The organism is Novosphingobium sp. JCM 18896, assembly GCF_025938095.1.
Taxonomy (GTDB): Bacteria; Pseudomonadota; Alphaproteobacteria; order Sphingomonadales; family Sphingomonadaceae; genus Novosphingobium.
Genome location: NZ_JAPCZF010000012.1, coordinates 1 through 95,280, shown reverse-complemented (window position 1 = coordinate 95,280; position 95,280 = coordinate 1). Strand labels below are relative to the sequence as shown.

Below are 95,280 nucleotides of genomic sequence, written 5' to 3'. Positions count from 1 at the left end.
CCCGCCCCCGTCAGCACCGTTACCTGCGTCATGGCTGTCCTTAAGCGCGTCCTTGTGTGCGACCCTAAGGACGTCTTCAGCTCACAGCCCAACCTCGACAAGCGGCTCAGGCCGGACGGTTACGCAGCTTCAGTCTGAACGCCAAATCCTCCAGTTCGACATTCTCGTGCGCAATAGGCTGGCCCTATAGCGGAGTAAGACAGGTTCCAATTACCCTCGAGAGACAACCGACCCTATTCTCCTCCTGCGGCCCGGGCCCCTCTGGCGATTAAAGGATCGTGATGTCGAGCCGCATCCGACCTGCTGTCTCTTGCGGACAGCGTTCAAAGCAACGGAGGATCATGATGCCCAACTGGCTGTTCCGGCTCACGCTTATTCACAAGCGGATCGATGCCGAAATCGAAAGGGAAAAGCGTCGGCGTGTTCCCAACAACTTTCGGCTGATCAGACTGAAAAAGCTGAGGCTCGCCGTTAAGGACAGGCTAGCTGCCGGCATGCGCCGTATGCGCCCCGCTTAATCGAAGAACCGAAGGGCGGCGCTGTGGCGCCGTCCACGCCAGCTTCGCGGACCAGGACCCTCTGACGGTATATATGACCGCCATGTCGGACCGCATCGAGTAATCGATGGGAATTCCCGATGGAACTTTTGAGCTATCTCTGGCTCGGCACGCCGCTCTGGCTGTGGCTGAGCTTTCTTGGCGCAATCATCACAATGCTCGTCGTCGACCTGGGCGTCATACACCGGAAGCAGAAGGAAATCGGCGTCGCCGAGAGCCTTGTGACCTCGGCGGTCTATATCGCGCTCGGCCTTGCCTTCGGTGGCTTGGTGTGGTGGTACATGGGCGAGACCGCCGGCATGAACTACCTGACCGGCTTCGTCATCGAGAAGAGCCTGGCGATGGACAATGTCTTCGTCATCGCCATGATCTTCACCTATTTCGCTGTGCCGCGCATTTACCAGCATCGCGTGCTGTTCTGGGGCATTCTCGGCGTGATCGTCCTGCGCGCCGTGATGATCGCGCTTGGCGCTGCGCTCGTCGAACAGTTCGGGTGGGTGCTCTACCTCTTCGCCGCTTTCCTGATCGTCACCGGCATCAAAATGTGGATGTTCGCCGACAAGGAATACGACGTCGCGGCCAATCCGGTGCTCAAATGGGTTCGCCGGCACTTCCGCGTCACGGACGGACTTCGCGGCGAGCGCTTCTGGGTCAAGGAGGCCGATCCCGTCACGGGAAAGCCGGCCTGGTTCATGACGCCGCTCATGCTCGCGCTGTTAATGGTCGAGATTGTCGATGTCGTTTTCGCGGTCGACAGCGTGCCGGCGATCTTCGCGATCACCACCGATCCCTTCATCGTCTACACCTCGAATATCTTCGCGATCCTCGGTCTCCGCGCGCTCTACTTCGCGCTCGCCGCCATGGTAGATCGGTTCCACTACCTAAAGTACGCTCTGGCGATTTTGCTCGTATTCATCGGCTCGAAAATCTTCGTCGCCGATGCGCTGGGCCTCGCCAAAATTCCCCCGGTCGCCTCACTCTCGATGACCTTCGCAATCCTCGCCAGCGGCATCGCGTCCCTTTGGAAGACCCGTGCTCACTCCCTCGCTAGGCCCATCAATGGAGAAAATCATGCATAGCCCCATCATCAATCGGCGCAGTCTGGTTGCTGGCGCTCTGACCGCAGTCGCAATTGCTGCAGCGCCAGCAGCGGGACAACCGGTTCAAGGTCGTCGGCGCACGCTGAGCCCTGCGCCGGTCAAAGATGGCAAGTCGGCGCTTACCCCAGACGGCGCGCTAAACCTGCTGATCGAGGGGAACCAGGCTTTCCTGCGAAACGAGTTGCCCACCATCGATATCAATGCCCAGCGGCGCCTCGAGTTGGCGCGCGGTCAGTCGCCGTTTGTGGCCTATGTAACCTGCTCGGATAGCCGCGTGCCGCCTGAGCTCCTGTTTGGGCGCGGGCTTGGCGAATTGTTCATCATCAGGAACGCCGGCAACACGGTCGACACTGTGGCCATGGGATCGATCGAATACGCTGTTGCCGTTCTCGGCGTGCCGCTGGTCGTTGTCATGGGGCATGAGGCTTGTGGTGCTGTGAAGGCCGCGATGGAAGTGGTATCTAGCAATGCGCGTTTTCCCGGTGCGATTGACAATATGATAGAGCCCATCATTCCCGCAGTCCTTGCAGCTCGTGGCCAACCAGGGGATTCGACACAGAACGCGATCAAGCAGAATGTTCGCCGTGTGGTCGATGTCATGCGCAACGAAAGCGATCCGTTGATGTTAAAGCCCCAAGCCGAAGGCCGTCTCAAAGTGGTGGGCGCTTACTATGAGATCGCGACTGGCCGCGTCGATTTTTTCGATCGTCCTTGATGGTTATGGAAGTCCCGGCAGATCGGTTCGAAAAGTGGAGCTTGCCTTGCAAGGGCTGATGTACGTGTGCGCGCTTGTTGGTTCGCAGGTCTGCCGAGCAAGGCGCGCCAGCGCGAACGGCTGGCGCTCGTGGACGATCCCAAGAAGCGCGCTCCCATGGGCCAAGGCCTCAAGTCCTTGCTGCTCGGCGGGCAGTCGGTCCCGCTGCACTTCGCGCTGTTCGATCCCGAGGGCATGGCGCAGGTGGCTGACCTCTTCGGCGAGGATGCCTATTTCGCCGATGCCGATGCTTTCTGGGCCAAGCAGGACGAGGCGATCGAGGCGCGCCGCGCCGCCTATCTCGACGAGGTGTGGCGCGAGGTCGTCGTCGTGCCGCGCGGGGAATGGTTCCACCTCTGGCAGCACCAGAAGGCGGCCAAGCGCAAGGGCAGGCGTGTCTACATCGACGTGGCGCAGAGCGGCGAGGTCACCTTCCACGAAGGCTATGTCAGTCAGAAGGAGGGCCGGGCAGTCGAGAAGGGCGAGGGTGGCGAGCCCGCCGCAAAGCCCGCGCGCGCCGAGGTCACGGCCAATCTCTGCACCTATATCGATCTGCATAGACACGCAGCGACGCGGGCTGCGCTGCTCGGGGCACCGGGCGTGGCACTGCGGCTCATGGTCGCGCACGCCGTCGTTGGCTCGGCGCTCTGGACTGTCAGGCCCGAGCCGCAGGCTACGCGCGACGATGGGTCTCGCAGAGCGTTGCGGAGTCCAAGTCCGAGGCCGAATTCGACCTCGCCCGGCTCAAGATTCTGCGCCTGCTCGGCTTGGCCGACGACGAGCCGCGCGTGACGGGCGGCAACGGCGATGGCTTCCGTCTCGCCGGACTGTTCCTGCGACTGATGTCGCTCGGCGACGAGGACGTCATGGCCGTGCTCGCCGTTGTCATGGGCGAAACCCTCCACGCTGGAAGCCTTGCCGTCGATGCAGTCGCCGGCGCGCAGGTCGCGGAGGGAAATGCCAAGGAGAAAGGCAAGACCTTGAAGGGCATCATCGAGGCGCATCTCGCGGGGGCCGATGGCCGCGAGAAAGTCGAGGGCTGGGTGCCGCGTTGGATGGCTTTCCCGCCCTCGGCCTACACGACGCGCGGCGGCGTGGGCTCGGTTGTGGCGGCTGGGATCGTCGAAGGCGCACGTGAAGCGATGTCGTGCGAGGCGCCCGGCGAGGATGAAGCCGGGAAGAACCGCGAGCCGCGGCAGCCTTTGGCCGCGTGATTGCCGGAGGGTGGCGCGGGGTCGCGCCACCCTCTTATCTTCGCATAAAACAGGCGGAACTTTCGGCCGCCCCGCTCGCCGCTGATGCGGCTCGCGCGGCGGTTTTTTGGGGCAAAAGACCAATGCCGCCTCGCACAAGAAGATTGATTGACGTCGCAATATAGCGTTTAGGAGTTTCAATCCGAAATGGAGTTATTTGCATGGCCGAAGAACAAATCGACAGCACCCTTCTGGATCTCGCGACCGAGCTTACGATCGCCTGGTTGTCCAATCCGAACACGCGTGCGTCGGCCGAAGAAGTTCCTACCTTTCTCCAGACCATGCATGGTGCCGTGACCAATCTTGCCGCGCCCCAGGCCGCGCAAGAAGCAGCTCCTGCGACCGAAGAATTTACGCCCGCCGTGTCGGTGCGCCGCTCGCTTGCATCGAAAGATCATCTGATATCGATGATCGACGGCAAGCCCTACAAGACCCTCAAGCGCCACCTGTCGACGCACGGCCTGACGCCCGCCGACTACCGTGCACGCTATGGCCTCAAGGCCGACTATCCGATGGTCGCCGAGAGCTATGCAGAGATGCGCCGCGGCCTCGCCAAGAAGATCGGCCTCGGCCGTAAGCCCAGCACCAAGGTCGCGCCCAAGGCCAAGAGTGCGGCCGAGCCGGCCACCAAGCGCGCGCCGAAACCCGCTGCCAGCGAATAAGACACGGGGGCCACATGCGAGGCGCACGGGCGCGGCCCGTGCGCCTCGCGTAATGCCTGACCCGGCGGCATCCTGCGCTCGAAAGAAAGCGCGGCAGGTGCTCCCAGATAAGAAAAGCCCTCGCCTTTCGGCGAGGGCTAGGGGAATATCGGCGGCCGCTAAACGGGGGGAAAGGGAGCGGCGGCCGTTTGTCCTACTACGCATCAGCCGCCGTGATGGTTCCCGGCCTCCCGCGCGATCAGTGCTTGCGAATGACGCTCTTGGTCTGGCCGCACAGCGCGCATGCATCGCGATCACGCTCGAAACCGTCGATCCCGGCAAGTTCGTGGGTGTGGCGTTCGACGGGTTTGCCGGGCGCGAGCTTGAGGCGCTCGGCAATGCAGGCCTCGCACACGGGTGTCGGTGCCAGCTGCTCGATCAGCCGCCTCACGCTGTCCAAAATGCTTTTCTGATCCCCCATCCCGTTGAGATTTAGCGTCTTTCCAGCGCTTATGAAACAGCGTGGATCATCCCGTATCGGGATCATCGCGGCGCCTGTCGCCCGGTCAATATGGGTTTCCTTCCAGTTGTCCTCCTGAACCGTTCCAGTGCTCCGGCCCGGACCTGGGACGGCGCGCCGCGCGGCACAAACCATCGCGTTCGAACTGATTTCCCCGCCGCCTGGCGGCGGCTCCGCGCGCCCGCTTCGCGTTCAAATTAGCCCGTCCGCTCCGGTCCTCCGCAACTCTGGGGCCTTCGGTCCGCCGCGCGGCTGGAAGCCGTCCCCAGCGGTCGGCCATCGTCCGGAACTGGTCCGGGCGGATTTACGAGAAGCACTACCATGCCCGTAATCGGTCACGTTACCTTCTCAGCATCCAGACGTAGGCACTGCTGGGTTGATCATCTGAAGCAATGCGCGCGCTTTGGAAGCGAACCGTCTGGTTTGTTACCAAAAGTCGATAGGATTGGGGGGTGACATTTCATTGTCACATCGCTGCTGCCCGCCGGAAAGCTAGGACATGCGGTGGCGCAAGTCGAGCAAGAGTTGTGCTGATGCAACCTGTCCTAAAGGGACAATTGCGGTAGCGACAAACATCGCCAGTCTTATGCCGGTGAGATATAATGCCTGACAAAAGCGAAGACGGCTTCGGCGCAGTCTGGGGTATGCAGCGAGTCCTGCTGCTTGCCAGTCCGCGCGACTTTTGTATCGGCGCAGATCGTACGATCGAGGCGGTTGAGCATGCATTCGCTCGTCACGGCTCTCCCGTCTTTGCCCGCCGCACGATCTTTCGCAATGGAGCGATCGTCGGCGAGGTGGAGCGTTCGAGATCCGTATTCCTTCAGAGGGCATAGCGTGGGAGGTACGCCAAGCAACGCTAAGGACGAACAATACCGGAACGGCGTGCAAGGGCATCACCTGCGGAGGCCGATGATGCCCAGCTCTTGCCACATCCACGTAAAATCATAGGTAGCCATTGGCTCGCCGACCCCGGATTTTGCTGCGCCTTTCTCTATATATTTGAGCCAGTCGGCCACTTTCGCCCGGCCAGCCTTCGTGCGGGCCAGAGCGCGCGGCGTCTTGTTGCCAAGGGCAGGCACCGCTTCATCAAGCGTTTTGGTATATTCGCGTGTCAGCATATCATGAACGATGCGCTCCATTTCGTCCGGCGGGATATCGAGCGGCTCTTCCTGCGGAGCGCGGGCGGCGTCATCAGCCATGAACTGGGCCAGAGTCCGGATTTCGGTCATAGGTGTGCTCACGCAATCACCAAGCCATTCGCCCATTTGCGCAATCGCTTTCTCCGCACGGGCGGCACTATTGACCTCAACGATCAGTTTGCGTCCCGCCAACTCGACATTGGCGAAAACGGGTGTGCCGTCCTCCATGGTCGTCACAAAAGCCTGCCCGCCTTTGGCCGTTCGTGGTTTTCTCTTCTTCGTCACCGGCACCAGCCAGTTCCAGAATGTGTCGCTGGCAGGCTCCAGCCATTGTGCCGCGTTCAGCCTGCGAACCACGCTCTTGCCGATCACGCCCTTGGCCAGGGGGAAGACGATGCGGTGGAACACAAGATCATCGCCATCGGCGTTGACCATATCCGGCATGGTGCCAGGCATGGCTTTGCCCAGACAATCGAGCAGCCACATGTTCGTGAACATCGGGCCTGATGCCCGTAAAATAGCATCCCGGTCGGTCTGGTTTAGTTCGGAGGTGTCCTTTGCATCGTCCGCAAGCCGGCCAAACGCGTCGATCAGTTGTAGGGCGCCATCAGCGCTGAACGGCAACAGCGCGCCCGAGATGCCATGGCGACCGTTCACATCGACAACCCGTGCAGCGATCTTGTCCCAGTTGACGAGGGTCTGTGTCGCGCCGTGTTCGCGGACCGTGACTGGCGCAACATCCCGCAACAGATCACGCAAGGTCATCGACTGACCGGGGACGACCTCGCTAACCTCATAGAGCGACATCATCGTATCCCGCAGCGCGCGCATATAGGCCTTGTTCGGCGCCTTCTCGTTCCAGCCTCGGCGCTTGAGATAGTCATCGACCAGATTGCGACCGTCAGGTTCCAGTTCCTGTGTCAGCAGATCTTCAAAGGCGCAGCCCCATAGCGGCCCTTGCCAATGATCACCGATGATCTCGAATATGGCGTCGGGTTCGAGGCCGGTCGCTTCACATGCCGGACCGAGATGCGCGGACAGCATTTCATCCATCGCCTCGTCCCACGGAGCACGATCCGCATATTTCATCAGCCCGGACAGATCGTGAGCAGATTTCAATCTGGACATTCAGGCAGGCCTTTCCACGCCAAGGCGGCGCATTTCGCGATAGATGGTGGATCTGCCGATGCCGAGTTGCCGTGCTGCCTCTGTCGGCGAGATACGGGCTTCGACCAGTTTGATGGCCGCATCCACCTTGGACATGTCGAGCGGCTGACGGCCAGGCTGCTTGCCCTTGGCGCGTGCAGCGGCGATCCCATCGCGGGTCCGCTCAGAGATTAGCCGCCGCTCGAAATGGGCGATAGCTCCGAACACATGGAAGATGAGTTCGCCGGCGGCCGACGAGGTGTCGATTTTTTCCTCAAGACTCAGGAGGGCGATGCCTTGGCTGCGCAAAGTTTCGACTGTGGCGAGCAGTTCAGTCAGCGAACGCCCAAGCCGATCGAGGCGGACCACGGCGAGCGTGTCACCCTTGCGGGCATAGGCGATCAGTTCGGCCAGTCCAGGCCGCTCCATGCTTTTTCCCGATATTACATCGGTGAACACCTTGATGGCGCCGGCATTCTCCAGTCGCATGGTCTGGCCCGCCACATCCTGATCGCCGGTGCTGACGCGGGCGTAGCCCAGAATGCCGCCCATCTATCGTGTCTCCCAAACGGTCGTTCTGTGGACGCTCTGAAGGGCGACCGCTTCACCCCGCCCATAGCCGTCCACATACTATGTCTCTTTACTCATGGCTGTCCATAGGCGCAGTTGACCTTTTGTGGACGGGAATCGGCATGACGAAGCGCAAGCATCAACTCCTGACCGAGAGCGAGCGCAATCAGATCCTTGCCATCCCGACCGATCGCGACCACTTGGCTCGGCTCTACACCTTCGAGCCTGCGGACATCGAGATCATCGGCGCGCGACGGGAACGACGGAACCAGTTGGGCGTCGCGCTGCAACTCGCGCTCTTGCGCCACCCGGGCATCACACTGGCGCAGTTGATACAGAACAGGGGAGCGATGCCCCATGATCTCGCCGCCTTCGTCGCAGAACAGCTTGGCCTGCGCGTCACGGATCTGGCTGACTATGCGGCGAGGGACCAGACCATGACGGACCATGCTCGCGAGCTAGCCGCGCGCTTGGGACTGCGAGGGCCGACGCGTGCCGATATTCCGTTCATGATCGAAGCGGCCACGAAAACGGCATGGGCGACCGACAAGGGGATGACGATAGCGACCGGTGTTGTCACCGCCCTTCGTGAGGCCCGGATTCTGCTGCCGTCCATCTCCACCATCGAGCGTGCCAGCAGCGCGGGGCGCGCGCGTGCCCGCAAGCAAGCCGCCTATGCCCTGATCGACGATCTCAGCGCTGAACAGGTCCACGCCCTCGACCAGCTCTTTGACGACGCCGGGGGCATGAGCCAGCTCGCTTCGCTCAAGACCATTCCCATCGCGGCAAGGCCCGATCATATCCGCCAGATTCTCGACCGCCTGCGGCAAGTGCGGAAGATCGGCATCTCCCCGGACGTGGCTGGCCGCATCCACGCGGACCGCTTCCGGCAATATGTCCGGGAAGGCCGTGCATCGCCTGCCTATATGATCGAGCGATACGTTCCCTCCCGGCGGCGCGCCACGCTGGTTGCCTTCCTGCTCGATCTTGAAGAGCAGCTGACCGACAGCGCTCTGGAGATGGCGGACAAGCTGATCGGCAGCATCTTCACCCGCGCGAAGAATGCCCAGGCGCGTAGCTATGCCGCCACATCGAAGAACGTGGCGCGGCTGATGCTGATCTTTCGCAGAACGATCGATGCGCTGACCGATGCGGTCGATACTGGCGAAGATCCAATTGAGGTCCTGGACGCATCGGTCGGGTGGAACACCCTGATGAAGGCGAGGCCGGAAGTGGCGAGCATCGCGGAAACCGCCAACCTCGATCCGCTGACGGTCGCGGCCGACCGCTATGCGACGTTACGCAAGTTCGCCCCCGACCTGCTTGAGACGCTCCAGTTCAGGGCCGGAAAGGGCAGTGCGAAAACGATCGCTGCCATCGAAATGCTGCGCGACCTCAACAGGTCGGGCAAACGCGATCTTCCTACCGACGCTCCGATGCCCTTCCGTAAAGAATGGCGAAAAATCGTCGTTGGCGATAACGGCAAGATCAACCGGCGGCTCTGGGAAATCGCAACGATCGCGCATCTGCGCAACAAGTTGCGTTCGGGGGATGTCTGGGTGGAGCGATCGGCGGGATACCGCCAGTTCGACAGCTACCTGCTCAGCGAACCGAAGGCGAAGCCAATCGTGTCGGCTCTTGGTCTGCCACCCACAGCCAGCGAATGGCTCGAACAACGGGGCCGCGAACTGGACTGGCGACTGAAGAAATTTGCCCAGCGCCTGAAGCGCGACGCTCTGGAGGGTGTGCGGTTCCGCGACGGCCGCCTCCAGATATCCCCGGTTCGCACGATCGCGATGCCCGATGCCGAAGCGCTGGCTGACCGGCTCGATGCGATGATGCCCCGCATCCGCATCACCGAGCTGCTGCATGAAGTGGCGCAGGAAACCGGCTTTCTTGCTGCATTCACGAACCTGCGCACCGGCGAAGCGTGCCCCAACGAAAACGCGCTGCTCGCCACCATCCTTGCGGATGCCACCAATCTCGGCCTGTCGCGCATGGCTGCCGCGAGCCAGGGCGTGACGCGCGACCAGCTCCTGTGGACCCATGACGCCTATATCCGCGACGACAGCTACTGCGCGGCGCTGGCCGTGCTCATCAACGCGCATCACCGCCTGCCATTCTCGCGCGTATGGGGCGACGGCACAACGTCCAGTTCCGATGGCCAGTTCTTCAGGGGCGCGAAGCGCGGTGCATCGGGCGGCGATATCAACGCCCGCTATGGCGTCGATCATGGCTTCAGCTTCTACACTCATGTTTCCGACCAGCGTGCGCCTTACCACGTCAACGTGATCTCTGCCGCGACGCATGAGGCACCCTATGTTCTCGACGGCCTCACCAGCCACGGCACCGATCTGAAAATCGTCGAGCATTACACCGACACTGGCGGGGCGACCGATCATGTCTTCGCCCTGTGCGCGATGCTGGGATTTCGCTTCTGCCCGCGCCTGCGCGACTTTCCAGACCGGCGCCTCGCGCCGATCGCGCCGGTTAAGGCCTATCCGGCCATCGCCCCGCTAATGGGCAAGCGTATCCGCACCGACATCATCGCTGAACAATGGGATGACGTGCTGCGCCTCGTCGGCTCGATCAAGGCCGGCCATGTCGCGCCATCGGTCATGCTGCGAAAGCTCGCCGCGTACGAACGGCAGAACCAACTCGACGTCGCGCTACAGGAAATCGGCAAGATCGAGCGAACCCTGTTCATGCTGGACTGGCTGGAAAATCCCGATCTGCGCCAGCGATGCCATGCTGGTCTCAACAACAGCGAACAACGCCATGCCCTGACGCAGGCAATCTACACCTTCCGCCAAGGCCGGATCATCGACCGCAGCCATGAGGCGCAACAATATCGGGCATCCGGCCTCAATCTAGTCATCGCCGCGATCGTCTACTGGAACACGATCTACATGGATGCTGCCGCCCAGCATCTACGATCAACCTCGGTCGCGGTGCCTGATTATCTGCTCGCCCATACGTCCCCCGTGGGTTGGGAGCATATTGCCTTCTCCGGCGATTTCCTCTGGGATCGCGCAGCCGCTTCCGCTGGCCGCAAGGCCCTCAATCTCCCGCCGGATAGCCGCGTCGCATAAGCGTTCGCTGATTGTTCGCCCTTAGCGTTGTTTAGCGTACCATCCACGCTATGCCCTCTAGTTCCTGATGATCGAGAAGTGGTCGGTTCTTGGTAGGAATAGCCGCTCGCGCTCTTCCCGCGTCAGTAAATTGCGCCGCGCCATGTCGTACCCCGCCTGAGTCGGAATGACCCCCCAATCGGTCAGGCTAGACCCGCGCAATGGGGCAGGCATGCAAAAAGGTTATTGCAGAGTTTCAGAGACGTCTCCGGCTTAGCGTTGTCTGGCGAACGAACCTTGAGGTGCCCCCTATCTCGACGCGCGCGCGGGGGCCGGCGCCAAGCCCGCCTCGCTCGCGCGCTACAAGGCCTCGATCGCGAAGATCCACCAGCTGCTCGACCTCAAGGATCCGACCCAGGCCGAACTGGTCAAGCTGCGGCTGCGCGCGATCCGCCGCGCCAAGGGCACCGCTCAGACCCAGGCGCGGCCGCTGCGCTTCAAGGGGCCCGTGCGCGACGTCGAGCGCGAGGCGCCGCGCGGGATCAACGTGCGCGCGCTGCTCGAGGCCTGCGCCGACGACCTGCCGGGCCTGCGCGATCGCGCGCTGCTGTCGGTGGCCTACGACACCGGGCTGCGCGCCTCCGAGCTCGTCGCCATCGAGTTTGCGCATATCGTCGAGGCGCTCGACCCCGAGGCGCGGCTGCTGATGATTGCGCGCCACAAGGGCGATGCCGAAGGCGAGGGGGCGACCGCTTTCCTGTCCCCGCGCTCGGTGCGCGCGATCGCCGCCTGGACCGCAGCGGCCGGGATCGGCGAGGGGCCCCTGTTCCGCCGCGTGCAGGTACGCCGCTACCGCGCGCGCGCGGCGGTGCCGGGGCGGCGCATCGAGAGCATCAGCCCCCGCGAAACCTGGGATCTGCGCAAGACCCTGCCCAAGCCCGCGGTGCCCGCGCGCGTCGAATACGATGTAGGCCGGGGGGCGCTGCACCCGGGCTCGATCGGACCGATCTGGCGGACGATCATTGCCCGGGCCTTCGATCGCGGCGCGCTCGGTGATCTGACGGCCGACGACCTCGCACGGCTGCTCAAGGGGATCAGCGCGCATTCGACGCGCGTCGGGCTCAACCAGGATCTCTTCGTCGCCGGCGAGGACCTTGCCGGGATCATGGACGCGCTGCGCTGGAAATCACCGCGCATGCCGCTCGCCTACAACCGGAACTTGGCCGCAGAAGCGGGGGCGGTCGGGCGCCTGGTGACGCGGCTCGGGTGACGCCGGTGCGGAGCGATGGAACCCAAGTCGCGGATCACGCGGATCCGCGGACGGCTGCCAGCCGTCTTACCGGTCGCGTTCGGCGCGCTTGCGATCGGCCTTGCGCGCGCGGCTGACCGCAGCGGCGCGTTCGCGGGCGCGCTTTTCTGATGGCTTCTCGTAGGCGGCGCGTCGTTTCATTTCGCGATAGAGGCCCTCGCGCTGCAGCTTCTTCTTGAGCACGCGCAGGGCTTGGTCGACGTTGTTGTCGCGGACGAGGATCTGCATGGGGGGAAGGGGCTTTCGATGCGCGGCTGAATATACACGCGTTCATGTACGGCTGCCGTGCGGGTATGCCAAGACGATATAGCGCTACAACGGGCAGATGATTGGCAAGGGGCGCGGACGGGCCCGAGTGATCAGTTTAAGGTGGACCGCGCGCGATAGCGATCTTTGGCGCGCAATTGCCACGCCATGGCGCTGCCGGCGATTGCCCAGCTAGCAACCGGCCCGGTCGCCACGCATTGAACGACAATGGACACCTACAGTATTGCCATCGATGATTGCCGCGGCCCGCAAAAGTATGAGATGGATCTCCCCACCGTCAGCGCCGCCAAGGACGAGCTGACCCGGATTTTTGGCGAAATGATCAGCGCGGGCGTGAGTGACTTCTGGGCCGCTCGCGATTGGCGCATCAGCGTGAGCAAGGCGGGGATTCCGCTCTTTGTTTTGCGCGCATCGGCGCTCGAGCATCATGGGAACGAGCAATACGGGTTGGAAATCCCGATGATGGCGCGGGGCGAGGTGTATGGCCTCTTGACGCTTTACGCCGACGGCGCAGATGCAGAAGCGCGGCTCGAGGAGATTTCGGCATTGGCCGGATCCGTAGCCGACGCAATGTCGCTGGCTCTCTCCAATATCGCCTTGCGCGAGAAGCTTCGCACCTAGGCTCTGAGAGACCCTCTGACCGGTTTGTACAATCGCCGGTACATGGAGGACGTGCTCGAGCGCTTCATCTACATGGCGGAACGCAATGGAAGTTCTGTTGCCGCGATCATGATCGACCTAGACCACTTCAAGCGGCTGAACGACGAATTTGGCCATGCGATGGGCGACGCCGTGCTGCGTGAAGTCGCCGCTGCCATAGCCGGCGCCATTCGTCCCAGCGACGTCGCTTGTCGATACGGCGGTGAAGAGCTGATCGTGCTGCTGCCTGACTGCACCTTGGAGGAGGCTGCGGCGAGGGCAGAGCTACTCCGAGCTCGGATCGAGGGCCTCTCCGAAATCCACGGCGCCCGCATATCCGCCTCACTGGGGGTTGCGAGCACGGCGGAAATCGGCGCCAGGGCGGCGGAGATCATTGCAACGGCGGATGATGCCCTCTATCGCGCCAAGCAGGGCGGAAGAAATCGTGTCGAAGTGGCGATACCTCGAGCGAATTCGGGTTGGTCGCCGGAGCTCGCTGCTGCGGAATAGCGGCCGGATAGGCGGACCATCTCCGCTTTTCATATGGGCCAAGCCACAATTTTTTGAGAGATTATTGGTTCTGCTCTACGGCTGCAGAACTCGGGGCAGTGTGAGACATTATATTATCGCTGCCGACGATTGGGTGATTCTGCGCGATTTGTCGATAACCTGCTATATTGATACTCGCGCTTAGCTTGGCGTTCCACAAGCGTATCTTGCAATTCATGCGACATGACAATCTATCCTGCCTGCCGCAAATAGGGGGCGGATTGAAGCGATGTTGTCTGAGCTAGTGCGGTCTCGCCTCCGTTGCATCCTCGACTGTTCCAACTGCCCTTAGCCTTATGACCAGCAATACGGCTGCAGCGCCAGCCGCAATTGCAACGGGAACAGTGCCTGTCACAGCATCGCGCATCGATCCTTCACTGCTGATGAGCAGGCCGCCGTACAATGGCCCTGCGATTGATCCGATACGTCCCCAAGCGACGGCGCCACCCGTACCAACGCCGCGCATGCCAGCAGGATAGACTGTGGGGGCGATCGCGTAGAGCAGCGATTGGGTCGTCAAGACGCTTCCCCCCAACAGTAGGGCTATGAAGAACGTCAAGCCCAGCGATGTGGAATGCGACAGTCCGAGGAGGACCAGCGGGATCGAGACAAAGCTTACGATGGCGACAGGTAAGATCCGCTTTCCATCCAGTAGAGGTGCGCTGGCCAAACAGGCGAAGAATCCGCCCAGATTGAAGGCGACCTGGGCGGCGAGCGCCTGCAGCGGTGTGAATGACATGCCGCGAAGGACGGTGGGAAGCCAGTTGAGTACGAGGTAAAGGATCACCAGCGTCGTACAAAAGGCAGTCCAAAGCAGGATCGTGGCGAATGCACGGCCTCCACCAAACAAGGCGTCGACAGGGCTTGTCGAGGTGTCGCCCGCCGTGATCATGGTCCTCGGTCCACGCTCGAACCAGATGAGAGCGCCGACGAGTAGCGGAGGAATTCCTCCAGCAACAAAGAGCAGCTGCCAACGGCTCCCTAGCGCGGCGCCGATCAGGCTGACAGCGATCCCGCCTAGCGGTACGCCCGAATATAGGTAGGCCACGGCGCGCTTCTCTCGGCCTTGTTGAGCCGTCTCGGATGTCAGTGCCAGCAGATTGGGAAGCGCGCCGCCCAGACCAGCGCCGGTCAAGGCTCTGACGCAAATGAGCATCGTTGCATCTGTCGCGAGCGCCGTCAGCACTGAGGCTAGACCAAATGCTATCACTGAGCCGCTCAGGACTTCGATGCGCCCAAATCTGTCTGCGAGCCAGCCGCCAAGTAGAGCGCCAATGAGCAGGCCAAAGGTGCTCGAACTGAAGAACAGTCCCAACGTCTCGATGTCGAGGCCGAGATCCGCGGCGATGTGGGATGCCGCAACCCCTGCCATTTGAAGCTCGAAGCCTTCGAGCACCGCGACGCCCAGGCAAAGCCAGGTCAGCAGACGGTTTCCGGAAGTCGTGGAAGGCATCGGAGTTGCAGACCCTATGGTTATCGCAGTACGACGTTTGGATGAGCTGGGCGGCCTAGCGCTGCAGGACCACGGTCGTCGAGTAATGCTTCTCCAAAAGATCAGTCAGCGGGCAGGCCGACCATCTCCTTTAGAGGAATGCTGGGATCGGCGAGCTGGGCGAGGTCGGGGCTGGCGCCCGCTTCGACCAGCTTGCGGCCTTGGACGTAGTCCTTGACCATGTTGACGCAGTCGAGCGCGATGACCTTGCCGCCCTTGAGGTAGACCACCGAGAAGGCGCGGTCGTCGGGATTGCCGCGCAGCACGGTCTGGTCGAAGCCGACCGAAAGGCCCGCGGTTTGCAGGCGCAGGTCATACTGGTTCGACCAGAACCAGGGGAAGGCCTTGTAGGGCTTCTCGTCGCCGAGGATCGCCTTGGCCACGCAGGTCGCCTGGTCGTTGGCGTTCTGCACCGATTCGACGCGCATCACCGTGCCGCCGGCATAGTCGACGGCGAAAGCCGCGCAGTCGCCGATCGCATAGACGTCGGGCAGCGAGGTGCGGCAATATTCGTCGATGTCGACGCCGTTGCCGCCCGAAGCGCCGGCGGCGATCAGCGCGCCGACCGCGGGGACGATGCCGATGCCGACGATCACCGCGTCGGCGGGGAGGACGGTGCCGTCGGCCAGCTGGACGCCGGTGACGCGGCCTTCTCCGACCAGGCCCTCGACCGCCACGCCGGTGCGCAGGTCGACGCCGTGGTCGCGGTGTTCCTTCTCGTAGAAGGCCGAGAGTTCCTCGCCGGCGACGCGCGCGAGCACGCGCGGCAGGGCTTCGAGCAGGGTGACCTGGCAGCCGAGCTTGGTCAGCACGGCCGCGGCCTCGAGGCCGATGTAGCCGCCGCCGATCACGACGATGTTCTTCACGCCGCCGTCGATTTCGCCCATCAGCTGGTCGCAGTCGGCGCGGGTGCGCACGGGGTGCAGGCCGGCGAGGTCCGAACCCGGGCACGACAGGCGCCGCGGATCGCCGCCGGTCGCCCAGACCAGCTTGCCGTAGCCCAGGGTCTTGCCGTTCGAGAGGGTGACCTGGTTGGCCGCGGGATTGACCGCGGTGACTTCGGTGTTGAGGTGGAGGTGGACGTCCTTCTCTTCCCAGAAGGCGGGCGGACGGATGTAGAGCCGGTCGAAGGTCTTCTCGCGCGCGAAGTATTCCTTCGACAGCGGCGGGCGCTCATAGGGCGGCTCGGGCTCGCGCCCGATCATCACGATCGACCCGGTGAAACCTCCCTGGCGCAGCGCGATGGCGCACTGCGCCCCGCCATGACCCGCACCTACGATGACGACGTCTGCCTGGTCCATACTGCTTACCGGTTGAGCCTCTGATTGTCCGATTTACGCGTGGCATCCGTCCAGAGGGTGCTCGAACGGCTGCCGAAGGCTCGCAAATGCGGGAAGGCGCGAACTTGACGGATCAAGTCCGCGCCGCTCCGTTACCGAAAGCCGAACTTGATCGTGGCGCCGTAGGTCGCGGGCATTGCCGCGTACCGCACCACGACGTCCTGCGTCACGAACTGATTGGTCCAATAATACTGGTTGAAGACGTTGCGTCCCCAGACGCTAAGGCTCCAGCGATCATCTGCCGCCTTGATGCCGGCGCGCAGATCAACGGTCGTGAAGGCCCGGATGACCGATGACGGGGCATTGCCGAGAGTGGAGTTCGTCTTGCTGTTGTGCAGCACGTTACCCCCGACGAAGGCGTCGAGGCCTTCAGACACGGGAAACTCATAATTGACGTCCGCGACCGCATGCCATTTGGGCGAGAACGGCAATGCGGAGCCGGCATAGTTTGCAAGCACGCGCTCGTTATTGATACCGGTGAAGTTCTTGATGTCGCTATCGACATAAGTGACCGCACCACGAAGCGTGAGCCCATCGAGCGGGCGCGCCGTGATCTCCACCTCCGCGCCGTTGATCTTGGACTTGGGGATGTTCACGAGCTGCTCAAGTTGATTGAAGACTGGGTCAATAACCAGCCCTCGAACCTGCTTGTTGTCGTAGATGTAGTGGAACCCGGCGATGTTCACCTGGAGCTTGCGATCGGCGAAAGAAAGCTTGGCCCCCGCCTCGAAGGCCGTCACGGATTCCTGCGTGACGGGCTTGAATTGCGCCGTCGTCGAGGCTGGGACGGTCGGGAAGCTGCCCGACTTGAAACCCCGAGAGGCGAGCGCATAAAGCAAGGTATCGCTGTTAGGCTTGAAGTTCGCACCGACCCGCCATGAGAAGTTGTCCTGTTGCAGCTTGTCACGGAATGGCGTCCGGATGAGATCGAAGGTGCGCTGATCCATGTTGAGGCAGGTCGTAGGACCAGCCATTGCTTCAGGAGTACCCGACAGAATATTGGCGAGAGTCGTGAAAGTCGTCTGCATGCCGATATCACCGGTCATGCAAGACGTGTAATTGTTACGAGTATCCGTGTAGCGCGCGCCCGCCAGCAGTGACAACTGATCGGTCACCGCGAATTCGACGTTGGCGAAGGCTGCGATGTCGCGAATATCCTGCGTGATCGTGGTCGTAGAGTCCACGATCCACGGGCCGCCAGGGAGAATAGCGGTATTGGTGGAATCGCCGGTCAGGATATGGTTGGCGCTCAAGACCTTATTCGTCGCGTAATTACCGCCGATCAGCCAGTTCAACGCGCCGCTCTGTCCGGCAAGTCGCAGCTCCTGACTGAAACTCTTCACGTTGCCGTCGGCCTTCACCTCCGCATTGACGAGCGGAGTGCCGTCGCGGTCGACGTTGTAGTTCTCGTTGTACCGACCGTAAGCCGTGATCGACGTCAAGGTAATGTCGTCGGTTACATCGAGATCGGCGCGGAGCGAACCCTGCCAGAAGCCATCGTCCCGGCGCAGCGGCAAATTCGGGTTCCAGTTCGCCGCCCGCGCGTTCTGCGGAGCAGGCTGCAGTGTCCGGAACACGGCAATGCGGCGCAGGGTCTCGGTAGGATCGAACAGACCTCCTGCGGCAACCGCCGCCTCATTGATCTGCAGGAAGAGGCTCTGGAACTGGCCCGCCTGGGTGTCGGACTTGTCTCGCCAGCCATTGACGTTGAGCAAGAATTTCAGCCGATCCGTCGGGTGCCAGGCAACCTGGAGCCGACCCTTCAGGATGTCCTGCCGGCCGTTCTTCTCGTCACGCGCATAGTTGTACTGCCAGGGACCCGAAAGGATCGTCGCGCCCGAGAGGCGCACTTCCACGGTATCGCTCACCGGCCCGCTCACGAAGGCTTCGCCATCGAAGGTATTGAAGCGGCCGAAACTCGCAGTCACACCGGCCTGAAGCTCCGATGTGGGCTTGGCCGCAATATAGTTGATGGCGCCACCCGTGGAGTTCTGGCCAAACAGGATGCCCTGAGGACCTTTGAGCACTTCGACGCGCTCAAGGTCGAAGGCCGCGCCCTTGGTGAAGGCGCCATAAGCCAGCGGCACTTCGTCCACATAGATGCTGACCGCGGGGCTCGCGCCCAGCGTGTAGTCGTTGAAGCCGACGCCGCGCAGGGTGTAGAGCGGCGTTCCGTCCTGGCTCTTGGTGAAGGTGAAGCCCGGGGTCACCTTGGCGAGATCACCGCTGTCAGTCACACCCAAGGCGCGTAGTTCCGCGCCGCTTGCTGCCGTGATCGAAAGGCCGACGTCGTTGACCGATTGCTGCCGCTTTTGCGCGGTGACAATGATCTCGTTGTTGTCGGCGGTCGCCTCGGGCTGTGCGGCAGGCGCACCCGTATCCTGGGCCTGCGCTGCCATCGGCCATAGCGCTGCCCAGCTCAGCGCGAGCGCGGACGTCATGCGAAATGATGCGGAATTCACGATGCTCCCCTCCATGGCACTAGGCGAGTTTTTCGCCTCTTGTCGGTCGGTCTGCTTCTGAAAGAGGTTGTGTCCCCGGAACAGGGCCGCACGTGCCAGCTTAGAGCGAAATGCGACACTCTGACAAAATCAGCCGCAGTTATGCCTGCCGATCCTCAAATCACGGCCAGACCAAATCCAACGAGTGAAGACTTATGGTCACGCCCATGATTGTTTTGGGGCGCGTGCCGGGTTTGACGGCGAAGTCGGGAATGCGGCGCAGCCATTCTCTCAGGAAGATCGTGATTTCTCGCCGCGCAAGCTGCGAACCGGGGCAACTGTGCGGCCCTGCACCGAAAGTGAGGTGACGCGCGGACTTCTCGCGGCCGAAGTCGACCTTCAACGGATCGTCGTGCAACCGATCGTCCAGCCCAACGAGAAGATTGACTGGAAAGACCGTGTCGTTGGCACGCAACGTCGCGCCCGCCACTTCGACGTCACGCGTCAAGACGCGCCCGGCGTTGACGATGCCAAATCTGCGGAAGAGTTCTTCCATAGCGCGCTTCACATAGACGTCGTCCTCGAGGTTTGCGACGAGTGCCCGGCGATGCTCGGGGTGCTCGGCCAGAAACTTCGTGATGAAGGACAGCATAGAAGCGATCGTGTCGAGGCCGCCCAGAAGCAGAAGCGTCATGTACGAGATGGCTTCCATCTCGCCGATGCGTTCGCCGGCCACCGTGCTATTCACGATCATGCTGCCCAGATCGTCGCCAGGCGTGACCCGACGCTGACGCACGACTTCGCCGATGTAGGCAAATAGCTTCATCTGGGCTTCGTTTCGCACTTCAATCGATCCGCCTTTGATGAAGGCCTCGACGATCGGAAGCAGTACCTCACGCTCGGTTCTCGGCAACTCGATGAGATCGAGAAAGATATTCATCGGGAAAACGTTAGCGAACTCCCCGACGAATTCGCACCCACCCCGATCGACGAAGCCATCGATCAACGACGTGGCGAGTTCGCGGATCGACGGCTCCATGGCATCAACTGCCTTGGGAAACAGTCCTCTGCTGAGCGGCTTGCGCATTTCGGTATGCACGGGCGGATCGGCCTCGAGCGGAACCGTGCGTGGTGCATTGTCATCGCGTGGCAGGAACACCCGGTTGCTAGAGTAAGTGCTGGGATCTCGCAGCATGGCCTCGACGATATCGGCCCGAGTCGCAACCCAGTGCCCACCATTGAAAGGTGTCCAAAACACCTCCGGGCAGTCCTGCTGAAAACGCCAATACGCGGCCTGAGCATCGTCCTCCCCTCCTGGCAATGCGTAGAGGTCGAATTCAATCACGCGGTCGAGCGGCACGTGATCGGGTCGCGGGGCGAGTGCGGCTGACTGAACTTGCTCCATGGCAAAGAACTCCTCTCGATTGTTGAGCCTTGATATCCAACTTTGTCCAATTTATTGAAGATATCTTCAATAGACTGCGTCCGACATTCTGCGCCAAGTCAGAGCATGTCGTGCCAAGGCGAAAGGTTGGCCAATGAAGTCGCCGGCAAGGCAGAGGGCCACTCGGATGAGCCGCGAAGATCGCGCGCGGCAGCTTCGTGCAGCCGCAGCCGGCGTTTTGGCCGAACGCGGCATAGGGCATGCAAACCACACGCAGATCGCGGCCGCCGCAGGCGTGTCACTGCCCAGCGTGTTTCACTATTTCCCTACGTCCGAGGATTTGACCCGTGCCGTGCTTGAGGATGTGGCGGAGTTTCTTCTCGAAGGAATCGCATTGCGCAGCATGGCGTCCGCGGAGACAGGGCTTGCCGGGTTAGAAGCGACCTTAGAAGCTTTGGCGACCTCGTTCGACGCGAACATCGCACTCATCGCGATCTGGCTGGATTGGAGTACGGCAGCCGGAGGTCCTTACTGGGATAGTTACCTGGACTTTCATCAAAGGGCTTGTGGGATCGTAGGTCCACTGGCCGCCAAGGCGCTTAAGGAGAGTTCCGGTGAGGCGCCAATTTGTTCGCAAGTCGAGAGGGCATCCCGGATCGTTGTGGGACTTGCGCATCTGGTCGCCCAGATGCGTCTGCTTCGCAGACCTGTCGCCGAGATTGCTGAAGAGACGGCACGCCTCCTTCGCGGCTACTTTCGATCATAGCACTGGCAATTCTTGCCATGGAGGCCAGAATTGCTATATAAATGCGAAAGTAGGGCTGTGATGTCGCAAAACGAAATATCCGAAGGCGGGATGCCGGGAGCCAATAAGAGGTCTGCTCTGACTGGGTGGGTGCTGGCCATTATTCGAGCCATGCAGGCCGACGGGATCGACACCGATCAGGTCCTGTTTGAGCTCGGAATGGACCCCTCGCTGTTGGAAGGGGGATACAGTCGTTACTCGCAGGGGCAGGTTAGCGCGCTGTGGCGGCGCGCGACAGACATGACCGGCAACAGCCATTTTGGCCTACAAGTTGCGCAACAGGTCCGTCCAGCAACATTTCATGTGGTTGGATACTCGATGAGTTGCAGTGCGACGGTTCTGCGTGCGCTCCAGCGTTTCGCCAAATATTGCCGGCTCATATCGGATTCAACGACCGCAACGTTGACCGAAGCTGCTGGCCAGGTCGTTCTGGAGTTTCACTTCGATACCGGTGGTCCTCCGCCGATCTATCAAACCGTAGATACGGTACTAGCCAGTGTGGTGAGTTTCTTGCGCTGGATCTTGAATGACGGGCTGAGGCCCGAGGAGGTCCGCTTCGCTCACGCCGAAACCGACGATGCCCGAAACTTCGTGGAATTCTTCGGCTGTCCCATCATTTTTAACGCGGCGCAGACCTGTCTGGTGTTCGGGAAGGCGGATGTTGATCGCAAGATTCTGTCTTCGGACGAGGAATTGGCCTCGTTGCTGGACAACGCTGCAAGTCGTTCCCTGGATGAACGGATGGTTGGGCGCTTCTCGATCCGGGTGCGCGACCTGCTGATCGCTCAGTTGCCGCATGACGGCCCTTCGAAAGCCAAGATAACCAAGAAGCTTGGAATGACCGAGCGCACTTTGCTGCGGCGCCTTAAGAGCGAAGGAACGACTTTCGCAGATGTCCTGCGTCAGGTCCGCGAGGAGTTGGCTTTCCAGTACCTGAGGCGCGGCATGTGCCTGAGCGAGGTTGCCTACCTGCTCGGGTTCTCCGACGACGGGACTTTTTCTCGTGCCTTCAAGGATTGGACCGGTCGGCGACCCAGTACAGTCGTCGTGGACCTACCGCCCACCACCTCGCTTGAGACGGCTAGCGGCTGATCGAGCGGAGCGGCGTTTCAGAGTCGCTGGGACTCGAAGGTACATCCCTGTCAGCCAGAAAATAAGGAGGCAGGCCGGCGAGACGCAGATGTTCGCGGCCGAGCTCATCGACCGAAGCGCAGCCGAGGAGACCGCAAGTCCGCTCGAGTTCCTGCCGAAGCAGTTCGATCACGCGGCGAACGCCTGGCGCACCCATGGCCGCGACACCATAGAGGTACGACCGGCCCACCAGACACGCGCGCGCACCCATGGCCAACGCCTTGGCGATTTGCGATCCGCGATGGATGCCGCCGTCCACAAGGACTTCGATGCGGTCGCCGAGATGGTCGACCACGTCAGCCAGCAAGTCGATCGGCGCTGGCGCGAAATCGAGTTGACGTCCCCCGTGGTTTGAAAGCACCACCGCGCTTGCGCCGGCGTCGGCTGCCTTAACAACGTCGTTGGTCGCCTGAAGCCCCTTGATCGCGAGCGGTCCATTCCACCAGTTTGCAACGCGCGCTACGTCATCCCAGGTGATGCTCAGCTTCATGTTCGCGGCGAAATACGAGGCCAGCGTCGAAACGTCGCCGCCCTTGCCCGAGCTCAAATTGGGCAAATCGAACGCTGGGCTTGCCAAATATCGAAGGCACCAGAGTGGCTTGACCGCAAATTTGCTCAGTGATCCGAGGCCAAGCTTCGGGGGAACGGTGAGCCCGTTTCGAAGGTCGCGTTCGCGATTGCCTGCGACGATACAGTCGACCGTCAGGATGAGGGCATCATAGCCCGCCGCGCGCGCGCGCTCGACCATCTCGCGGTTCACGCCGTCGTCGTTCACCAGATAAAGCTGATAGAGCCGCGGGCCTCGGCCAGTGCCGGCAACCGCTTCGATGCTCGTCGTGGCCATGGTCGACAGGGCATAACCTACTCCCGCCCGCGCCGCCTCTGACGCCACAGCAAGCTCACCGCCGGGATGGAAGAGACGGGTCATGCCGGTCGGGGCCAATATCAGTGGCATCGAGAGTTCACAGCCCAGAACCTTGCGGCTCAGATCTATGTTGCGCACGTCGCGCAGAAAGCCTGGGACCAGCTCGAAGCGGTCATAGGCTCCGATATTGGACCGGCACGTGACCTCGTCATCCGCGCCCCCCTCGATGTAGTCGAAGAGCGGGCGCGGCAGTTGGCGGCGAGCCAGCGCCTTGAAATCGGCGACGTTCACGCAGCGCGCGGGATTGGACATCCGCAATACCTTCATTAGACCCGGGCGAGGCGGGCTCGAAACCTGGCTTATGCTGCCTTGAAGCGAACGGGCAGCGTGTGCGGGCCGCGCGCGAAATAGGAATCGAGCCAGTGGATGTGATCGTCGATCACGTCGAGTTCGGCGAACCTCGTGAATGCGACTTCGAGAGCCGACTTGGCCTCCATGCGGCTGAGATAACTTCCCAGGCAGAAGTGCGGTCCTTGGCCAAACGACATGAGGGGAACGTCGATCTTGCGGTCGATGTCGAAGGTCTCGGGATCATTGAACTTGGTTTCATCGCGGTTAGCCGATGCCAAGATGGGCATGACCGCAGAACCAGCCGGAATCTTGACCCCGCCCAATTCGGTATCCGCCGTCGTGTGACGAAAGATGATCTGTACAGGCGGATTGTACCGCAGAACTTCTTCGAGAAGCGGCGCGATCAGGGAATGATCAGCGCGCACCCGCCGGTAGACCTCGGGATGGCGCTTGAGTTCGACAAGCGTGGTGCCAAGCAGGTTCGTCGTTGTCTCAACGCCGCCGATCAGCAGCAGTATCGCCATCGAAAGGACTTGGTTGCGCGTCATCTTCTTGCCATCGACCTCGGCCTGAATGAGCGTAGAGATCAGATCATCGCCCAGATTGGCCGCGCGTTCGTCGAAGAGCTCTTCGAAGAATGCGCGCATCTTCTCCGACGCCTCGGCGATACCAGCCAATTGGTCAGCTTCGTAGGCCGCGCGATTGGCAGCCGAAAGGATCTTGTCGACCCAGACCTTGAACTCGGCGCGACGCTGGGTGGGGACGCCAAGTACCTCGGCAATGACCGTCACTGGGTAGAGTGCGGTGAATTCCCAGGCCCAGTCGAACTCACCTTCAGTTCCATGCTTCGCAATGATGTCATCGATGAGTTCGTGCGAAATCTTATAGGTCCGATCCTTGAGCTGAGCGATGCGCGAGGGAACGAACGCCTTGTTGGCAAGCTTGCGCAGCTGGACGTGGCCCGGCGGATCCATGGAGATCATCGGAAGCTCTTCGGGCATCGGATCAAATTCGCCGAGGAGTTCCGGCCAGAACTGCGCCGAGCTGAAAGTGCGCCCGTCCTTGAGCACGGTGTCGACATCATCATAGGTCGCCACGCAGAACGCGTTCAGTGACGGTAGCCATTTGATGGGCTCGGAACGGCGAAGCTCGACGTAATAGGGGTAGGGCTCGTGCTTGACGACCGGATCGAGCGGATCGTACTCCAAAGGGCGGTCACTGCCTGCCAACCGATCGCCAACCAATTCCATTTTCCTCTCCGTCTTCTCGTCGTGGCCAATCAAGCGCGCCCAAAGCTGTGCATCGCTCGATGCGACCGTCTGCCATCAAAGGATTGCGACAGTTGCCGAGGAATACCAATGGCCAGAAGCGCCAGTCGACGGCAAACGGTGACATTGCGTTTGGCGAATGTCACCGATCGCCGTCCGCTGGCATGTTGCGCCGTAGCAACCTGCTTCCTTTGAGCTAGAACACTCTCTGAGGGCCAGCGGTGCGACCGCGCGGCTCCAGACGTTTACGGCAGAGAGGATAAGCCCGATGCACATTCTATATTCGAGCCTCGTCGAGGAGGGCCACCTGACGCCTGACCAGCGCGCGACCCTGCGCGGCCTCAAGTCCACGCAGGGAACCTTCATGGCCAGCTCCGTCGAGGCGGCCGGTGGTGGAAGCTGGCGGGGCACGAAGAATTTCGGCACGGCCCAGGACTGGGTCACCGCGTTCTTCGACAAGGGGGCGGAAGAGGTTCTGGGTTACTATGCCGACGATTTCGTCTGGGAAGATATCGAATTCATGCAGACCATCACTACGAAGGAAGATCTCTACAAGGCTTTTGTGGTGTTCAACAACTCCGGTCCTGAAAGCCCCTTTGGCATTCATAAGTTCGAGGTGCTGACCTTCGACAGTGGGCCTGCAGGGCAGGGGCGGGCGCAAAAGCGCACTGGCGACGTTCCGCCGGAGTGGCAGGGCGAACTGGTCGCCGACTACAACCGCTTCGCCAACGGCATCTTCCTGGGGGCCGATCTCGACTACGATGAGTGGGGTTATATGCAGTGGATCTGGAAGGCCACGCATAACGAGGATTTCTTCGGCATCCCTGCTGCGGGCAAAACGACGGTCACCCGCGGGACGACAACGCAAATGTACAAGAACGGGAAGATCGTGCGCTGCCGCACGCACTGGAACTTCCGCGAGTTCGCGATACAGCTCGGCGTCATTCCTCCGCCCGATGAAGCATGGCGTAACAATCCTGGTCTCAACGCGAACTGAGCCCGCCATGCGCTATACGATTCTCGGACGCAGCGGACTGCGGGTTGCCAAGGTCGCTCTTGGCACCATGACCTTCGGTCCAGGCGAAGACTGGTCGCGTTCTCGGGAAGAGTCGCGATTGGTTTTCGACGCCTATGCTGCGGCCGGAGGCAACTTTATCGATACCGCCAATATGTACACCGGCGGCGAGAGCGAGCGGATCATCGGTGAGTTCATCGCCGATGACCGCGAGCGCTTCGTCATTGCCAGCAAGTATGGCAACGCGGTGCCAGGTGCGAACAATCCCAATGCCGCAGGCATGCATCGCAAGAGCCTTGCGCAATCAGTCGATCAGAGTCTCAAGCGGCTGGGCGTAGACTATATCGATCTCTACTATGTGCATTGGTGGGACTTCACGACGCCCGTGGACGAGGTTCACCGTGCGCTCGATGATGCCGTGCGTGCAGGCAAAATTCTGCATATCGGCCTGTCCGACGTGCCGGCCTGGGCTGCTTCGAGGATGCAGGCGCTCAGCGATGTGCGCGGCTGGGCACCTGTGGCAGCCATGCAGCTCGAATACAGTCTTGTTCAGCGCTCTATCGAGCGCGAACACCTCCCATTCGCGAAGAGTTATGACATCGGGGTCACCGCCTGGTCTCCGCTCGCGGGCGGGATACTGACCGGAAAGTATCTCGGACAGTCAGCATCCGATGGACCGCGGCGCATGGACTCGATGCAGTTGCAGCCGCTCGACGCACGCAATGCCGCGATCGCCGCTACCGTCAAGGCTGTGGCTGACCGGCTGGGGGCCAGTCCGGCGCAAATCGCTCTCGCTTGGTTGATCGATCGCGGTGTGATTCCGGTGGTAGGCGCGACGAAAGCCGCGCAGCTCTCCGATAATCTCTCGGCACTCGACATCGAACTCGATGCGACCACTCGTGCCGAACTGGACGAGGCAAGCCGGATCGATCTTGGTCATCCCTATCAGATGGTCGGATGGGAAATGCAGATGGCCCTGGGCTATGGCGGCATGTTCGATCAGATCGAGATCCCAGGATATCCCTTCGCGCGTTGATCGAACAGGCGGGGAGCAAAAACTTCCCTTGTGTCACGATCTGTTGGGTCCTGGCACCCATGGCCATCGTCTCGGCCAGGCTCCAGCCCTAGAATACCAGCACAATCGACGGAGAGGATCATGACAGTACCATCTGCCGAGCAAAGCGAACGCGCCGAGTATCGCGTCGGCTCGGTGGCCGCACTCGAACGAGGCGAGACGATCCTCGTCGATGCCGGCGACACCGAAGTCGCTCTGTTCCTCTGCCGCGGCCAAGTGGTCGCGACGCAGGGGCAGTGCCCGCACGCTGGTGGTCCCCTGCATGAGGGTGAGGTCGAGGGAACCGTGCTGACATGTCCTTGGCATGGCTGGTCTTTCGACCTGACGACGGGGGGATGCGAGGAAGACGACTCGATGCACCTTGCGCGCTATCCCGTCCGGATCGACGGGGACGATATCTTCGTCGCGCCATGACTGCGGATCGGCCCCCCCTGACCCTGCATGGCTATCCGGTCAGCAACTATGTGAACGTCGTTCGCGCGGCGCTCATCGAGAAGGGCCTCGAATATACGCTGTCCGTGCGAGGCGCGGCTCAGGACGAGGCGTTCCTTTCGCTGAACCCGATGGGCAAAATTCCTGTTCTCGAGACCGAAGAGGGGGCGCTCGCCGAAACAGTCGCAATTCTGGAATACCTGGACGACCGATATCCCGCGCGGGCCCTTCGACCAACAGGCGCTTTCGCGGCGGCGCGCGCGCGGCAGATCGTTAACCTCGTCCAGGTCTACGTGGAAGTGCCCACGAGAAGCCTTTTTCCCGGCGTGTTCATGGGCGGGGAAAACAGTCCGCCGGTCGTCGTCGCCGCGCGAGCTACGCTTGACCGCGCGAGCGCGGCCCTTGTCCGCCTCGCGAGACCTGCGCCTTTTTTGCTCGGCGAGCATATGACGAATGCAGACCTGTTCGCCTTCTACAGCCTCGACATCAGCGACCGTCTCGGTCGTTTCGTCTGGGGGCGATCGATGATTGCAGAGTGCGGACTTGAAGCTTGGAGCGCCGCGATGCGCGACCGATCGAGCACTAAAGTCGTGCTCGCGGATTTCGAAGCCGATTTCGCACGATATCTCAACGACAAGGGCGCGATCTACCGCGCCCCCGACGATGGACGACTTGCCCATGCGTGACGTCACGCTAGACCAAAAATATACGGCCACGACCGGCACCGTGATGATGAACGGAACGCAGGCGCTTGTGCGTCTGCCGATGTTGCAGCGCGATCGCGATCGGGCCCAGGGCCTCAACACCGCCGGGTTCATCTCCGGCTACCGCGGTTCTCCCCTGGGTACCTATGATCTCGAGCTCTGGCGTGCCAAAGATCATCTCGCTGAAAACGATGTGGTCTTTCAGCCAGGCGTCAATGAGGATCTAGCCGCCACCGCGGTCTGGGGGACGCAGATGCTGGCGACCACGCCGGGCGCCAATCGAGATGGTGTCTTCGCCATCTGGTACGGAAAGGGGCCGGGCGTGGACCGCTCGGGAGACCCCTTCAAGCATGGTAATACGGCCGGAGCGAGCGCCAATGGCGGCGTGTTGGTGGTTGCCGGAGATGACCATTCGGGCAAGTCGTCCACGGTTGCGCATCAGAGTGAAACTGCGCTGATCCATGCGGGCATGCCGATCCTTGCGCCGTCCAATGTCCAGGACGTGATCGACTTTGGCCTGCTTGGCTGGGCGATGTCACGTTACACCGGCCTCTGGACGGGGTTCAAACTTTGTAACGAAGTTCTCGAGCAGACCATGACGGTCTCGCTCGACGCCTCGGACAACGGTCCCGTGACGCCCGATCGGGGGGATGCCCCCCCCAACGGATTTCACAATTATCCGACCCATCTCGACCGGGCCCAATCGGAGATTGTCGTCAAGCGGTACCGTTGGCCTCTCGTCGAGAGATTCGTTCGCGCAAATCGTATTGACCGAGTGTTGATGGATGCGCCCCAGAGGCGGCTGGGCATCGTCTCTTGCGGCAAGGCAGTGCAAGATGCTCGGCAGGCTTTGACGCTTCTGGGCTTGGACAAGGCGGCTGCCGAGGCGCTCGGGGTGTCGTTCTACAAGCTCGGATGTGTCTACCCGGTCGAGCGCGACGGCCTCCGCGAGTTCGCCATGGGTCATGACGAACTCATTTTCATCGAAGAGAAGGAAGGGCTCACCGAGCAGCAAGCCAAGGCCGCTCTTTACGGCCAAACAGGCGCACCGCGCATCGTCGGAAAATTCGACGAGGATGGCGAGTTCATGATTCCCGCCGACGTCCAACTCGAACCCGTTCAACTGGCAGTCGTTATCGCCGAGCGCATGCGACGTCTCGGGATTGATGCCAATGGCGTATTCGAACGCGCGGAACGGCTCGGGAAGCAGCTCCTCGCAGTCGAAGGCATGAAACCTGCGTCCGCAGCGCGTTCACCCTATTTCTGTTCGGGTTGTCCGCATAACAGTTCCACACGCTTTCCCGAGGGCAGCATCGCGGCGGGCGGGATCGGCTGTCACGCCATGGCCATGTATTCGGGGCCAGAGATGCTTCCCAACACGCAGATGGGCGGCGAGGGGGCTCATTGGTACTCTCAAGCCCATTTCAGCGACATGCCCCACATCTTCCAGAACATGGGCGATGGCACATACTACCATTCCGGCCTGCTTGCCGTGCGCGGCGCGGTTGCGGCAGGGGTCAACATTACGTTCAAGGTGCTGTTCAACGACGCCGTCGCGATGACAGGCGGCCAACCCGTGGATGGACCGCTCTCGGTAGGCGACATCTCGCGACAGGTGATGGCGGAAGGCGCCGTACGCTGCGTCGTAGTGACGGACCGACCGGACCTTTATGGCGCCGACAGCGGACTTGCAGATGGTGTCACCGTCCATCATCGCGATGATCTCGATCGCATTCAGCGCGAACTTCGCGAGATCAAGGGTACTAGCGTACTAATCTACGAGCAGACCTGCGCCGCGGAGAAGCGCCGGCGGCGAAAGCGTGGGCGGTTTCCCGACCCGGCAAAGCGGATGTTCATCAATTCGAAGGTCTGCGAGGGCTGCGGAGACTGTTCTGTACAATCGAACTGCGTGAGTGTCTGGCCGCTTGAGACCGAGCTTGGCCGCAAACGCCAGATCGATCAGTCGAATTGCAACAAGGATTACAGCTGCGTGAAGGGCTTCTGCCCGAGCTTCGTGACGGTGCTCGATGCCGAGCCGCGCAAGCCGAAGCCCGCAGCGCTCGCGTCCGAAGCCATGGTCGCTCTGCCTGAGCCCGAGATCGTCGGGATCGAGGGAGAATACAACATCATGGTTTCGGGCATTGGTGGGACGGGTGTCGTGACGATCGGCGCCCTTCTCGCCATGGCAGCGCATCTTGAGGGCAAGGCCTGCTCCGTATTCGATATGACTGGCCTCAGCCAGAAGAACGGAGCCGTCTTCAGTCATGTCCGTATCGCCCGTGATACCGACGCGCTCGGAGCGCAAAAGCTCGGTGTCGGGGATGCGCATCTGGCCTTGGCATTCGATGCCGTAGCAGCGCTGGCGAAGGAACCGGCTATGACCTATGAGCCGCAGCGCACCCGCTGCGTGGTCAACGCCCGGGTCACGCCGACGCCGGCCTTCCAGCGCAATCCGGATCTCAAGCTCGACAAGACGCTTTTGCTCAATCGCCTAGAGGCGAACGCCCTTGAGATGCACAGCGTCGATGCGACGGGAATCGGTCTTGCTCTCCTCGGCGACACGATCGCGGCCAATCTGTTCATGCTTGGCTATGCCAGCCAGCTGGGCCTGCTTCCTGTCGGGCCGGCAGCCATCGAACGCGCGGTCGAGATCAACGCCGTTTCCGTGCCTTTCAACAAGGCGGCGTTCGCGATGGGTCGTCTCCAGGCTGCCGAGCCAGCTCGCGTGGAGGCAGCCCTCGTGCAGGCCAAACCTGAGGTCGAGTTCACGCCTCTTACCAGGCTCGAGGACATCGTTGCGCATCGCGGAGAGCTTCTGACCGCGTATCAGAATCCGGCCTACGCAAAACGGTTTCACAAGCTGGTAGCCGCTGTCGCATCGGCCGAGGCGCGTGCCGTTCCCGGTTCAACCGCCTTGGCGGTCATGGTCGCGCGCAACTTCGCTAAACTCATGGCTTACAAGGACGAGTACGAGGTCGCACGGCTGCATTGCGACCCGACGTTCCTGGCCCAGCTAAAGGGAACTTTTGAGGACGGCGCGCGGGTGCGATACAACCTGGCGCCGCCGCTCTTCTCCAAGCGCGATCCCGAAACCGGCCACCTGCGCAAAAGAGAGTTCGGTCCCTGGGTCCAAACGGCCTTCCGGGTTCTGGCGCGGCTGAAGGGTCTCAGGGGGACTGCTTTCGATCCGTTTGGCCATACCGCGGAGCGGCGAATGGAACGCGGTCTCATCGACCGCTACGAGATGCAGATGCGGATGGTCGCCGAGACCCTGACGAGGGCAAATCACGCCGTCGCGATCGAACTGGCCAGTCTGCCCGCTCAAATTCGCGGTTTCGGTCACGTCAAAGAAGCCAATGTAGCCAAGGTCGAGGCTATCGAGCCTCAGATTCTGGATAAATACAGATCCGCCATGACGGCCGCGCCCGCGCAGTCGGTCGCCTGAATAGGACCCGGATCAATCTTCGAGTAGGAGCACGATGCAGATCAATTCGGAAACGCCCGTGATTGTCACGGGCGGCGCTTCAGGCCTGGGCGGGGCAACCGCGCAGATGCTCGCCGCGGCAGGCGCCAAGGTTGCGATCTTCGACCTCGCGGAGGAGAGCGGTGCCGAGCATGCCAGCGCCATTGGCGGCGCTTTCTTCAAGGTCAATGTCGCAGACGAGGAAAACGTAGCCGAAGCTATCGCGGCAGCCGAGCTCAGGCATGGCAAGGCGAGAATCCTCGTAAATTGCGCTGGTGTCGCACCTGCCGTGCGCACAGTCGGTCGGGACTATGAAGCCCATCCGCTGGCCAGCTACCGCAAGACGATCGAGATCAACTTGATCGGGACCTTCAACGTCCTCTCGCAATTCGCCGCCCGTCTCGCTTCCGCCGAGCCGATAGGCGAAGAGCGCGGAGTTATCGTCAACACGGCCTCGGTAGCTGCCTTCGATGGTCAGATCGGTCAGGCTGCCTATGCTTCTTCCAAAGGCGGGGTAGCGGCGATGACCCTTCCCGTGGCGCGTGATCTTGCACAGCACAAGATCCGCGTGATGACCGTTGCGCCGGGGATTTTCCGGACCGCAATGCTGGCCGGCTTGCCGCAGCCCGCGCAAGATTCTCTGGGAGCCCAGGTCCCGCATCCCAGTCGCTTGGGCGATCCTCGGGAATTTGCCCAGATGATCGGCGCTATCGTGGCAAATCCTATGCTGAACGGCGAGGTCATCCGCCTTGACGGCGCGATCCGGATGGCGCCGCGATGACGAGGCAGCGGCTTCGCCGACGCGCATGCGAGCGCTGCTATCCCGCGGTCCACGACGCCGCCTAGAGTTTTCAGGAGACCGAAAATGCCAGATGCCTTGATCATCGACGCCGTTCGCACCCCGCGCGGGATTGGCAAAGTGGGCAAGGGCGCTCTTGCCCACATGCATCCTCAACACCTGGCAGCGACTGTGCTGAAGGCACTTGCCCAACGTAACGGACTGAAAACGGAAGACGTCGATGACGTCATCTGGTCGACGAATTGGCAGAAGGGTAAGCAGGGCGGTGATCTCGCCCGTATGGCCGCGCTCGATGCAGGCTACGATATCAAAGCGAGCGGCACCACGCTCGACCGCTTCTGCGGAGGTGGCATTACCAGTGTTGCGCTTGCGGCCGCGCAGATCATGTCGGGCATGGAACAGCTCGTTATCGGCGGGGGGACCGAGATGATGTCGCTCACCGGGCAAATGGGCATGGAGGAAATCGCCGCCGGCTTTCCGCCGACCGTCATGGGTTCGCACAACGAGCGGCTGGCCCTTCGCCATCCGCAATCCCATCAGGGGGTGTGCGCCGATGCGATCGCAACGATCGAGGGCTACACGCGCGAAGAGATGGACGCGGTCGGTCTGGAAAGCCAGCGCAAGGCCGCGGCGGCCATAGCCGAGGGCCGCTTCGATCGCAGCCTCATTCCAGTCTATGCGGACGACGGAAGTGTGATCCTGGATCGCGACGAGTTTCCGAGGCCGGAAACGACTGCGGAAGGTCTCGCCGCTCTGCGACCGTCCTTCGCGGCGCTGGCCGACCAAAGCGCCGACGCGACAGGAACCACGTTTCGGCAGATGATCAAGCGCAAGTATCCGGAGCTGGAGATCCAGCACGTTCATCATGCTGGAAATTCGTCCGGCGTGGTCGACGGCGCCGCGGCGGTGCTTCTGGCTTCACCGGACTACACACGGGCAAACGGTCTCACGCCGCGCGCGCGCGTTGTCGCCACGGCCAACATGGGAGACGATCCGACATTGATGCTCAACGCTCCCGTGCCCGCGGCTCGCAAGGCCTTGGCCCTGGCAGGCCTGAAAGTTGACGACATCGATTTGTGGGAAATCAACGAAGCGTTCGCAGTGGTGACCGAAAAGTTCATTCGCGATCTCGAACTCGACAGAGACAAGGTCAATGTCAACGGCGGCTCGATCGCGCTTGGCCATCCGATTGGCGCCACGGGCGCAATCCTTATCGGTACGGTTCTCGATGAGCTTGAGCGGCGCGACCTCAAGCGCGGCTTGGTGACCATGTGCGCCGCCGGCGGGATGGCGCCGGCAATTATCATCGAGAGGGTGTGATGCTTATCCGGCGGGATAGCGAAGCGTGACGTCCTAGTCCCGGTAGCTCGGGGGGCGATTGTCCGAAAAGGCGGCAATTGCCTCGCGGTGGTTGGGCGAGGTCAGCAAGGCGCGCTGCTCGGCAGCCTCGACTGCCAGCATGTCGGACTCCGAGGCGCCCGAAGCACCCAAGTTCAGTAACCGCTTTCCGGCGCGAACCGCATCTGGGCTCATGGAAGCGATCTCTGCCGCAAGATCGCGCGCGGCCGCGACGGGATCATCAGCGAGCCGGGTGGCGAGCCCCAGTTCGTAAGCTTCCTCGCCAGAAACGATCCTGCCGCTGAAAACGAGGTCCCGGATCTGATCTTCGCGCAGCAACCGTCGCAGAAAGACGGTGCCAGCCATGTCAGGCACCAGACCCCAGGCGACCTCGCGGACCGAGACCTTTGCACCGGGCGAGATGATCCTGATGTCGGCGCCCAGCGCAAGTTGCAGACCGCCTCCCAGAGCGTGTCCGTGGATCGCGGCGATCACCGGCATTGGCAACCGCTGCCATTGCAGCACCGACCGCTGGAACAGATTGCCGCCGATGTCGGATTTATCGGCCAGCATCTCGAGGATGTCAGAGCCTTCAGACAGTGCGTTCAGATCGATGCCGACGCAAAAGCTGGGGCCATTGCCCGCAAGGATCACGGCCCGAACGCTCGGTGTTTGGGTAAGCTGAGCGGAACATCCTTCAAGTTCGCGAAACATCGCGAGATCGATTGCGTTGAGCTTGTCCGGCCGGTTGAGCCGCACCTCCGCCACACTTGCTCGTCTGTCGATCACCACACGCATGCACATGTCGGGTTCCTTTCGCATCGGGCATGGTCCGAGTGCGTGACTAGCGTAACGACCTTGTCCAACCAAGTTGCTGGGCGGCAGTCCCGGAAACTGGACAGAAAACGCCGGTTGACGGCTCGGGCCGTCTATTGATCACGAGTGCACAGGACATCAAGAGCCTGCCATCATCGCCCGCAATTATGGCACGATCCGCCAACGATCAGACATGGTTCGCCATGTACCCCTGCGCCGATCGCTACTAGGCATCCGAAGCATATCGGCGCGAGATCGCCGTCCCGCGGCGTGGGGATGCTTCGCCGCAAATAAATGGAGAGGCGTCATGCGCAGCATGCTGATCGACGGAAAGCTGGTCCAGGCGGAGGCAACGATCGGCGTCGTCGATCCCAGCACTGGCGAAGTATTCGAGAATGTCCCCGACGCAGCGGCGCCCGACGTCGACAATGCTGTCGCCGCCGCCCTGCGGGCTTTTCCCGACTGGCGAGATCGTACCCCCGAAGACCGAGAGGCGGTCCTCGCCGCAGTTGCAGACGTGATTCTGGGCAATCTCGATGAACTGTCGGATCTGCTCATCGCGGAGACGGGACGCCCGCGCGGTCTCGCCCAATTTGAACTGGCGCAACTCGCCGTCGGCTACCTCCGGTACTATGGCGCGCTGCGGCTCGCGCCCGAGGTCCTGGCTGATGAGCCGACCAGACGTGTCGAACTGCATCGCAAGCCGCTCGGCGTTGTCGCGGCCATCGTGCCATGGAACGCGCCGGTCTTCATCGCTTGCAACAAGATCGCGCCCGCGCTCGCAGCGGGCAATACCATCGTCGTGAAAACGGCGCCGACGACACCGCTTACCACCTTGCGCTTGGGCGAATTGATCGCCCAAGTCGTGCCGCCGGGCGTGATCAACATCCTGTCTGGCGGGAACGAGGCGGGGGCTGCGCTCGTGGACCATCCCGATGTGGCGAAAGTTACCTTCACCGGCTCGACCGAAACGGGCCGAAAGATAATGGCCGCCTGTGCGCCCTCGTTGAAGCGTGTGACGCTCGAGCTTGGCGGCAATGATGCCGCCATCGTCATGCCGGACGCTGACGTGAAAGCGGTCGCACCGCAGATCTTCGCGTTCTCCTTCTTCAATTCGGGCCAGGTCTGCGCGGTCATCAAGCGTCTCTATGTGCACGACAGTCTGTACGATGCGATGTGCGATGAGTTGGCCGGGCTTGCGAGCGCCAGCAAACTTGCATCCGGACGCGAGGCTGATGCGCAGTTTGGTCCCGTGCAGAATCGTGCCCAGTTTGACAAGGTGCGCGGTTATGTCGAGCAGGCGGGACGCGACGGACGCATCGTGGTCGGCGGCGAAATTGCGGATGGACCAGGCTATTTCGTGCCGCTCACGATCGTTCGGGATGTCAGCGAAGGCCATGCGATTGTCGATGAGGAACCCTTTGGACCGATCCTGCCGGTGATCCGCTACAGCGACCTCGACGACGTCGTTGCGCGGGCCAACGCCTCACCATTCGCACTGGGTGGATCGGTTTGGGGCAGCGATCTCGATGCTGCGACGGCCGTTGCGGCCCGGCTTGAAAGCGGCAGCGTCTGGGTCAATCAGCATTGCGCTCTCGATCCGGGAGTGCCGTTTCCCGCTAACAAACAATCGGGCTTCGGCGTCGAGGGAGGCATCGAGGGCATCTACCCCTATCTTGCCTTGCAGACGCTCAATATCGCCAAGAACCCGTCCTGATCTCCTTGTTGAGGGAAGAAAATCCATGAAGCTCCTGCGCTGGGCGCTGGCGGGCGCATCGGTCTACGCCGTCTATCGCTATTCGATTGGCCGCAAACGCCCAGGACAACCTGTCTTCGTGAAACCGCTTGCAGAAGCGCAGGGAGCCCCCCGCACGCCCGAAGCGGCAGAGTGAAATGGCGGGCGAACCTATCGAGATCGTGATAGCCGGCCCTGCGGCTGCGCAACCATTTCTCGCGCGTCTGCGCGAGACGATTGCGCGCCCCGACAGAACGATACATTTCCTGGTCGGGACCGAGGCGGTTGGTCAGTTCGATCGTTGGCAATACGTCCAGTTGTTGATTCCCTTCGCCCTGCCGTTCACGGCGGCAGACATGGACCTTGCCCCCAGCCTGAAGGCGATCGTCGTTCCGTCTCTCGGCTACGAGGGCATAGACGTCGATGCCGCAAGGGCGAGGGGAATTGTCGTGGCGAACGGGGCAGTTCAGGAGAATTTTGAAAGCGTGGCGGAAGCGGCGATCATGCTGATCCTCATGTGCCTCTATGACATTCGGCAGACCGAGCAGCGCCTGCGGGATGGTGTTTCGCGCCAGGGGCCTGCTCAGGCCCGCATGCTGCGTGGCAAGACGGTTGGTCTGATCGGCTTTGGGAACATCGCGCGCGCGGTCGCGGTCCGCCTCGCGGCTTGGCAAGTGCGCCTCATCGCATACTCGCGTTCGACGCTCGCACCTGACACGATCGGCGTCGAGCAGGTCGATCTGGAAACCCTGATATCGCAAAGCGACATTGTCCTGCCGCTTGTTCCCCTGACGCGCGACACGCAAGATATGCTGTCGCGGGAAGTGCTCTCGAGGCTCAAGAGCGGGGCGGTGCTAGTCAACCTATCGCGCGGCGGCGTGATCGACGAGGAGGCTCTCGCCGATCCCGCGATATACGGAAGGCTGGGCGGCCTTGCTCTCGACGTCTTCACGCAGGAACCGCTCGCGCTCGACAGTCCATTGCGTCAGGTTCCCGGCGCGATCCTGACTCCCCACGAAATATCGCATACCAAGGAGAACTTCGGGGCGTTGTTCGAACTAGCCGTTCGCAATGTGGAAGCGGTGCTGCGCGGCGCAACGCCCGAAACTGCCCTGAACTAGACTTTCTCCGATCTGCCGTATCATTCAACTTGTCGGAACTCGTGTTGCAACCAGGCGGGTGGGACAGGCGTTTTATTTTTGTGAGCTTCGATATCTTATGTTCGGTGAAGATCGCTCCATTCAAGTGCGATGCGAAAATCAAACATCGGCCTCTTAATCGTACTGGCTGGCGGCGTTCAGTAAGTCATTCCCGAACAATCTTGACCATTGTTCCGAAGTCAGAGTCATCCGGCGCTTGAGATAGGATCCTGGAATACTGCCTTGCGCCAAGGCGCGGACCACGGCGGGCCGCTCGCCGATGAATTCCGACCAGCGGCGTGTTGAGGGGAATTCGTCGAAGCTGAGATCGATATTGCCGATGTTCTGTACCCACGGCCAGCAGGCCATATCGGCAATGGAATAGTCGCCGGCAACAAATCGGGAATCTCGCAGCTGACGATCCAGGACATGCAGCAGGCGCCGCGCTTCACGGCGATAGCGGTCGACCGGATAGTCCTGCCCTTCGGGCGCATAGCGCACAAAATGATAAGCTTGGCCAAGCATGGGGCCGAGGCCGGCAACCTGCCACACGAGCCACTGAGTGATGGTGCTGCGTGAACGCGGATCGGATGAAGCGAAGAGGCCGGTTTTTTCGGCGAGATACAGAAGAATCGCTCCGGTCTCGAAGACCGAAAAAGGCGGTCCCCCACCAATCGGGTCAAGGTCGACGATCGCGGGGAGCTTGTGATTGGGATTGATGGCCTTGAAGCTGGGCGCAAGATGGTCGCCGCTGAACAGTTCGTAAGTCACCGCGCGGTATTCCAGCTCCATCTCCTCAAGCGCGATGGCGATTTTCAAGCCATTCGAAGTCGCGACGTAGTGGAGGTCGATCATGACGCGTTCCGATGATGCGTGATGATATCCTGTAGGGCCTCGTCGAGCGTGAACCGGTGCTGAAATCCGGATTCGGCTACGAAGCGGCTGCAGTCGATGTCCGGGGTATCGAGATCAAATTGTGGTCCCGCCGGTACGGCCGGCAACGCCTCGGACCCGGTCAGTACGAGCACGCGGCTCACCCACTCATCCTCGGTAAGGTTGTCCTGTCCGCCGATGTTGTACACGGGCGAGGGGAGCGGCGGACCCAGCAGGGCATGGACGAATGCGCCACCAGCGTCTTCGGCATAGATCGGGCGAATCTTCGTGCCCTCCTTGAATATTCGTCGCCATTCGCTGGGCTTGTCAGTTGCGCAGGCGCGGATGAACTCGTTGAAGATTCCCGCGCCTCCGTCCTGCTTGTCTTTCCCGAAAGAGATCTGTGGCCGCAGGCCTGTCGCGTTCACGCCGTACAGGCGGCCATACTGCTTCGCGGTGCCCTCGTTCATGATCTTGGTCGCACCATAGAGGTGCATGGCCAGGTAGGGAGCGTCCTCGTCGACTGGCCCCTGGTAATGCGAGCCAAGGCCATAAAGTGCGACGCTACTCGCGTAGACCAGGCGCTCCATCGCGAATATGCGCGCAGCCTCGAGGAGATTGGCCAAGCCCATCACATTGACCTCTAGCGTCTCGTAAGGCGCGTTGTAGGCACGGGTCGAGACCAATCCCGACAGGTGAAGCACGCGTGTGACCTTTTGGGCTTCGCACAGTGAGAAGACTTTCCGGAGATCGGTGACATCGAGTTGCGCCCAGGCCACGTCGAGGTTGCCGAGATCGGGGCGGACCAAGTCGCCCGCAATCACCGTCTCGCCGCGCTCTATCAGCAGACGCGTGGCTACCCTGCCCAAGAGCCCAGCAGCGCCAGTGACCAAAATCGTCATGCCAAGCATCCTTCCACATCGCGGTTTTCACGGGGCGAGCCCGGCGTTGAGGGCAAAATTCCTCATTGGCGGCCATTAGTCAACATTATAGTTGACAGAAAACTGGTGCGATAATATCTCGTTGAAACAACGACGAATCATGTAAAAACACGACATTCAATCGATATATGGCAGCATGCGACGAATCAATTCCGTTGCGTGCTGGCTTCGTGCGTGTGTTACGTGTGAATTCTGAGTAAATATTCAGAAAATCGTCGAGAAGTATATAATTTCTATTTTGACGGGAGGTTTGGGGCAGTGGCGATTAGCGGAATATTGATCACGGCGGCGGTCGCAGCGCAGGCGATCGCGGGAGAGGGCGGGGCAGAGCAGGTTGCGACGCCGCCTGCTGCGCAAGCCGAAAGCAGTCCGCCGACCGAGAGCGGATCTGGCCTTCAGGAAATCATTGTGACGGCGCAGAAGCGCCGTCAGTCGATCAACGATGTAGGTTTATCGATTACTGCGGTCGATGGTGCTGCCCTCTCTCGCCGCCAAATAACGACGGTCTATGACCTGGTTCAGGTAGTGCCCGGCCTGTCTATCGCAAATTCCGGCAACGCTGCCACACCGGTCTACACCCTGCGCGGAATTGGCTTCAACTCTTCGAACCTCAATTCGCTGCCTACGGTCAGCGTCTACACCAATGAGATCGCGTTGCCCTATCCCGTCATGACGCAGGGTGTCGAACTCGATCTGGAACGCATCGAGGTGCTCAAAGGCCCGCAAGGCACCTTGTTCGGGCAGAGCACGACGGCTGGCGCTATCAACTATATCGCAGCATCACCGACCGACACGCTCGCTGGTGGCGTCGGCGCAACGTTTGGGCGCTTCAATCAATGGAACGTCAATGGCTTCCTGAGCGGTCCCCTGGGCGATACGGTGAAGCTTCGGATTGCCGCGTCGCACTTCGGTGGTGGCGACTGGCAGAAAAGCTACACGCGCAACGATAGCCGGGGCGAGCGCGACAAGACCGAGGCGCGCGCCACACTGGAATGGCAGCCGGCCGACGCGCTGACCGCGAAAATCATGGTGAGCTACTGGCGCGACAGAAGCGACACCCAGGCGCTTCAATTCGTACGATACGATCCGCTTCAGCCACCTGGGCTTCCTGGGCCGGCCGCCTATCCGACGTCACCATCCCGGCCGCGCGCTGCCGATTGGGACGCAAACAAGGAATTCAAGTTCGATCAGGAGTTCGTGCAGCCATCGCTAAGGATCGACTGGGCGCTGTCTGATGTGCTGACGCTCACCTCTATTAGTGCCTATTCCCATTTTCGCACTCAGTCGCGGTTCGATGGCGATGGTACGAGTTTCGAGATCCAGGATGTCGTTCAGTTCGGCAAAATCGAGGATTTCAATCAGGAGATCCGGCTGGGTATCAAATCCGGCGGGCTGACCGGCGTCATCGGCGGTAGCTACGAAAACAGCCGCATCCGCGAGACGCTCTTTCAAAAGTTCTTTTATCTCTCAAACGTGCAGAATATCGGCGGTTCGGGCATCTCGCTGATCGACAGTACGATTTTCTCGCGCTCCCGCACAGACGCCAAGGCGGTATTCGCAAACGTCGACTACAAGGTCGACGACCAGTTCTCATTCGTTCTGGGCGGCCGCTACACGCGCACCTCGATCGACTTTCGCGGTTGCGCTCTCGATAGTGGCACTACCCTGCCTAACACGCCGGCGCCTGGCGTGACGGCGGATGCAAGGCAGTTTTTCAATGGTCTCTACGGCATTCTGACCGGCAACGTGGGGGCAAATCCGATCCAGCCCGGTGGCTGCATCACGCTCGACAACATCTCCCGCGGCGGCAATCCGCCGACCTTCCTGCCAACCGAAAGTCCATCAAACCTGACCGAGGACAATTTCTCGTGGAATGCCACGGTCAATTTCAAGCCCAGCCGCAACGCCCTTCTCTACGCGCGTGTCGCGCAGGGCTACAAGGCGGGCAGCTTTCCCACTATCGCGGCATCCACATCGATGCAATTCCGTCCTGCGAAACAAGAGGGCCTGCGCGCTTACGAAGCCGGTTTCAAGCTGACCTTGGCCGACCGCACGGTCCAATTCGATGGCGCGGCGTTCTACTACGATTACAAAGACAAGCAGCTCAGCAACTTCATACCCGATGCCGTGTTCGGTCCGCTCATTGCGATCGTCAACATCCCGAAATCGCGTGTGGCGGGCGGTGAAGCGTCGATCAGCTGGACTCCCGTCCGCGGACTTACGCTGAGCGGCTCAGCCACCTATGTCGACACGAAGATCCGCAGCTTCACCGGTTTCGACCAGCGGGGCAACGTCACCAATTTTCAGGGGGCGCCCTTCAATTTCGCCCCGAAGTGGTCTGGCACGGCAGATGCGAACTACCGTTTTGCGTTGAATCCGCAGCTGACGGCTACTGCAGGTGGCGGCCTGTCGTTCCACAGCAAGACGACCGGCATCATCGGGACGTCCGACCCGGCCTATGACATCGCCTCCTACACCCTCGTCGACGTGCAGGTCGGACTCGAGGGCGCGTCAGGCTGGAGCCTGCAATTGTGGGGCAAGAACATCACCAACAAATACTACTGGACCAATGTGAACCGCATTGGCGACAATATTGCGCGCGCGGCCGGTTACGGAGCGACCTACGGGGCCACCGCCGGCTATCGCTTCTGAAATCTACGACCAATGTCTCCCTGCGGCACTGCTTCCGGAGGGGCCGAAAGGAGTGCCTGTCAGATGCAAAGTGAAATCGACTATCAAGTGATCGCAGATGGTCTGGGGTTTCCCGAAGGACCGGTCGTCATGGCCGATGGCTCTATCATCGTCGTGGAACTAGCAGCCGGCCGCGTCACGCGGTGTTGGGGCGATGGACGAAAGGAAACTGTTGCCGAGCCGGGCGGTGGCCCGAATGGCGCGGCGATCGGTCCCGACGGCGCGCTGTGGGTTTGCAATAACGGCGGAGTCGATCTCAGCACGCTGCAGAGCGGGCGCGGGCCGGGACACGAAGGCCGGATCGAAAGGATCGATCTCGGCACGGGCAAGGTCGAACGTGTGTACGAGCGATGGGACAAGTTCCCGCTTTCGGGACCCAACGACATTGTCTTCGACAAGGATGGCAATTTCTGGTTCACCGACCTCGCAAAGACCTACGACAACGTCCATGAAATGGGTGGACTATTTTATGCGCGTGTCGACGGGAGTGCGATCAAGGCCGTGCACCACGGCATCGTATCCTATAACGGCGTAGCACTGTCTCCCGACCAGAAGACGCTCTATGTCGCCGACACCTATACCGCGCGCTTGCTGGCTTTTGATCCCGATCCCGATGCCCACCCCGATACCCGTCGGCTCATCGGAACCGTGCCTGGTCTGGTCTCTGTCGACAGCATGGCCGTGACTGCGGCCGGAAACATTTGCCTGGCAACGCTTCATCACGGCGCGATCACCACGTTCACGCCCGAAGGTGCTCTGAGCTCGATCCCCTTTCCGGACGAATACACGACCAACATTGCATTTGGCGGCGATGATATGCGCACCGCCTACATCACCTTGTCGACGGCCGGGCAACTTGTTCGGGCAAGCTGGGCGGAACCTGGGCTCAAGCTCAATTTCAACGCCTGACCAGCGTAGCGCCGGCTTGCGAGCTGGCGCGATCTGGCCTCAGACTTGGGCGTTCTTCGCGTAGGGCTCTTTTCCGCGTTCGACGATTGAGCAAGCTGCTCGTTCTGCATGTGCAGAAGCCGGCGACCATTCCCGCGCCCCTGTCGCCGATCGGACCAGTTGTACCGGACGATCCGGCAATCGCCCGCCCGTGCCGGGCGCCGCGGGGTCGTCGGCAACGCCCCTCATTTTCACCGTCTGTCGAGTGAGAAGGCAGCGAGCTTTCCGAGCCAAAAGCTTGGGGCACGACAAAGCTTGGCTTCGGCTTCAACATATGTGTTGACAGGCTAGGGCAGGTCGCTAGAAGAGAGAATAGATAGTCGAATCTTGTGGGTTCTGCTGTGGCTGGGCTGCGATGAATATGTCTTCGCGCACCTTTTAGAATTCATCAAATATATACAATCGAATTGTCTTAGGGAGATGTCGATGAGGGCTGTGCTTTTTGCCGGATGTGCTTTGTTCGCCGTTGCCAACACGCCGGTGTTTGCGCAAAGTAATGCTGCGGGGGCTCCGAGTGAAGAAAACTCGTCGCAAGGGGCGGGTGCCCAACAGCATGGACCAGTACTCGACGACATCGTCGTTACTGCGCGTAAGAAGGCTCAGGCGGAGCGAGCTCAGGACGTTCCAATTGCGATGTCGGCTATTTCCGGTGATGCGCTTGAGCAGCGGCAATTGAAGAGCCTGACAAGTCTCACTTCATCTGTCCCGAACGTGAGTCTCGACGATGTCGGCACCATCAAGGGATCGGCGGTCTTTTCGATCCGCGGACTGGGGCTCAACAGCTCGATCCCGACACTGGAACCGACGACGGGCGTATTTTACGACGGGATCTACATGGGCACCAGTCAAGGTATCCTGATTGATCTCTTCGACCTGGACGGGATCGAAATCCTTCGCGGTCCGCAAGGCACGCTGTTCGGCAAGAACGTGACTGGCGGCGCCGTCGTCATCCGCAGTCGGGCGCCCAGCGACGAGCTCGAAATGCGCGGCCGCGTCTCCGTCGAGACCGGGCCGGAGTACAAAGCGGCGTTCAGCGTTTCCGGCCCGCTTGCTCAGAACCTCAGTGCCAGGCTTTCCGTCCTGTACGACAAGGACGAGGGTTGGTTTCACAACGATTTCGACAACCGAAGCTGGGGCAAGAATGAGACGTTCGTCATTCGTCCCTCGATCAAATACGACAATGGAAGCTTCAATACACTCATACGCTATGAGCACGGCAATACTCATGGTGATGCCACTCCGTTCCAGAATTTTGCGTTCAATGATCGAACCGGCTTCCGTTTCTCGAACAACTATGGTCGCGAAGGGAACGGCGGGAACAAGTTACGATGGAACCAGGCGACTTGGGAGACCAACGTTGATGTAGGTCTCGGGGAAGGCGTCATCACGAACATTGCCGGTTACCGGAACATGTTCAATGACGTCGGTGCCGACACCGATGGAACGTCATTTAGCGGTTTGCACACCCGTTACAAGGAGCATTTCGAGCAGTTCAGCAACGAGCTGCGTTATGCCGGCAGATTTTTCGATGCGCTCGATCTGACGGTAGGGGCCTACTATTTCCACAGCAACCTGCGATACTATGAAGAGCGGCGTCTTGCGACCGTGGGGTTCCAACCGCGCGGGTTCGGCGGACGACAGAAGCAGGACACCTGGGCCATATTCGCGCAGGGTGATTACGGGCTTACCGATGCGCTGCTCCTCACCGTTGGCGCAAGGTACTCGAGCGACAAGAAGACTGCCGACATCGCGCTCTTCAACGCCGTCACCCCGCTTTGCAACTACGATACCGAGGTCTGCACGTACGATCGGGCCGGTCAGCGCGGCACCTGGAACAGCTTTACGCCCAAGGTCGGGCTCCAATACAAGATTTCGAACGATGCGCAGGTCTATGCCTCGGCGACGCGCGCATGGCGTGCCGGCGGCTTCAACGTTCGGGTCACCAGCCCACTGCAGAATCTGCGTTTCGATCAGGAGCGGACGACGGCCTTCGAGATTGGCGGCAAGGCCGACCTGTTCGATCGCCGCGTTCGGACGAATCTCGCGGTCTTTTACAACCTGGTCGACAACCTGATCCGTGACGTGAACCTGCCTACAGGAACGGGAGCGGTCGTGCAGGACTCCCGCAACACCGCGGACATCTCGATCTGGGGCGTGGAGTTTGAAACCCAGTTCCAGGTGACCGACCAACTCAGGTTGTCGGCCTTCCTCGGTCACCAGCAGGCCAAGTACAAGAAGATCCGTTACAGCCTCATCGATTTGGCTGGTGAGGCGCCAGGAACGATCAATGCGGCCGACTACGCGCTGAAGGTGCCGCGTCTGGTGCCATGGTCGTTCGGCTTCGGGGCGGATTTCAACCAGCCTGTTGGCGATGAGGCCGAGATCACGGCGAAGGTCAATTACAGCCGAAAGACGCGGCAATTCGCGAGCGATAACAATACCCAGTTCCTGTTGCCCCTCGATACGCTCGATGCAAGCCTTGGGCTCTCGCTGATGGATAAGAAGCTGACCTTCAGCGTATACGGTCGCAACATTCTAAACAGCGCGTTCCAAGGCTTCGTGGTGGCGCTGCCGTCCGCGGTCCTTCCGCCTCTTCCTGCCGGTGCCACCGGGGTCCTGGGGGCCATGAATGAAGGGCGCAGCATCGGGGTCGAGGCAAGCTTCAAATTTTGACACCACCCCACTGAAGGGAGCGCACTGCCATGCGGTGCGCTCCCTTTTTTTGGTACTGACGGGACGGGCTGCCGTCTTACGGGCCTGCTGGGAGGCTGTTTCACGCTGGAGCGACGTCGCCCGGGCAGACCGTCGCGCAATCTTTGCGGCGATTTCGCCGCGGTTTCTAGCGTCCGGCCTCCACCAGCTTGACCACGAGCCTCGGGAAAAGTCGACGGGCTAGGAATGTCCCCACGCAAGCACGCCAGTCGTGCCACGAACACGCGGAGGCCAGGGATCGTCGAAGGCGAGCTTCGGGCGCGACAGTGAAAGGCCTGCGATGTCCAGCGAGGCATCGGTCGCTTCCGCCGGCGACAATGGGATGCGCTCGTTCAGCATTCGGCGAAGAACGCCAAACAGCTTGGGCTGATTGATCATCGTCGCACCGATCAGCTGGTCTTGCGCGAAGGAAAGGACCGCGAAGCGGCCCGTGGCCGGCTCGCCGCGAAGGACGACCTGGTCCTGTCCGTCCGATATTCCCACGGACTGGAAGCGGAACCCGTACTGGTCCGACCAGACCCAAGGCGTCTGGACGTAAGGCCACTGCTTGCCGGCGATTGACGCGCCAGCCGTCCGTCCCTGTTCTACCGCGTTGTGCACGGTCTCGAGCCTTACTCGCCGACCGCTGGGACCGCTTGGATGATTGGTACAGTCACCCGCTGCGACGATCGCCGGATCGGACGTGACGGCAAGGGAATCGACTACGATGCCGTTTTCGCAGTCGAGCCCGGCTGATTGAGCCAATTCGACGTTCGGCAAGGCACCGATACCGACAATGGCGATATCGGCTTCGATATGTCGGCCGTCGCTGCAGACAACGGCAATCGCATCGCCCGAGGGCACGATCGCCGCGACGTCAGCATCGAACGCGAACCGGACACCGGCGGCCTTGTGGCGATCGTAGAGAAAGTCGGAGATCGCATCGCTGCCCATGCGGGGCAGAAGGCGCTCGCGCTGCGCGATCAGCGTCACGTGAAATCCGCGCTGGACCAGAACTGCCGCCGCTTCCAACCCGATAAATCCGGCTCCTATGATGGCGATCCTGCGTGTGTATGCGAGCCGGTCACGCAGGCGATCCACATCGTCGAGCGTGCGAACGTAGAACACCCTGTCATCGACACCTGCGCAGCCATCAAGCCGCCGGACTCGCGTTCCCGTCGCCAGAGCGAGACGGTCGTAGGGAAGCCGTTTTCCGCTCTCGAGCTCCACGGCTCCGCTGGCGCGATCGACCGCGGCGACTCTGCTGCCAAGGCACGTCGTGACCTGCCATTTCGCGTAGAAATCGGGCGTGCGGTAAAGCAGTTTCTCGGCGGGCCAGCCACCGTTGAGGTACTGCTTGGAAAGAGGTGGCCGCTGATAGGGCAAGGTCGGTTCGTCACTGATCAGCGTGATCTTGCCTGCATAGCCTTCCTGCCGAGCGACTTCGATCAACTGGGTCGCGGCCTGACCGCCGCCGACAACGACAAGGTCTTCGCTGGTGATCGGCATTTTGGTCATGGTTCGAGATAATAGATCTGGGGGGCCGCACCGCTGCTCTCGGCGAGGACCTTGTGATCTCGGGTTCGCAGCAGTTCGGATACCTTGCTCCCAGGATCGTTGATATCGCCCTGATGGATCGCTCGGGTTGGGCAGACGAGTGCGCAACTAGGTTTCTCCCCCGCGTCGATCCGGTGGACGCACATCGTGCATTTGTCCGCGGTCCCGACGTCGGCATCGAACGAGATGGCGTCGTAGGGGCAGGCCTCATCGCATCGCTGGCACCCTACGCATTTGTCGACGTCGAGCATCACCACGCCATCCTCGCGCTTCCAGAGCGTCGTGGTGGGGCAGACCTTGACGCATGGCGCATCCTCGCAATGGTGGCACATTGTCGGAAGCCAGTACTGGGACAGCGCAGGAAACTGGCCCTCGGGCTTTTCGAACAGGGGGCGCCGACCACTGTCGTAGACAGCAATTCTTGCCTCGCCCGATGGCACCGCATTTTCCACTTTGCAGCCGATGACGCAAGTGTCGCAGCCGATGCAGCGCTTCAGGTCTATGACGAAAGCCATCCGCTCGCTCATGGCTGTTCTTCCTTCTCGACGTCACACATGAAATCCCAAACCGAGTAGTTGGTCTCGGCTATGCGGGTTTGAACCGGGCTTTCCGGGATATGGCCGAGATCCGAAGGGTGCCCCGATGCGAAATGCCGCTTCCACCAGCCTTGCGGCATCGCCAGGGTGCCAGGTGGGACGCCGTTGGAGACATTCGCTTTCACGACGAAGTGGCCGCGGTCGTTGAAGACGCGCACGACATCTCCGTCGGCAATGTTGCGGCGCGCCGCATCGGTAGGGGCGATTTCCAGGCGCGGCTCGGGGAGAACTTCCGCAATCATCGGCAGAATAGTGTGCTGACTATGGGTGGAATGGGTATGCTTGTACGTGATGAGGTGAAACGGAAACCGATCGCGCTGTCCGCTCTCCGCCTGTGGCTTCGCCTTCAGCACGGCTTCGTCCAGATCGGCGAACTGCTCCTGATACAGTTCGATCCGTCCCGAAGGTGTCGCGAACTTCTGGTCGCGAAACGGGGTGTAGGGTCTATCCACTGGCACACGTGCGACACCATCACGCTTGAGTGCCTCGAAATCCACCGCGCGGATGCGCGGGTCGGTGTGGTTCGACAGGTAGTCGCGGCAACTCTGCTCGGGATCAACGTTCCATATGTGTCCGAGTTGAAGGCGATCGCAGACGCCGCCGAATATATCGACGTCATTTCGGCTCTCGCCGACCGGGGGCACTGCGCGGCGGCGTAGCTGAACGTACCAGTTCTCAATATTGCCGACGACGTCCCAGTCATCCTCGTAATAGGACACGCAGGGAAGGACGACGTCGGCATAGACTGCCGCATCGGTCATCACTTGCTCGCTCACCACGAAGAGGTCGAGGTTCGGCAAGGCTTCCCGAACGAAACGTTTCAGCAGCGGGCTCTGAGTCCCGAAGTTGTAGGCCGACATCCAGAGGGACTTAACCGGATATGGCTCGCCGCTCGCTATGGCCTCGACCATCCGGGTCCCGGGAAGAGAGTGGCCGACCCGGCCCTGAGGCGTAACCCACTCGGCCGTCGGGGAGAACAACAGCAGCATGAGCGGGCCGTCATTGGTATTCATGCCGGCATGCGGCTTGCCGATATTTCCGCAAAGCGATGCGAGCGTCGCCCAGGCGCGCACTACTGTGTGGCCTTGGGCATAGCGCTGCGGGCCGTATCCCACCCAGAGCCAGGCCGGTTCGGTCGTTGCATATTCGCGGGCGACGCTGGCAATCTGCTCCGGCGGCACGCCGCAGATCGATGCGGCGTGTTGCGGCGTGAAAGCCTCCCATTCGCGCCAGCTCAGCGAAAAGGCGGTGACGCAATCGATCTCTTCGCCGCGCTGCGAAACCGTCCAGCTTCCGCGCAGGGCGGGTGAGATCGCCGCGCCCGCCGGGACAGGCGCGGCGGCGGCAAGGTCCCAGACGAGGTATTCCCCGTTCTCATCACGCAGACAGGCGCCATCGGCCTCTCGAACGAGGAACGGGGCATTCGTGTGCGTAACAACATAGGCCTCGTCGATAAGACCCTCGCTGACGACGACATGGATCATCCCGAGAGCAAGCGCGACGTCGGTGCCGGGGTGGGGTGCCAGCCATTCGTCCGCCTTGGCCGCAGAACGCGAGAAACGGGGATCCACCATCGTGAACTTCAGGCCGCGTTCCATCGCATCGAACAGGAAGTGCATCTCGCTGTGACCGGTATCGACAACATTCTTGCCGACGCTCAGCAAGAACTTGGCCTGACCCACCTCGGAGATGTCATTGCTAGCGTAGTCGACCCCGAAGATCGCACGCATGCCCATATAGGCGGCCGAGTCCGCCGTCAGGCCCAGCTTCGAGAAATAGGTGCCACCCACGACATTGGCCATGCGGCGAGCAGAAGTGGACGCACGGAATGCATAGTTTCCGGTCATGCTGACCCAGGCGTTGGACCTCCAGCCATGGCGCTCGGCAATGGCTTGCTGACGGTTCAGGATGTAGTCGTAGGCCTCGTCCCAACTTACCTGGCGCCATACGTTTGCACCGCGTTCGCCGGCGCGGATCAAAGGATGCGAAATGCGATCGGGATGATGTAGCCGCTCTGTCGCCATCGCGATCCCACGCAGGCATATCCGTTCGAAACCGGGATCGGGAAAGGATGCTGGCTCGAGCTTGATGATCCGGTCGTTGCGGACGTGCGCGTTGACACCGCAGGTGCCCATGCAGTTCGGGGAGCAGACCGTGCGAACCACGCGATCCGCCTCAGGGGGCGGTGACTTTGGCTTTCGGACAGTACCGCCAGATGTGTTGGTCATCCTCGCCTCCATGCGGATTTCGATGCGGTCGTGAATGCCGCGGAGAGGTAAAAAGGTGGAAGCAGCAACGGGAAGAGTCAACACATATGTTGAAAGCAAAAAATCCTGTGATACCTTGAGCTTCTTGCGGCAGCTATTGCGCTGCGCGCTTGGTGAAACCGGGAGAACAGGATGGCTGCCGTCGCGACATTGCCGTCGGAACGAGGGGCGCTGCGATCCGCGCTCAAGACAGGACCAGGGGACAGTGGGCCAGGCGCTGCGCAGGCTAACCGAAGGGATTTCCATTCGAGGGAAATGACCACGGCAAGGTTGCCGGGTGAACGGGAATCTGCAGCGATGACCTGCCGATGAGCGAATTTCGCGGACGCGTGCCGATGTTGCTCGCTTCGATCATCTGTTTCGCGGTCGGTATGGGAGCGACGATGTTCTATGGCATCGGCGCGTTCATACCCTCTCTTCAAAGCGAATTCGGCTGGAGCCGAAGCGAAATATCCTTTGGCGCGACCATAATGAGCACGGCCAGTCTTCTGTTCGGTACGGTGGTCGGGCAGTTGTCGGACCGGTTCGGAGCGCACCGCGTCGCAGCAGCTAGTTATGCGGCGTACGGCGCTGCGATAATGATCATCCTGCCGTTGCTCGGCGGGATCGGGTCCTTTTGGTTGTTTTCGTTCCTCGTGGCCATGATGGGCCAGGGCTCCACCCCGGTTGTACTGGTACGGCCCGTCATCAGCGCGTTCAGGACATCTCGCGGCCTCGCGCTCGGGATCGTGGCGACAGGCTCGGGCCTCGGCGCCTTCTGGGTCCCTCGGGTGGTCTCAGAAGTGACGGCCGCGGCTGGCTGGCGAGCCGCCTACCTGACCATAGGCTCGCTCGCCATCGCGACGGCACCGATAGCCTGGATCTGGCTGCGCGACGGTGTGAGTGAGGATAAAGGTGATGCGCAGGTCGATTCTGGGGCCGGCGGCTACACGATGAGGCAGGCCGCCCGACTGCCACGCTTCTGGGTGATGAGCGCGATCAGCTTAGCGATGGCCTCTGCCGTCTCTGGGGTTGTCATTCACTCGGTGCCCTTCCTGCGCGACGATGGCTTGGACCCCATTACCGCGGCCTCCATGGCGTCGCTGGCAGGACTTGCAAGCATGATTGGCCGTGTCGCGATGGGAGCGCTGTTGGACTGCTTTGATACGGTCGCCGTGTCCATCGCCGCCCTGACATGCGCGGTCGTCGGGGTGGGGGTGCTTTGGGTGGGCGGTGCCGAACATGCCGCCCCCGCATTGCTTCTCGTCGGCTTCGCGATTGGCGCCGAAACGGACATGATCGCGTTCATGACAGCAAGGCTGTTCGGCAAGGCCCATTACGGGGTTCTGTTCGGTTGGCTCTTTTCACTCTTCACCGTCGGCTACGGTCTCAGTCCATTCTTCATCGGGTGGGTTCGCGATTCATGGGGAACTTATGGACCGGCTTTCGCGATCTGCATCGCGCTGCTGACGCTCTCCATCGGCCTCATCTGTTCGCTCGGCCCGCATCTGCGACGATTGCAGTTCGACTGAGATTAACCGTCAACATATATGTTGACTGACGCAACTTCATCGCCCAAACGAGTAGGGACAGCTCAGGATCGGATTCGGCATGGATTGGAAGGACAAGGTCGTCATCGTGACCGGCGGCGCCAGGGGAATCGGGGCGGCGCTCGTCGACCTGATCGTCGAGGAAGGCGGGCGTGCGGTCGTCGTTTCGGACCGGGATGCCGGCGCTGCGCAGGCTGTGGCGGACATCCATGGGAAGGCCTCAACCAAGGTTGTGGCAATGCCCGCCGACATCGCAGACGCAGCAGCCGTCGCCGACCTTGCGCATTATGCCGAGCGTACTTTCGGGCAGGTAGACATCGTTTGTTCCAACGCCGGCCTGATGACCGATGGCGGCGTCGAGGTGACCGACGAAGCCTGGGGGCTAACCTGGAACGTCAACGTCATGGCCCACGTTCGCATTGCGCGGGCGGTTATGCCCGGAATGATAGCGCGAGGCAGCGGCCACTTCGTCAATGTCGCATCCGCTGCTGGCGTTCTTACCGCCCCTGGCGCTGCCGCCTACACCGCGACCAAGCATGCGGCCGTAGGTTTGGCTGAGTGGATGGCCATCACCTATGGGGACCAGGGCATCGGTGTCAGTGTGGTCTGCCCGGGCGCCGTGCGAACGGACATGCTGGCGGCTTCGCTTGAAGTCGGCAACGAAGGGGTCCGCAGGGTCGCTGAAAGCAGCGTAGTCATGACGCCGGTCGATGTTGCGCGTGCCATTATAGATGGCGTGAAGGCGGATGCATTTCTCATCACGCCCCATGCCGACACCATCAAGAACACGCAGCGCAAGTGGTCGGACGTCGACCGCTGGATCCGCGGAATGCGGAGTTTCCTGCGCGTTGCAGCCTGAGGAACGCCAAGATGCAAATCGACCTGCAACGCAAGCTGTTCGACGAGATCAGCGGGTATATCAACACCAACACGACCTGCCTTGCCGCAAGCGAAATGCCGCATCTCGGGTCGAGCTATATTGATCCGGAGTACCTTGCGCGAGAGAAGGACCTGCTTCGCACTTTGCCCCAGATCGTGGGACATTCATCGAGCCTTGCCGAGCCCAACAGCTATATTGCGCACAACGACACCGGCGTACCCATTCTCGTCGTGCGCCAAGCCGACGGCAGCCTGAAGGCATTCCTCAACATCTGCAGGCACCGTGCTGCCCGGCTCTGCGAACCGGGGAAAGGCAAGGCAAAGCTCTTCACCTGTCCCTATCATGCCTGGACCTACTCGCCCGACGGTAAGCTGGCGGGCCTGATGCGCGAAGGATTTCCGAACATCTCTTCCGAGCAGAGCGATCTGATCGAGCTGCCGGTCGAGGAACGGCACGGGCTGATCTGGCTTGTGGGTACCCCCGGAGCGGAGATCGACGTCGCTGCCTTTCTCGGTCCGCTCGATACAGAGTTCGAGAGTTTTCCCATGACCAACTTCGTGCTTGAGCGCGATGCGGTGATCGATGTCGACATCAACTGGAAATTCGTGCTGGACGGTTTTCTGGAAGTCTACCACATTCCCAAATTGCATACGACGACGATCGCACCCTGGTTCTTCGGCCGCCACTCGCCGTTCGAGATCATCGGGCCGCACAGCCGGCTGGTTGGCATTCGCAAGTCGTTTACGTCCATCAAGGACGGCGCGTTCGAGGATTCCGAGTTCCTCCGCAATATTGCGATCAACTATCAGGTGTTCCCGAACAGCTTCTTCATCTGGCAGGGCGATCATTTCGAGATCTGGACGTCTTATCCGGGCGAGGTTCCGGGAAAGTGCAAGGTTCGAGTGCAAAGCCTTTGCAAACCCGAGATGATCGGTGCCGAATTCGAGAAGCGCTGGGATCGCAACTGGAGCATCCTGCTCGGGACGGTTGAGGCCGAGGACTGGGCTATGTCGAAGGAGGTTCAGGCCTCGCTTCCTCATGTGCCAGGGATGCAGATACTGTTCGGAGCCAATGAGCCGGGGATGCAGCATTTTCACAGCGAGCTCGATAAACTGATCGAAGCGGCGCGATAAGGGCGAGAGAGGATGCCAAGCAGACCGCAAACGATAGAAGCTATCGTGCGAGTGCACGCTGCCGAGCGTCCGGCGGCGGCGATGACGACGTTCGACGGCGAGACGACGACCTATGGGATGATGCAGACCCGCTCGAACCGGATCGCCGGCGCGCTTCTCGCGGCCGGCATAACGCCCGGCGACAGGATCGCCCTGATCGCCAAGAACTGCACCGAATACTTCGCTCTCCTTCTTGGAGCCCGCAAGGTCGGCGCGGTCATGGTGGCGGTCAACTGGCGGCTCGCGCCTGATGAGATGGCCTTCATCATCGAGGACTCGCAAGCCCGGCTTATTTTCGTTGCCGATGAGTTTGCCGCCGGCATCGCTTCGGTTTCGAATAGGCTAGGCGGCGTCGATCAGATCATTGCGCTGGAGGGCGTCAACAGTCCCTATCAGAACCTGCAGGACTGGATTGCGGGATATCCCGATCAGGATACCCACTATGCCTCGGCCGCGGATGAAATCGCCCTGCAGCTCTACACGTCGGGAACCACCGGCAGACCCAAGGGCGTTCTGCTGAGCAACGCGTCCCTTTTCTCGTTCGTACGAACGGCTGAAGCTGCGTTCGGAGATGATCCTCACGAGGTACACCTCAACGCACTGCCGCTCTTCCATGTCGGAGGCATGAACTGGTCATTGCAGTGTTTTTCGCACGGCGCGCATTGCATAGCATTTAGCGACTTCGATCCTGACGAGGTCATCGCCGAAATCGAACGATCCGGCGTCACGCACCTGATGACCGTGCCAGCGGTGATCAAGATGCTGCTAGACAGACCGGCGGTTCGTCAAGCGGACCTCTCATCGCTTCGGGTGGTAAACTATGGTGGCTCCACGATCGCGGAAAAGGTCTTGAAGGACGCCGTCGCCACGATGGGCAATGTCTTTCACGGCATGTACGGTGCGACAGAGCTGAGCTTCGGTTTGACCCTGTTGACACCTGCCGAGCATGTCGATGGCGCGCGGCCGCACTTGCTTCGCTCGGCTGGCCGCCCGGTTCCAGGAACCGAGATCCGCGTCGTCGATCCCGCGACGATGGCCGAGGTTGCTCCCGGAGAAAAAGGTGAGATCTGGGTCAAATCCCCGCAGCGCGCGAACGGCTACTGGCAACGTCCCGAAGCCACAGCCGAGATTTTCAGAGCCGATGGCTGGTACCGTTCGGGCGACATGGGGCATGTCGAAGATGGCTACATCTACCTGACCGACCGGCTGAATGACATGGTCGTATCGGGCGGCGAGAACATCTATCCGGCCGAGGTCGAGCGGGTTCTGCTCGAGCACGAGGCGGTCGGGGAAGCCGTGGCCTTCGGGATTCCCGATGCGCGTTGGGGCGAGGCGGTCCACGCGGTGGTCGTGCCGGTTCCTGGAAGGTCGATCGACGAGGAGACGCTCATCGCCTTTGCGAGGGAGCGGCTGGCGCGCTTCAAGTGCCCGCGTTCGGTTTCGTTTGCGAGCGATCTCATTCGCAATCCGTCCGGGAAGGTCCTACGCGCGAAGATGCGCGAGCCTTACTGGGAAGGCTGGGATCGCAGGATCGCATGATGAATGCGGTTCAAGCGCCATCCGAGGAGGCTCGCGTCATCGCCGGGGTCTCTCCGATCGAGGCGATCATCGAGGATGCGCGGGAAGGGCGACCATACATCCTCGTCGATGCAGCCGATCGCGAGAACGAGGGCGATATCATCATCCCTGCGCAATTCGCCACGCCGAGCCGGATCAACTTCATGGCGACGCACGCGCGCGGCCTCATCTGTCTCGCGCTGACCGCCGGCCGTGCCGAAGAGCTCGCGCTTTCGCCGATGTCGACCAACAACCAGTGCGGTCACGGCACGGCATTCACGGTCTCGATCGAGGCACGGGAAGGGGTGACGACGGGCATCTCGGCTTATGACCGTGCCCGCACGATCAGCGTCGCGATCGATCAGAGCAAGGACGCGGCGGACCTAGTGACGCCGGGCCATGTGTTCCCGCTTGTCGCGCGCGAGGGTGGGGTGCTGGTGCGAGCTGGACACACCGAGGCCGCTGTAGACATATCCCGGCTGGCAGGCCTTTCACCCGCCGGTGTGATCTGCGAGATCATGAACGACGACGGCGAGATGAGCCGTCTGCCCGAACTGCTCGAATTCGCCGATCGACATGGGCTTAAGGTGGGAACGATTGCCGACCTGATCGCGTTCCGGCGGCGTTCGGAACGTCTGGTGGAGCGCGTCGCGACGTCGGATTTCGAGAGCATTCATTGCCCGGACCTGACGATCCACGTGTACCGCAATATAATTGACGGCGGAGAACACTTGGCCTTGGTCAAGGGGGTGCCGCAAAGAGACCGGGAGACGCTGGTGCGGGTGCACCAGGTCGACATTACCGCGGACCTTCTGGGCTGGTCGGCAGCTCGCCCCAACTATGTTTCGAGCGCGCTTGCAGCGATCGCGGCCGGTGACGGACCGGGGGTCGCAGTTTTCATCCGCGACCCGGATCCGGCGTCCGTTTCGCGCAGGGTGCTTGGAGGACGACGGGCCTATTCCGATCGCCACGGCGAGCGAGACTATGGTATCGGTGCTCAGATATTGCTCGATCTCGGTGTCGGCCCGATGACATTGTTGACCTCAAGCGATGCGAAACTCGCGGCGCTGGAGGGCTTCGGTCTCGAGGTCGTCAGCCGCAAAGCTATCGAAAGCTGAACTTCATTCAAAGCGGCCAGGGCGTTTCGGTCACCCCATCGCTGAAGTCCCGCACATAGCCTGCGCATTCGCCCGCCTTCGAGAAGCGCGGTTCGCTATAGGTGTAGCAGGCATCGAGCATGTCGATGGCGTCGGTAAGGGGGTGGCCCGGCCGGCGGTCTACTACTCGCTTGCGGCCGCGCGCCACGTGGACGCTTTTTTGCATCATGAGAGCCATGTCACGTTCGATGCCGACATGCGTCGCCATAACGCGTGAGATGAAGCCCGCGTTGAGATCAAATCCGGCAAATGAAGGGGGCGAAACGATTACCTCGTCCTCAAGCCACCAGTCGAGCACCCGTTCTCCGTCCAGGTAAGCCTGGGCACGCTGCTGTCCATCGGGCGCATCGGGAAGGAAAAAATCCATGACCCGCTCGCTGGAAACATCGCGAATGAAGCGAAACGCGAGAACCGCGAGGTCGAACAGGTGCGTGCAATTGCGGCGAGCCCTTCCGCCCGCGAAGAGATCGCCGGCAGGCGTGGAGATTGCATAGCCGACGAGTTCGTCGAGGACGCTGCGCGCGCCGGGGCATGTGTCTGCGGGAAACCGCAGCATCGCGCTTTCCACTCCGGTGACTGCCGCTCCGTCATGATGCAGCCGCACCCACATCGAATGGTGACTATCGTCGACGATCGCGGTGGAGCGGTTGGTATCCGTGCGTTGTCTGACGCGGCGCCGGAAGGCGCCGGCGCCGTAGTCATCATTCAGCGGGTAGCGTGTCAGCGCCAAGAGCTACCGGCCGGTCCAGACCGGCTTTCGCTTTTCGGAAGCCGCGGCCAGCCCTTCGCGCTGATCGGCGGTGCCGTGATAGGCTTCGATGGGCTCGAAGCGCGTCATGAGCGCGACTTCAAGCGGCATGTCGAGACGGCTGATAGCCGCATCCTTGGCGGCCTGCACCGCGCCGGGGGCGGCGGCGCAAATCTTGGCCGCCCAGCGATCGGCCGCGGCCGACAGATCGGAATAGGAGACCACCTCGTTCACGAGACCGTAGGTGTGAGCCTGTTCGGCCTTGATACGCTCTCCCGTCATGATCGCGGCCATGGCTATGTGATACGGCAGTTGACGGATCGCACGGTGGACGACCCCGCACTCGCCGATGATACCCACCTTGGTTTCTGGAAGGCCGAATTGGGCCGTTTCTGCCGCCACGATAATATCACAGCACATTGCGATCTCGAAGCCTCCGCCAACCGCAAAGCCTTGGACCGCTGCGATCATGGGCTTCTTGACCTTGACCAAAGGACCCGCAATGCCGGTCAGGCCGCCACCCAGAGCCATCCTTCCGGTTCTGTCCGTGCCGCCCGATACGTCCGCGCCGATGCAGAAGGACTTCTCTCCTTCGGCCGAGACGATCGCGACCCAGATGTCGGGATTCGAGTTGATCTCCTGCCAGGCGGCGAACAGCGCCTCGTCCATGGCAGGCGTAATCGAGTTCAGCGCCTGGGGCCTGTTGAGATGGACGCGGGCGACATGCCCCTCCACGGTGAAATCCACATCAGCCATGCTCTACTCCTTGAATTCGTTCATTAGCGCGGTCGAAGACGGACCACGGTAGTCCTGCAAGACCGGTTTCAGGCCGTCAGCCGACATCCGCGCGCGGATCGCAAGTACCGACGGGGCGAGATGAAGCAGCGAATCCATCTCTGCGATGCCCGAAAGAGCCGCGCGGAAGCCGGCAGCTTCGGCGGCGCGGTTGATCGACAGCTTCTTGACCCGCAGAACGTCGGGCGGGACCATGGCAATTCGCGCGGCCATCGCTTCGACGGAGTCGATCAGCCTGCTGGCGGCCACGCAATGGTTTGCCCATCCCCACTCGACGGCCGTGTGGCCATCGATGCTGTTTCCAGGAAGAAAGGCGAATTCCTTTGCCCGCTTGGCGCCGACCTGCGCGACCCATGTCGGAGCAATGAAACCACCTCCGATAGGGACGCCAGGCTCGCTGATACGCACATCGTCGGCAACCACCGTGATGTCCGCGAAGGTGCAAAGCTGGGCCGCCACACCTGCGCAATATCCGTGCACGGCCGCGATTACCGGTTTGGGGTGATCCCAGATTGCAAGCCAGCGCTGGACGTTGGCGTTCAGCCGTTCGGCGTCGGCCACGGGATCGGCTGCCAACTGTCCCCCGTATTGGCCCAGGTCCATGCCGGAGCAGAAACCTTTCCCTTCGCCGCGGATCGCGATAACCGGACGGCCCTGCGTCTTCAGACGGCCAAGGGCGTCCGAAAACTCGTCGAGCATCTCCGCGGTGAGCGCATTGGCGGCAGCGGGCCGGCTCAGCACAATCCAGCTGACCGCGTCCGAGTGATCGACGGTGATGTTGGCGTAAGAGAAAGGTTCCTCCGTCATTCAGCCCGGCCCAGCGGGTGCGAAGTCTTGACGTGGTAGTCCATGCCCATCGTCGTGCGCAGCTCGCGTCGTTTGAACTGCCACTGCCCGTTGTCGCCCTTGACCATGGTGTCGTGGTACTGGCCGAACATCCAGCCGTCGGGACGCTCGCGCGTGTAGCGATGGATGGCCATCAGGACCGAGCGGACCTGGGCCGTATTCTCGTCGATGAAATCGATCACGACGTTCGAGACGTGGTGCGTGGTGGCCGAAAAGTAGGTGCCGATGCCGTTCAGCGTCTCGCGGTAGGCGTCCTTGCCTTCGGCCCCGAAATTGGGAGCGTAAGTCACCACGCAGTCGTCGGTGAAGAGCTTGGTCATCTCTTCGGGCTGATTGATGTCCAGGTTGTGAGCGTAGTCGAAGAGTACACGTTCGATCTTGCGCGATTCGAGTAGTTCTCTCAGCTCGGTGGCGGTGGGAGCTTCAGCCATTGGGATCCTTCCGTCTTGCAGCAACGCCGCGTCGGCGTTCGTGACGGGGCTCGATATGAGACGGCAGGACCATCCAGTCAACACAATAGTTGACTGGATGGTCCTGCCGCGGGAAGGTGGCCGCTGAAGGATGTCGAGATGATTCCCATTGCCGCTCTGCAAGCCCTGCTCACGGACGATTTGGAGGGTGTCCCACCCGGAGAGGACCTTTGCGCGCTGGACGAGGCTCTGATCGAGTTGGGGGTGCGGGCATCGGTTACCGCGCTCGATCCGGCGGCGGTGGATAAGGCAATTGCGGCCGCCTACTCGACCGGCGCGACGCCCGAGCAGATCCAGGAAGTCGTCACGCTCGTTTCGGGGCTGGGCGTGCACTCGCTGATGGTGACGGCTCCGCTCATTCTCGAGCAAGGGCTGGCTGCCGGAGTTCTCGATGCAGGTCCGCTGGATGCCGCGCGGCAAGAGATCTGGCGGCGCCATGTCAAGGGCTCCTATTGGCAGCGCTTCGATCGCGAGGTCCCTGGATTTCTCGAGTCCCTCTTGCGCTTGTCGCCCGCAGCCTTCGAAGGGTTCTTTGCCTACTGTGCGCTTCCTTTCATCACGAGGAGCCTGCCTGCGGTGACGACCGAACTAATTGCGCTGGCAACAGACGTCACACCCTCGCATGTCTTTCCGCCGGGCGCCCGGTTGCACATTTCTAACGCGCGCAGGCTGGGCGCCGGGACAAGGGCCATAGCGCGCACTCTCGCGATCGCGGCGACCGTACCCGAACCTCCCTGTCGCTAAGGCGCCTCAGCGCAACCTCTTGCCTTCGCCGGGACCGATGTGGCACGTGCCCGATATGGACAAAGCAAGTAACATTGCGCGCAGACGCACCTTGGCGCTTGCAGATGGCGGCGCAGAATATTCCGCGAAGCGAACGGAAATCATTGCCATAGCCGCGCGTATCTTCAAGGACAAAGGCTTCAAGGCCGCGCGGCTTGCCGACATTGCCTCGGCCGCAGGGCTCGACCGTGCGACGATGTACTACTACGTGGGCAGTAAAGAGGAGCTTTTCCGCGAAGCGGTGGAGACGGTCCTAGATACCAATCTTGCCTATGCCGAGGCTTTGGTTGCCGACATTACGGTAAGGCCGGTCGACAAGATTTCACGGTTCGCCGAAAGATTGATGCAATCCTACAGTGCGAATTACCCGTACCCCTACGTTTACATACAAGAGCAGATGCATCAGGTCGCTACGGGCACCACGCCCTGGGCCCAGGACATCGTCCAGAAAATGCGATCACTGGAAGCCATCGTCATGCAGATGCTGCGCAACGGCGTCAGCAGCGGCGAACTTCGTTCGGATCTGCCCGTCAGGCTCGTCGCCAATGCGTTCTTCGGAATGTTCAACTGGACGCACCGGTGGTACGAACCGGGCTACTCGCTCGATGCCGATACCATCGCCCGCGGTTTCATGAGCATCTTCCTGGATGGGATGGCAACCGCATTGCCGAACGTGGTCAAGTAAGTGCCGCCAACCGCTCCCGCAAAGCCCGCTTATCGACCTTCGTCAACGACATCGGCCAGTCGCCAGGGGACATGATAAAAATCTCGCGAGGAACCTTGTAGGAGGCAATTCGGCCGCGGCAGAAGGCAACGATGTCTTCGGACGAGAGTGCGCTTTCCGGATAGAGCTCGACGAACGCTACAGGGACCTCGTCGAGACGCGGATCGGGTCGGCCTATGACTTCCGCGAAGCGAATCTCGGGATGTGAGCAGAGATAAGCCTCAAGCTCCGCCGTCGCGACGTTTTCACCGCCTACCTTGAGCATGTCCTTGAGGCGACCACAAAAGACGACGTTGCCGTCCGGCCGGCGCTTGTAGAGGTCGCCTGTCCGGAGCCAGCCATCGGGGGTCAGGGCTTCGGCAGTCTTGGTCGGATCCCGCCAGTAGCCCTCCATGACGCAGAAGCCGCGAACCCATATTTCTCCCAGATCGCCGTCCGGAACCGTTTCGCCGGCCACGGGGTCGACGATCTTGATCTCGACGCCCGGTGCCGCCTTGCCGTTGCTGGCGACGCGAACCTCCAGCGGATCGCCGGCATCCGCGATCGCGAATATACCGGCCGTTTCGGTCATGCCGCACGACTGGATCACTTCGGCGTGCGGCAGCAGATTCTGAAGGCGTGTGATGAGATCCGGCGGGCCGATCACGTTTACAAACCGCAGCGTGTCAAGCGTGGCTGCTTCGAAATCAGGATGATCGATCAGGCCATGTATGATGGCTGGAAACCAGGGCCAGGCAACGGTCGCACCGTACGCCGCCATCAGGGCGAGTGCGCGTCCGGGCTCGTAGTACAGATCGGTCAGGAAGGTGCCAGCGACGCTGATAGAGCCGATAAATGGTCCGAGCGAACCGATGTGGAAAAGCGGCCCCCCCGACCAGGTAACGCTGTGCTCGCCGGCCCAGAACCGCTCGCGCATGCGCTCGTAAGGTCCGCGCACGCAGGCTTCGTGCGTAAGCATGCATCCTTTCGGATTTGCCGTGGTGCCCGATGTGTAAATCAGGAGCGCTACATCGCGAATGCGAACCCGGCGACGGCGTTCGGCGACTTGTGTCTCTAAAACCGTCTCCGCCAGGGCATCGAAGTCTTCAACCGACATTGCCGTCGGCGCTTCACTACCCCGCAAGAGCGCAACCGTCCGAAGAAGTGGAGCCTCATTCAGCGCGAGATCCTGACCGCCGCTGCTACGGGACAAAGAAGGCAGCGCTTCTTCGAGCAGAGGCAGGAAGTCGAGCGGATCTTCCGCCGCGCGGCTGGTCAGGATCGCGCTCAAGTCCGCATTGCGAATGATGTATGCAAGCTCGGTAGCCTTGTGGCGGACATTGATTGGGACGGCAACGCATCCTGCCATCGCGACGCCGAACAGGGCGCTTACGTAGGCTATGCTGTTGGGCGCCATGAGGCCGACATGTGCCCCTTGCGGCAATTCGAGAGCGATCAGGGAGCGGCTGATGCGCTGCGCTCGGGAGAACAGCTCGTCATAGGTGATCTGCTCATCGGGCAGGACAAGCGCATACCGAGATGGCGCCAGCCCGGCCGCCCGCGCCAAGAGGTCCCCCAAGGTCGTCGCCTCAATATAAAACTTGCTCAGCATTGCCTCCTATGAGCGCTGGTTCGCGGTCCGCGCCGTAGGATCGAAACTAGGTACACCTCACCTAGTGTCAACACGATAGTTGACGATCGCATTTTTATCAACACAAGTGTTGACACGACACCCCTTATGCGCGAACACCGGCTTCAGACGGCACTTCGAGAGAGGCCGATTCCAAGCAAGGGCAAAGCAAAAAATGAAGTTTCACCTAATGCAGACCGGTGTTGTCGGTCGTCGCCATGAAATCGAGCAAGGTATGGCGGGGCAGCGGCCTGAACTCTATCAGCGATTTTTGGACGAGATTCGTGACTATGTCCGGCTCGCGGACGACCTTGGCTACTTCGGTTATTGTCAGCCCGAGCATCATCTTCAAATCGAAGGCTTCGAGGCGAACAATCATCCTGGGATGTTCAGCCTGTTCGTCGGGCAGCACAGCAAGCGCCTCCATGCCGGGATCATGGGTTACACCATGGCCACGCATAATCCGGTTCGTGTTGCAGAAGAGATCGCCACGCTCGACCACATGCTGCAAGGCCGGCTCTATTGCGGCTTTACACGTGGCTACCATGCGCGCTGGGTCGACAGCTATGCGGCGCGGGAAGGCATCAGCGCCACTACGCCCGACAACGTCAAGGCCCGCGACGAGCAGGACGCCCGCAATCGCTCGATTTTCGAGGAAGGCGTTCGCGTGATCAAGAAGGCTTGGACCAACGATGTCTTCAGTCACAAGGGCGAAAACTGGGAGTTTCCTCCCAACGGTGGTTCTGCCGGCCACCCGGCCTATGCCAAATACGGCAAGGGGCAGGACGAGAACGGGATCGTACGCGAAATCGGCATCGCGCCGCTCTGCTATCAAAAGCCTCACCCGCCAATCTACGGTGGCTTTGCCGCCTCTGGTCGCACGATTGATTTTTGGGCGGAGGAGGGCGGCAAGCTGATCGTACTCTCGGACAATCTCGACTTCTGCGAACAGTTGAACAAGCGCTATATCGACACCGCCGCCAGGAACGACCGGACTGTCACCGGCGCGGATGCGTCTGCTTGGGGGGGCTTCTTGATGCTCACCGACGACAAGGATCGCGCGGCCAAGCTCATGGAAGAGCACATGTGGTTCTGGGACGAGTGGTTCATTCCGCTTGGCCAGCGACCGCCGAACGTGTTGATCGGATCCGCGGACGAGATCGCGGACCGTATCGGCGAAGCCCACGATCGTCTCGGCTTCAACGAGCTGTTCTTGATGTTCGGTCAGGGCCATCTCGAGCCGGCACAGAACCAGGAAGAACTCGAACAGTTCATCGCAAAGGTCGCGCCTCGCTTCTCGACCAAGGATGCCGACGGAACCTGGGTCTAATACGAGATGGCGCAGGAGAGGGACGGGGGCATGGTCCCAGAGCAACTGATCGGTCCCGAGCTCCGGCTGGCGCTCCGCCGGTTGGCTAAGGCTGTGGTCATCGTCACGTCGAAGCACGACGGCGTGCGGCACGCCATGGCCGCAACGGCGGTGAGCGAACTTTCGATCGATCCGCCTTCGATGCTGGTCTGCGTTAACAAATCGGCATCGATGCACCCCGTCCTGACTACCGGCGCGCCGTTCTGCATCAACATCCTGCATGTCTCCCAAGAGGCGATGGCGCGATCGTGCAGCGGCGTCCTAAAGGGCGAGGCTCGCTTCGAGACAGGACGTTGGGCACAAGCCCGTAGCGGCATCCCTTATTTGCTGGATGCCCAAGCGGCTATCGTTTGCGACCATGCGACCGCTCTAGAATTTGGAACGCACAGCATCTTTATCGGACGCGTTGTCGAGGTCCATCTGGCGGGCGAGATCGATCCTCTCATCTACATGGACGGCGGCTATTGTGCCGCGCAAGCTCTCGGGAAATCTTGATGGCGACATATCTGAAACGCGGCGCCACCGCCGAAGCGAAAGCCGAGAGCAACCGGCAGGTGCGCGACACGGTGGAGGGGATCCTGGCGGATATCGAGGCGCGCGGTGATGCGGCCGTGCGCGACCTGTCGATCAGGTTCGACAAGTGGGACCGCGAGTCCTACCGCCTGACCCCGGCCGAGATCCAGGCCTGCATCGACACGCTGAGCCCGCAGGATGTCAAGGACATCGAGTTCGCCCAGGCCCAGGTGCGCAATTTCGCGCAGATCCAGCGCGCGAGCATGCAGGACGTGGAAGTAGAGACCCTGCCCGGCGTGGTGCTCGGCCACAAGAACCTGCCGCTCAACGCCGCGGGCTGCTACGTCCCTGGCGGCAAGTATCCGCTGCTCGCCTCGGCGCACATGTCGGTGATCACCGCCAAGGTCGCCGGCGTGCCGCGCGTCGTCACCTGCGCCCCGCCGTTCCAGGGCAAGCCCGCCCCCGCCATCGTCGCCGCGCAGGCCATGGCCGGCGCCGACGAGATCTATTGCCTCGGCGGCATCCAGGCGGTCGCCGCCATGGGCCTCGGCACCCAGTCGATCGCCCCGGTCGACATCCTCGTCGGCCCCGGCAACGCCTTCGTCGCCGAGGCCAAGCGCCAGCTGTTCGGCCGCGTCGGCATCGACCTGTTCGCCGGCCCGACCGAGACGCTGGTCATCGCCGACGAGATCGGCTGCGACGGCGAACTGGCCGCGACCGACCTGCTCGGCCAGGCCGAGCACGGGCCCGACAGCCCCGCGGTGCTGCTGACCACTTCGGAGAAGCTGGCGCGCGAGACCATGCAGTGGATCGAGAAGCTGCTCGAAGTGCTGCCCACGGCCGACATCGCGCGCAAGGCCTGGGAAGTCTACGGCGAGGTCATCGTCGCCGAGGACGACGCCGAGATGGTACGCATCTCCGACGAGATCGCCAGCGAGCACGTCCAGGTGATGACCGCCGATCCCGACTATTTCCTGAACGCCATGACCAACTACGGCGCGCTGTTCCTGGGGGCGCGCACCAACGTCTCGTTCGGCGACAAGGTGATCGGCACCAACCACACGCTGCCCACCAAGAAGGCCGCGCGCTATACGGGCGGGCTGTGGGTCGGCAAGTTCATCAAGACCTGCACCTACCAGAAGGTGCTGACCGACGAGGCATCAGCGCTGATCGGCGAATACTGCAGCCGCCTGTGCGGGCTCGAAGGCTTCGCCGGCCACGGCGAGCAGGCCAATGTCCGCGTGCGCCGCTTCGGCCACCGCGACGTGCCCTATGCCGGCACGGCCAGCCCCAGCGAACTGACCGCCGTCTGACATGACCGCCCCCGCGCTGCCGCGAACGCCCAGCTTCCGCCTCGATCGCCGGCGTGCGCTGGTCACCGGCGCGGGGCGCGGGATCGGCGCCGCCATGGCCGCCGCGCTGGCCGAGGCCGGGGCCGAGGTGACGCTGGTTGCGCGCTCCGAGAGCGAGATCGCCGCGGTGGCGGAGGCCATCCGGCGGGGGGGCGGCAACGCCGAGGCAGCGAAACTCGACGTCTCTGATCTCGACGAGGTGACTTGCTTTTTTGCCGAGAGACCAGCCTACCACGTTCTCATCAACAATGCCGGGACCAACCGCCCCAAGCCGATGACAGAGGTCAGCGTGGCCGATTACGATGCGGTTCTCGATCTCAATCTTAAGAGCGCCTTCTTCGTCGCCCAGGCCTGCGTCCGGCGGATGCGTGCAGAAGGTATCGAGGGGGGCAGCCTGATCCATGTGAGCAGCCAGATGGGCCACGTCGGCGGACTCAACCGCTCACTCTACTGTGCCAGCAAATGGGCCATGGAAGGGATGAGCAAGAGCTTTGCGCTCGATCTCGCTCGCTACGGGATCCGGTCCAATACGATCGCGCCGACATTCATCGAGACGCCGATGACGCAGCCCTTTTTCGAGGATGAGGCGTTCAAAGCGAGCGTTCTGCAAAAAATAAAGCTCGGCAGGCTGGGTACCGTCGAAGATATCATGGGAGCCGCCGTTTTCCTGGCCTCGGATGCCGCTGCCTTGCTCACCGGCACGTCACTCGTGATCGACGGCGGCTGGACCGCCGACTGATCATGTCCAAGGTCCCGACCATCGCACCGCCGCCCACGATCGCCCATCTTGTCGCCGACCGCGCGCGCGACTGGCCGGATCGCGTCGCCATATCATTCGAGGAGCAAGTACAAACCTTTGCCGAGCTCGATCGCAGCGCAAATGCGGTTTGCCATCTCCTGGCGAAATTGGGCGTGGCGCGCAGCGAGCATGTCGCAGTCATGCTCGAGAACGGCGCCGAGGCCGTTCAAGCCTGGTTGGGCATAGCCCGCTACGGGGCGATCGAGGTGCCGCTCGGAAGCGCGCTTAGGGGGGACGGACTGGTCTATCCCTTGGTCAAATGCTCGTGCCGACTTGCTATCGTGCACGCCTCTTTGCTCGACCGTATCTCCCATGTTCGTGATCGCCTGCCTCAACTCGAGACTGTCATCGTTGTCGGCGACGCCGGAACTCAAGGCTGGAAGGCTCGCCTCCTCGAAGCGGGCCATGAGCCTTATGCATCGGACGTTGCCGCCGAGGATACCGCGGTAGTTCTCTTCAGTTCGGGCACGACCGGCCCGCCGAAGGGCGTGGTTCTCCCGCATAGTGCCGGGTTTTGGCTGGCCCACGGAGTGAGGGAGGTGATGGGCTACGGTCACGATGACGTGCTCTTCAACGCTTTCCCGCTGTCGCATGTGAACGCGCGCTACACGACCATTTACCCAGCGATGCTCGCCGGCGCGCGAGCGGTCCTTCACCGGCGGTTTTCCGCAAGCGCCTTTTGGGACATCTGCAGGACCGAGCGGATTACGGCTTTCAACTATATGGGCGTGATACCCGTACTACTGCTGAACCAAACGGTCACGCAGGGAGACCGAGACCACTGCGTGACGCGAGCTTACGGCGCGGGCGCCGCCGACAAGATCTCGGATCAGTTCGAGGAACGGTTCGGCGTGCCGCTGGTTGAGACCTATGGCTCGACAGAACTTGGCATGGTGAGCTGCACGCGGCTCGGCGAACGGTCGCCCGATTCCTGCGGAGTGGCGAGCTCTGACTATCAGATCGAGATTCAAGACGAGCTGGGCTGGCCGCTTCCTTCCGGTGGGACGGGCGAGATCGTGGTTCGTCCCACCCGCCCGGGCGTGATGTTCAGCCGTTACCTTGGAGATCCGGCGGCCACGGTCGAGGCCTTGAAGGGCCTTTGGTTTCACACGGGCGACAGGGGGCGGCGTGACTCCGAGGGCAAGCTGTACTTCGTCGATCGCGTGAAAGATGTGATCAGGCGTCGCGGCGAGAATATCTCATCTTGGGAAGTCGAAAGGGTCCTGGAAGCGCATCCCGCAATCTCCGAGGCGAGCGCAATAGGCGTGGACTCGCATGTGAGCGGACAGGAAGTCATGGTCGTTCTCGTAGGGGCGGGCGAGCAGGTTGCGCCCGCTGAGCTCCTCGAGCATTGCGAAAAACATCTGCCCTACTACGCTGTCCCTCGATACGTTCGGTTCGTCGACAGCCTGCCGCGCACCGCATCGGCCAGGGTCGAGAAGTATCGACTTCGCGAAGCGGGAGTGACTCCCGACACCTGGGATCGGGAAGAAGCCGGATACGTCCTCAAACGGTAGTATCGCGCAGCGGGCGGCTTCACGGTCAGGTCGATCGGGCGGGAAGCTGCACCAGTTCGGCCTGGCTCAACCCGGGGCCGCCTTGCACGATAGGTCGCGGATGGCGGGCCCCGGCGGGGCGCCGATTTTGCGCTGAGCTACCGATCGCCTCTATGGTCGCTTACGGTGTCAAGGGCGCGCGGTCTTAGGATGCTCATACGGGTGACCGCGGTGGACGGTCTCGCCGAAACTCGGTCGATTTCGCAGGACGTCATCCCACCAGCCCAGCAAGGCATCTTCGGCCGCATAGTCGAAATCCTGCGCTGTGAGCGGACCCGAGCCGGTCGCGTCGATCTCATAGGGATGCGATTGCCAGTATTCGACGGTGCGCTGTATCCATTCGATTGGATCGACGGCCTCTTGGTATCCAAGCTCCACCTGTGCGCGAAGGGGAGAGGGCTGATTGTGGCGCAGCCTGCCAGCCGCCAGGTCTTGCTTGCTGTGACTGAACAGCATTTCTCCCGACAGGGGAACGGCAGAACTGCCAAGCGCTGCAATGCTCGGCGGCAGGTCAACGAACTCAAACTCGTGGCCCAGAAGCCCCGCGATCAAACTCACCCATTCGCGCTGGGTGAATTGGCGTTGATCGGCCGCGTGATAGATCTTCCCGTTTGCCACTTCGCGATTGTCGATGACCGATCCGATCAGCGCTGCCGCGTTGGCCGAGGCGCAGCGGCCTGTCATGAAGAGGCCGCCATCGGGCAAGGCCCAGCGGGTGCGACCGTCCAGGACACGTTTCATGACATGCCATTCCATGGGAACGAGCGAGTGGGGGCCGTAAACGTAGGGATATCTTACGATGGTCGATGCGAACGCGTCGTCGCCGCCCAGATCGAGAATGCGCCTTTCCGTCTCGACGATCCGGGGGATGATGCCCAGCATGCTTGCCGGCGCGCCGTCGGGGCGGACCGGAGGATCGGTTTCCCGGGTCGGCGAGCCCAAATCGGTTCGGCAAACCGGCGTCCCGCTGATACCTATGAAGTGGCCGCAGCGCCCAGCCAGAGCCTCGGCAAGGTATCGGGTGCGCCCATAGGTGGCGATGGCGATATCCCACTCGCGCCCGGACAGGTTGGCTTCGATCGACTCCCGAAAGTGCGGGTCGCCAATGATAAATTCTATGTCGCGGGCGTCGAGATCGGCATTGTGGCGCCCTCGATTGTAAATGGTCACCTGGCACTGGCGCGCGTGTAGCTCCTCGATGATCGCCCGGCCTGTGGCGGCCGATCCACCAATGAGAAGCACACGTTTCATCGTCATTCCCCTATATCGCATCTCCTCTTACCAGCCGGGGGCATTCTATCAACATTAATGTTGACTGATGGCTGGAGCGATAGCATCGCTGACGGCGAAGGGAGCGCTGGCATTGATCGACTATGAGATACGCGAAGGGGCGGCCTGGCTGACATTGAACCGGCCGGAAAAGCACAACGCTTTGCGACTTGATGCGTGGCAGGCTCTGCCTGATCTGATCGCGCGAGCAATCGCCGATGCGTCAGCCGCGGCGGTCATCCTGAAAGGAAAGGGGCCGAGCTTTTGCACGGGCGCCGATATCACCTCGTTCGGAGACTTAGCCGACGCCGAGGACCGCCACCGTGTAATGACCTCAATCAATAGCGCAATGATCGCAGTGGAAGCCTGTACGAAGCCGGTGATAGCGGCGGTGCACGGATATGTACTGGGAGGTGGCTGCGAACTAACCATGATGGCAGATATAGTTATTGCGGATTCGACCTCGCGCTTCGGCCTGCCAGAGATCAAAGCCGGCTTTATGCCTGGTCCGGGGCTCGTCAGGGGCAGCAGCCATGTTAGCCTTCACGTTATCAAGTACATGGCGCTCACCGGCGAAACCTTGGATGCGGACGAGGCTCTCCATGCGGGGCTTGTCAACAAGGTGGTTGCGCCCGGCCTTGCGGTCGAAGAAGCTGCCCACATTGCAAAGACCATGGCGCAGCGATCCGGCACCGCGCTGGCCGAAATGAAGCGCTTCCTCAATGCACAGGAGCCATCGGCCTGGCCGCACGTGACATCGAGCCTGGCTTACGTCTTTGGAACTAAGGGGGCGTGCGAAGGCATCGCGAAATATGGTCGACGCTGATGGCCGGGCGACGGCACGGTCATCCACGAGCGGCGCCGGCCACCAAGATCTTATGCGCCTTCAGGAGCCGGTGCTCGAATGAGGCACAGGTGCGGCGAGGGTCACTTCCACTTCCACCCCGCTGAGGATCGCGTTGCCCGAAAGCGGGTCACAACCATCGTCGGGAACGAGCAGGTTTACATTGCCACCGGGCCTGAGCTTGGCCCTGTCCATGCGCGTTTCGGGATCGTCATGGCCAAATCCATGAGGTATGCTGATCACGCCGGGCATGATCGTCTCGGTTTCCTCCACCTCGATCAAAAGCTCGCCCAGATCATTGCTGACCCTGGCGATATCCCCCGATTCCACCCCTCGCATCGCCGCATCGACGGGATTGATCTGCAGGGTGCAGCGATCCTTGCCGCGCATCAGCGAATCCACGTTGTGCATCCATGAGTTGTTGGAACGCATGTGCCTGCGCCCCACGAGGAGCAGCCCATCGACATGCCGGTCGAGCGCCTCGGAAAGACGGGCAAGATCGTCGACCAGGACATCGGGGGCGAGTTCGATCTTGCCGCTGGGCGTTGATAGTATCTCGGGCAGACGCGGTTGCAGCGGACCAAGATCGATCCCATGGGTAGCGTTCTCGAGCGCCGTGAACGTCAAGCCGTCGCGGCCGGATTCGAAGGCGTCGCCATAAGGGCCCGATCGCAGATAGAAGTCGAGAATGCGCTGTACCCCACGCCGCGGACCTAGCTGCGCCAGAATGTCGTCCCGGGCGCGGCCAAACAGACGATGCCCCTCCTGCGAGATGGCTTCGTCGACCAAGCTCTCGACGTAGGACTGATCGAGGTCCCACGGGTCGGCATCCGCACCCGCGCCGCGAAGGATGTTGGCCAGGCGCAGGTATATTTCGGAATCGCATCTTTCGTTCTCACGCAACGGGCGACTGCGCGGCGTCCATCGTGCCTGATTGCGTGTCGACCATTGCATGTAGGTCGCCGGATAATGCTCCTTTGCGAGATCGGGCGGCGACGGCAGTAGGACGTCGGCGAACCGCGTCGTCTCATTGAGGTAAGGGTCGATGCTGACCATGAAGTCCAGCGAGGTTAGCGCGTGTTTGAGGCGCGCGCTGTTGGGCCTAGTGAGTACGGGATTGGCGCCTACGGTAATGAGCGCGCGGATCCTTCCTCGACCCGGCGTCTCGATTTCTTCGGCGAGAGTGACGGCAGGGCGTTCGAAACCCCGCACGATGCTGACCGATGGAGCGCCGCGCACGCGGGTAGGGGGACCAAACAGTCGATGTGGAAGCTGTCGGCCGAGGAGGCGGCTGTTGGCTTGCGCAACCGCGGCCAGAGGGAACATCACTCCGCCGCGGCGATCGAGGTTGCCCGTCAGGATGTTGACGAGATCGATCATCCAGCTCGCGAGCGTGCCGAATTCCTGGGTCGTCGTCCCGAGCCGGCCGTACACCGCTGCCGACGGCGCTGCGGCGATATCGCGTGCCAGCCTTCGTATGGTGGGGGCCGGAACGCCGCAGGCTTGAGCGACACGTTCGGGCGTGAACGCCTCCAGACATTTTTGGAGCTCGGCGAGGCTTTCGACGTGCGGCGTCGCCTCGCGCAAATTCACAAGCTGCTCGGCAAACAGCGTATTGAGCATGCCAGCGAGAAAAAGAGCATCCCCCGCGGGGCGGATGAAGACATGCTCATCGGCGATCTCGGCCGTGTCGGTACGCCGCGGATCGACGACGACGACCCGGCCACCACGTTGCCGCAGGCGCCGAATCCTGTTCGCCAGACCTGGCGCTGTGAACAGACTGCCATTGGACTGAGCGGGGTTTGCGCCGAGGATCAGAAGATAGTCGCCATGGTCGATGTCGGGTATCGGAATCGACATCGGATGTCCGAACATCAAGGCGCAGGCGACTTGTTTGGGAGCTTGGTCGACCGTGCTGGATCCGAAGAGGTTGTTCGTCGGCATCGATCCAGCGAGCAGGCCGTAGTAAACGTTCGCGATGGTGTGAGCGATTCCCGAACCGTAATAGAAGGCAAGGGCATCGGGATCGCCCCCCTCGCGGATCGGCTTGAGCGCGCGGTCGATCAGATGGAAGGCTTCTTCCCACGAAGCCGCGCGGCGCTCGCCGCTCGCGCGGTCTCGGATCAAGGGTTGCTCAATCCTGTCCCGATCTTCGTCCGAGCGAACGAGTGAAGCACCCTTGGGACAAAGGTAGCCTCGGCTCATAGGATCGCGGCTGTCGCCCGTGACACGGGTTCCGGTGTGGGTCTGCTCGATCCGAAGGCCACAGGTCGCCTCGCACAAAGGACAGGTGCGGTAAGCGATATTGGCGTCGTGACGGCTCATCTTCTTGTTGCCTTCCCTCTTCGCGACTAAGTTGTCGCCGAAGCGAGCATATCCGTCACACGCACGAATTTGCTCCGCGGACGATTCAGTGCCGCGCCGGCCGCGCGTTCTGCGGCATCGACGCGCGACCACGCCTGGACATCAAGCGGCGCGACGCCTCGCGCTCGCAACAGTCCGTCGAGCTCATCAGGCGTTGTTACCGCGCGCGTCAGACGTCCGGTCGAAAAATCATCGAGGAGGGCTGTCGTCGTTTCGCGGGAGCAGGCTCGGTTGGTGCCTATGAGCCCGCTCGGTCCCCGCTTGATCCAGCCAGCAACGTAAAGCCCTGCGAGCGGCTCGCCCGCGCTCAAGTTCCAAACTCGCCCGCCGCGGTTAGGTATCACACCGCGCACGTCGTCGAAGGGCAGACCAGGTACTGGCTCCCCGCGATAGCCCGCGGCCCGGATTACAAGCTTAGTCGCGATGGTCTCGATCTCGCCCGTCGGCTCCCTCGCCACTTGGCCATCCGCCAGAACAAGTCGATGGCGCGCGAACCGGACGGCTTCTACTCGGTCGGATCCAAGGATTTCCATGGGGCTCATAAGAAAGCGCAAGGCGATCCGGCGGGAAGCCGAGCCGGGGCGAGAGTTCGAAAATGTGCAGACGGCGTCCCATTTGCGCCTTGCACTCGCACGCGCAGCTGCACGAAGCACCGCCGTCACAGGGGCATCATCGGCAGGCAGATCCCCTGCGCGCCCGGTCAAGATCACGTCGTCCAACTGGGAAAGAGCCAGCAGTTCGCCTGTCGAATAGGCCGCTTCGTGCGCGCCGCGACGCGCGGCAACGACGACCTCACGGATCAGGCTGCCCTCGAGGGCTTCGCGCGCATGATCGGCAAGGTCGGTGGTCGCATAGCGCGCTACGGGCTGGGCGAGCATGCGGGCTACGTCGAGCGCGACGTTTCCGTTTCCGATGATGACCGCTCGCTCGCCTGAAAGGTCGAAGGAGGCCTCTGCATGATCTGGATGGCCATTGTACCATGCGACGAATTCGCGCGCGGAATGGGATCCGGGCAGATCCTCCCCGGGCAGTCCGAGCGATTTGTCGCCGGCAGCGCCGCCGGCATAGACGACCGCGTGATGGCAGCTCAAGACTTCCGACAACGAGAGATCTCGGCCGACTTCGACGTTGAAAAAGCAGCGCACAGCGGGGTGATGCAGCAAGTCAGCAAACGTCTCGGCGAAAAGCTTCGTCTGTTGGTGGTCGGGAGCGACGCCTGATCGGACCAGGCCGAAGGGCGTCGGCAAGCGTTCGAATATCGAGAGCTCGATCCCGGGGACCTTGAGAAGCTCTGCTGCGGCATAGCACGCGGAAGGTCCCGTGCCGATGATCGCGACCCGCAAATTCCCTTTGCTGACAATTGCCCGATCCTGCGGAAGTGGCGGCAATGACCAGTCCTCTATTGGGTTGTCGCGAAAATGATCAGCATTGATCGCGGGATAGGCTTCGAACTTCGCGGGCAAGTCGTAGTCGGCATAGATGGCGCCGACCGGGCAAGCCTCCTGGCAAACACCGCAATCGATGCAGGCGCTCGGATCGATATAGAGTTGTTCGGCGCTGCTGTATTCGGGATCATCCGGCCGTGGCCGGATGCATTGCACGGGGCAAACGTCGACGCAGGCACCGTCGTTGCAGCACACCTGGGTGATCACATGGGCCATGCATTTTCCTTCAGCTGGCCACCATCGCCCTGCAAGCGAGGGACGCAGGTTCCCCACTTCCATGAGATGCGATCGGCATTCGTCGCAAATGGTCTGTAAAGAGCCATCAACTTTGCTTCTCCTGCTCTAGTGGACAAGCTCGTCCGGCAGCGCCCGCGACGCTCGAAAGAGGTGGAAGGCCGCCCAGATCGCGAACAGCGAGGTCAGGGCTAGGGCCCATCGACGGGCTTGGACTTCCGCCGCATGACAGGCGGACAACGCGCCGGCCGCGCCTGCACACCGCAGAGCGAAATCGGTTCCCAGGAAGTAGTTGGACAAGGCGTCAGTGAGCCAGCCAACGAAGGCCGGGCCCAGGCCGATGCCGATCAGGTTGGCCACAAGCATGAAGATCGCAAGCGACATCGCGCGAGTCCTCGACGTCGCCACGCCCTGGACGATAGCGTAGCCCGGACCAAAGAATACGGAGTTGAGCGCAGTCGGAAACAGCAACAGCAACATGGCAAGGTTGCCGTCCTCCACGAAGTAGCCGCCCATCGCAAAGGGTAGGCCGATGAGAAGAGCGAAGGCGGGAACACGGCCGAGCCCGCTGGCGTGGACCTTTTGCGCCCTGTCTGCGAGCAATCCGCCAAGGCCGATGCCAATGGCCCAGCCAAGCCCGGTGACGACCGCGAGCTGAAAGCCGGTTTCGGCGAGCGAGCGGCCGTGCACGACGTTGAAGAAGAAACCTAGAAAATAGCCGCTTCCGAAATTGAGCACCGAAGTCAGGGACCCGGTGATCATGGTGTGAACGTAGGCCCGACTTCGAAGCAATGTGCGAAGGGTCTCGATAACCGGAGGCGGTACCTGGGGATCGATGGCATTGCGGCGGGGTTCGCGAACGATGAACGGGAGCATGATCGCGATCAGCAGGCCGGGCAGGCCCACGACCATGAACGCCGCACGCCACCCATAAGTCTGAGCGACAATTCCACCGAGGGCGAGGCCAATGAACGATCCCACCGGAATGCCGAGCGAGTAGAAGCTCAAGGCAAGCGCCCGACGATCGCGCGGCACGAAGTCGGAAATCAGCGACTGCGCGGCCGGGGAACATCCGGCCTCGCCAACCCCGACGCCGACACGGAAGAGGAACATCTGGCCAAAGGATTGGGCTGAGCCGCACAGGGCTGTCATGCCGCTCCAGATCGCGAGGCAACCGCTCAACAACCAGACCCGGTTGCCGCGGTCGGCGAGCCATGCGATCGGGATCCCGCAGATCGCGTAAAATGTCGCGAAGGCAAAGCCGCTGAGAAGGCCGATCTGTGTATTGGACAATTGCAACTCGGCCTTGATCGGTACGACTAGGACGGCGAGAATCTGGCGATCGACGTAGTTGAGCGCGTTGAGCAGCATCAATACAGTCAGGATACTCCAAACATAGATCCGCGAGGTCTCGGCGCCGTCCGTCGCTTCGACAATTCGCTCTGACATCGACCGTACCTCACTTGCTCAATCGGCAGCCATGATCAAACCCGACCCGGCGGACACGAGCGTCCGCCGGGTGTAGGCCATCAGAAGCGATAGGAGACGCTCGCGCCGTAGGTCGCCGGCATGCCGGTCTTTCGCACGACCTGATCACCGCGGCGGCCAGCGAACACCAGGTAGTACTTGTTGGTGACGTTTCGCCCGTAAATGGACAGGCTCCACCCGTTTTCAGCGTTGCCGATCCCCGCTCGCAGATCGAGCAGGGTGAAGCCCGGGATAGCAAACGCCGAGCTCGGCAACGTCGGACTGACGGCCGACACCGTGTAGGGCCCGCGCGGAAAGACGCCCCGAGTTCCGCTGCGCGCTGTCACGGTCGATCCGACAAAGGCTTCGAGCGATGCACCCACGGCAAAACGATACTCCGCATCGAAATTTCCCTGCCATTTGGGCGTATAGGGGAAGTCGAGACCCTTGAAGTCCACGACCGCTCCGAAGGGCGTGAAATTCTGGTACGATTGGGTGACCTTGGAGGAGATGTGGGTGCCACCTGCATTGATGGTAAGGCCGGCAAGGGGGCGGGCGATGAGCTGAAGCTCAAACCCTTGGACGCGGGATTTGGGGATGTTGACCAGGCCCTCCAGCGCACCGAACACCGGCACCACTCTGCTGCCCTTCAGCTGCTTGTCCTTGTAGTCGTAGTAGAATGCAGCACCGTCCAACCGGACGTTGCGTATCACCTCGAGCTTGAATCCGGCCTCGTAGGCCGTGACCGACTCCTGCGTAACCGGTGTGAATTGGACCTCGCGGTTTGCGGAAATGAGGGGAAACCCGCCCGCCTTGTAGCCCCGGCTGACATTGGCGTAGACAAGCCGTCCCGGAGCGATCTTCCAGTCGATGCCGGCGCGCCAGGATACGTTGTCTTCATCAAGCTGCTTGACCGCGAGCACCGGCCGATTGTTGGCATCGAAGGTGGCGCAGCCCTCCACCGGCACCGACCCGACAAGCTGGCCGTTGCCAAGCAATGTTCCGGTGGTGAACACTTGATTACCCGCGTTGATCGCGCAGCCCGCGAAATTGACCTTGGTCTTCGTGTAGCGGATACCGCCCTGAATCTTCACGCCGGGAAGAATTTCATAGTCGGCGTTGGCAAAGGCCGCATAGGTCTCGAAATCCGTGTCAGCCTTGATCGGGACGAGATTGCCGGCTGGAAGCGAAACGCGGCCATCGGGAAGGACGCTGGCGCCGATACTCGAGAGAATCTGGAGTTCCGGCGCGGTGAGCACGCGGCCTGCCGGACCGGGCTGCACGAGCGAAAAGACACGGGCGCTGGTCTGGTCGCCGTAATATTGATCCGTGCGCTCGTCGGTATCGTCCTTGCTGTAGTTCCCGCCGATCAGCCAGGTCCCCTTTTCTCCGATCCTGCCATTCAACCGCAGCTCCTGGTTGAAACTCTCGACATGGCCCGTGGTGAAATAGTCGAAGACCTGCAGGCTCGTTCCATCCGTGTCCTGGCCATAAGCCTGCTTGTACTTGGAATAGGACGACAGGGAGGTGAAGGTGATGTCGTCGGTGAGGTCGAAATCGGCACGCAGATTGCCCTGCCACATCCAGTCATCGCGCTTTTGCGGAATGAAATTGCTCCAGTCCGCCGCACGCGGTGTTTCGGGGCTCACCGGATAGGCCCGCAATGCGGGGATCGGCGGGATGGCCGGACGGACCTGGAACACCGTGACCAGCTGGGCTGCCTGCGTGTCGGACTTGTTGATGAAGCCATTCACGTTGAGGCTGACCTTGAGCCGGTCGGCTGGGTTCCAGTCGAGCAGAAGACGGCCCTGCGTAAAATTGCGCGATCCCAAACCCTCATCGCGGGTATAGCTGCGCTGCCAGTCACCGCCGAAGTCGTGCTTGACCGCGATGCGCGCATTGAGAGTCGTGCTGATCGGTCCGCTTAGAAACGCCGAGACGTCGCCCCAGCCAAATCGCCCCACGCTCGCGTTGAACCCACCCTTGAAGGTGTCGGTGGGCTTGGCGGCAATGTAGTTGACGGCGCCGCCGGTAGCGTTCTGCCCGAACAGCGTGCCCTGAGGGCCTTTGAGCACTTCAACGCGCTCGAGGTCGAAGGCCGTGCCCAGCGAAAGCGCGGGAAACGGGATCGGCTGCTCGTCGATGTAGAGGCCGACGGTCGGCTTGGCGGCAAGGCTGGACTCGAACAGACCGATACCGCGCAGAAAGTAGACGGGGGTCCCGACGCCGCTTTCCGCAGCGGCGAAGCCCGGTACAAGCTTGGCCAGGTCCCCGGTATCGCGAATACCCAGGCGGGTGAGTTGATCTCCCGTGGCCGCAGTGATCGACATGGGGACGTCGCTGGCTGCTTCGGAGCGCTTCTGGGCTGTGACGACGATCTCACCGGTATCCTGCGTCGGCGTATTGTCGGTCAGGGCCGGGGAGGGCGATGTCGTGGAGCTGTCCTGCGCGATAGCGACCGAGGGCAGCGCCATGCAGCTGAGGGCCAGCACCGACGTGGACGAGATCGCCAGTGACCTTGCCCGGGCAGCACACTGGATGATGCTAAGCGCAACCTTCCTGGCGTCAGGCGAATCGCTTTCGAACGTGTCGAGATTCAAAACGGTACGAGACATAGTGCTTCCTCCCCAAATCTTCCCTGGCCGACACGGGCGATACCGCGTGCCGGAAGCCTCATCCCCGAGAGGGACGTCGCCTTTATCCTGTGATCTTGCCTAGGCCCTGCACCGAGCTTGCGTCTGTCCCCGCCGAACGGGACGCCCGCGACCGGTTGCACGGCAACCGGCAGTATGCGCCCGACCGGTCAGAAGCCGGCCAATTGCCCGCCGTCGCAGACATACTCTCCGCCGGTGCAAAAACCGCTCGCTTCCGATACCAGAAACAGGGCCAAGTTCGCAATGTCACGCGGTAAGCCCGCTCGCCCTATCGGGAGCGAGGCGCCGCGCTCCAAGATCGCCGTCTCGCCGTAGGCTTCCTGCGTCATCGGCGTGACGATCAAACCCGGGACGATTGCGTTTACGCGAATTCCCACTGGTCCGAGCTCCACCGCAGCGGACCTGGTCAATCCGCGCACGGCCCACTTTGTGCTCGAATAGGCGGAGAGGTTCGCTCGGCCGGTCATTCCCGCAATCGATCCGACATTGACGATGGAACCGCCACCGCGTGCGGCCATCAGCGGCGTTGCGGCCCGTATGCCGAGAAACGTGCTGATGAGGTTGACCTGCAAGAGCCTCTCGAAGTCCGCTAGCGAAGTGTCGACCAATGGCGAGAAATGAGAAATCCCGGCATTGTTCACGAGTATGTCAATGCCCCCCGTCGCTGAGGTGATCTGCCCTATGGCCGCTTTCCAGGACTCTTCGCTGCCGACGTCCAGGTGGACATAGCCGGCCGCTGCGATCTCGCGCGCGAGTTCCTCGCCTTCCTCGTCCAGGATGTCAGCAAGATAGACCTGGGCGCCTTCAGAGGCGAACAGTCGGGCCTCCGCCGCGCCTTGGCCACGCGCCGCGCCCGTGATCAAGGCGACTTTGTCAGTAAGCGCTTTCGCCTCTTGCAGCATTGGTCAATTCCCAATTCGGCTCGATACGACGATCGAACCCTTCAATCCTCGCAAGCCAGCCCTGTGGTTCCCAATGCAGAATGCGCCGGGAGGCGTGCCCGAATCGGCCATCTTTTGGCGGGGCGAGACCGTTACCATCTCACCGGTAAGCTCGTCAGGCCGTAGACCGAGCCGTCCGAATAGAACTCCACGTCCTCGAACGGCACGGCGAGCGTGAGGCCCGGGATACGTTTCCAGAGCTTGGCATGTACGATCTCCAGTTCGGCCTCGCTTAGGAAGGCTCCGACACAGCGATGGGCGCCGCCGCCGAAGGCGAGGTGCGATTTCGCATTTGCACGGCTCAGATCCAGACGATCGGGCCGCTCGAACATCGCGCCGTCGCGGTCGGCGACGCTGTTCATGATGATGAGCCCTTCGCCGGCGCGAATGAGCTGTCCCCCGATCTCGAGGTCCTCGACGGCCACGCGCCGACGACCTGAATGCGTGATCGAGAGATAGCGGAGCATCTCGCTGACCGCGTTCGCCATGAATTTCGGCTCGATCTCGCCGCGCATGAGAGCGCGCTGGTCAGGATTGACCAATAGGGCAAGAACACTGAGCGCGATCATGTTGGCAGTCGTCTCGTGACCGGCAATCAGGACGAAGCGAGCAAGCTCGATCACTTCTCGCGCCGTGAGGATGCCAGGTCTCAACTGGTCCACGACCAGGCGGCTCAGCAGATCGTTGCAGGGCTCGCGGTCTTTCTGCGCGATAAGCGATTCCATATAGTCGTAGAGTGCCGTTGCCGCCTCGGACGCATCCACAGGATCGGCGCGAGAGGACGTGCAGACCTGGCTCTTGTCGGCAAACCAGTCGCGGTCCGCGTATGGTACGCCGAGCAGTTCGCAGATGACCATGGTCGGGACAGGCAGTGCCAGATCGGCGACGATTTCCGCCTTGCCGTCCTTGGCGAGCATGGCGTCGATGAGACCATCGACCTTCTGCTCGATGGCGGGTCGCATCTCCTGGACGCGGCGCACCGTGAAGTCGCGCGCGAGCATGCGCTTTTGCTGGCTGTGCTCTGGATCGTCCATCGTGCGAAGGTTGCGATCCTGGCCCAGCACCTGCTTGTAGGCCGCGCTCTTTTCGGGATAGCCCTCCCGTCGCGGATCGACGCTGAGGCGACGATCGTTGAGGGCGAACTTCGCGTCCTCAAAACGAGTGATCAGCCAGGCTTCGACACCATCCCATTGACGAATCTTCACGGGGGTGCCCTTCCGGGCCAGCTCCAGCAGCTCCGGCGGAGGGGCAAGCGGATCCGCCGCTGATCGCACAGGGGGAAACTCGGGCATTTGCAGCACGTCCATGTCAACTCCTGTCATGGGCCGATCGTTCGGTTGCTAAGGGTTCAATCGAAGGTGAGAGTGCTGAGCGGCAGGGGATCATCAATCGGCCTCAGCAGCCAGCGACGCGAAGATCCCAGAGCCTCACCGGATTTGTCGGCCCGGTCTGCGCGCAGCCGCGCCGAGACCAAAGGATCAGTCTCGAGGTCGAACGAGCAATCCTGCCAATGGGCCAGGTCCTGCCAGGCGGTGATCATCGCCAGCGCCGGCAAGGCGGGGCCGCTCACCACGTCGGCGAGGAGCATCACGTGCCCGCCCATCCGCTCGACCGCGGGTAGAAGCGCCTGCTCCAGGAACAGGTTCGCGCGGGCGAGCTGCCCGACCCCGATCGTGAAGAGCCGAAGTTCATGAATGGCGCCCAAAGCCGACGCGGCTATGCGATGGGGATGCCAAGTCGCATTGGGCTTCAGGAAGAAAAGATCGAACTTCTCGACCAGCTCCTCTCCGTCGTTCGTATCTGCGCGAAGCTCATGCCAGCCCGGATGGGTGTAAAAACGTCCCCAGACCTCTTCTCTTTCGACCAGGTCCCGGTAGCCCATCACATAGGCGATCGCGGGCCCATCTGGTCCGGCAGCGCAATGCCACCGACCCAAATTGCGGATGCCGCAATCGGCGAATATCGCGGGCAGGCGGTCGAAGCGGCGCAACCCGTCGCTCAGTCGACCTGGCGCGAGGCAATAGATCCGAAGTTCGTAGAACATGTCGGTCCTTTCCGACCTCTCCTTGTTTTGAGCTAGCACTTCGAGCCGCGGCGTCTGTCCCCAATCGCGGGGACCCGGACTTTGGTCCGGTCAGTCGGCCTCGCTCAGAAGCGCACGCTTCAGCACCTTGCCGTTGCTGTTCTTAGGCAGTTCCCGGAGGAAGCGGTAGCTTTTGGGGCGTTTGAAGCGGGCGATCGAACTGAGACAATGGGCGTCGAGTGCATCGGCGCCAAGTTTCTTGCCGGGGACGGGGACTACATAGGCCACGACGTTCTCGCCCCATTCGGGATCCGCCTCGCCTACGACTGCCACTTCTGCGACGTCGGGATGTGCCAGCAGTGCCTCTTCCACCTCGCGAGGATAGATGTTGGTGCCACCCGAGATGATCACGTCCTTCGACCGATCCCTGAGCGTCAGGCATCCGCGTTCATCGAACGATCCGAGGTCGCCCGTATGTAGCCACCCGCCGCGCAGGGCCTGTGCCGTCGCCTCCGGATTGTTCCAATATCCTGCCATGACCACGTCGCCCCTGCAGACGATTTCTCCGATGGTCCCCGCAGGTAAGGCCTTGCCGTTCCTATCGACAACCTTCACCTCCACGCCAGTCCTGGGCCAGCCCACCGACCCGAGGATCGCATCGTCCTCGGTGGCGTGATCGGACCGCCTCAATCCCGTGATCGTCATCGGAGCCTCGCCCTGCCCGTAGAGCTGGGCAAAGGCCTGGCCGAACGTCGCAAGAGACTGGCGTAGTTCGCTAAGATACATGGGCCCGCCGCCATAGACGATGAGGTGAAGGTTCGCGGGAACCCGGCCGGCCGCCTCGCAGACAATACGCACGCGTTGGAGCATCGTCGGGGCGAGAAACGCAGCTACGCGCGGATGCACATCGCAGAGCCGAAGAAAGTTTGCAGGCTCGAATACGCCGGCCCCCGGGACGACCTGGCGTGCGCCCCGCGCGATATAGGGCAGCATGTAGAGCCCCGAGCCGTGTGACATGGGGGCGGAGTGGATCAGACTTGAATCATGGCCGACATCGTCGAAATCGGCGAGGTGCGCGACGCTCATGGCCATGAGGTTGCGGTGCGTGAGCATCGCGCCCTTGGATCGCCCCGTGGTTCCGCTGGTGTAGAACAGCCATGCGACATCCTCGGGGGCCACTTCCGCTGGTTCCGACGCCTCGCCCGTGAAAAGGGCTGTGTAGTCCCGGCTGCCTATCTCGATCATCGGCGTTCGCTGCGCCAGGGGGGCAAGGTTCTGCGCTATCGAAGTCGAGGCCATAATCACGATGGGCGACGAATCCTCGACGACGTCGGCGATCTCGCGAGGATGCAACTTCGCGTTGACCGGCACGGCCACCATTCCCGCGGCCCAGATCGCGAACATGATCTCGACAAGCTCGGGGCGATTCTTGGCAGCGACAAGAACCCTGTCGCCGGGCTTGCCCATCCGGCCGAAACGCGACGCGAGTTGCAGTGAACGGTGTCTGAGTTCGTCAAAAGTCGCGACGAGCGTCTCGTCGCAATAAACCGCGCCAGCTTGCGCGTGCCGGATGGCGGCCTGGTCAAGAAGCGAATAGACGTTCATTTCGCGGCGAGCCCGCACTGTTCCATCCAATCGAAGAGGAGGCGGTTCGCCTGTGCGAGGAGCTCGGGCTGGCCGGCGTAGTAGTGCGTGGCCCCTTCGATCCTTTCGAATCGCTTGTTCAACGACACGGCCGCATCGAATATCGCACGGGCATGAGGCTGAGGCACAGCATCGTCCGCCGTGTTCTCGATCACCAGCAGAGGGACATGAATGTTGGCGATGCATTGCAGACCATCGGCCTGGCTGTCGTCGATAGACCATTGCGATAGCCAGGCACGCAGCGTCGAAAATCGTCCTAGCCCGACCGGCCCCGTGTTCACGGTCTCGGGATTGCCGAGGTAGCACCATCCAGGTCGGCGATCGTTTGGATCGATCCGGGTGTCGAGGAAACGTGGATCGGCGAGTGTGCGATGCGTGACGAACCCCCTCTCGACCTCGGCTCCGCCTTTGCGTTTGAGATCGTCGAGGCAAGTCTTCACCCACTCCGTGATCCGCCGCACGCGCGCCAACTGCGCGGCGCGATACTCGAGTAGGAAATCTTCACTGTAGGGCGGGCGATTGGGGTTCGACGGGTCGTAAATGTCGAGACGAGAATTACGCCGGTCGGGATGATTCTCGTCGACTACGGACGGATCGATGATGTCGAGCAGCAGTCTTGCCCGCGATATGTGAGCCGCCTGGAACACCACGGCATCTGCTGGGATCAGCCTGGCGTTTCGGATGTCCACGGGATCACCCGCCGGGGTATGGGTGATTGTCGGATTTTCGGCCTGCGCCTGATAGAAGAGCGACAAGGAACCACCTCCGCTCCACCCCAGCAGCACGATCTTGCGATAGCCGAGTACGTGTTTCGCGTGCCTTATGTATGCCCCAAGGTCGAGTAGGACCTTTTCGAGGATCGCCGCGGTGTCGTTCCGGGCGTACCGACTTGCAGCGCAAAGGACATGAGCACCGCGATGGGCTGCGGCGCGCGGAACGGGCAAGAGCTGAAGGGTCGATGCCGGATGCATCATGACCACGAGAGTATCGGATTCCACGCCCCGCGGCCGAATGAGAATGCCCTCCAGATTGACGGCGCCCTGGTTGCCCGCAAAGCCGTAGGTCTCAACGAAGGCGGACGACTCATTGTAGGCGATGTGCAGCCATTCGAAGTCCAAGTCGTACGCAACATCCATAGGTAGTCCTCTTCCACGAGCGAGAGACGTCGCACTGGCTCTCGGCCATGGCCGCTATCGCTCAGTGCGACCGAATTGTGTCCCCTTGATCGGGGACATCCAAGGCGACTGCCTTGCGGCAGGGCAACACCACGCGACCGGCAAGGCGTTTTGTCGACCGCAACCTGCTTTGACCTTGAATAACGATCCGGATGATGGGGCGCAGTCCCTTGGGGAAGGGACTGCAAGCACACAGGTCAGCCTGCACCTTGCGGAAGTACCAGATACCTGCGCCGAAAATTGGGAGCCTGAAATGGCTGAATTGCCTTCGACCGACGGATTTATCGCCAAGGAGAACCCTGGCCTCACCCCCCGAATGCTGAACCATGCGGCCTGGGTCACGCATGACGTGGAGAAAACCGCAGAGTTCTACACGCGGATCATGGGCATGGCTCTCGCAAGCACTGTCTATGACGACAGCGTGCCCTCGACGGGCGATGCCTTTCCCTACTTTCACATCTTCTTCCGCATGCGCGATGGCTCAACTATCGCCTTCTTCGAGGCGCCGGGACTGCCTCAGCGGCCAGAGCCCTCGCACCCCGCTTATGACATCTTCGATCATATCGCTCTCGAAGCGCGCGACCGGGAAGAGGTGGACCAGTGGCACGCTTGGCTTGTGTCAAACGGGATCGATGTCGTGGGTCCGACGGATCACAAGGGGCTGATCTACAGCATCTACTTCCACGATCCCAATGGGTTGCGGCTCGAGATAACGACTCCGCTGGACACCGAATGGAACCGGCATTCCGAGCAGGCCGCCGCTGATCTGAAGATGTGGTGCGATGCCAAGAAGGACGCTCTCGCCAGCAATCGGGACGTTCCAGAGGCACTTGTCGAACTGATCCGCGATACACGCAAGCGCTACGCAAAGGACGTCTAGGCGATCACGCCCGAGCCGATCCTTAGACGCCGCTGCGCTTGCACGCGATGTCGGGGGCGGATCGGGCCAACGTATCTAGTTGGGTAACAGTTTACGATCCAGGCGCGAGGCATGCTCGCGATAGGACGAGCGGCCCATCATGGCCGACCACTGCTCGATATACCACAGCAGCAGCTCGCGTTGGCTGCCAATCACCAAGCGCTGATAAGCCCGCTTGCGGTAAGTCATGACCGTCTCTTCGCCGACGCCGAGATCGACCGCGATACCCGCGGTGGAGATGCCGAACACAATCCGCGCGCAGACCTGAGCTTCGCGTTTCGGGAGCTGGACATCGGCCCGCTCCATAGTCATCTCGATCTCGGCAAGAGAGGTGAGGGCAAGCGAAAAGCGCGCGCGGCTGTCAATGATGTCGGTGTGCTTGGCGACGAGCGACATCAAGGTGGCGGCGATGCTGCCAAGATCGCTGAGCTCTCCGTCACTGGCTAGACCGCGTTCCTCGGGACGCAAGATGCTAAGGGCTATCGTACTGTCCCCGCATGAGCCCCACAGGAGGATGCGTTCGCGTATGTGAGTGCGTCCATAAAGGCGGTTGCGGTGATCTCCTGCGGGAAGCGCACGGATATCCGTGCGCTTCATGCCCAAGCCTGAACTGGGTGCACCGCTCATGGCAGCGGCGATACCCGCGTCGTTTCGCCAATAGGATCCGGAGAGAAACAGCGAGAACTGTCGATGGGCGGTGTCGGTGCCGTCACGGCTCGCGGCCAGGATCTCGGAAGGCTGCTGATCATTGAACCGAAACAAAGTGCAGTGTTCCGCCCCGCATGTCGCATTCAACAGCGAAACGAGTTCTTGTCCGAACCGCTCGTCGCCGAGGCTATCGATGACACTGGGAAGGCATTGGAAAAGCGTTGACGGAAGTTGGGTCGCAATCGGCGCGCGTTCGCGCATGGCCTTCTCCTGCACCCCGCGCTTTCTGTCCCTAACGAGCGAGCACGGATTGCCGGCGATAATACCGCCGGGAGGGGCCAACCTCAAGCCTTTGAACCCCCGTTCTTGTCCCTCGGGCACGGGACTGGCTTTGGCTGCATCGAGCCGTACAACCCATATTCGCGCTCTTAGTGGACCGAGAAGGGATTCGACATGAAGGTTGCAGCGATCGATGCTGTTCCGTTCCGGATCCCGCTGCTTCATCCGGTAAAATTCGCCGTGGGCGAGATTGGCCATCTCGAGCACATCCTCGTCCGCATCCGCAGCGGCGAGGGACTGGAGGGATGGGCCGAGGCACCCGCAAGGCAGATGATCTACGGCGAGACCATCAAGTCGATGGTCGCGGCGATCGAGGACCATTTTGCCCCGGCTCTTCGCGGCCTCGATTTTCACAATGTCGAAGAGGCCTGGCATCGAATGGAGCGCCTGCCCGGGAACCACTGCGCGAAGGCAGGCGTCGACATGGCGCTCCATGACCTGATCGCGAAGGCAGCCGGATTGCCGCTCAGGCAACTGTTGGGGGGCTATTCACGCTCGATCGAGGTCTGCCATATATTGGGCACCGGCGCGCCGGCTGAGGTTGCCGCGCAAGCAGCGGATCTTCGCGGTCGTTTTGGGCTGCGATGGTTCAAGCTGAAAGGCGGTATGGACCCGCGCGGCGATACGGCGATGATCGCGGCCGTGCGGGACGCCCTCGGCAGCGATGCGCAGCTCACAGTCGATTGCAACCAAGCCTACCCTGCTCATATCGCCGAGCGCCTGGTCGAGGAATGGGATCGCTTCGACCTGGCCTGGATCGAGGAACCTTGTGCGGGTGCCGATCCTCAGGGGCGCGGCCGGGTAGCCCGCGCCTGTCGCACGCCGCTCATGCTTGACGAAAGCGCGTTTCTTCCCCGCGATGTCGCTGCGGAAGCGATGCTCGGCAATTGCCGGATTGCGGCGGTCAAGATGGCGCGGACGGGTATAACGAAGTCACGCAAGGTCTTGGCCTTGGCCGAAGTGCACGGCATGCGAACGGTCGTCGGAGGGCAGGCGGAAAGCGAACTGGGTGCAATGTTCGGCGCTCATTTCGCCGCGGCCCACCGAGCGACCGCCCAGAGCGCGGCCGAACTGTCTTTCTTCCTCGATGCCACCGAGCGGATCACCACCGAGAGCCTGCAGATCGTCGACGGCAAGATCACGCTGCCCGATCAGCCCGGCATCGGCCTCGATCTCGACGAGGACCGTCTTCGTCGTTGCCTGATGTAGCGCGTCGCTCATCGGCGGCTTGCTTGCCGCGGCAAGACTACATGAAACACGCGAGTTGCCATGATCGATCTTCATTTCTCTCCCACGCCCAACGGCCAGAAGATCACGATCGCGCTTGAGGAACTGGGTCTTTCTCACCGTCTGATCGCCTATGATATCTTCGCCGGGGATCAACATTCGTCCGAATTGGGCGCGATCAACCCCAATCACAAGCTGCCGGCCATTGTCGATCATGAACCGTCCTTCGGCGGCGCACCACACGCGGTCTTCGAATCTGCGGCCATTCTTCAGTATCTTGCGGAGAAGACCGGCAAGCTTCTGCCAAAGTCGCCGCGAGCTCGGAGCGATGCGTTGCAATGGCTGATCTGGCAGGCGGCCTGTCTTGGTCCGATGTCGGGGCAAGCCAGTCATTTCATCCGCTATGCCCCCGTGCATATCGACTATGCCATCGAACGTTATTCTCGGGAGCAGGCGAGGCTCCTTGCGGTCCTTGAGCGAAGACTGGCGAAAAGCGAGTTCATCGGCGGCGAGGAATACTCGATCGCCGACATAGCCATCTGGCCAAGCCGGGCGGCCGCGGCCGACATGGGTTTCGACATGACAGCCTACCCCCATACCGGACGTTGGTTGCTCGCGATCGGCCAGCGCCCGGCAGTCCAGCGAGGCCGAACCGCCGAGCGAGCGATGCCGGAGAAGTATTCTCGGGCCCGCGTCGATCTCACCTCCGGGGAGTGGAACCACATGTTCTCGCCGAGGGCCGGCGAAAATCCCGCATTTCTCAATTCCGGCAATGAGATTTCGACCTCGGTCGACACTTCGGCCGGGCCAAAATCACAGGAAAATCAATGAACGCGCAATCAAGTCCGGGACCTCTGCTTTCCGGTCTTCGTGTCCTGGAGATCGGCCATTTCGTCGCGGCGCCATTTTGCACGCGTTTGCTCGGCGATCTGGGAGCGGATATCATCAAGGTCGAACCGCGCGCAGGAGATCCAGCGCGGCAATGGGGGGCTATGCTCGATGGTCGATCACTCTGGTGGTCCATGCATGGTCGCAACAAGCGCTGTGTCACTATCGACCTGAAGAGCGCGAAGGGACGTGATCTCGTCCTGGCGCTGGTTGCGGAATGCGATGTGCTCGTCGAGAATTTTCGGCCAGGCCAGCTTGAAAGATTAGGATTGGGGCCGGAAATCCTTCGTAAGGCTTGTCCCGGCCTCATCGTCGCTCACATTTCGGGCTATGGGCAGGATGGTCCGGGCGCCGATCGGGCTGCCTTTGGTGTCATCGGCGAGGCAATCGGCGGGCTGCGCCACCTCACCAACCATCCGCCCGGCACATTCGAGCTTCCGCCGGTGCGTGTCGGTATCAGCATCGGCGATTCCATCGCGGGTCTCTACGCGGCGTTCGGCGTGATGGCGGCGCTCTGGCAACGCGATCGCGTGAAGGGCGACGCAATTGCGCGGACCATTGACGTCGCCCTTACAGAGAGCGTGTTGAGCATGATGGAGGGCATGCTGCCTGAGTATGGAGCGCTCGGCGCGATCAAGCAGCCGACCGGGGGCGGTATCGCAACTGCAGCGCCAAGCAACGCCTATCCGACCGCCGACAGGCAATGGGTCCTGATCGCGGCGAACTCGGAACCGCTCTTCGCCAGGTTGATGACCCTGATCGGGCGTCCAGAGCTGATCGGTGCGCCAGGCTATGCGAGCAATCCCGAACGTGTGGCGAATGCCGCCCGACTGGACACGCTCATCGGTGAATGGAGCCGTCGCTATGACGCAGAGGTTCTTACCACGCTGCTCGACGAGAATGATATTCCCAATTCGAAGGCGTACACCGCGTCGGATTGCGCCGCAGACCCGCAATATCTCGCCCGCGGCATGGTGCGCGAGGTGCCCGACAAGCACTTCGGGACGGTATTGCAGGCTGGGATGGTTCCGCACGTGCCCGAATCCCCTGGTACCGTACGATGGACGGGGCCCGACATCGGTGAACACAACCACGAGGTCTTGATCGAGCTGCTGGGGCTGGACCCGCCCGCGATCGAAGCCCTCGAGCGCGAGGGGGTGATATGAGCAAAAGCAGTCCCGTGACGATCGTCGAGGTGGGCCCCCGCGACGGCTTTCAGTCGATCGGTCCGTTTATTCCTACGGCGACCAAAATTGCATTGATCGGCCGCCTGCACGACGCCGGTCTGCGCCGGATGGAGATCACGTCTTTCGTCAGCCCAAGCGCGCTGCCGCAACTCGCGGATGCGGAAGACGTCGTTTCCGCCGCGGCGACCCTGCATGACCTGGATTCGCAGGTACTCGTGCCAACCCTGCGTCATGCGGAACGAGCGCTGGCGGCCGGCGCGCGCCATCTCAGCGCCGTTCTTTCGGTCAGCGAGAGGCACAATATAGGCAATGTCCGGCGAACCCCGCTGGAATCCGCAGCCGACTATGCGGCGATCATTGCTGCAGCATCCCCGGACATCCGCATCCGCCTCAATCTTGCGACGTCGTTCGATTGCCCTCACGTCGGCTGCATTGGCGAAGAAGCGGTGCTTGGACTTCTCGAAATTCTCCTTGCTGCCACGACCGACGTTGAGGTCGCGCTTTGCGATACGACAGGCCGGGCGGATCCCCGACACGTTCGCAGCCTATTCGCAAGCGCCCAGGCCCGCTTTCCGGAAGTCTCAGCCTGGGCCTTCCATGGGCATGACACGTTTGGCTTAGGCGCAGCAAATGCGCTCGCTGCCTGGGATGCCGGCGTCCGTGTTTTCGATGCCGCGATCGCGGGGCTGGGCGGGTGTCCGTTTGCCCCAGGCGCGACCGGTAACGTCGCCACCGAGGACCTCGTCTGGATGTTCTCGCGCATGGGCGCGGATACCGGCATCGAACTTGATCGATTGCTTGCGGTAGCACGAAACGTTGCCGATCTTCCCGGCGCACAAGTCGGTGGTCGGGTGCGGCAAGCTATGGAGGCGAGGGCCTGCCTCGCCGTTGCCCAGTGAACGCGGCACGCCATCCGCGGCTTCTCTTCGAGAAGATCTGGGACGCGCACGTCGTCGGCGACATCGGAGAAGGCGCGGTCCTGGTCTACATCGACCGCCATCTCGTCAACGAGGTTACCAGTCCCCAGGCATTCGAAGGTTTGCGCCTCGCCGGGCGGTCAGTGCGGCGTCCGGGTGCGACGATCGCCGTTGCCGATCACAACGTTCCGACCGGCGATCGGAGTGGCGGTGTCGCCGCAATCGCTGATATCGACAGTCGCCTGCAGGTTCAGACTCTCGAGCGCAATGTCGAGGAATTCGGCGTTCCCTATATTCCGCTGGTCAGCCGGCAGCAGGGCATCGTGCATGTCGTGGGGCCCGAACTTGGCTTGACTTTGCCCGGGATGACCATCGTGTGCGGCGACAGTCATACCTCGACACACGGTGCCTTCGGCGCACTGGCTTTCGGCATTGGATCGTCGGAGGTGGAACACGTGTTGGCCACGCAGACCCTCGTTCAACAAAAGCCGAAGTCCATGTTGATTAAAGTCAACAACAGGCTCGGCGCAGGGATCACTCCCAAGGACCTGATCCTGCATATCATTGGGAAGATCGGCACGGCCGGAGCCACGGGCCATGTCATCGAATATGCTGGCGAGGCCGTGACTGCTCTCGAAATGGCAGGGCGGATGACACTCTGCAACATGTCGATCGAGGCGGGTGCCCGAGCCGGGATGATCGCCCCCGACGAGACGGTCTACGCCTGGCTGCGGAACTGCCCCCACGCGCCCAAGGGGGAGGCTTTCGAGGCCGCGGTGGCGCAGTGGGAAACACTGCGTTCCGACAAGGGCGCCACCTTTGACAAAACCTTGATCATCGATGGGCGCGACGTCGCGCCAATGGTGACCTGGGGGACGAGCCCGGAGGCGGTGACGACCATAGATGGGCTCATTCCCGATCCCGCGGTGATCGAGGACACTGCCAAGCGCAAGGCGGTCATGGCGATGCTCGACTACATGGGATTGGAACCAGGGCGTCCGATCAAAGGCTTGCCCGTCGATATCGTTTTCATCGGAAGCTGCACGAACGGAAGGATCGAGGACTTGCGAGCCGCTGCTGAGGTGATCCGCGGCCGCCGCGTCGCTGCGGGTGTCCGCGGTCTCGTTGTCCCTGGCTCCGGCGAAGTGAAAGGGGCTGCTGAGGCCGAGGGCCTGGACAGGATTTTCCTCGAGGCGGGGTTTGAATGGCGCGAGCCAGGTTGTTCGATGTGTCTGGGAATGAACCCGGACCAGGTGCCGCCTGGTCAACGATGCGCATCGACTTCCAATCGCAATTTTGCCGGCAGACAGGGCCCCGGTTCGCGCACGCACCTGGTGGCGCCAGCGATGGCGGCGGCGGCGGCAATTGCGGGGGAGCTCGTGGACGTGAGGGAAATCGCTCGATGAAGCTGAGACTGCTTGGCTTGACCATGATCGCCCTCGTCTCGTCGGCGGCCGCCCCCCGGGCGGAGCCCGGCCATGCTGACCGGCTATGGCGGCTCGATTGCGGAACGATCTTCGTGCCGGTTCTCGACCGTTTGTCGGACAGCTATCGATATCCAGGCCAGTCCCGCGAGCTCGTGGTCAGCTGCTACCTGATCAAGAAAGGCGGATCGTACCTTTTGTGGGACACGGGTTTTTCGCGTGACCTCGTCGCGTCGGCAGACGCCAACCAACCTCGCCCCACCCAGGCGCGCAAAACGATCGTCGAACAGTTGAGGCGCCTCGGTATCAAGCCAGAGCAGGTCGCCTTCGTGGGAATAAGCCACTACCACTACGACCATGTCGGCCAGGCCGGGAACTTCCCCTCCGCTACCCTCCTGATCGGCCAGCAGGATCTGGCGGTTGCGCGCGCTAGTGAGGCGGTCGGTCGTCCGCTTGCGCACTGGTTTCAATCGGGTGCGAGCGTAAGGGCCGTTCAGGCGGACGAGGATGTCTACGGCGACGGTAGCGTCACCATGCTGAACCTGCCGGGGCACACGTCCGGCCATCATGGTTTGCTCATTCGCCTCGCGAGTGGGCCGGTGTTGCTTTCCGGAGACGTCGCCCACTTCCACGGCAACCTTGATGCCAACGAGGTCCCATCGGTCAATGTCGACCGGGCTGCATCGCTCGCTTCGATGGACCGGTATCGCAGGATCGCTCAAGCCCTTCGGGCCAATGTCATCATCCAGCACGATCCCGACGACGTGGGCAAGCTGCCAGTGTTCCCAGAAGGAAAAGAATGATGGAACCCGTTCGCGACATTGCTGGGCAGGCAATTCCGCTGCGCATCGACAATGTCGATACGGACATGATCATCCCGGCAAAATACCTCAAGACGATTACCCGCAAGGGACTGGCGTCCGGAGCCTTTGAAGCATTGCGATCACGGCCGGGCAATCTGCTCGACGACCCTGCCTATGCCGGTGCCAGCATTCTCGTGGCTGGAGATAATTTCGGCTGCGGGTCGAGCAGGGAGCACGCGCCCTGGGCCTTGCTGGACCTCGGCATTCGCTGCGTGATAGCGCCAAGCATAGCCGACATATTCTACAACAACTGTTTCAAGAACGGCATTCTGCCCATCAGGCTTCCACTTCGATCTGTCGAGCGTCTGATGGGGCTCGCTGCCGCGCCGCCGACCTCGCAAATGACCGTCAGCCTGGTCAATCAGACCATTGCCAGTGCCGATGGCGTGACCGAGCATTTCGAGATCGATACGGCTCGAAAGGCCGACCTCATCAAGGGTGTCGACGAGATCGATCGATCGCTTCGCGAAGCGCAGGCGATCCAAAGGTTCGAAGCCCACGATCGCACGGCCCGCCCGTGGGTCCGCGATATGGCCAGTGATTTTCTCGTGTGAGTTTCGCGTCCCCAAACGCGGGGACAGTCCCCCAGGCAAATCTGCCCTACATTGGGTTTAACCGGAGTGGATGCGCAGCCGAGCGGACCACCCGACATTTGAATGCGGAGAGAATGCAATGTCGACGAACGCTGCCCAGGAAAACACCCTTCGCGTTCGACCGCTGCACGACTTGTTCGGGGTCGAGGTAAGCGGCGTCGATTTCAGCAAGCCCATTCCGGACGCCACGGCGCGCGAAATTCTCGATCTCGCGGACCGCTACTTCGTCTTGCTTTTCAAGGGCGGGCACCTGAGCGAGCCCCAGCATGTCGCCTTTACGCAAGCGCTGGGACCGATCATCCCTCCGGTGGAGAGAGCCTTCGCATCCACCAGCAACGATATGCTTCTGCGGCTTGGCAATGTCGCCATGGATGGTAGCAAACTTCCAGATGACAGCGCTGCCGCCAACTATGGCGACGCAGGGGAGCCTTGGCATTCCGATGGATCGTTCAAGACCGAGCCGAACTATCTGACGATTCTGCACGCATTGGAGATACCGCCCGAACGCGGAGACACTTGGTACGCGTCGACCGTTGCGGCCTACGAAGCCTTGCCCGACGCGACGAAGGCACGCATTGCGGGTCTTGAGATGTCACACCCCTATCCCAGTCAGCACAAGAAGACCGCCGACTGGAAAGCCCAGCAATTCGAGGAAGTCCATCACCCGCTCGCGCGCCCGATACCGGGTGGCAAGACCGCGCTGTTTCTCGCGCACCCCAAGTCCAATGGCAAGATATCCGGGATTTCGTCCGAAGAAAGCGACGCGCTGCTCGCGGAACTGTACGAGTTCATGACGGACGAACGCTTCATTTATAAGCATAAGTGGGAGCTCGGAGACACCCTGCTGTGGAACAACCGCGGTGTCGTGCACAGCGCTAGAGGATGGGACAAAGCGCGGCACCGCCGCCTATTGCAGCGTAGCGAGACTGCGGCTGCACGCAGTTTTTGAACGCCGCCGCTCCCGGCGCTGGGTTAGTTCTGGTCGAAACCATTATGTTTCCTCACCTAGAAGAAGAGCTTGCGGCGATACCATTTTCCGGTGATCTGCCTCAGCATTGCGTTGTTCCGCATGGACTCCGAGATCAGCCAAAATCGCGCTGGCCCACGCGCGGATTGAAACCCGCCTTGCGTTCATGAGCGCGCTTCTTCTAGGAACCGCGCTAGGGTCCTACGGTTGCGCTCGTCGGATCACTCGTGCATCCACGGGGTGGCTTGGGCATCATGTTCAGCCTTGGATGTGTGGCGGGACATGGCCGAAGCGAAAAAGTCGCGGGAACGCACCACTGCCAGAGGCGATGCGACCCGCAATCAGATCCTCGACGCTTCGGAGGTCCTGTTCGGCAGCAACGGTTATCTTGGAACTTCGCTACGCGACATTGCCGAGCAGGCGGGGGTGCGCATGGGGCTGGTGCACTATCATTTCGGCAACAAGCACGAGATACTCGACGCTGCCCTCGAGCGAAAACTGGGCTTGCTGCGCGAAACGATCGCGACGAGCTTCGCTCAGGCCGACGAGAAGGCAGCCGGTGAACTCGATCTGGAAGCGATGGTCACGGCCTTCATCCTTCCGTTCCTGCACGCCGTATCGACGGATGAGGATCCGCTGCGCAGCTACATCATCATGACCTCGCACCTCATGAGTTCCTACCGTCTACCGGAACTGCGGCCGATCCTGGGCAAGCTCAGCTCCATTTCGGAAATCCTGGTCGATCGGCTCAAAAAGCATCGCCCTCAAATCGGCGAAAAGAACCTCTTGGCGGGCGTCTACCTGATCGAGGCCGCGCTGATCTTCATGGTCCAGGATCCCGGCTTCCTCGACGACCTCAGCCAGAACCATCACTCTGTCGGGCGCCTGGAAGACATCGCGCAGCCGGCTCTGCGTTTCTTCGCCCGCGGCCTGGAGAGCCTGCAGAACCCATCCTGATCGTTTTGATAGGTTGGTCGACCGACCTAGTTTGCTATCCATCCCTCAACGAAGCGGCCCGATCGAACAGCCGCGCGCACGGAGACGATCTGCCCATGCCGTGGGCGTCGCCGTGGGAGGGAAAGGAGGCTTTGTGACGAGGCAGGAGCTTGATGCGCTGACGCTCGATGGCCGCGATCCCGCGAACCTGCGCGGCGATCCCATCACTGGCGATCGTTATACCTCGCGAGACTTCATGCAGTGTGAATGGGACCAGATGTGGACCCGCATCTGGCACGTCGCCGGCCGCACGGCCGAGCTCGAAGATGCGGGCGACTATGTCGTCCACGATTTCATGAACGAGTCCGTGTTCTGCGTCCGGCAGGAAGACGGTTCGATCAAGGCGTTCTACAATGCCTGCGGACACCGCGGTCAGCGCCTCGTCTGGGGCAGCAGTTTCCAGGAGCGCTTCCAGTGCCCTTACCACGGCTGGATCTGGGGCAAGGACGGCGTCCTCTCATCGGCGCAGGACCCAGAGGATTTTCCGCAGGGCAATCCCTGCGGCAAGCTCAAGCTCAGGGAACTGCGTTGCGCGACCTGGGGCGGCTTCGTCTGGTACACGATGGACGACGAGGCGCCCGAGCTGCTCGACTATCTCGCGCCGATGCCCGAGCTCTATCGCAACTATCCGATGGACACCGCCGTGCGCGTGTTCTGGATGAAGATCGATCTCGACACGAACTGGAAGTTCGCGACCGACAACTTCTCCGAAAGCTATCAC

General features: G+C 61.6%; 81 protein-coding genes and 1 pseudogene. 50 read left to right on the top strand and 32 right to left on the bottom strand.

What is annotated here, in order from left to right:
* Window positions 1-341: 341 nt before the first annotated feature.
* The 6 genes from OLX23_RS24795 to OLX23_RS24770 all read left to right on the top strand — a co-directional run bounded on the left by OLX23_RS24795 (window position 342) and on the right by OLX23_RS24770 (window position 4,326).
* Window positions 342-518 (top strand): YdcH family protein, encoded by a 177-nt coding sequence (locus tag OLX23_RS24795; protein ID WP_319641353.1) that lies wholly within the window; start codon window positions 342-344, stop codon window positions 516-518.
* A 119-nt stretch (window positions 519-637) separates the two neighbouring features.
* Entirely contained in the window at window positions 638-1,636 is a 999-nt protein-coding gene (locus OLX23_RS24790) for a TerC family protein (protein ID WP_264448031.1), read from the top strand.
* A complete protein-coding gene (locus OLX23_RS24785) occupies window positions 1,629-2,372 on the top strand; it encodes a carbonic anhydrase (protein ID WP_264448030.1) in 744 nt (247 codons plus the stop codon). The genes OLX23_RS24790 and OLX23_RS24785 overlap by 8 nt, the downstream gene beginning before the upstream one ends.
* A 66-nt stretch (window positions 2,373-2,438) precedes the next feature.
* Window positions 2,439-3,203, top strand: a complete 765-nt coding sequence (locus OLX23_RS24780; RefSeq protein ID WP_264448029.1) for a hypothetical protein — start codon at window positions 2,439-2,441, stop codon at window positions 3,201-3,203.
* Entirely contained in the window at window positions 3,200-3,625 is a 426-nt protein-coding gene (locus OLX23_RS24775; protein ID WP_264448028.1) for a hypothetical protein, read from the top strand. Before OLX23_RS24780 ends, OLX23_RS24775 begins: the two co-directional genes overlap by 4 nt.
* 200 nt (window positions 3,626-3,825) lie before the next feature.
* Window positions 3,826-4,326 carry a MucR family transcriptional regulator gene (locus OLX23_RS24770; protein ID WP_264448027.1) on the top strand — a complete coding sequence of 167 codons (501 nt, stop codon included), beginning with the start codon at window positions 3,826-3,828 and terminating at the stop codon, window positions 4,324-4,326.
* A 238-nt stretch (window positions 4,327-4,564) separates the two neighbouring features.
* Here OLX23_RS24770 and OLX23_RS24765 read toward each other — a convergent pair whose 3' ends face one another.
* Window positions 4,565-4,756: a hypothetical protein gene (locus tag OLX23_RS24765; protein WP_264448025.1), complete on the bottom strand. Its 192-nt coding sequence runs from the start codon at window positions 4,754-4,756 to the stop codon at window positions 4,565-4,567.
* Window positions 4,757-5,427: 671 nt separating this feature from the next.
* Here OLX23_RS24765 and OLX23_RS24760 point away from each other — a divergent pair.
* The gene (locus OLX23_RS24760) at window positions 5,428-5,658 is read left to right on the top strand and encodes a hypothetical protein (RefSeq protein WP_264448024.1); all 231 of its coding nucleotides are present in this window, start codon (window positions 5,428-5,430) and stop codon (window positions 5,656-5,658) included.
* 60 nt (window positions 5,659-5,718) lie between these two features.
* Here OLX23_RS24760 and OLX23_RS24755 read toward each other — a convergent pair whose 3' ends face one another.
* Window positions 5,719-7,092, bottom strand: a complete 1,374-nt coding sequence (locus OLX23_RS24755; RefSeq protein WP_127692131.1) for a hypothetical protein — start codon at window positions 7,090-7,092, stop codon at window positions 5,719-5,721.
* On the bottom strand, window positions 7,093-7,662 hold the full coding sequence (locus OLX23_RS24750) for a recombinase family protein (protein ID WP_007015735.1): 570 nt from the start codon (window positions 7,660-7,662) through the stop codon (window positions 7,093-7,095).
* 140 nt (window positions 7,663-7,802) lie between these two features.
* Between OLX23_RS24750 and OLX23_RS24745 the strand changes: the two genes are divergently transcribed.
* A complete protein-coding gene (locus tag OLX23_RS24745; protein WP_007015734.1) occupies window positions 7,803-10,772 on the top strand; it encodes a Tn3 family transposase in 2,970 nt (989 codons plus the stop codon).
* A 283-nt stretch (window positions 10,773-11,055) separates the two neighbouring features.
* Window positions 11,056-12,021: pseudogene (locus OLX23_RS24740) on the top strand (tyrosine-type recombinase/integrase); the annotation flags it as partial.
* Window positions 12,022-12,087: 66 nt separating this feature from the next.
* Here OLX23_RS24740 and rpsU read toward each other — a convergent pair.
* Entirely contained in the window at window positions 12,088-12,288 is a 201-nt protein-coding gene (gene rpsU / locus OLX23_RS24735) for a 30S ribosomal protein S21 (RefSeq protein ID WP_264448022.1), read from the bottom strand.
* A 246-nt stretch (window positions 12,289-12,534) separates the two neighbouring features.
* Here rpsU and OLX23_RS24730 point away from each other — a divergent pair, with 246 nt between their 5' ends.
* Complete coding sequence (locus OLX23_RS24730; RefSeq protein WP_264448021.1) at window positions 12,535-12,948, top strand: DUF6894 family protein; 414 nt, start codon at window positions 12,535-12,537, stop codon at window positions 12,946-12,948.
* Window positions 12,949-12,951: 3 nt separating this feature from the next.
* Window positions 12,952-13,476 carry a GGDEF domain-containing protein gene (locus tag OLX23_RS24725; protein ID WP_319641354.1) on the top strand — a complete coding sequence of 175 codons (525 nt, stop codon included), beginning with the start codon at window positions 12,952-12,954 and terminating at the stop codon, window positions 13,474-13,476.
* 280 nt (window positions 13,477-13,756) lie between these two features.
* Here OLX23_RS24725 and OLX23_RS24720 read toward each other — a convergent pair whose 3' ends face one another.
* The 4 genes from OLX23_RS24720 to OLX23_RS24705 form a co-directional block, all read right to left on the bottom strand.
* Complete coding sequence (locus OLX23_RS24720; RefSeq protein WP_264448020.1) at window positions 13,757-14,968, bottom strand: MFS transporter; 1,212 nt, start codon at window positions 14,966-14,968, stop codon at window positions 13,757-13,759.
* Between the two features lie 101 nt (window positions 14,969-15,069).
* A complete protein-coding gene (locus OLX23_RS24715; protein ID WP_264448018.1) occupies window positions 15,070-16,308 on the bottom strand; it encodes an NAD(P)/FAD-dependent oxidoreductase in 1,239 nt (412 codons plus the stop codon).
* Window positions 16,309-16,439: 131 nt separating this feature from the next.
* On the bottom strand, window positions 16,440-18,809 hold the full coding sequence (locus tag OLX23_RS24710) for a TonB-dependent receptor (protein WP_264448017.1): 2,370 nt from the start codon (window positions 18,807-18,809) through the stop codon (window positions 16,440-16,442).
* A gap of 160 nt (window positions 18,810-18,969) precedes the next feature.
* Window positions 18,970-20,193, bottom strand: a complete 1,224-nt coding sequence (locus OLX23_RS24705) for a cytochrome P450 (protein WP_264448016.1) — start codon at window positions 20,191-20,193, stop codon at window positions 18,970-18,972.
* Window positions 20,194-20,359: 166 nt separating this feature from the next.
* Here OLX23_RS24705 and OLX23_RS24700 point away from each other — a divergent pair, with 166 nt between their 5' ends.
* Window positions 20,360-20,938 (top strand): TetR/AcrR family transcriptional regulator, encoded by a 579-nt coding sequence (locus OLX23_RS24700; protein WP_264448015.1) that lies wholly within the window; start codon window positions 20,360-20,362, stop codon window positions 20,936-20,938.
* Between the two features lie 60 nt (window positions 20,939-20,998).
* A complete protein-coding gene (locus tag OLX23_RS24695) occupies window positions 20,999-22,069 on the top strand; it encodes an AraC family transcriptional regulator (RefSeq protein WP_264448014.1) in 1,071 nt (356 codons plus the stop codon).
* Here OLX23_RS24695 and OLX23_RS24690 read toward each other — a convergent pair.
* Entirely contained in the window at window positions 22,059-23,285 is a 1,227-nt protein-coding gene (locus OLX23_RS24690; RefSeq protein ID WP_264448013.1) for an alpha-hydroxy acid oxidase, read from the bottom strand. The genes OLX23_RS24695 and OLX23_RS24690 overlap by 11 nt on opposite strands.
* A 47-nt stretch (window positions 23,286-23,332) precedes the next feature.
* Entirely contained in the window at window positions 23,333-24,574 is a 1,242-nt protein-coding gene (locus OLX23_RS24685; protein WP_264448012.1) for a cytochrome P450, read from the bottom strand.
* A gap of 286 nt (window positions 24,575-24,860) precedes the next feature.
* Here OLX23_RS24685 and OLX23_RS24680 point away from each other — a divergent pair, with 286 nt between their 5' ends.
* From OLX23_RS24680 to OLX23_RS24650, 7 genes are all read left to right on the top strand, one after another.
* On the top strand, window positions 24,861-25,589 hold the full coding sequence (locus tag OLX23_RS24680; RefSeq protein ID WP_264448011.1) for an ester cyclase: 729 nt from the start codon (window positions 24,861-24,863) through the stop codon (window positions 25,587-25,589).
* 7 nt (window positions 25,590-25,596) lie between these two features.
* Window positions 25,597-26,643, top strand: a complete 1,047-nt coding sequence (locus tag OLX23_RS24675) for an aldo/keto reductase (protein WP_264448010.1) — start codon at window positions 25,597-25,599, stop codon at window positions 26,641-26,643.
* A gap of 120 nt (window positions 26,644-26,763) precedes the next feature.
* Entirely contained in the window at window positions 26,764-27,096 is a 333-nt protein-coding gene (locus OLX23_RS24670; RefSeq protein ID WP_264448009.1) for a Rieske (2Fe-2S) protein, read from the top strand.
* Entirely contained in the window at window positions 27,093-27,800 is a 708-nt protein-coding gene (locus OLX23_RS24665; protein WP_264448008.1) for a glutathione S-transferase family protein, read from the top strand. The genes OLX23_RS24670 and OLX23_RS24665 overlap by 4 nt, the downstream gene beginning before the upstream one ends.
* Window positions 27,793-31,263 (top strand): indolepyruvate ferredoxin oxidoreductase family protein, encoded by a 3,471-nt coding sequence (locus tag OLX23_RS24660; protein WP_264448007.1) that lies wholly within the window; start codon window positions 27,793-27,795, stop codon window positions 31,261-31,263. The genes OLX23_RS24665 and OLX23_RS24660 overlap by 8 nt, the downstream gene beginning before the upstream one ends.
* A 34-nt stretch (window positions 31,264-31,297) precedes the next feature.
* Window positions 31,298-32,062, top strand: a complete 765-nt coding sequence (locus OLX23_RS24655) for an SDR family NAD(P)-dependent oxidoreductase (protein WP_264448006.1) — start codon at window positions 31,298-31,300, stop codon at window positions 32,060-32,062.
* 84 nt (window positions 32,063-32,146) lie between these two features.
* Entirely contained in the window at window positions 32,147-33,400 is a 1,254-nt protein-coding gene (locus OLX23_RS24650; RefSeq protein ID WP_264448005.1) for an acetyl-CoA C-acetyltransferase, read from the top strand.
* Window positions 33,401-33,433: 33 nt separating this feature from the next.
* Here OLX23_RS24650 and OLX23_RS24645 read toward each other — a convergent pair whose 3' ends face one another.
* Window positions 33,434-34,216, bottom strand: a complete 783-nt coding sequence (locus OLX23_RS24645) for a crotonase/enoyl-CoA hydratase family protein (RefSeq protein ID WP_264448004.1) — start codon at window positions 34,214-34,216, stop codon at window positions 33,434-33,436.
* A gap of 325 nt (window positions 34,217-34,541) precedes the next feature.
* Between OLX23_RS24645 and OLX23_RS24640 the strand changes: the two genes are divergently transcribed.
* The 3 genes from OLX23_RS24640 to OLX23_RS24630 are packed head-to-tail and all read left to right on the top strand — an operon-like array spanning window position 34,542 to window position 37,090.
* Window positions 34,542-35,951: an aldehyde dehydrogenase family protein gene (locus tag OLX23_RS24640; protein WP_264448003.1), complete on the top strand. Its 1,410-nt coding sequence runs from the start codon at window positions 34,542-34,544 to the stop codon at window positions 35,949-35,951.
* 25 nt (window positions 35,952-35,976) lie between these two features.
* A complete protein-coding gene (locus OLX23_RS24635) occupies window positions 35,977-36,126 on the top strand; it encodes a hypothetical protein (protein WP_264448002.1) in 150 nt (49 codons plus the stop codon).
* Window position 36,127: 1 nt separating this feature from the next.
* The gene (locus OLX23_RS24630) at window positions 36,128-37,090 is read left to right on the top strand and encodes an NAD(P)-dependent oxidoreductase (protein ID WP_264448001.1); all 963 of its coding nucleotides are present in this window, start codon (window positions 36,128-36,130) and stop codon (window positions 37,088-37,090) included.
* Window positions 37,091-37,243: 153 nt separating this feature from the next.
* On the opposite strand, the gene OLX23_RS24625 is transcribed toward OLX23_RS24630, so the two are convergent.
* Both OLX23_RS24625 and OLX23_RS24620 read right to left on the bottom strand, forming a co-directional pair.
* Window positions 37,244-37,963 carry a glutathione S-transferase C-terminal domain-containing protein gene (locus OLX23_RS24625; RefSeq protein ID WP_264448000.1) on the bottom strand — a complete coding sequence of 240 codons (720 nt, stop codon included), beginning with the start codon at window positions 37,961-37,963 and terminating at the stop codon, window positions 37,244-37,246.
* Complete coding sequence (locus tag OLX23_RS24620) at window positions 37,960-38,883, bottom strand: NAD-dependent epimerase/dehydratase family protein (RefSeq protein WP_264447999.1); 924 nt, start codon at window positions 38,881-38,883, stop codon at window positions 37,960-37,962. The genes OLX23_RS24625 and OLX23_RS24620 overlap by 4 nt, the downstream gene beginning before the upstream one ends.
* A gap of 297 nt (window positions 38,884-39,180) precedes the next feature.
* Here OLX23_RS24620 and OLX23_RS24615 point away from each other — a divergent pair, with 297 nt between their 5' ends.
* From OLX23_RS24615 to OLX23_RS24605, 3 genes are all read left to right on the top strand, one after another.
* Window positions 39,181-41,574: a TonB-dependent receptor gene (locus tag OLX23_RS24615; RefSeq protein WP_264447998.1), complete on the top strand. Its 2,394-nt coding sequence runs from the start codon at window positions 39,181-39,183 to the stop codon at window positions 41,572-41,574.
* A 63-nt stretch (window positions 41,575-41,637) separates the two neighbouring features.
* The gene (locus OLX23_RS24610) at window positions 41,638-42,522 is read left to right on the top strand and encodes an SMP-30/gluconolactonase/LRE family protein (RefSeq protein ID WP_264447997.1); all 885 of its coding nucleotides are present in this window, start codon (window positions 41,638-41,640) and stop codon (window positions 42,520-42,522) included.
* 465 nt (window positions 42,523-42,987) lie between these two features.
* Window positions 42,988-45,234 (top strand): TonB-dependent receptor, encoded by a 2,247-nt coding sequence (locus OLX23_RS24605; RefSeq protein WP_264447995.1) that lies wholly within the window; start codon window positions 42,988-42,990, stop codon window positions 45,232-45,234.
* 219 nt (window positions 45,235-45,453) lie between these two features.
* On the opposite strand, the gene OLX23_RS24600 is transcribed toward OLX23_RS24605, so the two are convergent.
* The 3 genes from OLX23_RS24600 to OLX23_RS24590 are packed head-to-tail and all read right to left on the bottom strand — an operon-like array spanning window position 45,454 to window position 49,918.
* Window positions 45,454-46,770, bottom strand: coding sequence for an NAD(P)/FAD-dependent oxidoreductase (locus tag OLX23_RS24600; RefSeq protein ID WP_264447994.1), 1,317 nt, complete (start codon window positions 46,768-46,770; stop codon window positions 45,454-45,456).
* On the bottom strand, window positions 46,767-47,336 hold the full coding sequence (locus tag OLX23_RS24595) for a 4Fe-4S dicluster domain-containing protein (protein WP_264447993.1): 570 nt from the start codon (window positions 47,334-47,336) through the stop codon (window positions 46,767-46,769). The genes OLX23_RS24600 and OLX23_RS24595 overlap by 4 nt, the downstream gene beginning before the upstream one ends.
* Complete coding sequence (locus OLX23_RS24590) at window positions 47,333-49,918, bottom strand: molybdopterin-dependent oxidoreductase (protein ID WP_264447992.1); 2,586 nt, start codon at window positions 49,916-49,918, stop codon at window positions 47,333-47,335. Before OLX23_RS24590 ends, OLX23_RS24595 begins: the two co-directional genes overlap by 4 nt.
* Before the next feature lie 62 nt (window positions 49,919-49,980).
* On the opposite strand from OLX23_RS24590, the gene OLX23_RS24585 reads away from it, so the two are divergent.
* From OLX23_RS24585 to ribB, 5 genes are all read left to right on the top strand, one after another.
* Window positions 49,981-51,183: an MFS transporter gene (locus tag OLX23_RS24585; protein WP_264447991.1), complete on the top strand. Its 1,203-nt coding sequence runs from the start codon at window positions 49,981-49,983 to the stop codon at window positions 51,181-51,183.
* 79 nt (window positions 51,184-51,262) lie between these two features.
* On the top strand, window positions 51,263-52,060 hold the full coding sequence (locus OLX23_RS24580) for an SDR family oxidoreductase (RefSeq protein WP_264447990.1): 798 nt from the start codon (window positions 51,263-51,265) through the stop codon (window positions 52,058-52,060).
* 11 nt (window positions 52,061-52,071) lie between these two features.
* The gene (locus OLX23_RS24575; protein WP_264447989.1) at window positions 52,072-53,214 is read left to right on the top strand and encodes an aromatic ring-hydroxylating oxygenase subunit alpha; all 1,143 of its coding nucleotides are present in this window, start codon (window positions 52,072-52,074) and stop codon (window positions 53,212-53,214) included.
* Between the two features lie 12 nt (window positions 53,215-53,226).
* Window positions 53,227-54,792, top strand: a complete 1,566-nt coding sequence (locus tag OLX23_RS24570) for a long-chain-fatty-acid--CoA ligase (RefSeq protein WP_264447988.1) — start codon at window positions 53,227-53,229, stop codon at window positions 54,790-54,792.
* Window positions 54,789-55,928, top strand: coding sequence for a 3,4-dihydroxy-2-butanone-4-phosphate synthase (gene ribB, locus OLX23_RS24565; protein WP_264447987.1), 1,140 nt, complete (start codon window positions 54,789-54,791; stop codon window positions 55,926-55,928). Before OLX23_RS24570 ends, ribB begins: the two co-directional genes overlap by 4 nt.
* Before the next feature lie 7 nt (window positions 55,929-55,935).
* Here ribB and OLX23_RS24560 read toward each other — a convergent pair whose 3' ends face one another.
* From OLX23_RS24560 to OLX23_RS24545, 4 genes are read right to left on the bottom strand one after another with little or no spacing between them, the layout of a single operon-like run.
* Window positions 55,936-56,697, bottom strand: coding sequence for a DUF2889 domain-containing protein (locus OLX23_RS24560; RefSeq protein WP_264447986.1), 762 nt, complete (start codon window positions 56,695-56,697; stop codon window positions 55,936-55,938).
* A 3-nt stretch (window positions 56,698-56,700) separates the two neighbouring features.
* Window positions 56,701-57,471 (bottom strand): enoyl-CoA hydratase-related protein, encoded by a 771-nt coding sequence (locus OLX23_RS24555; RefSeq protein ID WP_264447985.1) that lies wholly within the window; start codon window positions 57,469-57,471, stop codon window positions 56,701-56,703.
* Between the two features lie 3 nt (window positions 57,472-57,474).
* Window positions 57,475-58,317 (bottom strand): enoyl-CoA hydratase/isomerase family protein, encoded by an 843-nt coding sequence (locus OLX23_RS24550; RefSeq protein WP_264447984.1) that lies wholly within the window; start codon window positions 58,315-58,317, stop codon window positions 57,475-57,477.
* Window positions 58,314-58,787 carry a nuclear transport factor 2 family protein gene (locus OLX23_RS24545; protein ID WP_264447983.1) on the bottom strand — a complete coding sequence of 158 codons (474 nt, stop codon included), beginning with the start codon at window positions 58,785-58,787 and terminating at the stop codon, window positions 58,314-58,316. Before OLX23_RS24545 ends, OLX23_RS24550 begins: the two co-directional genes overlap by 4 nt.
* Window positions 58,788-58,925: 138 nt before the next feature.
* Here OLX23_RS24545 and OLX23_RS24540 point away from each other — a divergent pair, with 138 nt between their 5' ends.
* Together OLX23_RS24540 and OLX23_RS24535 are read left to right on the top strand one after the other, a co-directional pair.
* A complete protein-coding gene (locus tag OLX23_RS24540) occupies window positions 58,926-59,570 on the top strand; it encodes a carboxymuconolactone decarboxylase family protein (RefSeq protein ID WP_264447982.1) in 645 nt (214 codons plus the stop codon).
* A 55-nt stretch (window positions 59,571-59,625) separates the two neighbouring features.
* Window positions 59,626-60,294, top strand: a complete 669-nt coding sequence (locus OLX23_RS24535) for a TetR/AcrR family transcriptional regulator (RefSeq protein ID WP_264448033.1) — start codon at window positions 59,626-59,628, stop codon at window positions 60,292-60,294.
* Here OLX23_RS24535 and OLX23_RS24530 read toward each other — a convergent pair.
* On the bottom strand, window positions 60,287-61,924 hold the full coding sequence (locus OLX23_RS24530; RefSeq protein ID WP_264447981.1) for a class I adenylate-forming enzyme family protein: 1,638 nt from the start codon (window positions 61,922-61,924) through the stop codon (window positions 60,287-60,289). The two genes, OLX23_RS24535 and OLX23_RS24530, sit on opposite strands and share 8 nt — an antisense overlap.
* Window positions 61,925-62,132: 208 nt before the next feature.
* Here OLX23_RS24530 and OLX23_RS24525 point away from each other — a divergent pair, with 208 nt between their 5' ends.
* Genes OLX23_RS24525 through OLX23_RS24505 form a run of 5 tightly spaced genes read left to right on the top strand, consistent with a single transcriptional unit; the run spans window position 62,133 to window position 67,492 of the window.
* The gene (locus OLX23_RS24525) at window positions 62,133-63,272 is read left to right on the top strand and encodes an LLM class flavin-dependent oxidoreductase (RefSeq protein WP_264447980.1); all 1,140 of its coding nucleotides are present in this window, start codon (window positions 62,133-62,135) and stop codon (window positions 63,270-63,272) included.
* Window positions 63,273-63,302: 30 nt separating this feature from the next.
* Window positions 63,303-63,806 carry a flavin reductase family protein gene (locus tag OLX23_RS24520; RefSeq protein ID WP_264447979.1) on the top strand — a complete coding sequence of 168 codons (504 nt, stop codon included), beginning with the start codon at window positions 63,303-63,305 and terminating at the stop codon, window positions 63,804-63,806.
* A complete protein-coding gene (gene hisD / locus OLX23_RS24515; RefSeq protein ID WP_264447978.1) occupies window positions 63,806-65,137 on the top strand; it encodes a histidinol dehydrogenase in 1,332 nt (443 codons plus the stop codon). The genes OLX23_RS24520 and hisD overlap by 1 nt, the downstream gene beginning before the upstream one ends.
* A 1-nt stretch (window position 65,138) precedes the next feature.
* Complete coding sequence (locus OLX23_RS24510) at window positions 65,139-65,915, top strand: SDR family NAD(P)-dependent oxidoreductase (RefSeq protein ID WP_264447977.1); 777 nt, start codon at window positions 65,139-65,141, stop codon at window positions 65,913-65,915.
* 2 nt (window positions 65,916-65,917) lie between these two features.
* Complete coding sequence (locus tag OLX23_RS24505) at window positions 65,918-67,492, top strand: AMP-binding protein (protein WP_264447976.1); 1,575 nt, start codon at window positions 65,918-65,920, stop codon at window positions 67,490-67,492.
* Between the two features lie 168 nt (window positions 67,493-67,660).
* Here the strand turns inward: OLX23_RS24505 and OLX23_RS24500 are convergent, their stop codons facing one another.
* The gene (locus tag OLX23_RS24500) at window positions 67,661-68,782 is read right to left on the bottom strand and encodes a hypothetical protein (RefSeq protein WP_264447975.1); all 1,122 of its coding nucleotides are present in this window, start codon (window positions 68,780-68,782) and stop codon (window positions 67,661-67,663) included.
* A 112-nt stretch (window positions 68,783-68,894) separates the two neighbouring features.
* Here OLX23_RS24500 and OLX23_RS24495 point away from each other — a divergent pair, with 112 nt between their 5' ends.
* Entirely contained in the window at window positions 68,895-69,626 is a 732-nt protein-coding gene (locus tag OLX23_RS24495) for an enoyl-CoA hydratase/isomerase family protein (protein WP_264447974.1), read from the top strand.
* Between the two features lie 60 nt (window positions 69,627-69,686).
* Here the strand turns inward: OLX23_RS24495 and OLX23_RS24490 are convergent, their stop codons facing one another.
* The 9 genes from OLX23_RS24490 to OLX23_RS24450 form a co-directional block, all read right to left on the bottom strand.
* Window positions 69,687-71,969, bottom strand: a complete 2,283-nt coding sequence (locus tag OLX23_RS24490; protein ID WP_264447973.1) for a molybdopterin-dependent oxidoreductase — start codon at window positions 71,967-71,969, stop codon at window positions 69,687-69,689.
* Window positions 71,970-71,995: 26 nt separating this feature from the next.
* Complete coding sequence (locus OLX23_RS24485) at window positions 71,996-73,669, bottom strand: 4Fe-4S binding protein (protein ID WP_264447972.1); 1,674 nt, start codon at window positions 73,667-73,669, stop codon at window positions 71,996-71,998.
* A gap of 126 nt (window positions 73,670-73,795) precedes the next feature.
* On the bottom strand, window positions 73,796-75,136 hold the full coding sequence (locus OLX23_RS24480; RefSeq protein WP_264447971.1) for a spinster family MFS transporter: 1,341 nt from the start codon (window positions 75,134-75,136) through the stop codon (window positions 73,796-73,798).
* Window positions 75,137-75,216: 80 nt separating this feature from the next.
* Window positions 75,217-77,769, bottom strand: a complete 2,553-nt coding sequence (locus OLX23_RS24475) for a TonB-dependent receptor (protein ID WP_264447969.1) — start codon at window positions 77,767-77,769, stop codon at window positions 75,217-75,219.
* A 188-nt stretch (window positions 77,770-77,957) separates the two neighbouring features.
* Entirely contained in the window at window positions 77,958-78,710 is a 753-nt protein-coding gene (locus tag OLX23_RS24470; RefSeq protein WP_264447968.1) for an SDR family NAD(P)-dependent oxidoreductase, read from the bottom strand.
* 131 nt (window positions 78,711-78,841) lie between these two features.
* A complete protein-coding gene (locus OLX23_RS24465) occupies window positions 78,842-80,056 on the bottom strand; it encodes a cytochrome P450 (RefSeq protein ID WP_264447967.1) in 1,215 nt (404 codons plus the stop codon).
* Window positions 80,057-80,097: 41 nt separating this feature from the next.
* Complete coding sequence (locus OLX23_RS24460; protein WP_264447966.1) at window positions 80,098-80,793, bottom strand: NIPSNAP family protein; 696 nt, start codon at window positions 80,791-80,793, stop codon at window positions 80,098-80,100.
* Between the two features lie 90 nt (window positions 80,794-80,883).
* Window positions 80,884-82,377, bottom strand: a complete 1,494-nt coding sequence (locus OLX23_RS24455; protein ID WP_264447965.1) for an AMP-binding protein — start codon at window positions 82,375-82,377, stop codon at window positions 80,884-80,886.
* Complete coding sequence (locus OLX23_RS24450; protein WP_264447964.1) at window positions 82,374-83,552, bottom strand: alpha/beta hydrolase family protein; 1,179 nt, start codon at window positions 83,550-83,552, stop codon at window positions 82,374-82,376. The genes OLX23_RS24455 and OLX23_RS24450 overlap by 4 nt, the downstream gene beginning before the upstream one ends.
* 292 nt (window positions 83,553-83,844) lie before the next feature.
* On the opposite strand from OLX23_RS24450, the gene OLX23_RS24445 reads away from it, so the two are divergent.
* A complete protein-coding gene (locus tag OLX23_RS24445; RefSeq protein WP_264447963.1) occupies window positions 83,845-84,471 on the top strand; it encodes a VOC family protein in 627 nt (208 codons plus the stop codon).
* Window positions 84,472-84,546: 75 nt separating this feature from the next.
* Here OLX23_RS24445 and OLX23_RS24440 read toward each other — a convergent pair whose 3' ends face one another.
* Window positions 84,547-85,419: a helix-turn-helix transcriptional regulator gene (locus OLX23_RS24440; protein ID WP_264447962.1), complete on the bottom strand. Its 873-nt coding sequence runs from the start codon at window positions 85,417-85,419 to the stop codon at window positions 84,547-84,549.
* A gap of 192 nt (window positions 85,420-85,611) precedes the next feature.
* On the opposite strand from OLX23_RS24440, the gene OLX23_RS24435 reads away from it, so the two are divergent.
* The 10 genes from OLX23_RS24435 to OLX23_RS24390 form a co-directional block, all read left to right on the top strand.
* Window positions 85,612-86,706, top strand: coding sequence for a mandelate racemase/muconate lactonizing enzyme family protein (locus OLX23_RS24435; RefSeq protein ID WP_264447961.1), 1,095 nt, complete (start codon window positions 85,612-85,614; stop codon window positions 86,704-86,706).
* A gap of 60 nt (window positions 86,707-86,766) precedes the next feature.
* Window positions 86,767-87,555: a glutathione S-transferase N-terminal domain-containing protein gene (locus tag OLX23_RS24430; protein ID WP_264447960.1), complete on the top strand. Its 789-nt coding sequence runs from the start codon at window positions 86,767-86,769 to the stop codon at window positions 87,553-87,555.
* The gene (locus tag OLX23_RS24425; RefSeq protein ID WP_264447958.1) at window positions 87,552-88,778 is read left to right on the top strand and encodes a CaiB/BaiF CoA transferase family protein; all 1,227 of its coding nucleotides are present in this window, start codon (window positions 87,552-87,554) and stop codon (window positions 88,776-88,778) included. The genes OLX23_RS24430 and OLX23_RS24425 overlap by 4 nt, the downstream gene beginning before the upstream one ends.
* 14 nt (window positions 88,779-88,792) lie before the next feature.
* Window positions 88,793-89,698, top strand: coding sequence for a hydroxymethylglutaryl-CoA lyase (locus tag OLX23_RS24420; RefSeq protein WP_264447957.1), 906 nt, complete (start codon window positions 88,793-88,795; stop codon window positions 89,696-89,698).
* Window positions 89,695-91,122, top strand: a complete 1,428-nt coding sequence (gene leuC / locus OLX23_RS24415; protein WP_264447956.1) for a 3-isopropylmalate dehydratase large subunit — start codon at window positions 89,695-89,697, stop codon at window positions 91,120-91,122. Before OLX23_RS24420 ends, leuC begins: the two co-directional genes overlap by 4 nt.
* Window positions 91,119-91,943 carry an N-acyl homoserine lactonase family protein gene (locus tag OLX23_RS24410; protein WP_264447955.1) on the top strand — a complete coding sequence of 275 codons (825 nt, stop codon included), beginning with the start codon at window positions 91,119-91,121 and terminating at the stop codon, window positions 91,941-91,943. Before leuC ends, OLX23_RS24410 begins: the two co-directional genes overlap by 4 nt.
* Window positions 91,943-92,557 (top strand): 3-isopropylmalate dehydratase small subunit, encoded by a 615-nt coding sequence (gene leuD / locus OLX23_RS24405; protein ID WP_264448032.1) that lies wholly within the window; start codon window positions 91,943-91,945, stop codon window positions 92,555-92,557. Before OLX23_RS24410 ends, leuD begins: the two co-directional genes overlap by 1 nt.
* A 118-nt stretch (window positions 92,558-92,675) precedes the next feature.
* Window positions 92,676-93,545 (top strand): TauD/TfdA dioxygenase family protein, encoded by an 870-nt coding sequence (locus OLX23_RS24400; RefSeq protein ID WP_264447954.1) that lies wholly within the window; start codon window positions 92,676-92,678, stop codon window positions 93,543-93,545.
* Between the two features lie 300 nt (window positions 93,546-93,845).
* A complete protein-coding gene (locus tag OLX23_RS24395) occupies window positions 93,846-94,520 on the top strand; it encodes a TetR/AcrR family transcriptional regulator (protein ID WP_264447951.1) in 675 nt (224 codons plus the stop codon).
* A 133-nt stretch (window positions 94,521-94,653) separates the two neighbouring features.
* The coding region (locus OLX23_RS24390; protein WP_264447950.1) for an aromatic ring-hydroxylating oxygenase subunit alpha at window positions 94,654-95,280 on the top strand (627 nt) is incomplete at its 3' end.

Bases quoted from the DNA above. Each gene is read 5' to 3' on its own strand.
- OLX23_RS24430 (WP_264447960.1), top strand. From the start codon at position 86,767: ATGATCGATCTTCATTTCTCTCCCACGCCCAACGGCCAGAAGATCACG.
- OLX23_RS24505 (WP_264447976.1), top strand. From the start codon at position 65,918: ATGTCCAAGGTCCCGACCATCGCACCGCCGCCCACGATCGCCCATCTT.
- OLX23_RS24630 (WP_264448001.1), top strand. From the start codon at position 36,128: ATGGCGGGCGAACCTATCGAGATCGTGATAGCCGGCCCTGCGGCTGCG.
- OLX23_RS24655 (WP_264448006.1), top strand. From the start codon at position 31,298: ATGCAGATCAATTCGGAAACGCCCGTGATTGTCACGGGCGGCGCTTCA.
- OLX23_RS24475 (WP_264447969.1), bottom strand. From the start codon at position 77,769: ATGTCTCGTACCGTTTTGAATCTCGACACGTTCGAAAGCGATTCGCCT.
- OLX23_RS24600 (WP_264447994.1), bottom strand. From the start codon at position 46,770: ATGACCAAAATGCCGATCACCAGCGAAGACCTTGTCGTTGTCGGCGGC.
- OLX23_RS24530 (WP_264447981.1), bottom strand. From the start codon at position 61,924: ATGCTGAGCAAGTTTTATATTGAGGCGACGACCTTGGGGGACCTCTTG.
- hisD (WP_264447978.1), top strand. From the start codon at position 63,806: ATGGCGACATATCTGAAACGCGGCGCCACCGCCGAAGCGAAAGCCGAG.
- OLX23_RS24645 (WP_264448004.1), bottom strand. From the start codon at position 34,216: ATGCGTGTGGTGATCGACAGACGAGCAAGTGTGGCGGAGGTGCGGCTC.
- OLX23_RS24480 (WP_264447971.1), bottom strand. From the start codon at position 75,136: ATGTCAGAGCGAATTGTCGAAGCGACGGACGGCGCCGAGACCTCGCGG.
- OLX23_RS24525 (WP_264447980.1), top strand. From the start codon at position 62,133: ATGCAGACCGGTGTTGTCGGTCGTCGCCATGAAATCGAGCAAGGTATG.
- OLX23_RS24680 (WP_264448011.1), top strand. From the start codon at position 24,861: ATGCACATTCTATATTCGAGCCTCGTCGAGGAGGGCCACCTGACGCCT.
- OLX23_RS24545 (WP_264447983.1), bottom strand. From the start codon at position 58,787: ATGGCTGAAGCTCCCACCGCCACCGAGCTGAGAGAACTACTCGAATCG.
- OLX23_RS24550 (WP_264447984.1), bottom strand. From the start codon at position 58,317: ATGACGGAGGAACCTTTCTCTTACGCCAACATCACCGTCGATCACTCG.
- OLX23_RS24570 (WP_264447988.1), top strand. From the start codon at position 53,227: ATGCCAAGCAGACCGCAAACGATAGAAGCTATCGTGCGAGTGCACGCT.
- OLX23_RS24685 (WP_264448012.1), bottom strand. From the start codon at position 24,574: ATGGAATTGGTTGGCGATCGGTTGGCAGGCAGTGACCGCCCTTTGGAG.
- OLX23_RS24795 (WP_319641353.1), top strand. From the start codon at position 342: ATGATGCCCAACTGGCTGTTCCGGCTCACGCTTATTCACAAGCGGATC.
- OLX23_RS24440 (WP_264447962.1), bottom strand. From the start codon at position 85,419: ATGCGCGAACGCGCGCCGATTGCGACCCAACTTCCGTCAACGCTTTTC.
- OLX23_RS24400 (WP_264447954.1), top strand. From the start codon at position 92,676: ATGTCGACGAACGCTGCCCAGGAAAACACCCTTCGCGTTCGACCGCTG.
- OLX23_RS24730 (WP_264448021.1), top strand. From the start codon at position 12,535: ATGGACACCTACAGTATTGCCATCGATGATTGCCGCGGCCCGCAAAAG.
- OLX23_RS24435 (WP_264447961.1), top strand. From the start codon at position 85,612: ATGAAGGTTGCAGCGATCGATGCTGTTCCGTTCCGGATCCCGCTGCTT.
- OLX23_RS24755 (WP_127692131.1), bottom strand. From the start codon at position 7,092: ATGTCCAGATTGAAATCTGCTCACGATCTGTCCGGGCTGATGAAATAT.
- OLX23_RS24790 (WP_264448031.1), top strand. From the start codon at position 638: ATGGAACTTTTGAGCTATCTCTGGCTCGGCACGCCGCTCTGGCTGTGG.
- OLX23_RS24605 (WP_264447995.1), top strand. From the start codon at position 42,988: ATGAGGGCTGTGCTTTTTGCCGGATGTGCTTTGTTCGCCGTTGCCAAC.
- OLX23_RS24665 (WP_264448008.1), top strand. From the start codon at position 27,093: ATGACTGCGGATCGGCCCCCCCTGACCCTGCATGGCTATCCGGTCAGC.
- OLX23_RS24675 (WP_264448010.1), top strand. From the start codon at position 25,597: ATGCGCTATACGATTCTCGGACGCAGCGGACTGCGGGTTGCCAAGGTC.
- OLX23_RS24540 (WP_264447982.1), top strand. From the start codon at position 58,926: ATGATTCCCATTGCCGCTCTGCAAGCCCTGCTCACGGACGATTTGGAG.
- OLX23_RS24770 (WP_264448027.1), top strand. From the start codon at position 3,826: ATGGCCGAAGAACAAATCGACAGCACCCTTCTGGATCTCGCGACCGAG.
- OLX23_RS24470 (WP_264447968.1), bottom strand. From the start codon at position 78,710: ATGCTGCAAGAGGCGAAAGCGCTTACTGACAAAGTCGCCTTGATCACG.
- OLX23_RS24690 (WP_264448013.1), bottom strand. From the start codon at position 23,285: ATGTCCAATCCCGCGCGCTGCGTGAACGTCGCCGATTTCAAGGCGCTG.
- OLX23_RS24650 (WP_264448005.1), top strand. From the start codon at position 32,147: ATGCCAGATGCCTTGATCATCGACGCCGTTCGCACCCCGCGCGGGATT.
- OLX23_RS24485 (WP_264447972.1), bottom strand. From the start codon at position 73,669: ATGGCCCATGTGATCACCCAGGTGTGCTGCAACGACGGTGCCTGCGTC.
- OLX23_RS24450 (WP_264447964.1), bottom strand. From the start codon at position 83,552: ATGGATGTTGCGTACGACTTGGACTTCGAATGGCTGCACATCGCCTAC.
- OLX23_RS24720 (WP_264448020.1), bottom strand. From the start codon at position 14,968: ATGCCTTCCACGACTTCCGGAAACCGTCTGCTGACCTGGCTTTGCCTG.
- OLX23_RS24670 (WP_264448009.1), top strand. From the start codon at position 26,764: ATGACAGTACCATCTGCCGAGCAAAGCGAACGCGCCGAGTATCGCGTC.
- OLX23_RS24580 (WP_264447990.1), top strand. From the start codon at position 51,263: ATGGATTGGAAGGACAAGGTCGTCATCGTGACCGGCGGCGCCAGGGGA.
- OLX23_RS24490 (WP_264447973.1), bottom strand. From the start codon at position 71,969: ATGAGCCGTCACGACGCCAATATCGCTTACCGCACCTGTCCTTTGTGC.
- OLX23_RS24510 (WP_264447977.1), top strand. From the start codon at position 65,139: ATGACCGCCCCCGCGCTGCCGCGAACGCCCAGCTTCCGCCTCGATCGC.
- OLX23_RS24660 (WP_264448007.1), top strand. From the start codon at position 27,793: ATGCGTGACGTCACGCTAGACCAAAAATATACGGCCACGACCGGCACC.
- OLX23_RS24750 (WP_007015735.1), bottom strand. From the start codon at position 7,662: ATGGGCGGCATTCTGGGCTACGCCCGCGTCAGCACCGGCGATCAGGAT.
- OLX23_RS24500 (WP_264447975.1), bottom strand. From the start codon at position 68,782: ATGAAACGTGTGCTTCTCATTGGTGGATCGGCCGCCACAGGCCGGGCG.
- OLX23_RS24620 (WP_264447999.1), bottom strand. From the start codon at position 38,883: ATGACGATTTTGGTCACTGGCGCTGCTGGGCTCTTGGGCAGGGTAGCC.
- OLX23_RS24460 (WP_264447966.1), bottom strand. From the start codon at position 80,793: ATGTTCTACGAACTTCGGATCTATTGCCTCGCGCCAGGTCGACTGAGC.
- OLX23_RS24455 (WP_264447965.1), bottom strand. From the start codon at position 82,377: ATGAACGTCTATTCGCTTCTTGACCAGGCCGCCATCCGGCACGCGCAA.
- OLX23_RS24700 (WP_264448015.1), top strand. From the start codon at position 20,360: ATGAGCCGCGAAGATCGCGCGCGGCAGCTTCGTGCAGCCGCAGCCGGC.
- OLX23_RS24520 (WP_264447979.1), top strand. From the start codon at position 63,303: ATGGTCCCAGAGCAACTGATCGGTCCCGAGCTCCGGCTGGCGCTCCGC.
- OLX23_RS24625 (WP_264448000.1), bottom strand. From the start codon at position 37,963: ATGATCGACCTCCACTACGTCGCGACTTCGAATGGCTTGAAAATCGCC.
- OLX23_RS24745 (WP_007015734.1), top strand. From the start codon at position 7,803: ATGACGAAGCGCAAGCATCAACTCCTGACCGAGAGCGAGCGCAATCAG.
- OLX23_RS24760 (WP_264448024.1), top strand. From the start codon at position 5,428: ATGCCTGACAAAAGCGAAGACGGCTTCGGCGCAGTCTGGGGTATGCAG.
- OLX23_RS24635 (WP_264448002.1), top strand. From the start codon at position 35,977: ATGAAGCTCCTGCGCTGGGCGCTGGCGGGCGCATCGGTCTACGCCGTC.
- OLX23_RS24585 (WP_264447991.1), top strand. From the start codon at position 49,981: ATGAGCGAATTTCGCGGACGCGTGCCGATGTTGCTCGCTTCGATCATC.
- OLX23_RS24425 (WP_264447958.1), top strand. From the start codon at position 87,552: ATGAACGCGCAATCAAGTCCGGGACCTCTGCTTTCCGGTCTTCGTGTC.
- rpsU (WP_264448022.1), bottom strand. From the start codon at position 12,288: ATGCAGATCCTCGTCCGCGACAACAACGTCGACCAAGCCCTGCGCGTG.
- OLX23_RS24705 (WP_264448016.1), bottom strand. From the start codon at position 20,193: ATGGAGCAAGTTCAGTCAGCCGCACTCGCCCCGCGACCCGATCACGTG.
- leuD (WP_264448032.1), top strand. From the start codon at position 91,943: ATGGAACCCGTTCGCGACATTGCTGGGCAGGCAATTCCGCTGCGCATC.
- OLX23_RS24465 (WP_264447967.1), bottom strand. From the start codon at position 80,056: ATGGACGTGCTGCAAATGCCCGAGTTTCCCCCTGTGCGATCAGCGGCG.
- OLX23_RS24785 (WP_264448030.1), top strand. From the start codon at position 1,629: ATGCATAGCCCCATCATCAATCGGCGCAGTCTGGTTGCTGGCGCTCTG.
- OLX23_RS24590 (WP_264447992.1), bottom strand. From the start codon at position 49,918: ATGGAAATCCCTTCGGTTAGCCTGCGCAGCGCCTGGCCCACTGTCCCC.
- OLX23_RS24395 (WP_264447951.1), top strand. From the start codon at position 93,846: ATGGCCGAAGCGAAAAAGTCGCGGGAACGCACCACTGCCAGAGGCGAT.
- OLX23_RS24535 (WP_264448033.1), top strand. From the start codon at position 59,626: ATGGACAAAGCAAGTAACATTGCGCGCAGACGCACCTTGGCGCTTGCA.
- OLX23_RS24445 (WP_264447963.1), top strand. From the start codon at position 83,845: ATGGCTGAATTGCCTTCGACCGACGGATTTATCGCCAAGGAGAACCCT.
- OLX23_RS24610 (WP_264447997.1), top strand. From the start codon at position 41,638: ATGCAAAGTGAAATCGACTATCAAGTGATCGCAGATGGTCTGGGGTTT.
- OLX23_RS24595 (WP_264447993.1), bottom strand. From the start codon at position 47,336: ATGAGCGAGCGGATGGCTTTCGTCATAGACCTGAAGCGCTGCATCGGC.
- OLX23_RS24715 (WP_264448018.1), bottom strand. From the start codon at position 16,308: ATGGACCAGGCAGACGTCGTCATCGTAGGTGCGGGTCATGGCGGGGCG.
- OLX23_RS24575 (WP_264447989.1), top strand. From the start codon at position 52,072: ATGCAAATCGACCTGCAACGCAAGCTGTTCGACGAGATCAGCGGGTAT.
- OLX23_RS24640 (WP_264448003.1), top strand. From the start codon at position 34,542: ATGCGCAGCATGCTGATCGACGGAAAGCTGGTCCAGGCGGAGGCAACG.
- OLX23_RS24555 (WP_264447985.1), bottom strand. From the start codon at position 57,471: ATGGCTGATGTGGATTTCACCGTGGAGGGGCATGTCGCCCGCGTCCAT.
- OLX23_RS24410 (WP_264447955.1), top strand. From the start codon at position 91,119: ATGAAGCTGAGACTGCTTGGCTTGACCATGATCGCCCTCGTCTCGTCG.
- OLX23_RS24695 (WP_264448014.1), top strand. From the start codon at position 20,999: ATGTCGCAAAACGAAATATCCGAAGGCGGGATGCCGGGAGCCAATAAG.
- ribB (WP_264447987.1), top strand. From the start codon at position 54,789: ATGATGAATGCGGTTCAAGCGCCATCCGAGGAGGCTCGCGTCATCGCC.